The sequence below is a fragment of the Bradyrhizobium algeriense genome, assembly GCF_003062295.1.
Lineage (GTDB): Bacteria > Pseudomonadota > Alphaproteobacteria > Rhizobiales > Xanthobacteraceae > Bradyrhizobium > Bradyrhizobium algeriense.
This window is the reverse complement of sequence record NZ_PYCN01000006.1, coordinates 1-113504: the sequence shown is the minus strand read 5'-3', so window position 1 is coordinate 113504 and position 113504 is coordinate 1. Positions and strand designations below refer to the sequence as shown.

Genomic DNA, 113504 nt, shown 5'->3' with positions numbered 1-113504 from the left:
CGGCCGGCGACGATTTCAGGGTGGCAGTGACGTTCTTGCGGGCCTCGGCGGCGCCGACTTTTATCGGTGGGGGTGCGGGTGCCGATACGGCAGGTTCATTCCGGGCTGGACGGCCAAGACGAAATCATCACGATCAATGGAGCCACCGCCAGCAGCATCCATGCCAGTGATGATCAGTTCCTGGCATCGTGCTCATTCGAACGGAAATGCCGGGCCCGGGGGCGGCGTGCTCAACTCGCCCGGATGATCGGTTCCTTCTCGATCTTGTTGTGAAGCTGCCAGAAGCGGACGGTGCGCTGCGCCGTCTCCATCGACAGCTTGCGGAAATCACGTTGCGCGACCTCCAGCGTCTGTTCGCTGATCGGAGGCTTTACGGGCCGGTTACGCAGAATCGACTCGACCGTCGGCCAGTTCAGGCGTGCTGAGCGACAGGGGATGAGGATCAGGTCGGCGCGGGGCCCTTCCATCAGCCTGGCTGTCATTTCGACCGGCATGTCGTTGAGGACGGCAAGTGCCACGGTGACCTCGTCGAACTTGTTCGATTCGGCGAACTTGTAGACCGCCGCGTCGTCCAGTTCGTTCAGCCCCTTCATCAGCTTCACGTATTCCTCGGCAACGCCGAAGCTGCGGCTCGAAGGCGGTGCCTCGCGGGCAATCTCGTTCAGGACCCGTTTGATCTCTTCCTGGACTGTGGGCGGCGCGATGGCCAAAAGCCGGGCGCGGACCGCGTCCTTGGCGCGGCGCAACAGGTCAGCAATGAACTTTGCCGGGAAATCGGCGCGCAGGCCGAGGATTTCCACCAGTTCGTCGTCCGCGCCGGCGCGGGCGACGATCGTGGAAAAGCCCTGGTCGGAGAACTTGGCGCCGGCGTTGTTGGCGAGTTTTCGGATCACTTGGTCTTCGCCGCGGCCGACGATGACGTCGGTCACGGCCGCAGGCAGTTCGGCACGGCCGGAAATGGCGAGCAGGTGGTCCTGCCCCTTGCTGCTGGCGATCTCGACCAGCACCTCGGTCCCGAGCCGGCTGGAATTGGCAAGCACATTGCCGGCGACCTCGATCTCGTCGTCCCAGGCCAAATGCTGGATCACCTCGAACGGCGCGTAGTCGAGCGGCGCCAGCCGCCTGGAAAGTTCGGCCTTCGCCCGCGTTTCGACGCGTGCGATCAGGAGGCAGAGCACGTCGTCGAAGACCTTGACCTGGTCGTCGCTGAGGCGTTCCCCGTCATTGAGGAACAGATCGGTGACCTGCCGCAGGGTTTCCACCCGTCGGGCAGACGAGCCGCCTCTGACGGCATCTTCAAGTTCGGCAATGATTGAGTGCGCCGGCTGTTGCACCATTGTGGGCAGCCTGTCTGGTTGTTGAAGGGTTGGCGCGCACAATGACAAGCCGAGCCTTACGCCCGCGTTAAAGGCGCGGCCCGGTAGAAATAAAGATTGACTGCGCCTGAAATGGGCAATCGGTTGGCGGCGGCGTAACAAGCGCGTCGGCGTCGAAGCAGGCCGCGCATTGCCAACGCCGCGTTTCGAATTGCTTTACCAACGCGATTGGGACGTATGCGGCGATTTCACGCGATAAATCGCCGATGTCGAACCGGATCTGGCATGTGCCGCCGCTTCCGGTATCTTGATCCGGCTGCTATCCTCTCCAAACCGTTCCCGGGAAAGATCGAATAGCAACGTGCCGAACAAGACGCCGTCAAGGCTGGCCGCACCCGCGGAGGAAGTTCACCAAGCCGGTGCTTAAGCATTCCTTCACGACGAACTCCATTAAACCTCTCACAAGGGCTTAAGGTCATGAGATCTGTTGTCATCACCGGGGCATCCACCGGCATTGGCTGGGCCAGCGCCAAGATGTTGCTCGACCGCGGTTTCCGCGTGTTCGGCAGTGTGCGCAAGCAGGCCGACGCCGACCGCCTCAGGAGCGAGTTCAGCGCGAACTTCACGCCGCTGATCTTCGACGTCACCGATGAGGCCGCCGTGCTGGCCGCCGCGCGCGAGGTGCGCAGCGTCCTCAATGGCGAAACGCTCGCCGGTCTGGTCAACAATGCCGGCATTGCGGTCTCCGGGCCGGTGCTCGAACTCGCCGCCGACGAATTCCGCCGCCAGATGGAGGTCAATTTCATCGGGCCAATCATCGCAACCCAGGCTTTCGGACCGCTGCTCGGCTCCGATCCGGCCCTGAAGGGACCGAAGGGACGGATCGTGATGATCTCCTCGGTCTCCGGCAAGAGCGGCAGCCCGATGACGTCAGCCTATGCCGCCTCGAAGCATGCGATCGAGGGACTGTCGGAGAGCCTGCGCCGCGAACTGATGCTGTTCGGGATTGACGTCATCATCATTGCGCCGGGCGCGGTGAAGACACCGATCTGGAGCAAGGCCGAGGAGGTCGATATCTCTCCTTACAAGAACTCGCCGTATTTTCCGGCGCTGGAGAAAATCCGCGCCTTCATGCTGAACCTCGGCGCCACCGGATTGCCGGCCGAGAAGATCGCCGAAAAGGTTTTTGACGCGCTGACGCTGCAAAATCCCAAGGTGCGCTACATGATCGCGCCGGATCCGATGCGGCAGTTCATGGCGGCGGTGCTGCCCAAGCGCACCCTCGACCGGATCATCGCCAAGCGCCTCGGGCTGATGCCGCAGGGATGAGCACGATGGATGCGCGCGCGAAAGAACTCGAAAGTTTCGGCCGCCAGTGACGACGGGAAAGAGCAGAGCGGAACTGAAGCAAATCGCCGACGCGGCGCTTCGCAGCCAGCCGGGATGCGAAACGGCGTCCGTGCCGACGGTGCGGAGCTTGCCCAACATTCGCGAGGGTCGGAACTGGGAAATCCCCAACGTGGTGCTTGGCGACAGCCTGATCAGCGACGTCGACCGGGCGGTCATCACCGTGCATCGCCGGCTGGGGCGGAAATATCATCTGGTCGGGGATGACTAATTCACCCCGTCCGCACGGTCGTTTGCGCACGCGGCGCCATCGCGATCATCCGCAATGCGAATACCGCGGCCAGCGGGATCAGGAACAGCGCGTAGAGCGGCATGTCGGGAATCCGCTTGCCGAACGACACCATGAACTGGAACAGCAGGTAGTAGCCGCCGATGAGATGCAGCCGGCGCCAGGCGCGCGCGCCGATCGCAGCCGCGGTACGGTCGAACGAGGTGGCCGTCATCGCGATGATGAAGGCGTAGCCGATGCCGCCGAAGATGTAGGACGCGATCGAGGTCGCCGCCGCGTATCCTGCGGGATCCATCAGAGCGAAGGCTAAGATGGCGACCGCGTGGATGGCGTGCGAGGCCGCAAAGCTGACGCCGAGATAGCGGCGGTTGCGGCGCTGCCATCGCGTCCATGCGTTGGGCCACAGCCGGGCCAGTGCGGCGGCCGAGAAGGCAAGGCAGAACAGCACCAGCGAGGTCCGTGCGGTGAAGCGGATCACCATCCGCACGCCGTCGACCTCAAAATCCCGCATGCCGGCGATCCAGATGCTGAGTGCGAGCAGTGTCAGCGACAGCAGGGCGAACAGCCGCCAGCCATCGAACCAGTTTTGACGCGTCGGCATGTTTCGCCCCCATTGTTTGCGCCGCCATTGCTAGCGAAGCGAAGCAATCCATTCTTTCTTGACGTGGCGAGATGGATTGCTTCGCTGTGCTCGCAATGACGCGGATGGTGATGTAATCACCAGTTACATGTCCATGGCCCGTTCGGTCAATCCGTGTAATCGGTGCTTACATTCACAAGGCGGTGATGGTAGGAGAGGGCATGCGTCCTGCCGCCAAATCTCCTGCAGCGAAAGCGCCCACGGCCAAACCGAGCCGCCGCGTTTCGCGAGCGCCAGCGCCAAAGCCATATCACCACGGCGATCTCCGGCGGGTCCTGATCGACGCCGCGCTGCAATTGGTCGGCGAAGGCGGGGCGGACGCGGTCAGCGTCCGCGAGGCCGCCCGCCGCGCCGGCGTCTCGCCGGGAGCGCCGTTTCGACATTTTCCGAGCCGCGACGCCCTGATGCAGGCGGTGGCGGAGGAGGCGCAGCGGCGGTTCCGCGCCGAGATCGAGGCGGCGCTGGCCGAAGCGCCGGCTGGCGATCCCCTGGCGCGGTTTCGCTGCCTGGGACTGGCCTATCTGCGCTGGGCGATGCGAAACCCGACGCATTTCGAGGTCATCTCCAGCCGCCGGCTGTTCGATCACGACAAGGCGGCTGGCGTCTCCCGTAACAATGCCGAGTTGATCGAACTCACCGAGCGCACGCTCGAGGAGGCCTTTGCGGCGGGCCAGCTCCGTTCGGGTGACCTCAAGGCGGTTCAGATCGCCGGACGGGCGTTAGTCTATGGCTTTGCCCGGATGAATATCGACGGTCACTTTCCGCGGTGGGGCGTCGCAGGCCCCGAGGCCGAGCAGACCGCCGAGGCGATCCTCGACCTCTTTATCGAGGGCATTGCGGACCGGCCCTAACTCCTGCCGTCATTCCGGGGCGCGAAGCGAACTATGGTGCGCAATTGCGCACCTGAGAATCTCGAGATTCCGGGTTCGATGCTTTCGCATTGCCCCGGAATGACAAGCGCCAAATTTACCCTGCGGTGTTGGCCCGGCGGCAAATTCATTGCGCGTTCATGACGAAACCACTACGTTTTTATGACACGACACAGGTTCCGGATGGGTCGTGCGTCTCCTGGTCGTCACCAGCCAAGGCTTTGCATTGCGCCGGGTTATGTTGCGTATTCACCCATGGCGCCCGCGCCAAATCCAGGGCCCTCCGCCACCACCCTCGTTGCCGGCCTTGCCGCCATCGGGTTCTGGCGGCTTTCGGCTGTCGCTGCACCGCACATGGCCGCGCTGGTGGTCATGCTGGAGACCGAAGCCGATTTCGGCGGCCGCATGGGTTTTGCGCTGGCCTGGGGCATCCTGAACTTCTGCTTTATCGCGCTGCTGCGACGCCCGGCGCTGTCGGGCGCGCTGTCGCTGACGATGGTCGTGCTGCTGGTGCTGCTGTCACGGCTCAAGCACGACGTCGTGCAGATGACCGCGAATTTCGTCGACCTGATGGTGATCGACCGCGACACCGCGGCCTACCTGTTCACGATCTTTCCGAACTTGCGCTGGAGCGTGGTCGGCGCTGCGCTGGTCATCCTGCCGCTGATGTACGCGCTGTGGTGGCTCGATCCGTTCCGCATCCGCCGCCTGCCGGCAGCCGCCGGCCTGCTGGCCTGTCTTGCCGCGCTGACCGGGCAGGCCATGACCTGGCCGGACGAAGCCTGGCGCGGCTACTACGACGACGGCTATCTCTCCAAATTCGCCCGCTCGGGCGTGACAGCGGTTTCCGACTTCGCCAATTACGGCTTCATGGAATCGGAGGCCGTGACGGCCGAGCGGTTGAAGATGCCGCTGGTCGATTCCTGTCATGTCGCCGGCCGCCGCCCGCACATCATCATGATCCATGACGAGTCGAGCTTCGACATCCGTCAGGCCAACGGCGTCAAGGTGCCGCCGGGCTATGGCAGCCACTTCAAATCCTTTGACGGCCGCGAGCGCAAGTTCATGGCCGAAAGCAGCGGCGGCGCAAGCTGGATGGCCGAGTACAACGTACTGGCGGGCCTGTCGTCGCGCTCATTCGGCCGCTTCTCCTATTTCGTCACCCGCATCGCGTCGGGGCGGGTCGAGCGCGGGTTGCCGCTGGCGCTGCGCCGCTGCGGCTACAGCACCCTCTCGCTTTATCCGGCCTACGGCGCTTTCATGGGCGCGCGCGGCTTCCAGAGTTCCACGGGTATCCAGCACTTCTACGATGCGCGCGATCTCGGCGCGAAGGGCATCGAGCCGGACAGCTTCTTCTACGACAAGGCCGTGAAGCTGATCGCCGAGCAGCCGGCCAATACGCCGCTGTTCACTTTCGTCTATCTCGCCGCCAATCATTTCCCCTGGGAAACCAAATTCCGCCCCGACCTGCTGCCGGCGTGGAGCAAGCCCGGCAACGCGCCGGTGGTCGACGAATATCTGCGCCGCCAGACCATGAGCGCCGGCGACTATGCGGGCTTCGTCGCCAGCCTGAAGAAGAAATTCCCGGCGCAGCCGTTCCTGATCGTTCGCTACGGCGACCATCAGCCGGAGTTCTCGTCGAACCTGCTGGATCCCGGCCTGGACGAAGCCAGGGTCGCCCGCAAGTTCGACACCTACGACCCGCGCTACTTCACTACCTATTACGCGATCGACTCCATCAACTTCGAGCCGGTGAAGAGTTCCGCCGTGATGGACACGATCGACGCGCCCTATCTGCCGTTGGTAATCCAGGAAGCCGCCGGCATTCCGCTCGACCCGTCCTTCGAGGAGCAAAAGAACATCATGCTCCGTTGCAAGGGTGTATTCTACGCCTGCAAGGACGGCGCCGAGGCGCGCAGGTTCAACCGGCTATTGATCGAGGCAGGTTTCATCAAGGGGCTTTAGGACGCCGATATGTCTGCGATTGCTGAACCTGGAATGAGCGAAAGTACCGTCGCGGAATCGCGCGGTATCAGGTTCTTTGCTCTCGCTGGCCTGATCGTTGCTGTCCATCTCGCGGGGCTCGCGGTTCTGCTCTCCACTGAATACGGACCGTTTGCGATCACGCTGTCCGTGCTGGCGTGGGTGTTCCTGAACTGCTTCCTGCTGGTCGTGCTGCAGCGGCCCGGAATCTGCGCCGCGCTGGCGCTGGCTCTCATCGTGATCCTGATCGCGCTGTCGTACTTCAAGTTCGGAATTCTGCAGTTAACGCTGACATTCCTCGACTTCCTGATCATCGACCGCGATACGTTTTCGTTCCTTCTCTCGGTATTCCCGCGCTTGCAGTTGCAGTTGGCCTTGGCTGGCCTCGTTGCGGTTCCGCTGTTGTGGCTGGTCTGGCGTTTCGATCCGTTCCGCGTGCGCCGCCGCTTTGCACTGACGGGCGTGGCGGCGAGCGCCGCGCTGATCGCGGCGATGTCGGTCGCCTCGCCCGAGCAGGCATGGGAGCCGTTCCAGGGCGTCAATCACATTTCCAGTCTGGCGCGCTCCGGCGTGGTCGCGGTGTCGCGGCTGGCTTCGACCGGGTGGATCGAGGTCGATCCGCCGGCGAACGGGCCGCTCAGCCTCGCGCGGGACGCCCGCGCCGCCGGCCTGCCTGCGCTGCCATCGGGCGAGGCTTGCGACGACACGGCCAAGCGGCCGCACATCATCATGCTGCTCGACGAGTCGAGCTTCGACATCTCGGCCGCGCCTGGCATCAAGGTGCCGCAAGGGTACTCCGATTACTTCAAGTCCATCGACGGCAAGCAACGGACCATGATCGCGGAGGCAACCGGCGGCCCGACGTGGTACACCGAATTCAACGTCCTGACCGGCATGTCGGCGCGGTCGTTCGGCGATCTGAAGTTTTATGTCACAAGGATCACCGCGAACCGTGTTGCGCGCGGGTTACCGCAAGCGCTCAAGCGTTGCGGATACAAGACCTTCTCGCTCTATCCGACCTATGGCAACTTCCTCGGCGCGCGCGCATTCCAGAAGGGCGCTGGCGTCGGCCACTTCATCGACATGGCGGATATGGGCGTCGCCCAGGATATGCAGCCCGACAAGTTCTACTTCGATCAGGCCTTGAAGGTATTTGCGCGGGAGCAGCCGCAGCACGCGCCGGTCTTCATGTTCGTCTACCTCACGGCCAACCATTTTCCCTGGACCGACGTCTATCGGCCCGACCTGACACCGCCGGACTGGACGCCACCGGGAAACACGGCGGAGACCGACGAATATATTCGTCGCCAGGTCATGACGCAGAACGACTACCGCGAATTCATCGCTGCCCTTAAGCGCGACTATCCGGATCAGTCGTTTCTGGTGCTGCGTTTCGGCGATCACCAGCCGGCCATCTCGCAAAAGCTGCTTGAGCCCGGCATCGATCAGAAATTGCTGGCGAAACGCTTGATGGCAGCCGATCCGCGCTACTTCTCTACCTACTACGCGATTGATGGCATCAACTATCGGCCGGGCGACCTCTCGTCGGCGCTTGATACGCTCGATGCGGCCTACATTCCAATCGTGATCCAGGAAGCCGCCGGCATCCCGCTCGATCCGTCGTTCGAGGAGCAGAAGAAGATCATGCTTCGCTGCAACGGCGTGTTCTATGCCTGCCGAAAGGGCGCCGAAGCGAGACGATTTAATCGCCTCCTGATCGATGCCGGGCTGATCAAGGGGCTTTGAATTCCACTCTATCCACGTCATTGCGAGCGCAGCGAAGCAATCCATCGCGCGGCAAGCGGAGGCATGGATTGCTTCGTCGCTTCGCTCCTCGCAATGACGAGGAGAGGCCGCGGCACACAACAACCTCCTATCTCTTCCCCACCTTCTCCCACAGCCACTGCGCTACCGCGTCCGGCGAGCTCGTCGCGTCATTGCCGGCGGCGCGCAGATTGGCCTCGCGCATCGTGGCGATGTCGATCTTGCCGAGCAGCGGGGTCAGCGCCTTGCGTAAGCTATCGTCATTGGCGCGCTTCGGCGCCAGCAGCACCATTGCATCATAGGGCGGGATCGCGCGTTTGACGTCACCCAGAACAACCAGATCATATTTCGCGATCAGCCCGTCGCTGGTGTAGCCGGCGATGACGTCGACCTCGCCGGAGGCGACGGCTGCATACATGAAGTCCGGCTGCATCTGCCGCTGGCCGCGGAACGACAGGCCGTAGGCCTTGCGCAGCGCGGTCCATTCGGGGCGCGAGAAGAATTCATAGTCGCCGGCGATCGACATGTTGGCCGCGCGCGAGGCGAGGTCGGCGATGGTGCGGATGCCCAATTGCTCGGCGCGCTTGCGCGGCATCACCAGCGCATAGGCGTTCTCGAAGCCGAGCTCGCCGAGCAGCGTGATGTTCTGCTTCGCCAGCATCATCTTCAGTTCGGCCAGCAGCACCTCTCGCGGCCTGATGTCGTTGCGCTGGAACTGGTTGGCCCACAGCGTGCCGGAATAATCGACATAGACGTCGATATCGTTTGCCGCCAGCGCCTCGAAGATCACGTTGGAGCCGAGGCCTTCGCGCGTCGTCGCAGGGAGCGAGGCGGCTTTCAGCCGCTGCGCCATCAAGGCCGACAGCACATATTGTTCGGTGAAGGTTTTTGCGCCGATGACGTAGTTGGTCTGCGCGCGCATCATCGTCGGCACCAGCGTGGCCGCGACCAGCGCTGCGATGCCGGCGCCGCCCAGGCCTGCGCGCAGGCGGCTGCGGATACGCAACCCGCTTTCGATCAGCGCCAGCAATTGATCGACCGCCAGCGCCAGCACGGCAGCGGCAAGGCAGCCGAACAGCACGAACACCCAGTTCTGGGTCTGTAGCCCCGCAAAGATGTAATTGCCGAGGCTGGTCTGGCCGATCGGCGTCGACAGCGTCGCGGTGCCGATCACCCAGACCGCCGCGGTGCGGATGCCCGCCATCATCACCGGCAGCGCCAGCGGCAATTCCACGGTGAACAGAGATTGCCGCGGCGTCATGCCGACGCCCTGGGCTGCTTCCAGGATCGCAGGCTCCACGCCCTGCAGGCCGGTGATGGTGTTGCGCAGCACCGGCAGCATCGAATAGAGCGCCAGCGCCAGCACCGCGGGCAAAAATCCAAACGCGGAAAAGCCAAAGCCGAACCACGACAGCGACAGTGCCGCGAGCGCCAGCAGCAGCGGATAGAACAGCGCCAGCAGCGCCAGTCCCGGTACCGTCTGCACGATGCTGGCGAGCCCGAGCAGCGCGCCGCGCGCTACTCGACGATTGCGTACCGCAATCGCGAGGGGCAGGCTGACCAGAAGTCCCAGCGCCAGCGCGGCGACGCTGACGCGGACATGGCTGCCGAGATAGTCGGGTAGATGACTGAATGCCTCGCTCCAGCGCGGATCGGCGAAGATGCTCATGCCGCACCGCCCCGCGGCAGCAGGGCGCCGAGCCGCTCGGCCTGCCGCCGCGGCGTGCGCAGCAGTTCGCCGACATAAGCATCGTCACTTTCGGAAAGCTCTGGCGGCGTGCCCTGCGCCAGCAGCCGGCCGCCGCCCATCACCGCGATCCGGTCGGCGAGCAGGATGGCTTCGGTCATGTCATGGGTGATCATGACCGTGGTCAGGCCGAGCGTGCGATGCAGCTCGCGAAAATCGTCGCCGAGCGCATCGCGGGTGAGCGGGTCGAGCGCGCCGAACGGCTCGTCCATCAGCACAATGCGCGGTTTTGCGGCGAGCGCGCGCGCCACGCCGACGCGCTGGCGCTGGCCGCCGGAGAGTTCGTGCGGCAGCCGGTCGCGGTATTCCGCCCGGTCGAGCCTGACAAGGTCGAGCAGTTCATCCACCCGCGCGGAAATCTCCGCAGGCGGAGTGCCCGTCAGCTTCGGCGTAATGCCGATATTGTCGGTGACGGTCAGATGCGGAAACAGTCCGCCACTTTGAAAGACATAGCCGATCCGCCGCCGCAGCAGGATCGGATCGACGCTGCGCACGTCTTCGCCCTCGACCGTGATCGAGCCGGAATCCGTCTCGATCAGCCGGTTGGCGAGCCGCAACAGCGTGGTCTTGCCCGAGCCGGAGCCGCCGACGATGGCCAAAAATTCGCCCTCGGCGACCTCGAGCGAGACGTCGTCGACAGCCACCACGCGGCCGCCGTCAAAGGTCTTGCCGACTTGGGTATAGGCGATCAGTGGCGTGGCAGGCATCCGGTGCGGTTCCAACCCTTGGCTCTTCCTTACGGGTACAGTGATAGCCGATAAATGGATCGTCGTAAGCCGAGCGCTGGATCTTTTATGCCCATGGGGGGATCCAGGAGGAGGCCAGGGCTGTTGGCGCAAGGCGGATACTGCCGACCCGCGCCGACAAACGCCCCGGGGGGGTGGACGCGGGGCGCGCGGATGCCGTTTCAGGGATCACGCGTTTCGGCCGCGCACATCCGAAGATTGTTGCAGTTTTATCGAAAGATGGCTCGCGTTTTTTAGCGGCTTTTAAAGTACGCGCGCAGGCTACTTGCCTGGCAGTGCATCGCCTCAAGGAGCTACGAGTTGGTTTGATCACCGACGACATCAGGGGGCCGGCTGTCATGGATCATCATGCGCAAACAAAGCAATTCACCCCCGGACACGCTCCCACGTTTGCTGCAGACGGAGATATCCAATCCATCGACCCCGGTCATGACGCCAAGGGTCTGCAGCGCGATCTGGACGATCAGCTGAGGCCGGATGTCGACGAGCCGGTAAGTGGTGGTTCCTCTGACCAGGAGTTGCCCGCGCGGTCATGGTCCCTGATCCTTCGACGGGTGCTGAAGGTCGCCGTCGGCCTCGCCATCGTTGCCGTGTTCGGATGGCTGCCGCTCCGGGCCATCTGGCAAACTTCCAGCGTCGAGGCGGTGGTCAACGCCAGGCTCGTAACGCTGAGGTCGCCGATCGACGGGGGAGTGAGCGCGAAGTCCGGCCCTTCCACCGCATTGAGCGTGGTGAACGAAGGTGAGGTCATCCTTCGGGTTGTCAACACGCGAGGAGATCGGGCCCGTTTGGACGATCTAAGGCGACAAATGTCCCGACTGGAGAACGAGCGGCCAGGCCTCGCAGCCAAACTGGCCTCGGCTCAAGCCGCGCAGCAGGATCTCGCCCGGCAGTCCTCCCAGTTCAGGGAAGGCCGCATGCTTCAGCTGGAGGCGCGGATCGCTGAAATACAGTCGGCGATCGAAGCCGCCGTGTCGCGACGGGAAGAGGCGACGGCGTCTGTGGAGCGGGCATCGTCGCTGATCAGGTCGGGCAGCGTCTCGACCGTAGAGCTCGCAAGGTTGACCCGGGAACAATCAATCGCTCAGCAGACCGAGATCGGCGCCCGCCGAAGGCTTGATGCGGCCAAGGTCGAGCTGACGGCCGCGAAGAACGGCACATATCTGGGCGACAGCTATAATGACCGGCCGAGTTCAGTCCAGCGCGAAGAAGAGATGCGGCAGCGCGCAGGAGATCTCAAGGCCGACCTGGCGCATGCGGATGCCGAGATCGCGTGGCTGTCCCAGGAGATCGCGTCCGAACAGCAGCACTATATCAGCCGATCGGAAGCAGACATCAGAGCGCCGGTGACCGGCCGGATCTGGGAGAAAATGACGTCGCCGGGCGAGGATGTCCGGGCCGGACAGGCGCTGCTGAAGCTGCTTGATTGCAGCAGCGCTGTGGTGACCGCAAACGTCACAGAAGGCGTCTACAACCGGCTCCAGCTGGGTGACCAGGCGAGTTTTGAGCCGAACGACGGCAGTCCGGCGATCCAGGGGACGATCGTGAATCTCACCGGCTCATCCGGTGCGCCCGCGAATCTGGCCATCAATCCCGACGTGCTCGGCAAAGAACCATATCGTGTGACGGTTTCGATGCCCGGCATTGATACCACAGGCAAGGATTGCGCAGTCGGGCGCACAGGAAGGGTCGTGTTCAACTACGGTGCGCCAAAGCCATGATCTCAGCGTTCGCGCCAGGCCTGATCGCGCTCGGTGCCTGCATCGCCCTCCTGCCGTTGCTCAGACGCGACAGCACCCTCGCCCGATCATTGATGACGGGGATGTCGCTTGTCCTGTTGATCCGGTACTTCGCGTGGCGCGTTACTTGGACGTTGCCGCCACCGGGGCTTACTGCCGATGCTCTCGTCGGATACCCGTTCATGCTGGCGGAGGGTGCCTCGCTGGTTGCCGTCAGCCTGTCGCTGCTATTCCTCAGTCGAACGATCGATCGCTCTGCCGACGTGAAGGCTGGATCAAGGCGAGCCGCAGCGGCTGCGCCGGCGCCGCTCGTCGACGTCTTCATCTGCACCTACAATGAGGAGAAGGCGATCCTGGAGCGTACGATCATCGGCACCACGGGGCTGGAATACGGCAACTATCGCGTTTGGGTCCTGGATGACGGACGACGCCTGTGGCTCAAGCGCCTGACGGAAGAACTCGGCTGCCACTACCTGACCCGCCCGGACAATGCGCACGCCAAAGCCGGTAACATCAATCACGCGCTGCGCCACGTGACGGGACTGCACGACAAGCCGCAGTTCATCTCCATCCTGGATGCCGACTTCGTTCCGATGCCGGATTTCCTCGCGCGTGCGACTAGCTTGATGGAGGACAAATCCGTCGGCGTGGTGCAGACCCCGCAGCATTTCATCAATCCTGATCCGATCCAGTCGAATCTCGCCGCCGCCGAAGTGTGGCCCGACGAGCAGCGGTTTTTCTTCGACATTCTGATGCCCGCCAAGGACGCCTGGGATGTTGCCTTCTGCTGCGGCACTTCGTCGGTGATCCGCGTTTCAGCCCTCATGCAGATCGGCGGTTTCCCGACGGACTCGGTGACCGAGGATTATCTCGTCACGCTGCGCCTGAAGGAACGTGGCCATCGCACCGTCTATCTGAACGAGAGGCTCACGCTCGGGTTGGCGCCCGAAGGACTTAAGGAATACATCACGCAGCGCGGCCGATGGTGTCTCGGCATGATGCAGATCGTGCGCGGCCGCAGTGGGCCGTTTTCCTTGCGATCAAACCTCGGATTCATTGATCGGCTTTCACTCGTAGACGCCTTCATGAGCTGGGCCGCGGTTTATGGGGCGAAGGTGTTTGGCCTCGTCGTGCCCTGGCCGTTTCTCCTGTTCGGGATCAAGGCGGTTTATGCCGATCTTTTCGAGCTGTTGAGATACTTCCTGCCTTTCTACGTCTGGCACGCATTCACGATGGCCTGGATTTCGCGTGGCCGTTCGATGGTGATCATGACCGATGTGTCGCAGTACATCGCGGCGCCCGCGGTCCTGAGGGCGGTCGTCGCGGGCCTTGTCAAGCCGCGGGGGCACAAGTTCAGTGTGACTGCCAAAGGCGGCAACCGCAGTCAGAAGTTCGTGGAGTGGTCGCTGCTGCGGCTTTACGGGTCCGCGCTGTTCGTAACCTTGCTGGGCATCGCCTATGCCTTCATCCTCAATTTGAAGGGAGAGAACATCGCTTACGGCGGACTGGCGCTCGCCTGGAGTTTGTACAATAGCCTGGTGCTGGCGATCGTGTGTTTCATCTGCATCGAGCAGCCCCGTCGTCGCAAGGCCGAACGCTTCGAGCGGGATGAACCCGTTCTCATTCACCTGGGAAGGACCCCGCGGCTGGTTCGCATGGCGGACATCTCGATATCAGGTGCCAGGTTCATCGATCCTGCGCCGCCGCCGGTGGGGACCGTCATCAACTGCAATGTGTACGGCCAGGACGTATCCGCAGCGGTCGTGCGGCGAACCGTCGACGGTTTTGGCGTTCGATTTGAAGAAACCGTCGCAACGCGCGTGCGGGTCGTGCGCGGTTTTTACGCAGGAGAGTATGTTCGGGCTGTTCGCGATGTCAGAGCGGCCCCTGTCGGCAAGGCTCTTCTGATGCGCCTGTTTAATTGAATGGAGTTGCTTCTGGTTCGGCAGAATGTAACGTCCGCCGGTCGTTGAACTTATCCTTCATAACCGCTAAGGCATCTCTCCAACCTTGGGGAGAAACATGGCGGATACGGCTCAGCCAACGGCGGTCGCGCTCGATGATGCTACAGTGGCGTTTCGCGTGGCCGGGGATCGCGTCTACACGGCCGTGGAGCGGGCCAGCCTGTCCGTCGCCCATGGCGAGTTCGTCGCCATTGTGGGCCCGACCGGGTGCGGGAAATCGACGCTGCTCAACGTGGCGGCCGGGCTTTTGAAGCCCGCCGCGGGGTCGGTGAAGATTTTCGGCAAGCCGCTGACGGGGTTGAACCGCGATGCCGGCTATCTGTTCCAGGCCGATGCGCTGTTTCCCTGGAAGACTGCGATCGACAATGTCGCCATTGGCCTCGACATCAAGGGCGCGCCGCGCGAGCAGGCGCTGCAGCGGGCGCAGGGCTGGCTCACCTCCGTCGGCCTCGGCGCGTTCGCCAACCGTTATCCGCACATGCTGTCGGGCGGGCAGCGCAAGCGCGTCGGCCTTGCGCAGGTTTTGATCCGCGATCCAAAAATCCTGTTGATGGACGAGCCGTTCGGCCCGCTCGATGCCCAGACCCGGCAGATCATGGGCAATCTGCTGCTGGAGCTGTGGAACGCCGACCGCAAGGCAGTGCTGTTCGTCACCCACGATCTCGAAGAGGCGATCGCGCTCGCCGACCGCGTCGTGATCATGTCGGCAGGTCCCTCGGCGCGCATCATCGGCGACTGGCGCGTGCCGTTGCCGCGCCCGCGCGACATCTCCGAAGTGCGGATGGAAAAGCAATTCCACGAACTGCACCGCGAAATCTGGAGCGTGCTGAAGGACGAAGTGATGAAGGGTTATGCGCAGTCGACGCTAAGTGCGGAGGCCGGCTGATGTCGCGCCTGACACTGCTGTTCTGGCAATTGATGGTGGCCGTGGTCGCACTCTCGCTGTGGCAGTTCCTCGCCACCGTGCCGGTGTTCGGCCGCGTCCTGCTGCCGCCGTTCTTCTTCTCCAACCCGGTCGATGTCGGCAGCCAGATCGTCAAATGGTTCACGTCCGGCGTGATCTGGAAGCATCTGATGATTACGCTGTGGGAGTCGGTGCTGGCTTTCGTGATCGGCTCGGTCGGCGGCGTGCTGGTCGGCTTCTGGTTCGCGCGCCAGCCGCGTGTTGCCGCGGTGTTCGATCCCTACGTCAAGATGGTCAACGCGCTGCCGCGCGTGGTGCTGGCGCCGATCTTCACGCTGTGGCTCGGCTTAGGCATCTGGTCCAAGGTCGCGCTCGGCGTGACGCTGGTGTTCTTCATCGTGTTCTTCAACGTCTATCAGGGCGTCAAGGAGGTCAGCCAAACCGTGCTGGACAACGGCCGCATGCTCGGCATGAGCGAGCGGCAATTGACGCGGCATGTGTACTGGCCCTCGGCGTTGTCGTGGATGTTTTCGTCGCTGCACACTGCGGTCGGCTTTGCCGTGGTCGGTGCTGTCGTCGGCGAATATCTGGGATCGGCGGCCGGTCTCGGCTACCTGATCCAGCAGGCCGAAGGCGTGTTCGACGTCGCCGCCGTGTTCGCCGGCATGTTCGTGCTATCGGCTTTCGTCATCCTGATCGACATGGTGGTGACGCTGGTCGAGCGCCGGCTTTTGATCTGGCGGCCGGTCGCGGCGGAGGGTAGAGGGTAGCCGCCTCCGGCGTTGCAAGGCGCAGGCCTAATCGCTGAGTTCGTACGCATGATTTGATGCCCGGTAACCAAGTCAGGCGGTTCGATCCGCCGTTTCCTTATTGCGGAACCAGCCGATGCCCAGAGTGCACCACAAGCTGTTTGACATAAGCGTGTGATGTTATAACATTACGTAAATCTTCGCTCCTTCAGGCTGTGTCGACAATGACTGTTGTTTTCTTCCCAAGGTCGCCGCGCCACCAATGGAACGTGGTGCGTGAATTGAAAGAGCATGCCCGGACAGCGATCAACGCCGATGATGAAACAATAATCACCGTAAGCGAACGCGGTGATCCCAGTTGCGGCGGCGCCCGAACCATCGTGCTCATCATGCACCCGAGACGGCCAATCGAGGTCGTCACGATCGACAAGCCGCTTGATCAGATCACGCAGACAGACCTCGCGGATGCGCTGGCGCCGCTGGCCGCACCAACCGGCCTGCCCGAACCTCCATCGAAACGGAATGACCGTCGCTTATCCGCGGATCGACGCTAGCCGGCGCAGACCAATTGCAAGCATCAGCAAAGGACAATCCCATGCAGATGGCTTTGAACCGGACTCCGGTCACGGTGATTACCGGCTATCTCGGGGCCGGAAAGACCACGCCGCTTACCGTATCCTCACGGAGACGCACGGCAGGCGCTACGCCGTCGTCGTCAATGAATTCGGCGAGGTCGGAATCGACAATGACCTCATCGTCAACGCCGAAGAAGAGAACTTCGAAATGAACAACGGATTTGAGTCCTGCCACGTTTGATCGTCGATGCATTGGTGAGCTGCACGCGGCATTTTTCGAGCATCCGCCAATCATCTCACGCTCGTGCGGAAGGCGGCAGATTCATCTGCTACCGTCTCAATTTGATTGTGGCGTCACGACCGGTTCATCGTGGTCGGTATGGCAGCAGATGATTTTCTCCGGCCATATCAGTTCATCGTGCGATTCAAGAACCTCCCGGCCAGTCGTGAAAATGATCCACAATGCAACGGCTCCTGCGGTGATTGGATCGAAGATTGGATAACCCGTCACTAGAAGCAGTAAGCCCGCGGCCACCGGGGCGAGGGATACCCATACGTCGCCAAGATTGTGGATATACGCGAGCCGGATTGCAGCGTTGTTTTGGCTTGGCTCCAGGAGCAAGCGGGCCACGCTCCAATTGGCGGCAGCGGCAGCCAGACCGACGATCATCGGAACGACGCCCTGAACCGGCACCGGATTGAACAGACGCTCGGCGGCCTGCCACAAAAGCAGTCCGCTGACCGCAATCAGCCCGACTGAGTTAAAGAGATTTCCAGCTCGCAACAGCCGCTGCGAAGGACCTCTGGTGACCAGGAATGCTGCATACAGGCAGACCAGAGCCAACTCGTCCGACAGGTTATGCGCGCTGTCCATCAGGAGGCTCAGACTCGATGCCTGATAGCCAGCAATACCCTCCACCAGAAAGATTGCAGTGTTTATCGCCACTGCAGCGGCGACGGCTCTTTGATGATGAGCCACTTTGCATCCCCCATTTCCGCGACTTGGCAAATATGTGCACTAGAATGCGCTTCGAGGTGCTGAACACGACCTACTTCGTTCGCGCGGTTGCGATATCGTCGCAGGCGTCATCGGCCGGCGCCTCCAGCGCCGCCAGGGTTCGATCACCATCGCCCTCAGGCTAATTGCACGGGCCCGTGATCATCGCAATGATCACCGTGCGGATGGTGCAGCCGGCCGTCTACAAGATAGTCGACATGGTCACCATGCGGCACCGCTTCATGTCCGCAGTTTGGACCGTGCGTGTGCTCGCAATGGACCTGAGGCGTGCATTGCACGGGATTTGTGGCATTTACCGTGATGGCATGTTCGTCCACGTGATCCTCGTGCATATGGTGGAGATGGCCGTCGTGAAGATAATCCACATGTCCGTCATGACGAACCGCGGTGTGCCCGCAATCCGGGCCATGCTTGTGAGTGTGGTTGGCGTGGTGTTTCTCGGTACATGTGGCCATTAGCAATACTCCTTGCGCTTGTTTGCCATCGGTACCCGATCATCGCGGACAATAGTGGAACAGTTGCGGATGCCAACGATGCCTGAGGTGCCGGCACCCTGATTTAGTTACCGATAGCCAACGTTATAACGTTCAGGTGGGAACGAAGGTTGCGAGCCGAGCACTAATCTACCGGTTTATCCACGTCTTATGTTGGAAGCCGTGACTGTTACATGGATTCAGAGTCGCAGGGTAGGTGAGGCGTGCCCACCGTTCACGACTACGGTAAGAACATGGTGGGTACGGCGCGAAGAGCGCCTTTGCCCACCCCACGGCCTCTGCCGAAGGCCACACTAGCTGACGACATCGGACGCCATTCGAAATTGCGGATCCAATTTCACGTCGGCGGTAAGCGAGTTGGAGATGAAGCAGTTTTCCTTCACCTCGGCCATAATCGTTCGGGCGGCTGCGATATCAGCCTGACTTCTCAGGACCAGGGTTGGCTGTACGCTGACTTCAATGATCCGATATTTGCCGTCGACGTTTGCCAGCAAACCTTCTGCGGCGCTTTCATAAGCCACAAACTCCAGCCTCTTGCTTTGCGCGAACGATACAAACGTCAGCATCATGCAAGCATTCAGCGCGGCGACCAGCATTTCTTCGGGAGCCCAGACGCCCGCCTCTCCCTTGAATTCGGGAGGACTGCCGATCTCGATGTCGGGTTTGCCGGGCGCCGACGTTCGGCCGCGACGAGCGGTGTCCCAGACCAGGTTGTTGCTGTACCGAAAGGACTTGTATGTTTTCCCGGTTGCCATGTGATCCTCCAGGAATCGTAGGGTGGGCAACGCGACCTGTCCGCGGTAGCTCAACGAGCGAAGGCGGAAGCGTTCCCACCATCACGACCACAGCAAGAACTTGGTGGGCACGGCGCAAAAGACCGCCTTTGCGCACCCTACGATTCTAACATTTGAGTACGTCATTCCGGGGCGCCTCGAAGAGGCGAACCCGGAATCTCGAGATCCCGGGTTCGCTTTCGCGCCCCGGGATGACGGCGCGAGGGCGCGCCGTCAATTCAACATCTTCGTATCGTCAGGCGCTTGCGGCGGCGTCTTGATCGCGATCGCCTTGAGGGTGCGGCCGTCCGGCTTGGTGCCGCCATGCGCGGTACCCTTGGGGATCACGACCAGATCGCCCGGCTTCACCCGCACCTCCTTGTCGCCCAGCCAGATCGTGCCGGTGCCGTCGAGGATGTACTGAATCTCGTTGGTGTTGGGATGCATGTGCTTGCCGACATTGCCGTCCTGGATCGAGATGGTCATGCCGTCGGCGGCGACGAACAGTTTGGAGCGCATTCCGGTGCCCGAGGGCATGCCGAGCGCATCGCCTTCGAGTTCGCCGGTGTGGATGACCTGCGCGGCGATGTTCTCGGCGGCGATCGCCGGCCGTAGCAGATGGGTGACGCTGCAACCGGCGGCAAAGGCGGCGGCGAGCGATAGCGTGATGGCCAGGCGATTCATGGCAGTCTCCCCCTGTGTTGATTATTGTGGGGCGATGCTATTCCGCCCGGTAGCGCCTGACCAGCGGGCGGAAAGTCGCCTTCTCAACGTCCACGCGCTGCTCTATCTTGCCGGCCAACAAATGGAGGAACCCATGAAGAAACTGTTCGGCCGGCTGGCCGGGGTGCTGCTGGCGCTGGTGCTGACGACAGGTCTTGCCGCAGCGCAAAGCAAGGTCACGGTCGCGATCGGCGGCGGCTCCTGCCTGTGCTATCTGCCCACCGTGCTGGCCAAGCAGCTCGGCGAATACGAAAAGGCCGGCCTTGCCGTCGAGCTGGTCGACCTCAAGGGCGGTTCGGACGCGCTCAAGGCCGTGCTCGGCGGCAGCGCCGACGTGGTGTCAGGCTATTTCGACCACTGCGTCAATCTGGCCGCCAAGAAGCAGGAATTGCAGTCCTTCGTGATTTATGACCGCTACCCCGGCCTGGTGCTTGTCGTGTCGCCCGCCCATACCAATGAGATCAAGTCGATCAAGGATCTGGCCGGCAAGAAGGTCGGCGTCAGCGCGCCGGGCTCCTCGACCGACTTCTTCCTGAAATATCTCCTCAAGAAGAACGGCCTCGACCCGACCAGCGCCGCGGTGATCGGCGTCGGTCTCGGCGCGACCGCCGTGGCGGCGATGCAGCAGGGGCAGATCGACGCAGCGGTGATGCTCGATCCCTCCGTCACCGTTTTGCAGGGCAGCTATCCCGATTTGAAGATACTGGCCGACACCCGCAGCGAGAAGGACACGCTCGCCGTGTTCGGCGGGGAATATCCCGGCGGCGCGCTCTATACGACCACGGCGTGGATCAAGTCGCACGAGAAGGAAGTGCAGGCGCTGACCACGGCGATCGTCAACACGCTCGACTGGATTCACTCGCATTCGCCGGAAGAGATCATGGCGAAGATGCCCGACGAAATCGTCGGCAAGAACAAGGAGCTTTATCTGGCGGCGCTGAAGAACACGATCCCGATGTATTCGCTGACCGGCAAGATGGATCCCAAGGGCGCGGATGCGGTGCTCGCGGTGTTCAGCGAGGGGTCGCCGGAGGTCGCCAAGGCCAATATCGACGTGACCAAGACTTACACCAACAAATATGTCGAGCAGGTCAAGAAGACCACCGGCACGAGCGCGAAATAAGGGCTGGGCGGGATCGGCGTGAAATCAAGCGAAGTCAGGCGATGAGTGACACGAAACCTCTGGTCATTCATCGCGTCAGCGCGCTCGACCTCGTTGTCGAGGCGTGGACGTGGCCGTTTGCCGAAACGCGCCGCGCGGAGATCGCGACGCATTTCGCCGACAAGCAGCGTGAAAAGCCCGCGATGTGGAACGGTCGCGTCCTGCTTGGACGCAATCCGGTGTTTGCCGGCGATCGCCTCAGCGCCAGCTATTTCGAGACCGACTTCGCAAGCTTCCTGGCTTGGCGTGACTGGGGTTTTCCCGATTCGTCTGTGTTCAACGGCTTCGGCATGGGCGCGCTCCGCTGCGCCGACGGCGCCTTCGTGCTCGGCGAGATGGGCCAGCACACGTCGAACGCCGGGCGCATATACTTCCCATCAGGCACGCCCGATCTCGACGACATCAGGGACGGCACGGTCGATATTTCAGGCAGCGTGACGCGCGAACTCGAGGAAGAGACGGGCCTTGCGCCCGGCGAATACGAGAGCGAGCCGATTTGGCACTGCATCTATACCGGACGTGCGATCGCGATGATCCGCATGTTGCGGGTCGACATGCCGGGCGAGGCCGTGCGCGACCGGATCGTGGCCAATCTCGCCGCGCAGCGTCAGCCGGAGTTATCCGCCATCCACCTCGTGCGCGGAGCGCACGATCTCACCTCTGCAATGCCGCGTTTTGTCACGGCGTTCATCGAGGCGCAGTTCGCGTCCCCGCCCTGACGCCAGCAATACGCTTGACATCTGGTCGCGCTACCAATGTGATAGGCGGCAACAAGAACAAGAAAAACGCAGTGCACAAAAAATAATCCAGGGAGGATTCCATGCCGGGGCGCAAAGCTGCACGCCTTCTCGTTGGGCTGTCTGCCGCAATCGCGGTGCTGGGGATGGCGGTTACTGCCGAAGCCCAGGAAAAGAAAATCAAGATCGGCGTGATCTACGACCTGACCGGTCCGCTCGCGGGCGGCGGTTCGGAACTGCAATATATCGGCGCCAAGATCATGCTCGACCAGTACGCCAAGACCGGCGTCGAGGGTTACAAGGTCGAGGCGGTTTACGCCGACGCCCAGAGCAAGCCTGATGTTGCGATCAACGAGGCGGTGCGGCTGATCGAACAGGAAAAGGTCAACATGCTGCTCGGCTTCTTCTCGTCGGCGCAATGCGTGCCGGTGGCCGCGCGCGTCGAGCAGCTCAAGAACTTCATGTGGATCACCACCTGCATTTCTTCGGCGGTGCTCGCCGACAAGAACTTCAAATACGTGTTCCGTCCGCAAGCCTCGGGCGACCAGTTCGGCATGATGACGATGGATTTTATCGCGCAGAACGCCAAGGAAAAGTTCGGCAAGGAGCCGAAGGATCTGCGCGTCGCGATCATCCACGAGGACGGCGCCTATGGCGTCGACGTCTCCAAGGGCAACGAGGCCGGCGCCAAGAAGGCCGGCTTCAACGTCGTGATGAAGGAGGGATATTCGGCGACCGCGCCCGATCTCTCGGCGCTGGTGACGAAACTGAAGCGCGCGCGGCCCGATGTGATCTTCCATACCGGCTACAACCCGGACATCACCTTGTTCGGGCGGCAGGCGCGCGAGCAGGGCCTGAAATTCGCAGCACTCGTCGGTCACGGCGCCGGCTATGGCGTGTACGAGAAGCTGAAGGAGGGTCTCGGCGGCGACGTCAATTACGTCTTCAACACCGATCCGATCTCGATCTGGCTCGCCAACCAGAAATCGATGGATCCGAAGCTGCCGCCGGTCATCAAGATGGTCGGCGAGGAATTCGACAAGGCGAAGCCGGGCGTCGCGATCCGTTCCGCCCATGTCGGCATGGCGGCGTCGAACACCTACCTCTTCCTCACCGACGTGCTGCCGCGCGCCATCAAGAAATATGGCGGCGTCGATCCCGATGCGCTGCGCAAGGCGGCGCTCGAAGTCGACATTCCCGAAGGCGGCACCATGCTCGGCTTCGGCGTCAAGTTCCACGGCGAGGGCACGCAGATGGCCGGCCAGAACGAGCGCTCGTTCCCGGTGGTCATCCAGTACATTGACGACAAGTCCTATGTGGTGTGGCCGAAGAGCCAGGCGCAGCGCGAGGCCGTGCTGCCGCTACCGAAGGGAACCACGTTCAGCAACCAGTAAAGCCAGCAAACGAGTAAGCGGAGGTTCTGGCGTGCTGACGGTAGAAGGGTTGGTGAAGCGTTTCGGCGGCTTCACCGCTGTCAACAACGTGTCGTTTCGGGTCGAGCAGGGCGAGATTCTCGGCCTGATCGGTCCGAACGGCTCCGGCAAGAGCACGATCTTCAACATGCTGTCGGGCACGCTGGTGCCGACGGCGGGATCGATCCTGTTCGACGGCGCGGAGATCGCGGGCGTGGCCCCGCATCGTATCATCAACAGCGGCATCGGCCGCACCTTCCAGATCCCGCGGCCGTTTCACCGGCTCAGCATTTTTGAGAACGTGGCGCTCGCCGGCTATTACGGCCAGGGCCGTCACAGCCGCGTCAAGGCGGATGAGGCGGCCGAGCGGGCGCTCGGGATGGTCGGCCTGCCGACGGACCGGCACGCCAGCGTCGATGGACTCGGCGCCGCCGGATTGAAGAAGCTCGAACTCGCCAAGGCGCTCGCGACGGGGCCGAAACTACTGCTCGCCGACGAAAGCCTCGGCGGGCTCGATGAGCACGAGATGGATCAGGCGGCCGACATGCTGCGCAAGATCCGCGACGAGCTCGGCATCACCATCATCTGGGTCGAGCACATCATGGGCGTCCTGATGCGCGTGGTCGACCGCGTGATGGTGCTCGATCACGGCGAGAAGATCTCGGAAGGCCTGCCGAGCGCGGTGGCCGGCGATCCCCGGGTGATCGAGGTCTATCTCGGCACCGACGCGGATTCGAGCCAGATTGCGGCAGCCGAAGCGCGCCGCAAGGCGGGGGTCTGACATATGCTCGAATTGAAATCGCTCGATGCGGGCTATGGCACCTTCCAGGCATTGTTCGGCATCAATCTCGACGTCAGGGCGGGCGAGGCGGTCGGCGTCATCGGCCCCAACGGCGCGGGCAAGACCACGCTCATGCGCGTGATCTCGGGGCTGATCCGCCCCACCAAGGGCGCGATCTCGATGGAAGGCCACGACGTGCTGGCGACGCCGGCGCATCGCATCGTCGACCTCGGCATCGCGCATGTGCCGGAGAACCGCCGGCTGTTTCCACGGCTCACCGTCGACGACAACCTGAAGATGGGCGCCTACATGCCGGGCGCGCGCGCCAAATATGCCGAGCGGCTGGAATTCGTGTTCGACCTGTTCCCGCGCATGAAGGAGCGGCGCAGCCAGATGGCTGGCACCATGTCCGGCGGTGAGCAGCAGATGTGCGCGATTGGCCGCGCGCTGATGTCGGACCCGAAATTGCTTTTGCTCGACGAGCCGTCCGCGGGGCTGGCGCCGGTCGTGGTGCAGCAAGTGTTCGAACTGGTCAAACGCATCCGCGCCAGCGGGCTGACGGTCCTGATCGTCGAGCAGAACGTGCAGCAGGTGCTGAAGGTGGTCGACCGCGCCTACCTGCTGGAGGCCGGCTCCATCCGCGCCTCCGGCACGTCGGAAGAGATGTTGTCGACCGATACGATCAAGCAGGCATATCTTGGGGTCTAGAGCATGATCCGAAAAAGTGGGAACCGGTTTTTCGAAAAGATCATGCTCAAAAAATAGGGCAGGCGATGCAGGCGTTTCTGGAGATCTTCGACATCTATCTGCTGGAAGCCGTGGTCAACGGCATCCTGCTCGGCGGCGTGCTGGCGCTCTTGGCGCTCGGGCTGAACTTGATCTTCGGCGTCATCGACGTCACCTGGATCTGCTACGCCGAACTGGTCATGATCGGCATGTACGGCATGTACTACATGGTCCAGGTATTCGGCATGCCGTATTGGGTTGCCGCGCCGTTTGCGATCCTGCTGGTCGCGGCCCTCGGCGCTGCGCTGCATTACATCGTGATCGCGCCGCTGCTCACCGCGCCGCCGATCAACCAGCTGCTGGCGACCGGCGGCGTGCTGTTCATCCTGCAAAGCTTTGCCACCGTCGCCTTCGGCATCGACTTCCGCAATCTCGGCATCCGCCTGCCGGTGCTGGCGATCGGCGAGATGCATTTCAGCTATTCGCGGCTCCTGGCCTTCGCCGCCGCCTTGATCGGCATGCTGGCGATCTACTTCTTCATGAAGCGCACCTATACGGGGACTGCGATCCGCGCCGTCGCGCAGGACCGCCAGATCATGTCGCTGATGGGGGTCGACACCAAGCGCATCTATCTCATCACCTCGGCGCTGGGCGGCGCGCTCGCCGGCCTCGCCGCCTGTCTGCTGGTGCTGCAGTACGACGTGCACCCCTTCGTCGGGCTGTCGTTCGGGCCGATCACCTTCCTGATCTGCGTGCTCGGCGGGCTCGGCAATTTCGTAGGCGGCTTCATCGCGGCGTTCGTGTTCGCCCAGATCATTTCGTTGGGCGGCCTGTTCTCAGATCTCGAATGGGGTTACGTGCTGGCCTTCGCCTTCTTCATCGTCATGATGTTCATCCGGCCCGCGGGCCTGTTTGCGAGGCGCTCGTGAATCTCCGTCATGCCGCCTGGGGCGTTGGCCTCGCCGCGCTGATCGCGCTGCCCTTTGTCTATCGCGAGCCCTATCACCTGCATATTCTGGTGCTGATCCTGATCTGGTCGTTCGCCTATACCGCGTGGTCCATCATGGGCCGCTTCGGCCTGGTATCGCTCGGCCATGGCGGCTTCATGGGCGTCGGCGCCTATGTCACCGCGTTGTTGTGGAACCATCTCGACGTCTCGCCGTGGATCGGCATTCCCATCAGCATGGTGGCGGCGGGAATCCTGGCGCTGATCGTCGCCTATCCCTGTTTCCGCTTCCGTATCACCGGGCATTATTTCGTGCTGGTGACGCTGGCGCTGTCAGGCATCGTGCTGCAGGTCATCACCGCGACCCGCGACTACACCGGCGGCTCGCTCGGCTACACGCCGAACCGCGCCCGCAGCGGCTCTGGATGGATGGCGCTGCAGTTCGACGACAAGATCACCTGGTATCTGATCGCGCTGTTCGTCTGGGTCGTGGGGCTGTTGATCTGGCGCTGGGTCGATCGCAGCATGAGCCGCTACGCCATGGAGGCGATCTCGGAGGACGAGGACGCGGCAGCGGCGGCCGGCGTCAACGTGACCGCCGAAAAGCTCAAGATCACCTTGATCTCGGCGCTGATGACGGCGCTCGCCGGCGCGCTGTACTGCCAGTACCAGATGTTCATCTCGCCCGACACGGTGAGCGGCATCGCGGTGTCGCTGCAGATGGTGTTCGCGGTCATCGTCGGCGGCCTCTACGTCTCGCTCGGGCCGACGGTTGGCGCCATCATCACCATCATGCTCGCCGAAGTGCTGCGCATCGGCTTCGGCACCAAGGCGGTAGGGTGGGACAATCTGGTCTACGGCGTGCTGCTGGTCATCTTCATCATATTCCTTCCCAAGGGCATTCTTGGTAGCGTCCTCGACAGACTGAAGACGCAACCCAAGCCCTCCGGGACGAAATGAGCAAAAAACCTTCGCAACCACTGGCGAACGAGCTGAAACCCTATGTCGTCCCGTTCCGTTACGACGGCACGGGCGAATTTCACCTGAAGTCGCACAAGACCAATGAGAAGGGTGGCCTCGACAAGGAAAAAGCGACTGGGATCATCGAGGCCAATCGCGAGCGGCTCAGCGATTTCCAGGAAAAGCTCTACGCGCAGGACCGCTGGTCGCTGCTGCTGATCTTTCAGGGCATGGACGCCGCCGGCAAGGATTCTGCGATCAAGAGCGTGTTCGAGGGCGTCAACCCGCAGGGCTGCGAGGTCACCGCGTTCAAGCAGCCGTCGACGAACGAGCTCGACCACGATTTCCTGTGGCGCAGCATGATCGCGCTGCCGGAGCGCGGCCGGATCGGTATCTTCAACCGTTCCCATTACGAGGAATGCCTGGTGGTGCGGGTACACCCGGAGATTCTCGCCAAGCAGAAGTTACCCGAGCGGCTGGTAACCAAGGACATCTGGAAGGAGCGCTTCGAGGACATCACGGCCATGGAGCGCCACCTCGCGCGCAACGGCACGGTCATTCTGAAATTCTTCCTCAACGTTTCGAAGGAAGAGCAACGCGAGCGCTTCCTGGCGCGGCTAGAGGAGCCGGCCAAGAACTGGAAGTTCTCGCTCGCTGATATCGGCGAGCGCAAGCTGTGGGCGAAATACCAGGCCGCCTATCAGGACATGATCCGTCACACTGCGGCGGAGGCGGCGCCCTGGTATGTCGTGCCGGCCGACCACAAATGGTTCGCCCGCGTGGTGATCGGCTCGGCCATCGTCAGCGCGCTCGACAGACTTGACCTGCATTTCCCCGATGTCGAAAAGGCCGACCGCAGCGAATTCAAGCAGGTCCGCGAGGCGTTGCTGGCGGAGGGGAAGGGGACGAAGAAGTAGGATGGGTAGAGCGAAGCGAAACCCATCATTCCATTCCCGGTCGGAGAGCGATGGGTTTCGCTACGCTCTACCCATCCTACGGGCCGTCGGCCCGAATGCGGGCAACGATGGCCTCAGCCAAGTGCGGAAAGATGGCGAAGCGCACGCAGCTCCCTTGCCGCGGCCTTCATGAGAGGCCTTGCCTGCTCGTCCTCGCGGCCAACGATAATGCCTGAAACAAAGGCACGGGCACGCCTGTTTTGCGGCGGGGCCTGGAGCGCGGCGTCTGCCGCCAGCTTTCGATCCGCAATGAAGTCGTTGAGCGAGCCCAGCGCATCCTGAATCTTCTTCGCATGTTTCGATAGACGCGCGAGCGCCTTTCGCTCGCGTTTGCTGCGGAAAAGGCTTTCGAAAAACTCGGCCGCGTATCTGAGCTTCTTCATCCTGATCCGGAATTTGTGCCGCTCGGGTGCCGTCATCTCCTGCAGCTTCCCTGCGTCCCTTTGCGCCTTCCTGATGCGTCGATCCAGGAGCTTCCCGGCGAACTCGCCAAGTTCGGTATTTGCGGTGTCCGTCCGGCCGGGCTGCGCCTCGATCCACTCGAGCACATCGACGAGCAGCGCGCGGCATCGCGGCGAATCGACAGCCTTCCTGGCCCGCTCGAGCGCCTCGGCGCGTTTATCGGCAAATTGCTTCGCAATGGCTTTGCCGCCCCGCCGCGGTGTTATTTCGCGAGCGACAGGGCCAATCTTCTCCTCCAGGAAGACGTGCAGTTCGCGCGCGTGGGCAAGCTCGCTTGTCAGCCACCTCAGTTCTGCCTTGATCTCTGCGGTTTTCGCAGCCGCCAATGCCTGCGAGAACAGCGAGATGGCCGCACGCAAGCGGCGCAAGCCTACGCGCATCTGATGCACGCCTTCCGGGTCAAGCTTGCGGACGGCATCGGCGTTTCCGGAGAAATGGCGAAGGGCGGAGCGGGCGATCACCTGGAAACCCTCAATGGCGCTCATTCGCTTGTTAAGTTCGATCGGTTCGGCAAACACAGCCTGAGCGCGCTTTCCATTGACAAGATCGTAGCCAACGTCTGCCTTCGCTCTCAAACAAAGCTCGGCCGCGAGCTTTCGCTCCAGCGCCTTCGCGACGCGAAACAGATCCCTTGCTGGACCTTTTTTCAATTCGAGTTCAACCTCCTCGATGCGGCTTGTCCGCCCCGCCGCAGTGATCTTGCCGTGATCAATGGCAAGCTCCAGCTCGCTCCGTCTGGTGCGGACCGGCAGGGTGATGCGATGCACCGAGGTCTCGAAGATCGGCTTCAACTTGCGCCGCAGCTTGTTCGAGGCCAGTCGCTCCAGCGGCGTGCCGTTTGCCTCCCCGAGATCGGGCGTGCGACCTCCTATTTCGGTTTCCCACTCGCCGCGGCCGAACTGCGCGCCGGACGTCTTCTTGATCGTTTGTACGTGCTTGCCGTCCGCTTGCCTGACCCGGAGCAGAAGTCCACGCCGCTTCAGCTTGTGTTTCCGCGTGTCGAAATAGGTCGACAGCAGATCGCTCTCCGAGCGCTTGCCGATTTTGCAGCCGGGCACCGTCAACCTGGAAGAGGACCCGAGATTGCGCTTGGGCATGCGGAACTTGATTTCGGTCTCAACGCCCATCGGATGCTCGTCTGAAAGACTAGGCTGATAACGCCGGAAGGCGCTTCCAAGTGCCGGCCAGTAAACAGAACCGTCATTCCGGGGCGATGCGGAGCATCGATCCCCAATGTGCAATTGCACATTGGGGAATCTCGAGATTCCCCGATGCGCAATTGCACATCATCTGAGGTCTGGTGCTGCGCACCATCCCGGAATGACCCTCCTTCGAAAGGTCACCCGTCCTGACCATCTTTTGGCATTGCGGCCGGCCATAATTCTCGTCTAGAACGACCTCTGGACGTATTCCCGGCAACGAACCGTCAATGGTTTTGGCTGAGGATTTGGCCGTCCAAAGGGTCTGGCAATGCTGATTCGCAGCAAAAAGTACGGAGTTCGGGGTGGAGCGGCCAAGGTTGCCCCCGCGCGTCCGGCTGCGTCCGCGCCCACCCTCCTTCTTGGCGGGCTTCTGCTTCTTATCGGCCCCTGAGGGCCGTCTGGGCGGTTTGCGCCTGGGCACTCAGGGGTTCGCGCGAGATCACCAGACCCTTCAGCGCCTGGAAAAAACGGCGCTACCACCCAAAAGGAACTTCAGAAATGACCACCGCCAACAAGTCCGAAAAGGACCGCGTCATCGTATTCGACACCACCCTGCGTGACGGCGAGCAGTGCCCGGGCGCGACCATGACGTTCGAGGAAAAGCTCGAGATCGCCGAAATGCTCGACGACATGGGCGTCGACGTCATCGAGGCCGGCTTCCCGATCACCTCGGAAGGCGACTTCCAGGCCGTCAGCGAGATCGCCCGCCGCTCCAAGAATTCGGTCATCGCCGGCCTGTCGCGCGCCAACCCCAAGGACATCGACCGTTGCGCCGAAGCGGTGAAGTTCGCAAAACGCGGCCGCGTCCACACCGTGATCGCAACGTCGCCGCTGCACATGCGCGTCAAGCTGAACATGACGCCGGAGCAGGTGATGGAGCTCTCGATCGCCAATGTCACCCGCGCGCGCAACCAGATCGACGACGTCGAATGGTCGGCCGAAGACGGCACCCGCAGCGAGATGGATTATCTCTGCCGGATCGTCGAGGCCGTGATCAAGGCCGGCGCCACCACGGTCAACATTCCCGACACGGTCGGCTACACCGTGCCGGAGGAATACACCAACTTCATGCGCACGCTGATCGAGCGGGTGCCGAATTCCGACAAGGCGGTCTTCTCGGTGCACTGCCATAACGACCTCGGCATGGCGGTGGCGAATTCGCTGGCCGGTATCGCCGGCGGCGCGCGACAGATCGAATGCACCATCAACGGCATCGGCGAGCGGGCAGGCAATGCCGCGCTGGAAGAAGTCGTGATGGCGATCAATGTAAGGAACGACGTGTTTCCGTGGTGGAACAAGATCGACACCACCATGCTGACGCGGGCCTCGAAACTGGTATCGGCGGCGACCTCGTTCCCGGTGCAGTACAACAAGGCGATCGTCGGCCGTAACGCGTTCGCCCATGAAAGCGGCATCCATCAGGACGGCGTGCTGAAGGACGCATCGACCTACGAGATCATGCGGCCCGAAATGATCGGCCTGAAGAAGTCGTCGCTGGTACTCGGCAAGCATTCCGGCCGCCACGCTTTCGTGCACAAGCTGGAGGAGATGGGCTACAAGCTCGGCGCCAACCAGCTGGAAGACGCCTTCGTGCGGATGAAGGCGCTGGCCGATCGCAAGAAGGACATCTATGACGAGGACATCGAGGCGCTGGTCGATCAGGAGATCGCGGCCTCGCATGACCGGATCAAGCTGGTCTCGCTGACGGTCATCGCCGGCACCCATGGTCCGCAGCGCGCGACCATGAAGCTCGACATCGAAGGCCAGATGAAGATCGAGGAAGCCGAAGGCAACGGCCCGGTCGATGCGGTCTTCAACTGCATCAAGGCGCTGGTGCCGCACGAGGCCAAGCTGGAGCTCTATCAGGTCCACGCCGTCACCGAAGGCACCGACGCGCAAGCCGAAGTGTCGGTGCGGCTCGCCCATGAAGGCCGCTCGATGACCTCAAAGGGGTCCGATCCGGATACGCTGGTGGCGTCCGCGAAAGCCTATCTCGGTGCGCTGAACAAGATCGTCATGAAGCACCAGCGCGACATGCCGGCGCAGGCGGCGAGCTGACGGCTTTCGCAGCCGCAATTCGTAGCAACCATTAGATCGATTGATTGCGGGCAAGCGACTTGTCCGCCGAAGCTCAACGAGCGAAGGCGGAAGCGTGCCCACCATCGTGAGCGAAATCTGAGACGGTGGGCACGGCGCAAACGCGCCTTTGCCCACCCTGCGATGCTAGTGCAGACGGTACGCTGAACGAATCTGGCTGTTCGAGCCAGCTAGTCCCCGACCTCGCTCCGCGCCCGGTGTTGCCGATCCCTGTGCGATTTCCTGCAATGCGCGACGGCCAACGGCCTCCAGGCCGTCAAGCGTGGTGTTGCCTTTCCTCGCAGCTTGAGCCAGTTTCTGCGCAACGTATTTCCGCGTTGCGTGATCTCCACCGCTGTTCGGCAGCCCGCGACAGACATTCTCGAGTACGACATCCATCTTGGCGATGATGCGCTCATCCAGCTTTGTCATGGCAATGGCTCCAAAATACCGGTTACTTAATAAATCCGGCCGACCGTTCCGTTCGCGTGAAAGGATAGCCGGGCAATACGCGTGCTATGATTTGGGCAAGTGCCGCAATTGACTGTCCACTGCCCGACATTATTTTCATTTTTTTGCAAGGTCGCGAACTGAGCCGGGACCGGCGAGGGAAAGCGCGTCCAATGCGATCGGAGGCTTGGCGGTTAGCAGAACAATCTGTCCGCTAGGCATTCTTTGATCGCAACCGAGGGCCGCCAAAGCGGACGCTTCGCTTTGCCCGCCTGCGACATACCGGCACGACGGGCAAATCACTTCTGATTTTCCGAAATCGCGTCAACCCCGGGAATCAAAAATATTCTGCTTTCGTTCTCCCCCAAATCACCCGCATAACTCCGCTTGTCTCACCCAATTGAGGGGCGTTGGCCATCGTCACGAACGTGCGGTGAGATGCGATGGACGCAAGAGCTGCGACTGACGTGTGTGGCTTGAGCGTACGGCGAAGTCGTGTGGTTCTGACGCCGCGGTGCTGGCGCTAAGTTGGCGGTTGCGCATCGATCCTATTGGATCGAGCGCGGTGTCCCGCCGGCGATGGTGGCAAGAAAGCCGTTCACCAGGAAGAGCACGAAGTAAGCCGTAAAGCCATTGCGCAGGGAAGGCCGGAATGCTCCCGCTGCCCTGTATGCTCGTGTGCAGTTTTGTTTGCGCAAATCGCACGCGAGACCGCGGGTGCAGCAAGCACCCGGTCTTCCCTGCGCCCTCTGAACAAGAGGGCGGGAAGTTCTCCAGCAAACCTCGGACGCAATGCGTCGCGAGATCGCGAAACCGTTTTTTCGTAGGATGGGTAGAGCGAAGCGAAACCCATCGCCTTCTGCGCCAGCATTTTGATGGGTATCGCTTCGCTCCACCCATCCTACGGGCTGGCAGTCGGATTGCCGCGCTTTTGCGGTGCAGCAAAGCTTTCGCGAGGCACCCTGCTAACGGGCAATGGCAATTCGGCTGGCTTGTCTGTATTGGTGCAACTGGCATGCAAGCCTCGGAACCCGCGTTCACGTGCTCCGGGGAAATAACGGGAGGATACATGCGCAAGCTGATTTTGGCCGCGGCATCGATCGCGGCATTGACTCTGGCCGGACCGGCTGCGGCGCAATCGCCGATCGTGATCAAGTTCAGCCATGTGGTGGCGACCAATACGCCAAAGGGGCTGGCGGCCGAGAAATTCAAGGAACTGGCCGAGAAATACACCGCCGGAAAGGTCAAGGTCGAAGTCTATCCGAACTCGCAGCTCTACAAGGACAAGGAAGAGCTGGAAGCGCTCCAGCTCGGCGCGGTGCAGATGCTGGCGCCGTCGAACGCCAAGTTCGGGCCGATCGGCGTCAAGGAGTTCGAGGTGTTCGATCTGCCCTACATCCTCCCCGACCTGAAGACGCTGCGCAAAGTCACCGACGGACCGCTTGGCACGAGGCTGCTGAAACTGCTTGATGCCAAAGGAATGACCGGTCTCGCGTACTGGGACAACGGCTTCAAGATGATGAGCGCCAACAAGAAGCTGGTGGCGCCGGCGGACTACAAAGGCCTGAAGTTCCGCATTCAGTCCTCCAAGGTGTTGGAAGCGCAGTTCCGGACACTGGGTGCGATCCCGCAGGTAATGGCGTTCTCCGAAGTCTATCAGGCGCTGCAGACCGGCGTGGTGGACGGCCAGGAGAACACCTGGTCCAACATCTACACCCAGAAAATGCATGAGGTGCAGAAGTACATCACCGTCACGAACCACGGCTATATCGGCTACATCGTGGTGGTGAACAAGAAATTCTGGGACGGCATTCCGGCGGATATTCGTACCGAGCTGGACAAGGCCATGAAGGAGGCCACCGCCTACGGCAACGGCCAGTCGGCGAAGGAAAACGACGACGCGCTGGCCGAGATCAAGAAGACCGGCAAGAGCGAAATCGTATCGCTGACGCCGGAGCAGGACTCAGCGATGCGCAAGGCGCTCGAATCGGTTTACCAGGACGTGGCCAAGCGCGTCGGTCAGCCCCTGATCGACGAATTCCTCAAGGAGACGAGGGGCGCGACGAACTAGAATAATAGCGTTGAAGGGCTTCCGTGTTTCGGCACGGAAGCCCTTGTCTTTTCCGAAATATGCTATGGGTGAGTGGGGACTGCGGCCCACAATGGATGCCGCGGAAATAGCGCAGGATCAGGCTGGGACAAAAGCGGCCGATCTTTCAGGGGGAAGTTGATGCTGCTTCGCATCCTCGATCGGCTTGAGGAGATATTGATCGCGACGCTGATGGGGCTCGCGACCTTCATCATCTTTCTGGCGGTGATGCACCGCTATCTCATCGGCATTCCGTTCCTGTATCCGATCCTGTTCCCGATCCATATGTCCTGGGCGCAGGAACTTTGCATCTACATGTTCGTGTGGGTGGCCAAGTTCGGCGCGGCCTATGGCGTGCGCACCGGCATCCATGTCGGCGTCGACGTGGTGGTCAACCAGCTCAGATCGCCGTGGCGTAATGCGGTGGTGCTGTTCGGGCTGTTCTGCGGCGCGTTTTTCACCGCCGTGATCGGCACCATGGGCGCGAAGTTCGTCTATGGCCTGATGCACACCGACCAGGTCTCGCCTGACCTGGAGATCCCGAGCTGGTTCGTCTACCTCTGCATTCCCTTGGGCTCGTACCTGATGTGCTTCCGCTTCCTGCAGGTCGCCTACGGCTATTGGCGTACTGGCGAGCTGCCGCACCATGACCACGCCCATGTCGAGGGGGTTGACGTCGAGGCGCCCGGCGCCGGTGTCGCGGAGGTGACGCGATGACCAGCGTATTCATCTTCGGACTGCTGGTCGCGTTGATGCTGACCGGTATGCCGATCTCGATCGCGCTCGGCATGACGGTTTTGACCTTCATCTTCACCATGACCAACGTGCCGACCGAATCGGTGGCGCTGAAGCTGTTCACCGGCATCGACAATTTCGAGATCATGGCGATCCCGTTCTTCATTCTCGCCGGAAATTTCCTGACCCATGGCGGCGTCGCGCGCCGCATGATCAATTTCGCGACCTCCATGGTCGGGCACTGGTACGGCGGCCTCGGGCTGGCCGGCGTGATGGCCTGCGCGCTGTTTGCCGCGGTGTCCGGTTCGTCGCCGGCGACCGTGATCGCGATCGGCGCCATCATGCTGCCGGCGATGGTGAAGCAGGGATTTCCCAAGCGCTTCGGGGCCGGTGTCATCACCACCTCTGGCGCGCTCGGCATCCTGATCCCGCCTTCGATCGTGATGGTGATCTATTGCGTGGCGACCGGCGGCAGCATCGCGCTGGATCCCGCCGGGCAACGCGTTTCGTCGGCGTCCGTCGGTCAGATGTTCATGGCGGGCGTCATCCCGGGCCTGATGCTGGCGACGCTGCTGGGGGTCACGACCTTCTATCGGGCGTACAAGTTTGATTATCCGCGGCTGCCGAAGGCGAGCTGGACGGAACGTTTCGTGGCGTTCCGCAAGTGCATGTGGGGATTGCTGCTGATCCTGATCGTGCTCGGCGGCATCTATGCAGGTCTGTTCACGCCGACGGAAGCCGCTGCCATCAGCGCGGTCTACGCTTTCGTCATCGCGGTATTCGTCTATCGCGACATGTCGCTGAGGGATGTGCCGAAGGTACTGCTCGGCTCCGCCAATATGAGCGCGATGATCCTCTACATCATCACCAACGCGGTGCTGTTCTCGTTCCTGATGGCGAATGAAAACATTCCGCAGCAGATCGCGGCCTGGATCACCTCGATCGGCGTCGACTGGATCATCTTCCTCCTGATCGTGAACTTGTTGCTGCTGATCGCAGGCAATGTGATGGAGCCGTCCTCGATCGTGCTGATCATGGCGCCGATCCTGTTTCCGGTGGCGGTCAAGCTCGGCATCCATCCGGTGCATTTGGGCATCCTGATGGTCGTCAACATGGAAGTCGGCATGTGCCATCCGCCGGTCGGGCTGAACCTCTATGTAGCCTCCGGCATCGCCAAGATGGGCATCACGGAGCTGACGATCGCGGTGTGGCCGTGGCTTTTGACCATGCTGATCTTCCTCGGCATCGTCACCTACGTGCCGGAGCTTTCGCTGTGGCTGCCGCGCGTACTCGGCATGCTGTAGCCATTCGTGCATGGCGAAAGGTCGGCCCGGTCGAGATTACATCTTGGTAAGGGAGGCTCCACTTTCCGATCGTTAAGTTGATTACCGATTGGCGCGAGCCCATCTTCAGGCAACCTTTCACAGGAGGTTCGCATGAGGAAGTTTGCTATCGCAGCGGTTGCGGTACTCGCCATCGCCGGTTCGACCGCCGTCTATGCCCAGCACCGCCATTGGAGCCACGGCTTCTCGCGGATGAGCCCGGAGGACCGGTCGGCCTATGCGGATGCCCGGATCGCGGCCGTTCATGCCGGCCTCAAGCTGACGGCGGACCAGGAAAAGCTGTGGCCGCCGGTCGAGGCCGCGGTCAGGGAGTTCGCCAAGCTCAGAATCGATCGCGCCAACGCGCGGATGAACCCGCCGCGGGACGATTCCAGCCAGCAGAAGCCGGATGATCCGGTGGCGCGGCTGCGTGACCGGGCCGAGAATATGGCGGCCACGGCGGCGGCCATGAAGAAGATCGCGGAAACCGCCGACCCGCTCTACAAGACGCTCGATGACGGCCAGAAGCGCCGGCTCGCCGTTCTGACCCGGTTTGGGGGCAGGGAAGGCTGGCGCCATCACCGGTTCGAGCGCGAAATGGGCAGGGACCGTGACTTTGACCGCGACCGCGGCTACGGCCGAAATCGCGATGACCGGGACGATGGACCGGCCCGGGGCGGCCCCGAACGGCTCTGACGCGCCCCCTCAATCGGGGCCCGATCCGAACATCGGCGGAAGCCGCTGAAATCCAGCGGTTTTTTGCCGTTCTGCCGGTCAGCCAAAGCCCGGGAAAACTCGCTTCGGCTTGCTGGACATCCCCGGGTCGCTTTGCTAAACGACGCCCTCTCGCGAGAGCTTTTCCGGAAGCCAAGCATCCGGGCGCATAGCTCAGTTGGTAGAGCAGCTGACTCTTAATCAGCGGGTCCCAGGTTCGAGCCCTGGTGCGCCCACCAAGCCTTTCAAGGGGCTTGGGATCTCTCGTGAGAAGCCTTCCGACAAGCGGCTATTCCGACAAGCCGGCTGCTCTTGGTCGCTCCTCGGCAATTGCCTTGCCGATCTATGCCGGTCTGCGGCGCGCAACTCCGCATCTGTGAGATCGCTGTCGGCACCTTCGGTAAACCCGCCGTGACGGAATGAGGTGAGCGAAAGCTCGTTACGAATTTCCAGCTTTGGCAAACTGAGAAATCTGCTTTGAGCCGGCGCGCGTACCATCCTTCAGTTCGTGGCTCGCAAACAGTGCCAGGCCCGTTCATACAGCCGCTGCGTCTTGCGCCTACCAGTTCTACGTACAGCTTGAAAAGCTCTTCAGACAGATCTTTGTTAGCTCCAAATTTCAACAGCACTGATTTGGAATCTTTCAAAGCGTGTTTGGAAACTTTCCAAACACGGTGTCAGCTGACTCGAGTCGTCGATGATCGAGACATTCTAAGTCGCAGCGCATGCATTTGCGTTGGGGTCACCATAGCGCCTCTCTAAAGACGCGGTGCAGCTCGCTCGCGATCGGACTTTGCCGATAAGGCACAGGCAACCAACCCGAAGTGCGAGTCTGCGGGGCATCTGATTCACAGAGCCATAAGTGTCGGGCCGAGCTCGGACGCGGAGAGCGGATCTTCGATCTATGGTCGTTGCGGGTCGAGCGTAGAACCATTTCACGTTGTGCGACGTGCTATTGAGGGGGACTTTCTGGAAATGCGACGTGCAGGTGGGATCGGAACGGTAACTCGCTTTGGTGCGACACTGCTGGGTGGAGTGGCGTTGTTGGCGTGGTTCGAATCGCCCGCTCGATCCCAAACATCGCATGGCGGCAACTCCCTTCCACCCGTTACTGTCGATGCTCCGTCGCAACAGTCGGTCCGCCGCGCGCCAACCAAACGAAGTGACGCCCGGGTCCGATCGACTTCACGGCGCACCACGGTGCCTGCCGCCTCGCAAGCGGAAACCGTCGCGGTGCAATCGCAGCCGTCGCAGCCGGGTGTCGTGCCCGCCTTTGCCGGCGGCCAGGTCGCTCAAGGCGCGCGGCTGGGAATGCTCGGCAACACCAACACAATGAAGTCACCGTTCAACGTGACGAGCTACACGGACAAGTTCATCCGGGATCAGCAGGCGGCAACCGGTGCGGATGCCTTGATCCTGGATCCTTCCGTGCGCAGTTCCCACCCAACGGGCGGCGTGGTCGATTCCTTCAACATTCGCGGCTTCCCAATCAACGAAGGCAACAATGGTGAGTTTGCCTTTGAGGGCCTCTACGGGATCGCGCCGAGCTACCGCATCTTCACGGATTACGTCGAGCGCATCGAGGTGCTCAAGGGTCCCTCAGCCGCGCTCTCGGGCATCGCACCCAATGGCGGCGTCGGCGGCGTCATCAATGTCGTGCCCAAGCGTGCGGGAGAGGATTTGACCCGCCTCACCGCGAGTTATGGTTCGGCCGCGCGATTCGGCGGTCACTGGGACGTCGCGAGGCGCTACGGCGACAGCAAGGAATGGGGCGTGCGCGCCAGCGGCAGCCTGCGCGGCGGCGACACGCCGATCGACCGCCAGTCTGAAACGACGGGCGTCGGATCGCTGGCCCTCGACTATCAGGGCGAACGGTACAGGTCTTGGCTCTACCTCATCGCGCAGACCGATCGGTTCGACGCTCCGTCACGTCCGTTCCTCATGGCTACCGGCCTGCAGGTACCAAAGGCGCCGGACGGCCGGTTGAACGTGACGCAACCCTGGGAGTGGTCGCGCATCAACGATCAATCTGTCCTGTGGCGCAACGAATACGATGTAAACGATCAGGTTACGTTGTTCGCCGACGTCGGCGGATCGCGGACCAATGTCGAGCGCTTCTTCGGTCTTCCGACGATCACCAATACGAGCGGCGACACCAGGTCGACGCCGCAATTCTTCGGGCTCAGCATTGACCGGCATACGTATGATGGTGGCGTCCGCGCCCGCTTCGATACCGGATTCGTTCGCCATGCCGTCACCTTCCAGGCCTCGGTTTATCACGACGCGCTGCACCGGCGGACCACCAATGGCAGTCCGGTCACGTCGAACATCTATAGTCCGACCGTAGCGCCAACTCAGTTCGCAAACGAGATCCCCGGGCGCCCTCGACTCTCGGACAGTCAACTCACGGGGCTCTCGATTGCTGACACCTTGTCCGTGCTCGATGAGCGTGTCCTGTTGACGCTGGGTGTCCGGCGCCAGGGCGTCGAGGCGAACAACTATCTCTCCAATGTCGGAACGCTGCTGAACTCCTATGACAAGAGCGCGACCACTCCCGTGGTCGGCCTCGTCGTCCGGCCTCGGGACAACGTCTCCCTGTATGCGAACTACATTGAAGGCCTAAGCCGGGGCGATGTAGCGCCGTCGCAGCCGGGTGTTTCCAATGGCAGCGAACTGCTCCCGCCCCACATCGCCAAACAGTACGAGGCCGGCATCAAGGTGGACTTCGGCCGGGTCGCAACCACATTCAGCGCCTTCGAGATATCGAAGGCGAGCGGCGAACCGTTGAATGGGCGCGTCGCGGCGACCGCCGAAACGCAGGTGCGTGGGCTCGAGTTCAACGTCTTCGGCGAGCTCATGCCCGATGTTCGCGTCCTCGGAGGCGTTTCGCTGCTGGATGGCACCCTGACGAAGTCCGCCATTGCGTCACGTGTGGGCAATACGCCCATCGGCGTTCCGAACGTACAGGCCAATATTGGCGCCGAGTGGGATCTGCCGTGGGTGAGAGGGCTCACCTTGAATGGGGCCGTCATCTACACCGGCAGTCAGTTCGTCGATGCGGACAACAAGCAGCCGATCCCGGATTGGACGCGGCTCGATCTCGGCGCCCGCTACACGACGGCGATCAACGGCAGGAAGACGATTTTCCGCGCGAACGTTCAGAATGTGACCGGTGAGAATTACTGGTCCAGCGTGGCCTCATTCGGAACGTTCTTCCTGGGAGCACCGCGCACGTATCTCCTGTCGATGACCGTGGACATGTGATTGCTGTTCTTACAGTTCGGTGAGACGCCTCAGCGGTGGGCTGGCCAGCGACCTGAGAATCAAGGTCGGCGCCACCGCGCTCGAGGTGCAAAGCACTTGCAAGCTCGCGACCGGAAAGATCAAGCAGGTCGCGATAGATGCGCATCCCGTATCTTGATCGACGCAATATGGCTTGTGGTATTTGCGGGCGCCAAGCTTGGCGTAGTTGTGACAATTCAGTGTCATGTCGGGGCAGGCACGACGAACAGACTCAGCAAAGTCGAGCGCGCTCAGGATGAGCAATGCGTTCATCTTACAATTTTTGCGTTAGCATTGTTGCAATTCATAATCTCGCCAGATTGGGATACCAGTTGTTTATCGACAAGAACCAGTTATTCGGCGACGAAAGAGGCCAACTTGCGAAGGCCGTAGTCTCTGGCTGTTCAACTGTCATGCGGTGGGTCGGCTGTTTGTCAGGGGAGAAGCCATGTGGTCGCGCAGCCTGTTGGTCCAGAATCTGTTGGTCCTGAAAAAGGCCAAGCCGCAAGACAACGATGCCGACAGTGCCAATGCGGTCGCCGAACGACCGGTCTCCTCTGAGATGCAGATTGTGCCGGCGCTGAGCGGCAACTTTGAGCACGCGCTCGTCAATGGTGCCCTCTCCGGTGACGCTGGGGCAGCGAGCAGGTTTCTCGAACACGTCTCGACGACATTATGGTCGATCGTCGTGAAACTGGTAGGCGAAGGAGCGGACGCGGAGGCTGCGTTCCTTCACATCGTCGCATCACTGAAGGCTGACGATTATGCGCGGCTGCGGAGGTTCGACGCGCGCTCGCGGCTTATGACGTATTTGTCGCTTGTCGCCCGTGATGTTCTCGCCGACGAACTGGCGGGACAATTCAGTAAAACGCCGCACGAAGCGTGGGAGAGATTCTCGCGTTACTTCGAGACCGACATTCGCAGCCGGATCGCCAGACAATTGCCGCGTAACCTTGGTAGAGCCGGACGCGAGGATACATATCAAGAAGTATGCCTCAAGCTGATCGAGAATGATTTCCGTCGTATCCGCTTGTACGGAGGCCGCGGCAGCTTCACGGGCTATATCCTGACCGTGGTCGATCGCATTTTGATCGATCTCGTGCGGCGTGAGGCGCCCCGACGGCGTTTGCCGGTCGCGATTTCTCGTTCGACGCCGCTTGACCAGGCGGTTTACGCAGCCGTGGTGTGGGAGGGTTGTCCGCTGGACACCGATCGCCTCGCTGCTGCATTGCGCGGCAGGCTGGCGCAAGATCCGACAGCCGCTGACGTCGCCGAGTCGATCGCGCGCGTTGCCGGCTTGGCGAGGCTGGAACGCACGCCGCCCGCGACCGAGGCCATCTCGCTCGACGCGCTGCTTGGCGAGGGTGGAGGTGTTTCGATCGCGGATTCGTCGCCGACGCCAGAGGACCGTTTGCTGCTCTTTGAGGAGGAAGAGCGCCGCGCTACTCTCGTCGCTGCCGTCAATACGGCTGCGGAGAAGCTTCCCGCCGATGAACGGTTGTACCTTCAGATTGTATTTTCGGCCAATGAGCCGCTGCCAGCACGTGACATCGCGAGGCTGATGGGTTGCCCGGTCGAGGATGTCTATCGTTTCAAGCAGCGAACCCAGAAGTGGTTGAAAGAAATTGCGGTGCAATTGGAAAAGAATTCCGATATGTCCGTCTGAACATGGGTATTGGAATTCTGCCCGATGATCGAACGCCCTAGTCAGGAACCGGCGTCTGTGCCCGCCGAGGACGATGACCGCTCCGACCGGCTGCAAACCTATGAGCTGCTTCGCGCGCAACTGTCGCGGACCATTTCCGAGGGTTTGGAGCAGGGTTCCCTTGCAGCAGGTCAATGGGACGAGATCGACAACGCTCAGATCGCTGCGTTTCTCGACTGTTCCCTGCCGCGGGCAGAGTGGGATGCTGTCGCCGCGAGACTTGCGAACGACCCGGTGGCCCGCGCGGAGTTAACTTCCGCGGCGGCATTGCTGGACGAAATCCACGCGCGGCCTGCGACAGCTCCAGCGGGTCTGGTGGTGCGGGCGGCTGGCGTTCTTGCTGCGTCGGAACAGGGCCGAGCGCAGGTTTCGGCAATGGCGGTCAGTCCAGTTGCTCGGTACCGGCGTTCGATTGCGTGGTCCGGCTTCGCTCTCGCCGCCCTGGCCGTGATCGCGATCCCGACCGTTGTGAAGATGGTTGGGGACGGTGCAGCCATCGCGGTCAAGCAGGACGACGCAGGTGATGCGATCGGCCGCGGAATCGTGGCGACCCCGTCCGGTCCAACGAAGAAGAAAGATGCTCACTCGTGCAGTGACGCGAACGAACAAGCCAGGAAATCGACACCCGGCAGCATGGGAAGCGATCGCGGTACTGGACCGGGGGCGACCGCGGAGGTGGCCGAGCATCCAGGCAAGGCAGTGCCCACCGATGATAACGATCCATGCGGGCCAAGGCCGGCAGGGGGGCCGTAGGCATGAGCGCCCCGCTTCCGCAGGACCGAACTGACCTGAACTCGACGCTTAAGTCGTCCGGGCCACATCTCGGTGGCGGGAGGTGCGTTGTGCTCCATCACGAGGATGGGCCTAACGAGACATCGCGATGGCTGGCGACAGACCAAAAATGAGAGCCTGTCCGTCTGCTCCAATGTTGTCATCCAACAAAGGAGCAAGAGATAATGCGTTATACAACGACGAAGGCTGCGATCGGATCACGCTTGAGCATGCACAGAGCGTTGCTGCTCTTGCATTTGGCAGGTGCCGCTTTGCTCGCGATTGCCGTAGCCGGGCCTGCACGTGCGCAGAGCACCGGCATCGCCGCTTGCGACGACTTTCTGCAAAAATATGATAGTTGCGTTACGTCGAAACTTCCGGAGGCGCAACGCGCGACCTACAAGGCACAGCTCGACCAGACGCGCAAGATGTGGGTTGATATGGCCAAGAGTCCATCAGCGAAGTCAACCATGGAAGGGACGTGTAAGCAGACGATGGACGCGATCAAGACCTCGCTGCAAAGCTTCGGCTGCTCGTTCTGATGTAGCCGCGCTGGCAGGAAGGCTGGGGTGCTCATCTGATCGCCCCAGCCTTCTGAGTACGGCGCGTCCAGGCGAAGAACCTGGAGTTCACCCTGCCAGAGCGTGATCCGGAGAAACATGCCCTCGGGCCGATGGTGGAACAGCGGTTTTCCCTTGAGCCTAACAAAGGCGACGCGTTTGCGCGGAGATCATGCTTAAGCAAAGAGCCAGAGCATGATCTGGCTTTCCGAAAAGATCAAACAAGCGCCGATGGCGATGTTTCCTGAACTCATCGCGCTCCAGGTTCAAGATGAGACCGCTGCTTGTCGTGAAGGTCTCGAAAGCGATGCGATTACCTCGCCTATCGCGATTTGATCTCCCGGCAGCGGGCCGCGCGCAGTCCCGTTAAAGCGTCGCGCTGCAGCAGTGTCGGGCAGGCATTGCCAAGGTAGTAGCTGTCGCCAGTCTCGCGGGCGACCTGCGCCACGACCGCAGGGCCGAGTGTGCTCCAGCAGGCTTCCGTGAGCGCCTTCGACGCCTTGGCTTCATCCCAGTCGGGAGGCCGGCTGAGCGCGGCAATGACGGCGTCCGTGAGATCTGGATCCGTACAGACTGCCGCATTTGTTTCGGCCGGCGCCTCGATCGCGATGGCGAAAAACGGCGCGGCGGCCGAGCGGTTGAGCTTGCGTCCGACGAGACGGGCGGCGTCACGCGCGAGGTCGGCGCGCGCCGTACCGACGCTCTTGGGCGTTGTGCGCACGAAGCTCTCCAGTCCCCGGCGGCAATCGGCCGCCCCGTAAGTCTGCTCAAGGCAGTCGCCGAACGCGGACAGGCCGATCGACGCGCGCAGAGCCAGAAATTTCGGGTTGTCGTTCAGGATCGGAAAGGTCGTGGCATAGCGCTCGAGCGCCGCAAGCCGATCGCCAAACGAATGCGGCGACGTTGCAAGTGGAGTTAATTCGCCGATCGCGGCTTGTTCGGCCAACGTAGCCCAGTGTGCGTCGCGCGCCGTCGGCCTCACCGTTGTCAGGTGGCCGCGGAGCTCGCTCCAGCTCTTCGCGGCCGCCAGCGCGTCGAGCTCGGCGATCACAGGATCGGCCGAAGGAGCCGGCACGGCCTCGGCGGCGCGCTTGTCGACCTCGGATAGCAGGGCCGCGGTTTGTGGTGGCGGTGGGTCGGCGGGCGTGGTGCGTCCGCTTGAGTTAAGTACGATCTCGCCGACGACCTGGTCGTAGTAGGCCGGCGTTTGCTCGAGGCCGACGCTCGCTGCCAACTGCCGAACCTCGATTTGCAAGCGCTTGGCAATCTGCACCAGCGTCAGGTCTGGCTCCGCCAGCCGGCGGACGAGGTTTCGCGTGAACACGGAGTTCGAGGCGCGCTCGGTGCTGGACAGCCGGTCGAGCGCGGTCTGCTTGGCGCCGGCGGAGAACATGATGAATACGCCCTCGGCAGGCGTCATCGCGGCGAGCCCGCCGCTGCCCCTGAGCCCGCGCCCGCCCGGCCGTTCGAACGGATTGTTACGGCAGGCGTCGAGCATGAGCACCGTCGTGCGGGCGCCGCGCGCCTGCAGCCGGTCGATGATCCGGTCGGCCGGAAACGCGGAATCGCGGATCAGCTCTTCCTGTCCTTCGCGGACCTCCGGGATGTCTGTCGGCAACAGGTAGTTCTGGCCGCGGATCTCGAAGCCGTGTCCAGCGAAGAAGAACAGCGCGATGTCGCCCGGCTGGATCATCTTGTCGAAAGCGAGCATGGCCTCGCTCATGGCACGGCGCGGCTGGTTCTCGACGACCATCACCGAGAAGCCGAGCCGGCGCAGGGCGGTGCCGACCGCGCGCGCGTCGTTGGCGGCGGTCTGAAGCCGTGGAATGTTCTCATAGGCGTTATTGCCGACCAGCAGGGCGACGCGCTTCTCCGCGCGTGCGGTCGTGGCGAAGCCTATCGCGAGGCTCAGCGCGAGAATCGCCAGGCACCAGTTTGTTTTCAACATGGATGCTCTCGTCGTTGCTCTAGCGGGCTCATGGAGCGGCTGTCTCACCCGGTTGGCCAAACTGTTCGGCGGGTGAGCGCCATTACCCGTCAACTCATTGTTTGTCAGCTCTGTGGCCGGGTGATGTGCATGCTGTGGGTCGGCAGGTTGGCTGCGAACTTCATCATGGGCGGGTAGCCGACGACGATGATCGGGGCCGGCAAATAATGAAAATAGTCCAGATTGCCGATGACGATCGAGACGCGCCGGCGGCAGGCAAGACAATCCTGGAGCATACTCCGGTTCGTTCGCCACGGGATTTCGTCACGCCCAAGATGACTTTTCAGCAACCTGCTGGGGGGCGCGATGCGTTCAAGATGAAGCGTCATCGCGCTTTAGCTTTTTGTTGAGTATGAACTTTTCGGGAAAATCGGTGCTCCCATCGGGTCGTGGCCCGATGGGCGTGATTTTCCGGACCATGCCCTAGATACGATAGAGAAACGTAGCGACGATCGTCCATAGGCCGAGGACGATCGCGGCATAACCGAGCACGGTCTGATAGGGGACAATGGCAGCGCGAATCTGCTCGCCACGCTGAGCCGCTTGAGCGTTGTGGCTGAAAATGAACTTCGTCAGCAACGCATAGCCGAGCAGCAGGCCGAGCGATGCAATTAGCACGCCGGTCGCGAGGTAGGTCAGCCACCAGACCGGCACGTAGCCGAACCAGTTCAGGTTGATGATCGCATTGATGATGGTCCAGGCGCCCCACAGGCAGGTTATGAATCCGAACCATCCCTGGTAAGGTACCATCAGTTCGATATACGCCTTCGCGTCCGGACGCCTCGCAACGATGCTCGAAGCGGCCGCCAGGGCGCCGAGCGCGAGCAAAACCAGCCCAGTTATAAGACCCGACATTGGATTCCTCTCTTTCTTGACAACAATGCAACATATTGCGGTGACATTTCGAGACGGCCCGCGGCCGTCGCCACCACATCAAGATAGAGAGACGGACCGGTGGGCATTTTTCTCCGCGCCGGCTGCTGTAAATTCGTGTCCCGGGGTATCGATCCAGCTACAGAAGGTCACCGATCGCAGACTTGAGGCGCGCCGAGGACGGCCGGCCTGTGATCGCCTCCCTGGCTTCGACCTCCACGATCAGGGTGTCGCCCGCCAGCCTGACGTCGACCTGGTCGGCGTCGCGGATGACGACGCGCTGCAGTTTCGCAGCGATGATCTCGCGTGCGATCGGTGAGGTGAGCATCTCGGCCAGGGCCGTTCCTGTGACGGCGATGGCGTCTGCCATGCCGGACCACGCGGCGGAGTCAGCGGAAAGGCGCGGTGCATCGAGCGAGATTTTGAGCGCCGGGGCGCCGGCGCGCCCAAGCCTGCGCCCGAGCGACTCGGCCTCGGTCTCGGCCTGCTCTTTCGTTGCGTTCTTGACGACGAGTGGCTCGGCTTCCTGGTCGTGATACGCGTCAGCCGAACCGCCCGACAATTTGTCGCTGAATACAAGGACGCGGCCCGTTTCGTAGATCCGAAGGACCGAGACGCCGTCGTCGCGCTTGAGCGTCATCGATTCGTAAGGAGCCGGCTCGGCAGTCAAGGCCAGGATTTCGGCGGTGCCGTCGAAGCGCAGCTTGATCGGCGTTCCCATGCGGTCGATCACAAAGCCGATCAATCCGCTGCCGGTGCTGTAATGCCCGATGCGAAGCCGCGGGCCCCTCTCCGCGGCGAGGGCGCCATGGCCGACGATATGGCCGGCGATCAATGCGAGGGCGGCGCCGACGACGGCCGCTCGGAAACGTCCGGACATGGCAGACCTCACAGCATCACGACAATCCGCGGGATGCGGTACCGCTGATGAGCGCAGCGAGAGATGAGAAACAAATACGGAGTTTTTGCGGCCGATGCCTACGTTGAACGCGGCGCATTCATGATTCAAAATGCTTCAATCAAGATGCACCGCTCCGGGTGCTGCGATGACACGGTGCTGCGATGACGCGGGAAAATCACCGCCGCTGTCCGTCTATCCCTGGGTCCGTCGCAGTGGCCGGACGCCGTGCCCGCACGGGATGCGCGCATGAACATCTAAATTGGAGTTATCCGCTATGAATATCCGTGTCGGTGTCGCCGTCGTCGCGCTCTCGATCTGCTCCTCGGTCGCGCTTGCGCAATCGCTCAAGGACAAGGAGTATTTCGCGGACCAGGAAAAGTATCTCGCGGGAGAGGTCACCTCCACCAACGAGCGGTGCGGCAACAGTCTCACGGCGAAGTTTGACTGGTTGAAGCCGCCGACGCCGGAAGATCGGAAGACCTACAGCGTATACAGTTACTGCGGCGCAGCTCTCGAGGCCATGCGGCGCGTCTGTGACTCCCAGGCCGGCAAGGAAGCCGTCAAACAGAAGATCAAAAGCCTGACTTGTCGTTTTGGACCGCAGCGCACGGTTGTGCTCAAGGATGGCACGATCGACTACGAGGTCAATTTCAATTCGAGCAACGACGCCGACTACGTGTTCGAATATCTGCAGAACAATTTGTGAGGTGCATCTGCGCCGAATCCTGCGATTCCCATGCGGACTGCTATGACGGCGTCAGAACGCATTGGTCTTTGAGCAAGGATGCACCAGTCTCCCGCTCGGTACAGCGCACCGGCATCATTCGTTCACGCGCCATCCTTGGTGGACTTCACCACCACTACGCCTGTGCTTGAGTTTTCGGTACACACAACAGGACCCATAATCGCTCGTCGACCGGGATCCCGGCTGGCGGACTGAGCCGTGCTCCGGGTAGTGCACGGGAATCTCAGACCGGCCAGGCGGGATGCCCCATTCGCGGAGAGGGGCGGGTTATTGCCCATTTTATGAGTTTATGCTCATATTGGGCATGAGAAATTTACGATGATCCGGCCCGATCTCATCATTTTCGACTGCGACGGCGTATTGGTCGACAGCGAGGTGCTGAGCTGTCGCTGCCTCTCTGACACGTTGGCGGGATACGGCATCAGCCTTGACATCGATCAGGCACTTGATCTGTTCCTTGGGCGAAGCGTGACGGCGGTCTTCCAGCATTATGAAGCGTTGGGACGCTTGAACCCCGAGAAATTTTCGGCCGAGCTGAGGGCAGGGGTTCGAGCGGCGTTTCTCTCGTCACTTTGCCCAGTCGAAGGGGTGAACTCGGTGCTGGAGGACTTGCAAATCCCCCGTTGCGTCGCCTCGTCCAGCGACGTCGATAGGGTGTCCTTCTCCCTTTCTCTGACCGGCCTCGCGCCGCATTTCGGCACGCGTCTCTATACCTCCCAGATGGTGGAGCACGGCAAACCGGCGCCCGACCTCTTTCTCTACGCGGCCGAAAAGATGCGGGTAGATCCACGTCGCACCCTTGTGATCGAGGACAGTGTCAGCGGCGTCAAGGCGGGCAAGGCCGCCGGCATGACCGTTTGGGGCTTTGTCGGAGGCAGCCACTATCAATCGCGTGACGGGAAGGCCATTCTCCGCGAAGCGGGAGCCGATCGCGTATTCGCACGGATGGCGGATTTCTGGCAGACGGATCGGTAAGGTGTCTGATGGCAGCATCCGATAACGAGAAGTCGCGTCTGGACGAAGCCGCACGGGCCGGTTGGCTCTACTTCATTGCCGGTCACACCCAGGACGAAATCGCCAAGATGCTGCAGGTTTCGCGCGCGTCGGCACAGCGCCTCGTCTCGCTGTGCCTCGCCGAGCGCCTGATCACTTTCCGCCTGGAGCATCCGATCGCTGCATGCATGGAATTAGCAGCGCGGCTGAAGGATTTGTTCCATCTCGCTTATTGCGAAGTCGTGCCGACCGATCCCGCCGCGCCGCTGTCGGCCGCTGGAATTGCCGAGCGCGCCGCCAACGTCCTTGAATCGACGTTGCGGACCGAGAAGCCGACCATCGTGGCGCTTGGCACCGGCAGAGCGGTGCGGGCTGCCGTCGAGCGCGTGTCGCCGATCGACTGTCCGAACCACCAGATCGTATCGCTGGTCGGAAACATTTCGGCCGACGGCTCGGCCAGCTTCTTCGACACTGTCGGCCGTCTCGCCGACCGGACCAAGGCGCGCCACTATCCGATGCCGCTGCCGTTTCTGATGTCGTCCGAGCGCGAGCGCGACCAGATGCTGAAAATAGATCCGATCGCCAGGGTGAGAGCGGTCGCCGCCAAGGCCGACCTGCGGCTTGTCGGGGTCGGGCAGATGGATCGGCAGGCGCAAATTCACGTTGACGGTTTCGTCTCGCGCGAAGAACTGCTCGAGATGATGCGGCTGGGCGCCGTTGGCGAACTGACCGGCTGGGCGTTCAACGAGGAGGGGCACCTCATCAAAGGCGGGACAAACCTTCGTCTCACCAGCATTCCGCCGCGGGTACCTGCCGAGGCCCTGACCATCGGAGCGGCGGTCGGTCGTGCCAAGGTTCCGGCCATCAGGGCGGCGCTGAAGGGGCGGCTTCTCAACGGGTTGATCACCGACGAGGCGACGGCAGGCGCAATCCTCAAGCCGTAGCGAACTGGCCGGTCTTTCGGCCTCGGCGTGCGCGGGTTTCCCGCCAGCCGATCCTGGCATGCGATCCCGTTGAACCATGTCCTGCCGCCCAGCGAGTCCGGTGCGGAAGCGCGATCCGATCCTTGACAACGCTTCGGCTCGGTGTGAACATAAATGCAAGGCGTGGGCATATGCTCAACGCCGTAAGGGAGGTTATCGTGAAACACGTCCTCAGCGCCCTGCTGGGCGCGGCTACCTTGTTGGGCGCAGCTCCTTCCGTCGCACAGACATCCCTGACCATCGCCACCGTGAACAACGGCGACATGATTCGGATGCAGGCGCTGACCAACGAATTCACCGCCAAAAATCCTGACATCACCGTCAAATGGGTGACACTCGAAGAGAACGTCCTGCGCCAGCGCGTCACCACCGACATCGCGACCAAGGGAGGACAGTTCGACGTCCTGACCATCGGCACCTATGAGGTTCCGATCTGGGCCAAGAAGAACTGGCTCATTCCGCTTGACAATCTCGGACCCGACTACGACGCCGCGGACCTGCTTCCGAAGATCCGGGATGCCGTGTCGGTTTCGGGCAAGCTGTACGCCGCGCCGTTCTATGGCGAGAGTTCGATGGTGATGTATCGCACCGACCTGTTCCAGAAGGCCGGCCTGACCATGCCGGAAAACCCGACCTGGGATTTCGTGATCGATGCGGCGAAAAAGCTTACCGATAAATCCGGCGGCGTCTTCGGCATCTGCCTGAGGGGCAAGGCGGGCTGGGGCGAGAACATGGCGTTCCTGACCGCGATGTCCAACTCGTTCGGCGCCCGCTGGTTTGATGAGAAATGGCAGCCGCAATTCGACAAGCCGGAATGGAAGAAGACACTTTCGACCTATGTCGATCTGATGAAGGCCGCGGGCCCTCCCGGCGCCAGCTCGAACGGCTTCAATGAAAACCTCGCGCTGTTCAACTCCGGCAAATGCGGGATGTGGATCGATGCCACGGTGGCTGCGTCCTTTGTCACCAACCCCAAGGATTCCAAGGTTGCCGACAAGGTCGGCTTCGCGCTTGCGCCGAATGCGGGGCTCGGCAAGAACGCCAACTGGCTGTGGGCGTGGAATCTCGCCATCCCTGCGGGCTCGAAGAAGACCGCAGCCGCCGAGAAGTTCATCGCCTGGGCGACCAGCAAGGACTACACCAAGCTCGTCGCCTCGAAGGAAGGATGGGCCAATGTCCCGCCCGGCACCCGCACCTCGCTCTACCAGAATCCGGAATATCTGAAGGTTGCGCCATTCGCCAGGCTGACGCTGGCATCGATCGATGCCGCCGATCCGAATAAGCCGACCGTGCAGTCGGTGCCTTACGTCGGCGTGCAGTACGCGGCGATTCCGGAATTCCAGGGCATCGGAACTAGCGTCGGCCAGCAATTCTCGGCGGCGTTGGCCGGGTCATCGACGGTGGATGCTGCGCTCGCAGCCGCGCAAACAGCCACCGAACGCGAAATGAAGCGCGCCGGCTACATCAAGTAGCGCGACACGCAATTCTGGCTGCCGTCAGGCTCCCGGGGCAGTGACGGCAGCCCCATCTCCATTCCCAGATAACAGGAGGCGGCGATGGCAACGCAGCAAACCCAGGTGCTCGGAAGGGCCCTGCTGACGCCGGCCGTCGCATTGCTGTTCATCTGGATGATCGTCCCGCTGGCAATGACGATCTACTTCTCGACGTTGCACTACAGCCTCCTCGATGCGGAAACCTGGAGCTTCGTCGGGCTGGAGAATTTTCGATATTTTCTCACCGATCCCGCTTTTCTGACCGCACTACGGAACACGCTGGTGCTGGTCGGATCGGTGCTCGCAATCACCATCCTGCTCGGCACGCCGCTGGCGCTGCTGCTCGATCAGCAGGTGGTCGGGCGCAGCATCGTCCGCCTGATGGTGATCGCGCCGTTCTTCGTGATGCCGACCGTCAGCGCGCTGGTCTGGAAGAACCTCCTGATGCATCCGGTGTCCGGACTGTTCGCCTGGGTCGCGACATCAGTGGGCGCAACGCCGATCGACTGGTTCAACGATGTGCCTTTGTTCGCGGTGATCCTGATCGTGGCCTGGCAATGGCTGCCGTTCGCCACCCTCATTCTGCTCACGGCGCTGCAATCCCAGGACGAGGAGCAGAAGGAAGCGGCCGAGATGGATGGGGCGAGCGCACTTTCGACCTTCATCTATCTCACTTTGCCGCATCTGGCGCGGCCGATCACCGTAGTCATCCTGATCGAAACGATCTTCCTGCTGACCGTGTTCGCCGAGATCTTTGTCACGACCGGCGGCGGCCCGGGCCTCGCGACCACCAATATCGCGTTCCTGATCTATACGCAGGCGCTGGTCCAGTACGATGTCGGCAACGCCTCAGCCGGTGGACTGGTCGCGGTCGTGATCGCCAATATCGTCGCATTCTTCCTGGTGCGGATCGTCGGACGGAATCTGGAGGCGTAAGCGATGGCACGCAAGGTCACAGCACGACGCGTCTGGGTGTCCACCGCTGCGGCGTGGCTGTTCGGATTTCTGATTTTCCTGCCCATCCTGTGGATGGTGCTGACGAGCTTCAAGACCGAGCTCGAGGCGTTCTCGATGCCGCCAAAATTCCTGTTGTTTCACTGGACCACTGAGAACTACGCGACAGTGCAGGAGCGCAGTGACTATTTTCATCATGCGCTCAATTCGATCATCATTGCCGGCGGATCGACGTTGATTGCGATGATCATTGCCATTCCGGCGGCCTGGTCGATGGCGTTCGCGCCGACGAAACGCACCAAGGATGTTCTGCTCTGGATGCTCTCGACCAAGATGATGCCATCGGTCGGCGTGCTGGTTCCGATTTACCTGATCTACCGGGATTTCGGGCTGCTCGACAGGCGCGCCGGTCTCGTCATGATCCTTTGTCTCGGCAATCTGCCGATCGTGATCTGGATGCTCTTCACCTATTTCAAGGAAATCCCGAAGGATATTCTGGAGGCGGCGCGGATGGATGGTGCGACCATCGGACGTGAACTCGTTTATGTTCTGACGCCGATGGCCATCCCGGGCCTTGCCTCGACGCTTCTTCTCAATTTCATTCTGGCGTGGAACGAGGCGTTCTGGACACTGAATCTTTCGACCCTGGACGCAGCACCGCTCACAACATTCATCGCGTCCTATTCAAGTCCCGAGGGCCTGTTCTGGGCAAAACTGTCGGCCGCCTCAACGCTCGCCATTGCCCCGATCATCATTCTCGGATGGTTCACGCAGCGGCAGCTTGTCCGTGGACTGACCTTCGGCGCCGTCAAATAGCAAGGGGACCAGAGATCATGGGCCAGATAACGCTGCAGGGAGTCAGAAAATCGTTCGGGCCGGTCAACATCATCAAGGATGCCAATTTGGATATCGAAGACGGCTCCTTCGTGGTGTTCGTCGGGCCGTCCGGCTGCGGGAAGACGACGCTGTTGCGCCTGATCGCCGGACTTGAGGATGTCACCGGCGGGAAAATCCTGATTGACGGCAAGAATGTGGTGGATGTGCCGCCGGCCAAGCGGGGCCTGTCGATGGTGTTCCAATCCTATGCGCTCTATCCGCATATGAGCGTCCGCGGCAACATCGCGTTCGGCCTGAAGATGGCCGGCCTGCCGCGGCCGGATATCGACCGCAAGGTGGAGGCCGCGGCCGCCACGCTGAATCTTACGCCCTATCTGGACCGTAAGCCGCGCGAGCTATCCGGTGGGCAGCGCCAGCGCGTGGCGATCGGACGCGCGATCGTGCGCGAGCCCAAGGCGTTTCTGTTTGACGAGCCCTTGTCGAATCTCGATGCGGCGCTGCGGGTCCAGATGCGTCTGGAAGTCACCAAATTGCAGAAGCAACTTGCGACCACCGCCATCTATGTCACGCATGACCAGGTCGAGGCCATGACGATGGCCGACAAGATCGTCGTGCTCAACGCCGGCCATATCGAACAATATGGCTCGCCGTTGGAACTCTATGAGCATCCGGCGAATCTCTTCGTCGCCGGCTTCATCGGATCGCCAAAGATGAATTTTGTATCCGGCGAGGCGGCAGGCCAACCCGGCGTTGCCACGCTCGGCGTCAGGCCCGAACACCTGAGGATCGGCAAGGAGGGAGAGGGTTGGCCCGGTACCGTGTCGGTCGCGGAGCATCTGGGCAGCGACACCTTCCTCTATGTCGACGCCGGCAAGCTCGGTCTGCTGACGGCGCGCTGCATCGGAGAATTCAATCTCAAGGCCGGCGACCGCATCTGGCTTTCGCCCGATCCAACCCGGCTGCACCGCTTCGACAAGGACGGCGCGGTGATAGCGGCATGAGCGGACAGCACGCTGCGCCGCAATAGGAAAAGCCGCGATAGGAAAACAGGAATAACAAGAAGATGTATCTGGAAAAATTCAAACTGGACCGAAAAACGGCGGTTGTTACAGGCGCTGGCCAGGGAATCGGCCTTGCCTGCGCCGAGGCCTTGGCGGAGGCCGGAGCGAAGGTCGTGATCGCCGATCGCGACCCCCAACTTGCCGATGCCGGGTGCGCGAGCCTGAAGGCCAAAGGCCTGGACGCCGAGATCGTCATCATGGACGTAACGGACTCGAAGCGCGTTACCGAGGTCGCCGACCAATTGGCAGCCCGCTACGGCGGCATCGATATCCTTGTCAACAATGCCGGCATCGCGCGAAGCGAGACGCCGGCCGAAGAGGTTGCCGACGAACATTGGCACAACGTCATCGACGTCAATCTCAACGGCACGTTCTGGTGCTGTCGCGCCTTCGGCAAGCACATGCTGGACGCAAAGTCCGGTTCCATCGTGAACATCGGGTCGATGTCAGGCTTCATTGTCAACAAACCGCAGGAGCAGTGCTACTACAACGCTTCCAAGGCCGCGGTGCACCATCTCACCAAATCGCTCGCGGCCGAGTGGGGGGCACGCGGCGTCCGTGTCAACGCCGTGGCGCCGACTTACGTCACCACGCCTCTCAATGCATTCGTCAAAAGCAACCCGAAGATGTACGATGCCTGGATCGGTGGTACGCCGATGGCCCGAATGGGGGAGGTCGACGAGATCGCATCGGTCGTCCTGTTTCTGGCGTCTGACGCCGCCAGCCTGATGACCGGGAGTGTTGTCCTCGTTGACGGAGGCTATACGTGCTGGTGAGCTGGCGCTGAACTGAAGCGGGGTTGCAATGCAGCAGGCCTTCATCGGCATCGACGTCGGAACGTCGAGTGCCCGCGCCGGAGTGTTTGACGAGAAAGGAACCTTGCTGGCGACCGCCCGGCATCCGATCACGCTATGGCACGAAGCGGGCGGTGTCGTCGAACAGTCGTCGTCCGAGATCTGGTCAGCGTGCGCCGCGTCGGTTCGCGCCGCGATGGGAGAGGCAGCCATTCCGCCTTCCACGGTCAAGGGCGTGGGTTTTGATGCGACCTGCTCGCTCGTGGTGCTCGATGCCGGCGGCCATCCGCTGACCGTAAGTGGTTCCGGCGACGACCGAAGGAACGTCATCGTTTGGATGGATCATCGCGCTATGGCCGAAGCGCGCGAGGTGAACGAGACGCAGGACGAGGTCCTGCGCTATGTCGGCGGCTCGATCTCGCCGGAAATGGAAATTCCAAAATTGCTTTGGCTTAAACGGCACCTGCCGTCGACCTATCGGTCGGCGGGCCATCTCTTCGACCTCGCCGACTATCTTTCGTTTCACGCCACCGGATCAACGGCTCGGTCGATATGCACGGTCGTCTGCAAATGGAATTATCTTGCCCAGGATCAGCGCTGGAGCCGCAGCTATTTCGAGCGCGTTGGCCTTGGCGACCTTGCCTCGGACGAATATGCGCGAATCGGAAGGGAGATCGTTGCACCCGGCACGTCGCTGGGTGCCGGCCTGACGAAGTCCGCGGCACGGGATTTGGGACTTCTCGAAGGCACGCCGGTCGCCGCGTCGCTGATCGATGCGCACGCCGGCGGCGTGGGCACGATCGGTGGGCGCGGGAAGTCGGGTGAGCCGGTCGATGTGTGTCGTCGCCTTGCCTACATTATGGGAACCTCGGCTTGCATCATGGCAACGACGCGTGAGCCGTGCTTTGTCCCCGGCGTCTGGGGTCCTTACTATTCGGGAATGGTGCCCGGCTTCTGGCTCAACGAGGGCGGACAGTCCGCAGCCGGTGCCGCCATCGATCATCTCGTCAGGTCTCATCCCGCTTACAGCGAGGCCGTCGCGACCGCGCGCTCCGCCGGCATGGAAGTTCTGGAATTTCTCGAACGGCGCATCGTCTCGGGCGTCGCGAGCCTGGGCGGGGCGGCGTTGCTGGCCCGTGACATCCACGTTCTGCCTGAGTTTCTCGGTAACCGGTCGCCCTTTGCCGATCCCTATTCCCGCGCGGTCGTTGCAGGCATGGATCTCGACGTCGACATCGGCTCGATGGAGCGGCTGTTCGTGGCCGGGCTGTGCGGGCTTGCGTATGGACTTGCCGATGTCGTCGAAGCTTTTCGAGCGCACGGCGTGGACAGCGATATGATGGTGATCAGCGGTGGCGCAGGACGAAGTCCGCTGGTTCGCCAGATCATGGCGGATACGACCGGCCTGACCGTTGCGGTCCCCGAAACGCAGGAGCCCGTGCTGCTCGGCGCCGCCATGCTGGGCGCGGTTGCGGCGAAGTCTTGTGGGTCAATCGGTGAGGCGATGGCCTCAATGTCCGCGATCGGCCGGCTGAGCGAACAGACACCGCCGGGACTGGCCGATTTCCACCGGACAAAGCGGCGGGTTCACGGGCTGATGCGAAAGCTGGAGCAAGATAGCCGTCATGCGATGCAGGGGATCGCATCGATCGCCAGACGTGAGACGAAGAACTAGAGCCATGCTGCTGAGTTGCGGAGATGCCCTGGTCGATTTCCTGCCGGTCAAGTCCGTGGATGGACGCGACGCGACTGTGCCAGTTGTCGGAGGATCCTGTCTCAACATCGCCGTCGGCATGGCGCGTCTCGGCGCGCCGGCGGGGTTTGTGGGCGGCATCTCCACCGATCTCTTCGGACGTATGATTGCCGACCATGCGTCGGCCTCGCAGGTCGACCTTCGCTACGTGACGCGCAGCGATTGCCAGACGACCCTTGCCTTCGTCCGCACTATCGCGGGCGAGCCGCAATATGCTTTCTATGACGAGGCGACGGCGTCCCGAAACTGGGCCTATCGGCAGGGCTCCATCCCCTTCGACGAGATCGAAGCGATTCATGTCGGATCGACCACGCTTGCCAACGACAAGGGGGCAGCCCAGGCGCTGGCGATGATCGAAGACGCAGCCGGCTCGACCACCATCTCCTTCGATCCGAACTGCCGGCCCAATCTCGTCAGGCACAAGGCGCACTACGTCGATCAGATGAATGCTTTTGCGGCCGCTGCAGACATCGTGCGAATGTCGGATGTCGATTTTGAATTTCTATACGGCGGCAACGACTATGCGGGAAAGGCCAGGTCGCTCATCGAGGCGGGCGCCGGCCTGGTTGTTGTCACTCGTGGAATCAAGGGAGCGCAGGCGTGGCATGGAAGTGTAGGCGCAGTTGAGGTTCAGGCCCCCGCCGTAGATGTGGTGGATAGCATTGGGGCTGGCGACAGTTTTCAAGCGGCGCTCCTATTCGCTTTGCGTGCGATCGGAAGAATCAAGACCCACCCCCTGTCGCAGATGAATTCCGATGAGCTTTGTCGAGTGCTGTCGTTTGCCTCGATTTGCGCGGCCTTCACATGCGGGCGGGCCGGGGCCGATCCGCCGCGCCATTCGGATGTCAGCGGGGCCTTATCTCGTCTTTTGTCGGATGGGCTCGGATGAGAAATTGCGCCCGTCAGGTGCGTGTCATGGCAATGTATTGGCGCAAAGTGCTCATCGCCGAGAAACTTTATTGTAGTTCGACGGCCTCCGGCCGACGATCACATCGGCGGTCAGTCATTCCCGCCCACCCCGTTTGACTTGTCGTTCTGCTTGCGGGGCGAGCGCTTTCGTGGCCGGCCAGCCCGCAGGAGTTGCCCCAGGCGGCTTTTGAACTGCGCAATAAGATCGTCGTTATAAAGTTCCGAGCTTGTGTCGCTATCTTGTTTCTCTGGCTCGAAATCCGGGACCTCAGGTAGCTTTTGCATCGAGGCTGGCTCCTGCGGGAGGCCTAAGCGTGTGAGTTCACGGTCGAGATTTGCGGTTCTCCAGCCGTTGGGAACTCCGACGGAACCAGCGTGGAGCGCTCGTGCGCAGGCAGAGTAGTCTCGACTTTATCTTCAGAGGTTCGTATTCCGCACTCGACGGCAGACTGGTTGATCTGCGCGATCATAAGGGCGGCGGTCTTGAAGGAGACATCGATAGCCCGGCTGAGCTGAAATGGCTTGATAGGTTCCGTGCCGCACCCGGTCAGGAAGAGAGCCTTCAGCCATTTGTGAAATGGGACGTGGCTGCACTCGAACATTGTGCCTGTTCGCACCGAGAACAGCTTTCGGCAGCCATAACACTTGCGCGTGCCGGTCTTAGTACTGGATCCTCTTAGGAGACTAGTTCGACTATTTTCGCCGCAATGTGGACACACAACCCCGTTCGGCCAGATGCAGGCCTCGACAAGTTCGAGCGCAGCACACTCATCTTTGAAGCAGCGAGAGAGGTCGGTACGCATACGGGGCCTCGTTTACGTCCAAAACGTCGTCGAGACGTTCCACTCCCCCCGATTTCATTCTCAGAAATTTTTACGCGCGCTTACGGCATGCGAGAACCGTACCAGTTCACGAATGAAGCTAGGTGCGGATCGCAAATGCGGATTGCAGACCAGGCTTCAGTTCAGTTTCGAGCTGATTTGGATCGGTTTCTCTCGGAATAAAAATTTTTGATACAGCGTGTACGTGATCACTCTACCGCGAATGCGCCAGCTCCCGAGCGTGAGATCGATGGCGGTGCGTGCACACTGAGCGATCAATATGCACAAGCATCGCGCATTAGTGGGTTAGAATAATCAAGTTGCGATGCACCAATAGTTACGCATTAATTAACAACAATAGTTGCGCACTTATTAGCGATGCGGGCTGGCCGAGAGATTTGTTCCCGGTACTGCCGATTAAGCGAGACCAACTAGCGAGACCCACTCGTGACCGCGGCGCGAGCCGCGGAATGAGGACGGCTTGCATGAAGGTCCCTCATTGGAGCTTAAGCTAATGCAGTTGTATCAGTTGCCGAAGAGTGCGACCACAGAAGTCGGCCTACTCATCGACAGGCGCATCAAGCAGAGATCGGCAAGGTATCCGATCGGGGGCGTACCGAAACGGTTACTTGATATTCTCGTTTCTTCGTCAGCGCTTCTGGCCTTCGCACCGCTCCTTCTCCTCATTGCATTGCTTCTGAAGGTCATGGATCGCGGTAACATTCTTTACCGGCAACCACGCGTCGGCTTTCGTTCTTCCACTTTCGGCTGTCTGAAGTTCAGGACAATGGCAATGGATGGCGACGCGGTGCTGGCGCGGCACCTTCGTGATTATCCCGAGGCTGCGAGGGAGTGGGCCGAAACGCGCAAGCTAAAGTGCGATCCGCGCGTGACTGCGGTTGGCCTGGTGTTGCGTCAAACCAGCCTGGATGAATTGCCGCAGCTCTGGAATGTTCTTCGGGGCGACATGAGCATCGTGGGTCCGCGGCCGGTGGTCGTCGAAGAGATCACAATGTACGGACCGAGCGCGGGGCACTATCTGCTGACGCGTCCTGGTCTAACCGGCGCGTGGCAGGTCAGCGGACGCAACGATCTTTCCTACGAGCGCCGCGTTTCCATCGATCTGGACTATGTCGAGAACTGGTCGTTCTGGAATGACATAAAGATCATCGCGAAGACTGTGCCGGTGCTGATTACGGCCAAGGGCACATACTGATGCGGGTCGCAATAGTCCACTATTGGCTTGTCGGGATGCGCGGGGGCGAGAAGGTCCTCGAAGCCATCTGCGAACTCTATCCATCGGCCGACATCTTCACGCATGTAGTGGTGCCGGAGTCTATTTCCCCGGCGATTGCCAACCATCGAATCGTCACGTCGTTTATCGCCAGGCTGCCGCGGGCAAAGTTCTGGTACAAGAAGTATCTGCCGCTAATGCCGCTTGCGCTCGAGCAGATCGACCTTCGCGGCTACGACTTGATCATCAGCAGCGAGTCCGGTCCCGCGAAGGGCATCATTCCTCCCGCGCATGCGGTGCATGTCTGCTATTGCCACTCCCCGATGCGGTACATCTGGAACATGTACCACGACTACAGGTCCGCGTCCGGCCTGCTGACGCGCGCCGCGATGACGCTGTTCTCTCACTACCTGCGCAACTGGGATCAGGGGTCATCCGCTCGGGTCGACTTGTTCGTTGCCAACTCCCACAATGTGTCATCGCGTATCCGGAAATACTTTCGCCGCGAATCCGATGTTGTCTTTCCACCAGTCGATGTCGACGCCTTCGAACAGGTTACGGCTTCTGATGTCGGCGACTACTATCTGATGGTGGGGGAACTGGTTGCCTATAAGCGGGCCGACCTGGTCGTTGACGCCTTCAACGCGTCTGGCAAGAGGCTCATCGTTATAGGCGGCGGTGAGATGCTGGATACTCTCAAGCGGCACGCGCGGCCCAACGTCACGATTATGGGACCGCAGCCATTTGCAGTCCTTCGGCATCACTATGCGCGTTGCCTTGCTTTGATTTTCCCCGGTGAAGAGGACTTTGGCATCGTTCCGGTCGAAGCGATGGCGAGCGGCCGGCCCGTCATCGCATTCGGCCGCGGCGGCGCCACCGAAACAGTTATCGACGGCGTTACTGGCGTGCTGTTCTCGGAGCAGACCACGGAGGCGCTTGGGAAGGCGATCACGCGCGCCGAGACGATCAGCTTCTCCGCCACCGACATCGTTCGGCATGCAGCCGGCTTCAGTAAGGAGCGCTTCAAGCGCCAAATGAGGCGTTCGGTTGAACGGGCATTGCGCGAAAACGCGACAGTTGCTGGCGGCCACCAGAATCAGAATCCGTCCGGCGCCGGAGCGCGAGTTGTCCATGCGAGCAGGTTCTGGGGCGGATGAATCGCATTCTGTTACGATGTTGAGTGGTAGTATCATGAAGGTTGTCACCTTCAACGTTAAGTACAGCCCGAACCTCGGTGATGGGGTGATTGCCGAATGCCTCGAAGCCGAGCTTGGGCGGCGGCTACCCGATGTCGGCATTGAAGCTCTGGATCTTGCCGGACGCACCGATCGCGACAGTTCGGCAAGGTCAGGCCGTCGTGTCCTTGCCTTGAAGGCACTGCAGATGATGCCCGCCTTGCTGCGCGATGTTTTGGTAGAGGCAATCCTTCGCCTTCAGATGAGGAGGAAATGCCGACCGGTCTGGCGCGAAGCGCTACGCGATGCCGATCTCGCGATTGTCGGTGGCGGCCAGCTAATCCAGGACGGCGACCTCAACTTCCCGGTCAAGCTGTCGATTGTGGCGGCGGAGTGCAAGCGCAACAATGTTCCGATCGCCTTGTTTGGGCTAGGTGTCGCCGAAAGCCGCTCTGGACGAGGTGCAGCACTGATCTCGTCATTGTTGCATGCTGACCAGCTGGTGTTCGCAGGCGTGCGCGACAGCGATTCTGCGAGACGGCTACGCCAGCGTCGCGTGAAGGGCGTCGTCGTGACGCCGGATCCCGGCCTGATGGCGTCTCAGGTGTGGCCATCAAGTGTGCGGCGACAGCGCAAGCGCCCTGTTATTGGCGTCGGGATGACCCATCCGGTCGTTCTGCAACATCACGGGGAGGGAAAGTCTGATGATACGACCGTTATGGATCTCTATCGAAGCTTGATCAGGCGGCTGCTGGCATCGGGATACGACGTAACCTGCTTCTCGAACGGAGCTCGGGAAGACCGGACTTGCCTGGACCGTGTCGTTGGTTCGTTCCGTGGTGACGATGGCCTGACGCGCGCGCCAGACTGCAGGACACCCCGGGAACTCGCGGAGCTGGTGGGAAGCTTCGATGCGGTCATCGCGCACCGGCTGCACGCATGCATCCTTGCATACTCCTACCGCGTAGCGCACGTCGGATTGAGTTGGGACCCAAAGCTCGCGGCGTTCTTTGCGAATGTCGGACGGAGCCGGTACCTGGTGGAGTTCAGCGATGACGCTGTGCAGATAATGCCGGAGCTCCTGGCCGCTGCGCGGGCCGAGACGATCTGCGAGGTCCAGCATAAGCGTGTACTCACATTAACGGGGGCATCGATCGATGGTCTGGTGCGGCTGCTCAAGGGGGAGACGCGGCCAAAGCTGATCGGGCATTCCGAACGGGCCTTGAGCGCAATGCGTCTCAGCAAGGTTCGCGCATGACCATCGAGATTCTCGGCATTGGCACAATTTTGGCGGGCCTCTGGGTGCTGTGGCAGGGCCCAATCGCGGCGTTCTGGGTGATGGCCCTGGCTACCCTGCTGGGGGCAGCGGCTGCGTTCAAGGTTCCGGCGCTGGGCGACGCAAGCGTCCCACCGGTCCTGGTAGTCGCCATCTTTCTTGCGATGACGGTCGCACTGCGACCGCGTCTGCGCACGGCAGCGCTCGAGAGTCTTGCGCCGGCGGGGCCCGGTTTCTGGGTCCTGCTGTTCACGACCTACGCCGTTGCAACCGCATTTTTCATGCCGCGGCTGTTTCAAGGCCTGACCTACGCCTACTCGCTCGCGCGAAACGACGCCGACATTGGTATCGTCAGTCTTCCGTTGAGGCCTCGGGCCGCCAATGTGACGCAGGCCTTCTATCTCATCGCGGATCTCGGCTGCTTCATGAGCACCTGGGCGCTTATGGTCCGGGACCAGGCGAGAGGAATCACAAATGCGTTGATCGTGTGTGCGGTGGTCTTGCTCGCCTCGGCCGTGGCCGACGTCGCCACACATTATACCGACACGGGATTCTTGCTCTCCTGGCTCCGCAATGCCAACTACCGGATGCTCGAGTCCGGTGAAATCGGCGGATTCAAACGCATCGTCGGCACTTTCACCGAAGCCGGCGCCTTCGGCTATGTGGCGCTGGGCTTCCACGCATTTACCCTGAGCCTTTGGCTGTACGGGTTCCGCACTCGCATCACCGGATCGCTCGCGCTGCTTCTCGCAGTATCGCTGTTGTTATCGACGTCGACGACGGCCTATGGATCCTTGGCGATGTTCTCGTCGCTCATGCTGGTCGGTGCACTTGTGAAGCTCGCCAACGGACAGGCCACCGGCAGGGACTGCAGTTATCTTTTTATCGTCTCGATGATCCCGTTCCTGCTTTTAGTGGTCATCTTGTTCGTGCCTTCGATCTGGTCGGCTATGACGGGCCTGTACGATGCAGCCGTCTTCAACAAGCTGGCAAGCCAGTCCGGGATTGAGCGCATGCGCTGGAATTACTTCGCGCTGCAGAACTTTTGGGACACTTCGGGCTTCGGCGCCGGGCTCGGGAGTGTCCGGGCGTCCAGCTTGGTGGTCGCCTTGCTCGCCAATACTGGCGTTCTCGGCTTGCTCCTGTTCGTCGTGACGCTGGCATCGGTGTTCACTATGGTAAGGCCGATTTCTTTTGAGGATGTTGTCGCGCGTGCAGGCCTGCATGCATGCCTCGCTCTCTTTGGCTCAGCCTGCATATCGGCTGGTAGCGTCGATCTTGGATTTCTCTTTTTCATCTTCTTTGCGCTTGCCGCTAGCGGGCGACAACTGCGTGAGCGTGCGGCTCAGGCGTTGGTGAAAAGCAATCCATTGATCGCCGTGGGGACGTAGTTCATGAGACAGCCGCACTATCCGGAATCGAATGACAAGGTGTTCGGCGTCTGGGACATTGCCGCCTTTCTCCTGGAGAACCGCAAGACGATTGCTGTTTTCATCGCAGCGACCGTTTCTGCCGCTGTGGTCTATCTTCTGCTGGCGACGCCGATATTCGTGGCTACGACCAGCGTCATCATCGACCCCAACCGGGGAGCGGAACTGTTCAATGCAGCGCCAATGCCTCCGACGATGACGTCGGATCAGTCGCGCGTTGAGAGCCAGATGGAGGTAATCAAGTCGGACCGGGTCGCCAATTCGGTTATCTCACGGCTGAAACTTGAGCAGCGGCCGGAGTTCGCGACTGGACCCTCGCTTTTCCAAATTGTCCTGGCCCGGCTTACTCCAACTTCGACGGCTTCCGCAGCAGGAGAGGCCGGTCCTCCAGACACGACGGAATTTCGTGAGGTTGCGTCACGCTTTGCTGGCAAACTGTCAACGAAACGAATCGGACAGTCTTTAGTCATAGAGATTGCCTTCTCGTCCGCCGATCCGAACTCGTCCGCAGAGATCGCCAATGAAATCGCCGAATCTTTTATCAGAACGATAGTCGAGGCCAAGTCCAAGCTTGCAGAGGAGCAGGGCAAGTGGCTCTCGGAGCGATTGGAGACCCTGCAGCAGCAGGCGTTCGAGGCGGCGCGCAGGGTTAACCGCTTCCGCTCCGTCGGGGACTCCCTTTCCAGCCAGGACGCTCGAGCAAAGCTCGAAGAACTCGAGAGCATCGCGACCAGTTATCGCAAGATGTACGATGATTTCCAGCGCCAGTATAACGAGACGCTGCAGCGCATCAGCTATCCGGACGCTGATGTAAGAATCATTTCCCGGGCGTCGGCCCCGCTGGGAAAGAGCAGCCCACGCACCTCGCTCGTTCTTGTATTCGCGGTTGTTCTGGGAGGACTGAGTGGAACGGCGTTTGCGGCGGTACGCCTCACTGGCGATCGCGCCGTTCGCTCCCTGGCGCAGCTGAGCGCGAATGTCGGAGTAGCCTCCCTTGGTGCGATCAATGATCTTTCAGAGGCGAGCACCTGGCGGGAAGGGAAGCCGCGGTGGTTCAGCAGGAGCGCGACGGCCCGAGACGCTACGGGTACCTTGAGCAGGATTGCGGCTGGCTGCCTCAGTGCTTCGGTGAAGACCGATCTTCGAAGGATCAGAACAACTATCGCGTCGCTAACGGCAAATCCGGATGTCTTATGCATCGGCGTGATCGCGTGTTGCGAAGGAGAGGGGTCGACGACGGTTGCGGCATGCCTGGCCAATGAATACGCGCGGAGCGGCGCACGAACCATTCTGGTCGATAGCTGCGCTGACAGCCGGACACTAAGCCAGGAGCTGGCCGCCGGAACGACGACAAAGTCGCAGCCGGATGGGCGACGGGAGTCCGAGCGAGCGATCGGACCTGGTGCTCTTGCATTGGCATTGTTGCCGTCTGCCGAAAGTTACCTCCAGCCAGGTGAAACCAATCGGCTCCTGATGGAACGGACGACGGCAGTACTTGCGGAATCCCGGCTGGAGTTCGAACGGATCATCGTCGATCTGCCAGCGCTGCTGTCGTCGGATCATTGGAAGCTGCTCATTCCCTACGTCGACCAGGTGATCATCGTAGTCGACTTCGGGAAAACGACAGTCGACCAGGCAAGAGACGGCGTGATCGAACTCAATCTTGCAGGCAGCAAGGTACTCGGTGCCGTTCTCAATCGCGTGCCCGCAATTGCTCGGAAGACCTGGTCATGACGATTGTCGGGCAGAGAGAGGTAGTGATGACCACTAGCGCGTTTGTCGAACCTTCAGCAACTCCTGTGTTGTCAGCCATTCGTAGTCGTCCCCGACTCAAGGCAGTGATGAAAAGGTACCTCGAAGCGATTGGCTATGACACGACTGACTGGGTGCGTGTGGCGATGTATCGACATGCGTTCGAGTTTATCGCGCGGTTGGGACCGGAGCGACTTCGTGTTCTGGAGGTGTCGGCCGGCTCGCAATGGAAAAGCAGGTTTGCCTTCGAGTCATTCATGGGAACGAGCTATCCGACTTTCGATATCTGCAAGGATGTCTTGCCGGATCAGTTTGATCTGGTCATCGCCGACCAGGTCTTTGAGCATTTGAAGTGGCCGACACGTGCCGCCCGCAATGTATATGAGATGGTGCGGCCAGGCGGCCACTTCCTCATCGCTACGCCGTTTCTGGTTCGCTATCACCCATCGCCGATAGATTGTAACCGGTGGACGTCCGAGGGGCTTTCCTGCCTCTTGCAGGAGGCAGGGTTTCCCGAAGCCGGGATCCAGACCTTCGCCTGGGGTAATCGTTCGTGCCTTAAGGCGAACCTGTCAGCATGGCGCAAGCGTGGTTTCTTCGGCTCGCTGCGCAACGAGCCGGATGTTCCGATCATGGTGTGGGCGTACGCCAGGAAGCCGCTCTTGCCTGCGGAGGCAGCGGCATGAATGGCACCGATTCCAATTGGTCCGAAGAACGTGTGCACTATCCACCGCTCAGGATTGTAGTGGGTATTGCAACGTCGGGTCGCCCCCTCATTCTTGCGCGCCTGCTGGAACGCTTGCGCGTGCAGGCGCGTATTGCCGACGCGGTCATTGTTTGCGGCCCGTCTCCGGCCGACGTGTCAGGGATCGATTCAGGACATCCGGGACTTCGCTGCATCACAAGTGATCGGGGCCTGACGATACAGCGTAATGCGATCCTGAGGGCGGGCGCGGCCTTCGATCTCGTCGTCTTCCTCGATGACGATTTCGTGCCTTGTCCTAGTTATCTTCAGGCTGTCGAACGGACCTTTATGACGAGGCCCGATGTCGTCGTTGGCACCGGACATGTCGTCGCCGACGGCATTCTTGGTCCCGGGCTCGCCTACGAGGATGCGCTCGAGACACTGCAGCAAGACGGTCAGGCGGAGCCGGCGCAAGACATTGAGGACGTCTATAACGCCTACGGCTGCAACATGGCGGTACGCATCGACGTGGTGCGTGCGAGGGGGCTGGAGTTTGACGAGACCCTGCCACTCTACGGCTGGCTGGAGGACGTCGACTTCAGCCGTCGCATGGCGGCATATGGCCGGATTGTGAAGATCGGTGCTGCGCGCGGCGTCCACCTCGGCGTGAAGTCCAGCCGTCAATCGGGGCGCCGGCTCGGCTACTCGCAGGTTTCCAACCCGCTCTATCTGGTTCGCAAGGGCACCTGCTCGAGCAGCAAGGCGCTGAAGCTGATGAGCCGCAACGTCATGGCCAACGTCGCCAAGACGTTTCGCCCGGAGCCTTACGTCGATCGTGCCGGTCGACTGAAAGGAAACATTCGTGCGTTGCTCGACTTGCTGGCCGGCCGCCTGTCACCGAAACGCGTTTTGAGTTTGTGAGATTCATGTATGTTGCAGGTGATTGACCAAATTCGTCCGGCATCCGGGGCGCAACAAGCGCGGCTGGCGCCGGATCGTGTCGTCATCATCAACGATGTGTCTCAAGTGCATGGAGGCGCCACGAATGTGGCGTTGCATTCCGCGGCATTGCTGGGTGACAGCGGCATTCCGGTTACTTATTTCACCGGCGACCATGGCTTGCACTCCGAACCCCGGCTGCGCAATGCAGATGTCGTGGCTGTCGGCGGTGAACATATCCTCCGAACGGCATTGCCGCGCGCGGCACTGGACGGGCTCTACAACGTGTCGGCCGAACGGAGGTTGGCCGCCTGGATTGCCGCCAACGATACGCCGGGCACGATCTATCATCTGCATGGCTGGTCGAAGATACTATCACCCTCGGTATTCCATGCGCTGCGTCCAGTCGCAAAGCGCCTGATCGTCAATGCTCATGACTTCTTCCTGGTTTGTCCGAACGGCGGCTATTTCAACTTCCGCAGCGAAAGTCCCTGCGAGCTGCGGCCGATGAGCGCGTCGTGCCTGCTCAGTTCCTGCGACCGGCGCAACTATGCCCACAAGCTCTGGCGGTCGGTTCGTCAGGAAATTCGTCGCGCAGCCTTCGATTTAGCGTCGGGCGCCAGGGTTCTGGCGGTTCACGAAGGCATGCTGCCGCATCTCGAACGCGGCGGAATTCCGCGGGCGAGGCTTGCGACCCTGCGCAACCCGGTTACGCCGTGGTGCCCACGACGCATCGAAGCCGAACGAAACAAGGTGTTCCTGTTCGTTGGCAGACTCGAGGAGGACAAGGGTGTCGACCTTCTTCTTGCGGCAGCCCGCGACGCGAACGTGCGCGTTCGTGTGATAGGTAGCGGTCCGCTCGAGGGCAAGCTTGCCGGGATCTATCCCGGGGTGGAGTTCACCGGATGGAAGAGCGCAAATGACATGCCCGCACTCGTCCGCGATGCCAGGGCCCTGGTCATGCCGAGCCGCTACCGTGAGCCGTTCGGCCTGGTGGCGTTCGAGGCGCTCGCCAGCGGCCTGCCGGTCGTCGTCTCCAGCTTTGCGATGATCGCCGACGAGCTATCGGAGGTCGGAGCAGGCATATCCTGCGATCCTTACGATCGGGATGCATTCAGCAAAGCCCTGTCGATTCTGGCATCCAACGACGAACTGACCGCTTCGATGAGCGATCTGGCGTACGCCAATGCCGGTCGCTTCTCGCTGACCCCGAGCGAGTGGGCGCACCGGCTTGTTTCGCACTATAGCGACGCCTTGCAGGAGGCCGTAGCGTGATGAACAGGCTTGCTGCGATCCAGATCCTGCGTGCCGTTGCGGCGCTCCTGGTCGTTGCTTCTCATGCAATCTTGCGGCAAGCCGAATGGGCTCCGACCGATCCGTTGACCAGTCAGATCGCGATACACATCGGTCTCCTTGGCGTCTGGATCTTCTTCATCATCAGCGGCTTCATCATGTCGTACACTTACTACGACAACTTTGCTCTTCCCGGCGCCGCGGGGCAGTTCATCGCCAGTCGCATCATCCGGATCGTTCCGATCTATTGGTTGGCCACCGCGCTTGAAGTTGTGCTGCGCCTTCATCACGGCGCTGGGCTGGACGTCCACAAGCTGATCTGCTCGCTGTTCTTCATTCCGGTTGCGGTCGAGCCAGGCCCGATGGTGGCGATGCGTCCGACGCTCGGCGTAGGCTGGACGTTGAACTACGAGATGATGTTCTACGCGGCTTTTGCGGCGGTGCTGTTGCTGTCGCGCAGGAAAGGCCTGACGGTGCTGATTGCTCTGATGGCAGGAGTTGTCTTGACCGGAACGTTGTTCAAGCCGATTGCCGATACGCGCGCTCCCACGAGCCTGATCACGTTCTATTCCGATCCCATCATCCTGCTGTTCGGTGTCGGCGTCTTGCTCGGAGCCGCCGCCCGCTGGCTCAAGAGCGCGCATGCCGTTCGCAGCAACGCTTTCCTTTTGATCGCGCTGGCCATGTTTCTCGTTGTCGATGTCATGTTGTTTGCAGCCTTCGTTGGCACTCATCCAGTTGACGTCGCGTGGATCGTTGCCTTCTGGGTTATCAGTGCGATTTGTGTCGCCCTTTGTGTCGCTGTGCGGATAGACGACACACGATGGCTCACCCAAAGACTCGTGCAGTTGGGGGACGCATCCTACAGCCTCTATCTGTTCCATTTCTTTGCGATCATTGCCGCGGAGAAGCTTTGGTGGTGGGTCTTTGGGAAAAGCGAATCATGGATGTTCGCCCCCGTGTCTGCCGTCGCAGCCGTCCTGGCCGCCATCGCGATCCATAATTTCGTCGAGCAGCCGATCGGCAGGCGATTGCGACGCTTCCGTGCGTTGTTCGGTACGCGTCGATTTGTTCGACCCGAAACCGTCCGAATTCCGATGAGGGGGATGCCTGATGAGGTAGCCTGGAACGGCGTTGCATTGCCTTTGGAGCCATCGCGTCCAGAGGTGTCATCCGGCACGCCCTTCGCCGACATCGTCCACAGAAGGAGGCGCTAGTCATGCAGCACGCAACGTGGAACGCCGTCGAATCTTCCTCTGTCGCGATGAGCGTTTACCGCTCCTATCGGAGGCTGCTTCCGTCATCAGCCCGAGCCCTGCTGCGCTGGCTTGCGATGCCCCGCTGGAATGCGGCTGCGGCCCTGGTCCGTCATCGCGCTGCTGACACGGTGCTGTCCGGCCCGTTTAGGGGAATGCATCTGAGCTTGACCCCGGTCTCCAGCCGGAATCTGCTCGGTTATCTTCTCGGCACGCAGGAGATCGAGCTGCATGACGTTGTGCGTCAGGTGATTGCGCGTGACTATCCGCGCATCATCAACGTCGGTGCGGCTGATGGGTACTACGCCATCGGGTTCTTGCGGCAGATGCCACGGACGAAGGTTACGGCCTTCGAAGGTGCCCTGGAGCATCACGCCGGCCTGCTGCGGGCGGCTGTTCTGAACGGCGTTTGCGCCCGGTTTACGCTGAAGGGCTTCTGCCATCCGAATGACCTCGGGGCCGAACTTGCCGAACTCCCCGGTCCGACGCTGGTGCTCGCCGATATCGAAGGCGGAGAGCTTGATATGCTCGACCTCATCAAGGTTCCACGCTTGTCGTCCGCCGACATCCTCGTGGAAACGCATGACGCCTTCGTGCCCAACTGTACCGAAAAGTTGAAGGCGCGATTTTCCGGAACGCATAATGTTGAGCAGATTGTCGCGCGGCCACGTTCCCTTGCAGACTTCCCCGCGGCGATTATCCCCGAACTTTCGAAGTTCATGCCGCGCACCGCAGTCGAACTCATGAACGAACGGCGCACTGGAACGCAGATGTGGCTCTATCTCACCGCAAAACGGCAGCCGGAAGTCGATGCTGTTGGAGTTGAGGAGAAATCAAATTCGGACAGAGGTAATTTGTGAGTATTCTACTCGCCAGTGGCACGTCATACCTTCCCCACGTCGTCGGTGGTTTGGAAGTCAATACGCACGAGCTCGCGCTCGAACTGAATCGCCGCGGAGTCAAGACCTCCGTGTTGTCGCGGTTGCCGCTACGGCGCGTGGATGGAGCATTGCGAGCTGCCGCCAATTTTCTTCGCGGGACCGACGTATGCGTGGACCGGCAGCTTGGCTACGATGTCTACCGATCGCGCAAGCCGTGGGACAGTCTTGACGGGCTGCCTCTGCCTCGTCTGGTCGTGGTTCAGAACGGGCAGATGGTGGAGATCGCCAAGGCGTTCGCCCGCCGCGGCGTGCCGGCGATCGCCTACCTGCACGGGCTGGAGTTTGAAATCGGCCGCAGGCGTTGGACCGGCTCCAGCGGAGGTCTTCCTTTTCACGCCTATATAGCCAACTCGGAGTTTACTGCGGGAAGGTTCCGCGAACGGTTCGGGATTCATGCCTGCGTCATTCCGCCTGTGTTCCGGGCCGAGCGCTATCGCCTGGCTGGTGATCGTCGTTATGTCACTTTCATCAATCCGGTGGCCGAAAAGGGCGTCGATGTCGCCCTCGCGATTGCCGAGCAGTGTCCGGACATTCCGTTCCGCTTTGTGAAGGGGTGGCCCCTGAGAATGCGCCAGGCCGCACTGTTGAAGGGGCGCATCCACAGGCTCGCCAATGTCGAACTTGTCGAGCGCAGCGACGACATGTCGCCGATCTATGCCTCGACACGTGTATTGCTGGTGCCGAGCCAATGGGAGGCGGAGACCTGGGGCCGCGTCGTCTCAGAGGCACAGTTCAGCGGAATTCCCGTGCTGGCGAGCGATCGCGGCGCATTGCCGGAGACGGTCGGTGCAGGCGGGGCCATCATCAAGTATGACGCGCCTGCCTGCACCTGGGCCACCGAGTTGAGGCGGATGTGGTCCGACGATCTGTATTACCGGCATCTGCAGCAGGCAGCGCTGGCGCATTCGCGCCGCCCGGAACTCGACTTCAAGCAGCAGATCGACGCCTTTCTGGCAGTCGCCACGAGGATTGCGGCATGACTGCCTCAGCGCTTCTGCCACGCCCGGACATAGTCGACATACATGTAGGACGGGCTCGGCGCCTCGTTGATAGGCCATCCGGCGCCAAGCCCGAGATCGATCAGCATGTACATCGGCTGATGATGTTCGGCTGCCGTCGGCACGCTCCCGACCTCACGACGATCGAAATAGAATCGCGTCCACTCGCCGTCGATCTTTACACCATAGGTGTGGAAGTCTGCGTAGAGGGAGTTGGGCGGCACCGCGACGAACTTGTGCGTCGTGCGCGACTTTTTCGGCTCCTTGCGATCCCACACGTGAACCGAAGCGGTGTAACGCGCGGGCATATGGCCGTAGTGCTCGACCACGTCGACCTCGGACGTATGAGTAGATCGATCGAGACCGATCAGCCAGAAGGCGGGCCAAAGGCCCTTGCCCGCTGGAAACCTGGCTCGCATTTCAAAGTACCCGAACTGCTGCGCAAAGCCTTTGCCATCCCGATCGACGGACGCCAGAAGCCCGCCGCGCCACTTCCCATCCGCGCCTTTGGCGGCTTCGATGCGGAGCTGGCCGTTCTGCGTAGTGAATGGAAAGCCCGGCTTCGGATCGGCGAAGGCCGCGCTCCCAAAGTCGCCGTTCCACGGCGTGTGGGCGATCCAGCGCGTTCCCGGTCCCCACGCGGACACGTCCAACGCGTCAAAATCCTCGCTGAAGGTTTGTATGAGATCCGAAAGATTGAGTTCGTCGCCGGTGTCGGCGCGCCCGAGCGTCGGAAATCCAGCCAGTACAAGAAGGAGCAAAAGAACTCGGGTAACCATGTCAACGCCTCATACCCTAAAGGGGAAGGCCTCCGACCCGAACGAACCATAGCGATGCTTGATGGCGATGTCATGCATCGCAAATATCGGGGGCTCCACAGGTCTGGACCTATTATGCAGTGGCCGTTTATGCAGTGGCCGTCGGCATGCAAGCTGGAAGTCCAAAAGGGCGCACTGCATGTCTAGGTTCGTGAAGAACTCGATGCTAGGCGCGCTGGCGGGAGGTGCAATTGCGCTTGCGAGCTTCCTCAGCAGCATTGCCGTGGCTCGTACACTTGGCGTGAACGAGACGGGATCGGTCGCCTATGTCATCTGGCTTGTTTGGATGGCCGCGCCTTTCGTCGATCTGGGTCTATCGTCCGCTGTTGGACGGTTCCTGCCGTTCCTGCACGGGAGCGGACAGTCCAGCGTGGCGGCAGATCTGGACAGAAACCTTTCGCGACGGCTCGTGATTTCGGTGCTTATCGCGACGATCTGCGCCGGCATGATGGTGTGGCTGTATGGTCACCGATCCGTTGCAGAGTTCCTGAGCGGTGGTGCGGCGAAGGGCGCATCGATGCCGCTGGTCGTCCTCATGATCCTGCTTGTCGTCGGCCAGGCGTTGACCACTTACACCTATGCTCGCTTGAGGGGACGGCAAGAATTTCTAATGGCGGCGCGCATCGCTGGCGTTTCGCTATTGCTTCAGGTCTTCGCCGTGATCGGCGGTTCACTGTTGTTCGGGATCACGGGCGCATTGGCTGGTTACGCTGCGGGGATGCTGGTTCCTTCGGTGGTGTGCCTGTCAGCGATGTTCGGGCCGGCGTCAATCGATCGCACGCTGAGCCGGCGCGTGACCTCGTTTGCCCTCTACTGCTGGGGCGCCAATGTCACCAGCGCCATTGTCTGGTCGCGGATCGAGCTATTCTTCCTCGAACGCTACTGGGGAATGGATGCTGTGGCGATGTTCGCGGTTGCCCTGGCGCTGACCCAACTCGCGGTTCAGGGCCCCATGTTGCTGACAAGCGCAGTGCTCGCGTCGCTTGCCGAGAAACGCGGGCGCGACGATCTGGATGGCATGAGAGAGCAGTTCGCTGCCGCGGTCCGGCTTCTGGCGGCACTCGTATTTCCGATATGTTTTGGCACCGCTGCCATTGTTCCGGAGCTGCTGCCGGCTCTCTTTGGTGACAAGTTCGTCGCCGCTGTGCCGGCGGCAATGGTCCTTGTTTCCGTTGCAGCGCTGAGCGTGTTGTCGACAATCGCCACCAGCCTGGTGCAGGCGCTCGAGCGAAGCGACTTCGTATTTGTAAGCTCCCTCTGTGGTGCCGCATGTGCGCTGGCCGCTGGTTTTCTGCTGATCCCCGAATTCGGCGTGATGGGTGCCGCTTCCGCGCGGGTAGCAATACAGATGTTGATGATCGGCCTGGGTTGCTGGTTCGTAGTGCAGCGGCTCGGATTCACCATCCCGGTGGTTGCAGTGCTGAAGCTCTGTGCAGTTGCACTCGCCAGCGCTGCGGCGGCGTCCGTCTGCATCAGGATTGTCGGCCATCCTTCAAGCATACCGTTGGCGATTGCCGCGGGGGCGGCGGTCTACGTAATTGGGCTGCGCGTAGTGAACGCGGTCGAGCCTGGTGATGCAGCTTTCCTGACTAATCTTACGCGATCGCTGCCGCCGGCGCTCGCGGAAATCGCTGCTCGTCTTGCAGCTTTCATTAGCGCAACGAAGCGGAATGAAAGAATGCTGCCGCCATGAGATCAGAAGAGGACCACCACATGCCGCGTAACTTGATGGAGACATGGATTACGGCTTCGACCTGGAGCCATCGCGTCGCGCCGCAGAGGATCGGTGCATCGCTTGCGGCCCTTTGCGTGCTTCAACTTCTCGCCGCACCGGCTTTCAGCGCTGAATATCTTCTTGGCCCTCAGGACAAACTGCGCCTGAAGGTCGTCGAATGGCGCGCCGGCAAGGCCGAATACTATGAGTGGACGCCGCTCGGCGCGGAATACACCGTAAATCCTGCTGGTCGCGTCTCTTTGCCGATGATCGGCGAAATCGCCGCGGAAGGGCGGAGCAGCGACCAACTCGCTCGTGCGATCACGGCAGAACTGCACAAGCGCACCGGCTTTATGGGTGCGCAGGAAGCGGCGGTCGAGATAGTCCAGTATCGCCCGTTCTACGTGCTGGGCGATGTGGAGCGCCCCGGTGAATTCAGCTTTCGTCCCGGCTTGAGCGTCTTGCAGGCAGTTGGCGTAGCCGGCGGCTTGCATCGGCCAAGCGAAGCCGGGATGCGGGAGCAGATCAACGCGGCGGGAAACGTCGAAGCTGCACGTCTGGAACTGTGGCGGACCTACATCCGCCGCGCTCGGCTCGAAGCTGAGCTTGCCGAGCAGAACAAAATCACTCTCCCGCCCGAGCTCGCTAACAAGAAGGATATCGGAAGTCTCCTGGCAGAGGAGGCAACGATCCTGATAACCCGGCGCGACGCGCTGCAATCACAGCTCGCGGCCTTGTCGGAACTGCGATCGCTGTATGAGAAGGAGATTGTCTCGCTGCAGAGCAAGCTGGCGACACAGGAGAAGCAGGTCGCCCTGGCCCAGCGCGAGCTGAATACCGTCGGCGCGCTTGTCGATAAGGGGCTTGCAGTCACGTCGCGGCAGTTCGCGCTGGAGCGCACGACCGCAGATATTCAAAGCGGAATGCTTGATGTGCAAACCGCGTTGGTGCGGGCTCAGCAGGAAGTGCGGAAGACGGAGCGCGATGCAACCGATCTGGTCAAGGACGGCAAGGCGAAAGCCTCGTCCGAACTGCGGGAGGCCAAGGCCAGCATCGAGCAGCTGATCAATCGGATGAATACGTCTGAAACGCTTGTCGCCGAGACAGCGACGTCGCCGCGGACGGCTCAGGGCGGCGGGAAGTCGCTTTCTTACTGGATACAGCGGCGCAAGGACGGCGCGATGGCAACATTCCCGGCTGACGACGGAGCGCTTGTGGAACCTGGCGACGTTGTTCGCGTCGAGGTCAATCGCGCGCCGGGTGCTGCAGCGTCAGCCTCACGCAAGGGTGTCGCGACAACGGCATTCAACGCGGGGAACTACGCCACCATCGTTTCGCAATCGGGTGAGCAGTAGAGCGGAGCATGCAATCAAACGGGCTTCAGCTTGTGGAATGGTCGGTCTTGCTCGCGCGCGCGACATGCAGAATCGCATGCAGCCGGGCAAATCCGGGCGAACGAGCCTTCAGCTTTATGAGACATATTCGTGCGACGACGGCTCCCACGTATCCGACCTGCAGAAAAAGCAGCGCCAACAGCAACTCGATGGCCAGCACGTTCAAGGAGGTGTTGGCCAAGCCAAGCAGCAGTGCGTATCCGGCAATGAGTGCCGCGACGCCGATTGCAAAAGCGCCGAGTCGAAAAACGACGCCGCAGGCAAAGCCTGCGGCCATGAACAACATGCCCGCGAGCATTCTGAGCTACCTTTGCGGTCGGTCGCGTCGGCGATCCAATCGGAACGCGCCCCGATCTCTATCGATAAGCTGCGTTCTATCCGACAAATAATAGTGTCCAAGATGCATGAACAAATCAATAAGTCGCGCCTAAAAAATGGGCAGGAAGCCACCTTCGAGAGCTCGAGGAACAGAATGGGATCCGGCGCAGGAGCAGAGCGGTTGCCGGTTCCACCGGGAAACGAAGAGGTCGTAATGAAGATCGCAAGAGACTTTGCATGCGACACGTGCGGCTCTGCCTCTATCGCGCCTCCGCCAAGGCTGGGCGATAGCGACGAGGTCAGGTGCCAGCACTGCAAGAAAGTTCTGATGACCTGGAAAGTCTATCGGCTCCTTGACGCCGATGATGCAGGCGAAATCGCCATCGACCCTGCTGGTTGGGAAGATTGAAGACCAGTTTTGCTCAGGAAGGGCGAAGCGGGGCGTGTGACCGCCTGTTTTTCGGCCGCGGCCAGGACCAGACGGATGGAAGGTGAATGACGATGCAGGACTTCCGGACGACGCGATTGATGAATGGCAACAGCGTGCTGGTCACCGGCGGAGCCGGCTACATCGGAAGCCACGCGGTCCTGGCCCTGCTGGATGCGGGCGAGCGGGCCGTCGTAATCGACGATCTATCCACGGGTCTGCAGGCCGCCGTCCCGGAAGGCGTGCCCTTTTATCGTGCAAGCTGCGGCGACACTGCGATGGTCGCCAAGATCCTGCAGGACCACGCTGTCGATACGATCATGCATTTTGCCGGCAGCATATCGGTCGCTGAGTCTGTTCGTGATCCCGGAAAATACTATTTGAACAATACCGTGAATACGCATGCGCTGATCTCCCAGGCTGAGCGCGCTGGCGTTTTACACTTCATATTTTCGTCGACGGCCGCTGTTTACGGAGAGCCGCGAACGATCCCGATTGAGGAGGAAAATGCGACGCTCCCAATCAACCCATACGGCCGTTCGAAGCTTGCCATCGAATGGATGCTACGGGATGCAGCAGCAGCAACCTCGCTCAGGTATTGTGCGCTGCGCTACTTCAATGTCGCAGGGGCCGATCCGGCGGGGCGTTCGGGGCAGTCCACGCGAGAGGCATTTCATCTCATACACGTCGCGGTGCAGGCGGCGCTGGGTCGGCGGCAGGGCATGGACGTGTTTGGCAACGACTATCCAACCGCGGATGGATCCTGCATTCGGGACTATGTGCACGTCACCGATCTCGCGCAGGCGCACGTCGATGCGCTGACGTATCTGCGAAGCGGGGGAGAGTCCCTGACCTGCAATGTGGGGTATGGCCGCGGCTACTCGGTCCTGGATGTGATCGATGTCGTCAAGCGCGTGTGCCGCGTCGATTTTGACGTGAGGACGCGCGAACGCAGGCCCGGCGATCCGGCTATCCTCGTGGCATCCAACGCAAAGGCGAAGTCTATCCTGCGGTGGAGATCGTGTCACGACCATCTCGAGCAGATCGTGCAGCACGCACTGAGCTGGGAGCGGCAGCTGAAACTCGGCGTTCCGGCCTGATCAGGCTTACTCACGGTGTTGGTTTTAAGACACATTACGAAGGACCGCCGAGGTCGGAACGGAAAAAGGGGGTTATTTGATGCGCGTCCTATCTGTTCACCAGCGAGTCGGTTTCCGATCTACGCGCGTACCGCGGCCTACGGCCATTTCGGCCGTACGTCGGACAATGAAGGCGGCTTCTCCTGGGAGAAGACCGATCTGGTCGAGTCACTGAAGCGTGCCGTCTGACCGGGAGACCAAAGAAAGTTTGGCGACAACCAACGAGAACTGCGGGTCACGTTAGTCCCGGGCGGAGGCGAGCAGCGAAGCGTCGCGCGCCAGATGTTGGCCGGCTCCTTTGCGGCCGACCAGGGTGCCATCCGCGACGACGACCTCACCGCGTACCAGTGTGGTCATCGGCCAGCCGGTGACACGAAAACCCTCATAGGGTGTGTAATCGGGGCCGTGATGCAGGATGTCCTGGCTAATCGTAACCTCACGCGCCGGATCCCAGATCGCAATGTCTGCGTCCGAACCGATTGCTATCGTGCCCTTGCGCGGATAGAGGCCGTAGGTCTTGGCATGGTTGGTCGCCGATAGGGCAACGAACCGGTTCAGATCGATACGACCCTTGACCACACCTTCCGAAAACAGGATCGGCAGGCGCGTCTCGACGCCGGGAATGCCGTTCGGCACCCAACGAAAACTGGTACGGCCTTTCGGGGCGAGCTTTCCGGTCGTGTCGTAACGGAACGCGCAATGATCGGAGGAGAAAACGCTGAAGGTGCCTTGCTGCAATCCTTCCCAGCAGGCGACCTGGCTTGGGACATCGCGTGGCGGTGGGCTACAGACGTATTTGGCGCCCTCCATGTTGAGCCCTTCCATGTCCTTCTCGGTCAAGACGAGATATTGCGGGCAGGTTTCGCCGAACACCTTGAGGCCGCGCTGCTGCGCGCGGCGGATTTCCTCCATCGCCTGTCGGTTGGAGACGTGGACGATCATCACCGGGACGTCGATCAACTCGGCGAGGGCGATGGCGCGGTGGGTGGCTTCACGTTCGACGGCAATCGGCCGGGATGCCCCGTGGAAATGCGGTGCGGTATGGCCAGCTTGCTCGAGGCGATCCGTGAGGAACCGGATGGCATCGAAATTCTCGGCATGGACCATGACCAGCGCACCGGTTTCACGGGCGACTGCCATCACCTCAAGGATCTGGCGGTCGCTCAGCGCCAGGTCTTCATAGGTCATGAACACCTTGAACGAGGTGTAGCCATCCTTGATCAGTGCCGGGAGATCCTGGCCGAGAACCTGATCGGTTGGATCGGAGATGATCAAATGGAAACTGACGTCGATGTAGCAGTTGCCGTCAGCCTTGGCGTGATAGTCCCGCACCGCCTGACGCAGGCTCTGTCCGCGTTCCTGCAGGCAAAACGGCAGCACCGTGGTGTTGCCGCCGAAGGCGGCGGCGCGTGTGCCGCTTTCGAAATCATCGGCCATGACGATGCCCGGTCCGCTCGGCTGGGAAAAGTGGACATGGCTATCGATGCCGCCGGGCAGCACCAGCCGGCCGGTAGCATCGATGGTCTGTCCCGCATCGCCGAGGTCGTGGCCGAGTGCTGCAATCCGTCCGCCTGATATTCCGACGTCGCAGGCGAAGGTGTCGGACGCCGTCGCGACTGTGCCGCCGCGGATGATGGTGTCGAATGTCATGTCGCGCTCCGTCGGGTCGGTTTGCGAATGGCCGCCGCGCTTGCCGTCAGTTGGTGGGACCGTCGCCGCGGATGACGAAAGTGGTGGCTTTCAGCTTGGTCATGCCGAACTTGTCGAACAGTTTGTCATAGGTACCGTCGGTGCGGATGGCCGTCAGAGCATCCGCTGTCGCCTGCGCCAGCAGCTTGTCGCGGAAGGCGAAGGTAATGTCGGTGCCGGCAATGTCCCTGACCCAGATCTTGGCGATACCCCGCTGTTCGAGCGAGTTGGCGGTCTCGTTGATGTTGAGCGCCGCTTCGAGCTGTCCGGCGCGCAAGGCCGCCGAGGTCGCGGTGACGGTCGTGAACGTGCGCAACTCGACTTCCTTGAGTCCTTTCGCCACCATCGCGGCGCTGAACTCACGCGCCTTGCGCTCGGTATAGGTTGCCGACTCAACGCCGACGACACGGCCGGCGAGATCTTCGAACTTCTCCAGCTTCAGGGAGGAAGCGGGATCGGTATAGATGCTGATCGCCTGCTGCGCGTAGGGCACGAGGTACAGCATCTTCGAGCGCTCCTCGGTCCAGAACAGACCGGTATTGATGGTGTCGAAGCGGCCGGAGCGCAGACCCGGGATCATCGGCGGGAAGTCCATCCGCAGGAACACCGGCTCGATGCAGATCCGTTTGGCGATTTCGCGGGCCAATTCGACATTGAGCCCCTGCAGTTCGCCCTTGTCGTCGATGAATTGCTGTGGCGGCAGGGTCGGGTTGATCGACATCTGCCATTTACCGGCTTCGATCAGGCTCGATGCCGGCACTTTCGGCGTGCAGTTCTGGGCGTGAGCCGTTGGAACGAGGCCGATCAGGACGGCAAGGGCGGAGAAGATATTGAGAAGTCGCATGACGTAAACCCCTGTGTAAAAGTGAATGGGTAAGGCGGCGTTCCCGGGTCTGGTCGTCTTTTCGTTGTCTCGTTATGTCGCGTCCGGCATACCGGATGCGCGATCCGGCTGGCGGGTCAGGATCAGCGAAGTATGGCGGGCTTCCGTCACTACCTCGTCGCGCTGGTTGATCAGGTCGAGTGCTTCGATGACGACGCCGCGTGCGGGGTTGCGGGTCGGCCGCTTCTCGACGAAGCGAAAGCGCACGCGGAGCCGGTCGCCAGCGACCACCGGCGCCTTGAAGCGCACTCCGTCCCAGCCGAGCGAGGCGACCGAAGTTTCTTCATAGAGCTTCAATTCCGACTTCAGCCCTTCCATCAGTGACAGGCCATACAGCCCGTGCGCGATCACTGCCGGGAAGCCGCGGGATTTTGCATAAGCGCCATCGACATGCAGCGGATGATGATCGCGCGTGACGTCGGCGAACGCCGCGATATCGGCCGGTGTTACGGTATGCGTCGCGCTTTCGAACTGCGTGCCGGGTTCGATGTCTTCGTAACGGAGATTGATCGACGCGGGGGCCGTGGTTTCCATGGCGTGTCCTCAGGCGACCTTGCGCGGGCGAGCCGGCAGCTCGACGAAGCCCTGTCCGATTCCCATCGGCCCGGGCCGGAAGATGCGCGGGTCCATATCCCGGAGGTCGGCGCTGATGCGCGGCCGGAAACCCATATGCGCCAGCACGTCCTGCTCCAGGCGCACGCCCGGGGCGATCTCGGTCAGCGTGATGCCGCCATTCTCCAGTTGGAACACGGCGCGTTCGGTGACGTAGGACACTTCTTGGCCGCGTTGCGCGGCCAGCGCCGCGCTGAAGCTGATCTGGCCGACCTGCGGCACGAATTTACGGAAGGCGCCGTCGCGGCGGATCGCCAGCCGGCCGTTCTCAACGGCGATGTCGAACTTGCCGCCGGTCATGGTGCCGCTGAAGATCAGCCGTTTGGCGTTCTGGGTGATGTCGATGAAGCCGCCCGAGCCGTCGCGGCGGTCGCCGAAACGGGTGACATTGACATTGCCCGTCTCGTCGACCTCCGCAAAGGAGAGGAAGGCGCAAGAGAGGCCGCCGCCGTCGTAGAAATCGAACTGGTAGGCTTGATCGAGGATGGCGCGGGGATTGATGGCGGTGCCGAACTCGCGCGCATGGCCCGGCACGCCGCCGACCACGCCGGATTCAACCGTCAGCGTGATCAGATCCGCGATGCCTTCCTCGGCCGCGACGTTGGGGATCATCGCGGAGATGCCGACGCCGAGATTGACCACGTCGCGCGGGCGCAGCTCGAAAGTAGCGCGGCGCGCGATCACTCGCCGTTCGGTGAGCGGGTCGGGCGTGATCATTGCGACCGGTACGCGGGTCTCGCCGCAGCGGGCGGGATCGTGGACCGTGCCGTAGGTCTGCATCTGGTCGGGTTCGAGCACCACATGGTCGATCAGGAAGCCGGGGATCTTGACCATCTGCGGATGGATCGAGCCGCGCTTGACGATCCGTTTCACCTGGCAGATCACCGTGCCGCCAGCATTGTGCACGGCCTGCGCGATCGAGAGATCCTCGCGTGTCGTGCCTTCGTGCTCCATGCTGATATAGCCGTCTTCGTCGGCCGAGGTGCCGCGGATGATGGCGACGTTCGGAGGCGCAGGCGCGCGGTAGAGCAGCCATGGCTGGGCCTGCAGCTCGACGAGGTCGACCAGCGGAAGGGTGGTGCGCGCGTTCATGCGCCCGCCATCCTGGCGCGGATCCATATAGGTGTTGAGGCCGACATGGGTCAGCACGCCGGGATGCTTCGCGGCCATGGCGCGGCAGAGCTGGCTCATCACGCCTTGAGGGAAATTATAGGCGTCGATCAGTTCGTCGCGTACCAGGCGCATGAACGGCACCTGCAGCCCGAAATTGCCGCCGACCACCCGCGCAATCAGGCCCTCATGGGCAAGATGGCAGAGGCCCTTCTCGGTCACGGCGCCGACGCCTGTGATGTTGATCAGCGTTAACCCGTGCGGTCCACCGCCGCCGAGGAAGCGCTGCTCCAGCGCATCGAGAATGGCTTCCGCCGCGCCGGTGCCGCCATTGCCGCCGACGATCAGCGTATCGGCATCGCGAACCAGGTTCGCGGCCTGCGCCGCGGTGATGATGCTCAGCACAGTTGCACGCTCCAATTCATGCGGCTTCCTTTTCGACCTGGCGGGCGATGATGAGGCGCTGGATCTGGTTGGTGCCCTCGTAGATCTGGGCGAGGCGCACGTCGCGGAACAGCCGCTCGATGCGGTAGTCGCGTGAATAGCCGTTGCCGCCGTGGATCTGCAGCGCGTTGGAGACGTGCTTCATCGCCATGTCGGTGGTGAACAGCTTTGCCTGTGCGGCTTCCTTGGCGATCGGCTCGCGGGCGTCGTGCAGGCGCGCGGCGTGGTGGATCAGAAGGCGGGCGGCGGCGATGTCGGTGGCCATGTCGGCCAGCATGAACTGAATCGCCTGAAAACCGATGATCGGCTGGCCGAACTGCTTGCGGTCCTTTGCGTAGGCGGTGGCATCCTCGAAAGCGGCCTGTGCCATGCCGAGCGCCATCGATGCCATCATCAACCGGCTGAAATTGAAGTTGCTCATGGCCATCTTGAAGGCCTGGTTCTCGGGTCCCATCACGCTGTCGGCCGGCAGACGCACGCCGGAGAAGGTGATCTGGCAATCCTCAAGGCCGTGCATGCCCAGAAGCTCCTCGTTCTTGCCGCGCGCGATGCCCGGCAACGTGCCATCGACGAGCAGGCAGGAGATGGCGCGGTGTCCACCCTCTGTGCCGGTGCGGGCGAACACCATGATGCGGTCGGCGACGCCGCCGAGCGTCACCCAGGCCTTGGTGCCATCGAGCAGCCAGCCGTTGCCGTCGCGCACCGCGGTCGTCCTGATGCCCGCGACATCAGAGCCGTGGTCGGGTTCGGAGACGGCGGTAGCGGGGATAATCTCGCCACTCAGGATCTGCGGGATCAGCGTCTTGTGCGTCTCGGTGCCGTGCTGGTCGAAAAACAGCACCGCCTCGACGGGGATGGCGAAAGCGTTGGCCACCGCGCCCGAACAACGGGCCAGCTCTTCCATGGCGATGCAGGCCGCGGCCGCGTCGAGCCCTGCGCCGCCCGCGCCTTCGCGCAAGCAGATGCCGAACAGGCCGAGGTCGGCCATGCCCTTGTAAAGCGAACGGTCGAAGCGGTCGTCGCGATCGATCGCGGCCGCGCGCGGCAGGATCTCGGCTTGTGCGAAGCGCCGCGCGGTGTCTCGCAGCGCCTTCTGGTCCTCGGTGTAGAAACGGTCCATGGCGTGACGCTTCCCTCAGTCGCTGGCGAGCTTGGAATCGTGGGCGACCTCGTCCTTCTCCCGGTCGAGGAAGTACGTGGCGACATCAGTGCCCGGCACGCCATAGGCGCTGCAGACGCTGCGCGTCAGCGCGGCCGCGGCGGCGCGGCGCTCGGCCGCGCTGCGGCGGAACGCGTGTACCTTGAGCAGGATACGCTGGCCGGTGCCTTGCGGTCCCATCTCGCCGGCATGGGCGTAGTCGCCGGGAGCGATTGGCAGGAAGTAGAGTGTGATCGTCTGCGCGCCGACGCCGAAGGCCGACATCAGGCCGTCGGTGATGGACTTTGCCAACGAGGCCTTGCTTTGCGGTGGGGCAGGCGGCGCAAGAATTTCGACATAGGGCATCGGTCAGGCCTTCGATCTGGACGATTTGGTTGCAGAAGATCCGCGCGCGGACGGATCGAATGGGCGGCAGGAATCGCGGATCACCAGCCGGGCGCCGACGCGATATTCGCGTACGCTATCGGCGCCATTCCCCTTGGCGTCCATACGGTGCAGCAGCCGGTCGACCGCGAGATTGGCAAGGTCGCGCGCGCCGTTATCGACGATGCTGATGGCCGGGCGATGCCATTCGAACCAGGGCGAATGCTCGTAACAGAGTAACGACAGATCATCGGGAATCGACAGGCCACGCTCCGCCGTCACGCGCAGGACGCCGAGCGTCGCTTCGTGGTTGGCGACGAAGATCGCACTGGGGGGCTCGGTGAGATCCAGCAGCTTGCGACAGGAGGCGGCGCCGGTTTCCGGCTCGAAATGGCCGGCATGGATCAACGTATCGTCCACGGGTATCGACGCCTCGCGCAATGCGCGGACATATCCCGACAGTCGTTCGCGTCCCGAAGTCGTATCTGGACGGCCGACAATAAGGCCGATCCGCCGGTGCCCGAGTCCGGTCAGGTACCGCGTGCCGACAAAGGCGCCTTCCGAATCGTCGGCAAGTACGGTCTCGAGGTCTGTCCCGTCGTCGCGGCGCACCAGGCAGACGATCGGGATTTCATTTGCCAGAGCGGTGAGGCGGGCGCCGTTCTTGCCCGTGGGCACGACGATCAGTCCGTCGACACGATGGTCGGCAAGTGTCGTCAGCGTGTCGCTTTCGAGCTGCGGATCATCGCCGGCGATGCACAGCAGCATCTGGTAGCCGAGCGCCTTCAGCCGCGCCTGCACCACCTCGGCCATCACCTGGAACGATGCGTTGGCGAGATTGTGGACCAACAGCCCCACCAGCCGCGACTGTCCGGTCTTGAGTCCGCGCGCGATCGGATTGGGACGGTAGCCGAGCTCGCGCGCAATGCGCGTCAAGCGCTGCTGGGTGCGCTCGCTCGTCAATCCGCTGCCGCCCAGCGCGCGCGAGGCTGTGCTGATCGAAACGCGGGCCGCCAGTGCCACATCTTTGAGCGTGACGCTCATCAATCTCGCCGCTAGAATGGAAACGATTGCAAAACAGTATTGGCAGAAATTTGCGTGTGCAAGCCTAAATTAGAGATGGGTTCTGCCCAAATCAGCGTCAATCCTGCAATCGATTGCAGCGCTATGGAGGTGTGCGGTAGAGGCCGCTGCCCGAGTTCACCTGAGCAACTGGAAGTTCTTCGATGAAGACATTTCGCGGTACCTACACGGTCATGATCACGCCGTTCACGCCGGCCGGTGAGGTTGATGCCGAGGCGTTGCGGGGGTTTGTCGATTGGCAGATCGGGCAGGGCATCCACGGGCTGATTCCGCTCGGCTCGACCGGCGAGTTCCTCTCGCTCGACGATGACGAGAAGGTTCTGGTGGCCGAGACGGTCATCACTCAGGCGGCGGGGCGCGTGCCTGTGCTGATCGGGACCGGCGCGGAGGATACGCGGGAAGTGGTGCGCCTCAGTCGCCGTGCCGAAAAATTGGGCGCTGACGGGGTGATGATCATTCCGCCGTTCTATTCGACGCCGACCGACGACGAACTCGTCCATCACTACAAGACAGTGGCCGATGCGATCTCACTGCCCATCATGGTCTACAACAATCCCGCGACCGCAAATGTCGATCTCAAGCCAGCACTGGTGGCGCGACTCGCCGAGATCGACAACTGTCTTTACATCAAGGAGTCGACGCTCGAGGTGACGCGCGTGCGCGACATCATCCGGCTGTGCGGTGACCGGATGACCGTGTTCGGCGGCATCCTCGGTTTCGAATCTTTCGTGGAGGGTGCGCAGGGCTGGGTGGCCGTTGCCTCCAACGTCGTACCCCAGCCCATGGCGCGCATCTTCAGCCTCGTCGCGGATGAAGGTGCGATCGATGCGGCGCGCAAGCTCTATCTCGACTATTTGCCGGTGATCGAATTCGTCGGTGGCCAGGCTTACGTTGCCGGCACCAAGGCGTTGCTCGGTCACATGGGCTTTTCCGCGGGCGTGCCGCGTCCGCCCCGTCTGCCCTTGCCGGGCCCGCAGGATGCAGCCGCGCGTGCACTGGTGGCGAAGTTCGGTCTGGTGTGGCCGGGCGCGACCGCGGCATCACGGCAGATCGCCGGCTGAGGAAAGGGCGCAGCATGATCGCATCCGTTCTTTGTGGTCGTACATTTCGGCGGCGCAAACCGTCATGAGCGGTCTGAGGAAAAAACTCGATCTGCGCGGCGTCACCGTCGCCACCGTGCTGCCGTTCAAGGACGACCTGTCGATTGACTGGGACGGCTATGCCCGGCTGCTCGATTACTGTGCCTGCCCCGACGGCATCGCGGCTGTCTTCGTCAACGGGCATGCGGGCGAGGGCGCCTCGCTGTCGGACGAAGAGCGTCAGGCGGTCATCGCGCGGACCCGGGCCCATATCGGCGGCAAGCCGCTGCTTGCCGGCATCATCGCGCACTCGACCGCAGAGGCCATCCGGCAGGCCCGGCTCGCGGAGGCCGCCGGTGCGGCTTGCGCGGTCCTGTTTCCGCCTGTTGCCCTTGGTGGCGGTGCATCGGCCACACCGCGCGCGCCGGTCGCCTTCGTGCGGGCGATTAGCGAGGCAATCGCAATCCCGGTGTCTATCTTCCAGTATCCGGTGGCGTCCGGCTTCGGCTATTCGACGCAGACGCTCGCAGAAATGGCGGCCATCGACCGCGTCATCGCCGTCAAGGAAGGTAGCGACACGATGCTCGCCTATGACGAGAACCGACGGGCCGTGAAACAAGCCGATCCGGAGGTCGCGGTCTTACCGTCGAATTACAACTGGTTTTTGCCGCAGCTCGCTGTCGGTGGCGACGGTATCCTGTCCGGGCTCGTCAGCCTGGCTCCGCATCTGTTTATCGAACTCTGGCAGGCGTCGGTCGCTGACGACCTCAAGGCGATGCGCGTCGTGAACGAGCGGCTCTACCCGATCGTCCGGGCGATTTACGGCCCGGCGCCGATCGTCGACATGCATACGCGCATGAAGGTGGGCCTCAAGGCATTGGGGCTGATCCGCAACGCGGATCCGCGGCCGCCGTTGTTGCCGGTTCTGCCCGATCTTTGCGACGCCATCGCAACGACGCTCGGCGCGGCGCGCCGCGCCGGCGGCATGCACCTGACTTGAGGGCGCCGTCATGTCCGACGAAGTCTTCATTCCTATCGGCAGGTCGGACCGACGGAACTGATAGCATGCTTGGGTTCGAGGAGCGCTCGAAGCTGATGTACATGGTGGCTCATGCTGTGCAGGCGATCTCGGTTTTCGTCGCTCCCGATGGCGGCATGAAAATTGCTGCCGAATACCACACGGAGATGAGCCGATGACCCATTTCAATCTGGCGGCCAGCGTCGACTACTTTTTCAATTTCTTCCTGATGAAGGGGGTACTCGTCACCATCGGCTTGACGGTTGCCGGAGTCGTTGGCGGGCTTATTCTGGGGATGGGCATTGCGCTGATGCGGATGTCATCCAATCCTGTGCTCAGCGGCTTCGCCCGGTTCTACATCTGGTTCTTTCGCGGCACGCCGCTCCTGATTCAGCTCGTGGTGATCTACAGCGGCTTGCCGCAGCTGGGCATCAAGTTCGACGTGATCACCTGTGCCCTGATCGGGTTGATCCTCAATGAAGCCGCATATCTTGCTGAAATCGTTCGCAGCGGTTTCATGGCGGTGTCTGCCGGGCAACGAGAGGCCGCCTGGGCTCTAAGTCTGTCGAGATGGGTGACGTTCCGGCGCATCACGCTTCCGCAAGCCTTCCGCCTGATGATCCCGCCGCTCGGCAACTCCATCAATTCGCTCCTGAAGGCGACGTCGCTCGCCTCCGTCATCTCGGTCGAGGAAATCATGCGCCGGAGCGACATGCTGATGCAGGAGCATTTTCAGATCCTCGAAGTCTATGCGGCCGCCACCGCCTATTACCTGATCCTCACCTCGGTCTGGGATGTGGTCCAGCGCCGCCTGGAAAAACACTTTGGCCGGTCGAGCGCGACAGGATCGCGAAGAGCCACCGCGACGGCGTCGTCGCCGCAAGCCGGCCTCGAGGCCAGGGCATGAAAGTGCCGAGGGAAGATTTTGTTGCGAGGAACGAAGCTGCGACCGCGAGGCGCAGCTCCGGTGCGCGCGCCACTAAGGAACGGATCGATGGCAGCCGATATTGAAGGTGGACAGGGCCAGCCGCGCATGCGCGAGGTCGCCGCGGTTCAAATGGAGGCGGTCTACAAATATTATGGCGATTTTACCGCCTTGAACGAGATCGATCTCAAGGTGGCCAGGGGTGAGAAGATCGTCATCTGCGGTCCGTCCGGTTCGGGGAAGTCGACGCTGATCCGCTGCATCAATCATATCGAAAAGCACGACCAGGGGCTGATCTACGTCAACGGTACCGAGCTGGATGATCAGCGGAAGAACATCGATGCCATCCGGCGGGACACCGGTATGGTTTTCCAGAGCTTCAACCTGTTCCCGCACATGACGACCCTGGAGAACTGTATCCTGGCGCCGATGACGGTGAACGGAATGGCGAAGGAGGAGGCGAAGGACCTCGCCATGCACTTCCTGACCAAGGTCCGGATCCCGGAGCAGGCCGAAAAGTTTCCGGGGCAGTTGTCAGGCGGACAGCAGCAGCGCGTCGCCATTGCGCGCGCGCTCTGCATGCAGCCGAAGATCATGCTGTTCGACGAACCGACGTCGGCGCTCGATCCGGAAATGGTCAAGGAAGTGCTTGAGACGATGAAGAAGCTGGCGGAAGAGGGCATGACCATGCTCTGCGTCACCCACGAGATGGGCTTCGCCCGCGAGGTCGCGGACCGGATCGTATTCATGAATGAGGGGAAAATCGTCGAGCAAGCAGCTCCGGAGGACTTCTTCAATCATCCGGCGTCCGAGCGGGCAAGGACATTCCTCGACCAGATCCTTCATTAGTCTAGAGTGTGCGGGATGCCCGTGGCGGCGTTCCGTCGTGTCCTGGATAGGGCGCGGCAGGGCGAGCGCGGAGCATTTGGCTGCGCTCTTCGATTGCCAAGGCGATGCTTGGACGCTAATGCCATCCCGCATGCATGGAGAAGGTCCCGCCGTGGCATTTGAACTGTTCGACCTGGCCGGCAAACGAGCGCTCGTCACAGGATCTTCCCAGGGAATCGGGTTCGCGATTGCGCGAGGGCTCGCCGAGCATGGAGCCTCCGTCGTGCTCAATGGACGCGAGCGCAACAAGCTTGAGGCCGCCGCCGCGAGCCTGACCGCTGCCGGACACAAGGTTGCGGTGGCGGGATTCGACGTGACGGCCGCGGAGGACGTTCGTGAAGGCATTGCCACGATCGAACGGACGGCGGGGGCGATCGATATTCTCGTCAACAACGCCGGGATGCAGTTCCGCGCGCCGCTGGAGGATTTTCCGGTCGAGAAGTGGGAGCAATTGCTCAGGACCAATGTTTCAAGCGCCTTCTACGTCGGCCAGGCCGTCGCGCGCCACATGATCCCGCGCGGCAGGGGCAAGATCATCAACATCGCGTCGGTTCAGAGCGAGTTGGCTCGTCCCGGTATTGCGCCCTACACCGCGACCAAGGGAGCGATCAAGAATTTGACCCGCGGCATGTGCGCCGATTGGGCGAAGCACGGCCTGCAGGTCAATGCGATCGCACCGGGCTACTTCAAGACTCCCCTGAATCAGGCGCTGGTGGACGATCCGACCTTTTCGGCATGGCTCGAAAAGCGGACGCCGGCGTCCCGCTGGGGCAATGTGGACGAACTGATCGGCGCCGCCGTCTTCCTGTCAGGCGATGCCTCATCCTTCGTCAACGGGCATACGCTTTACGTCGACGGCGGCATCACGACCTGCCTGTAATCCCGGCTTTCCAACGCCTGAGATTGTCGCCCGCGCAGCCGCCGGACCGCCGGCGCCGAGCGGAGACGTGAAGCGGTTCGACCATCACGAGATTTGCACTGATTGCCTGGATTCCGTAGTCGCCGAACCTGCGGTGAGGCCGGCAAAGAAGAAAGCGGTTCCGCAACCGGTCCAGGCGGGAATACGCTTCCATTCCATGGTTTGAAAAGGCAAATCGCTTCCATTGCCCCATCGACTGGAAACGACGACATTTGCCTTGCAAATCAAGAGATTGGTCGCGCAATGGAACGCTTGAGATACGAGCCGTTTGGCGAGCGCCTGGTGCCCGAAGGGGAAGCTGGGCCGCGTTCGCGCGGGTCCAAATATCTGTTGTGGGCCGGCACCGGTCTGTTCTGGTCGCTGGTGGGGGCCATCGTGATCGCCCGCGCCGTCTTCTTCGAGCCGGGCGTCTTTGACGATTTCAGCCGCGTTGCCGCGCTCGTCAAGGCCGCGATTTTCTAAGCCATCTCCGCAACGCGCTTGTCCTGCCAGATCATCCGCTCGAACGCGGTCGCCGCAGGAATTTCTATTCGCCCGGGTACCTTCAATTGCCACAGCGTGCGCTCGATCTGCAGGTCGCGCATTGGCACGACCTTGAGCCGGCCAAGCGTGACCTGATCGGAAATCGTGGCGCTGGAGACGATGGCGACGCCGAGGCCGGCGGCCACCGCCTGCTTGATCGCTTCGGTGCTGCCGATCTCCAGCGTGCGCCTGGGTTCAATGCCCTCGGCAGCCAGCGCCTGCGACACCACCTCGCGCGATCCGGAACCGGGCTCTCGCACAATCAGGACTTCATCGCAAAGCGCCGCGCCGTCGATGGCGCGCTCGGCCGCCGCGAAGCGGTGCCGCGCGTCGACGATCAGGCTCATCACGTCGGTGCGCCAGGCATGACTCTCAAGCCCGTCATCTTCCACCGGACCTTCGACCAGCGCGATCTCGATATCATGCGCCAGCATCAGATCGGCGATGTCCCTGGTATTCGCGATAATGAGATGCAGGTCGATCCCGGGAAATTTTCGGTGAAACGTTCCGAGATAGTCCGATATCATGTAGGTCGCGATCGTGGTGGATGCGCCGATGCGCAGCGATCCGCTGTCGAGATTGCGCAGCGACAATAATTCGTCCTCGGCCGCACGCTCTGCCGCAAACAGCGCCTCCGCATGCCGCACCAGCGCCTTTCCCTCCCGCGTCGGCCGCACGCCCTTTGGGGTCCGGTCGAGCAGGCGACAGCCGACCTGAAGCTCGAAATCCCGCACCCCCTTCGAGATCGCCGGCTGGCTGATATGGAGGGCATCGGCTGCACGCGAGAAACTCCCGGTTCTCACCACCGTCGTGAACAGGCGCAGCAAATGCAGGTTTAAGGACATAACTTCCCTTTATTGGGCCAGATCGAAAATATATTACCCGACTATCCCGTTCTGGCGCATAGATTTTTCTCCCCGGGAGAAATTAGTGCCGCAGGACGAGGAATTTTCCACCCCAGGAAATGGGCCGGCCCACAGCGTCAGCCGTCTTGCAGCGCTCATTCCCGGCGTTCTCCTTTGCATCGTCGTCGCCGGCGTCTCGGCCGCCCTGGAAATTGCAGAACGACGCCTGTTTGCGCACCCCTATGTGGAGGCGCTGGTACTGGCGATCCTGCTCGGCATGGCCGTGCGCAGTTTCTGGAATCCGCCCGAGCGCTGGCAGGCCGGCATCGCCTTCAGCGCCAAGCAGCTGCTCGAGGTGGCCGTGATGCTGCTCGGCGCCTCCATCAGCTTTGCCGCGATCGCGGCGTCCGGCGCTGCCTTGCTTGGCGCGATTGCCGCGACTGTCGTCGTGACCCTGGGCCTCAGCTTCGGCGTCGGCCGCATGCTCGGCCTGTCGACGCGGCTCTCGATCCTGATCGCCTGCGGCAACTCCATCTGCGGCAATTCGGCGATTGCAGCGGTCGCGCCGGTCATCGGAGCCGATGGCGACGAAATCGCATCCTCGATCTCGTTCACCGCGATACTCGGCGTGATGATGGTGTTGGGGCTGCCGCTGCTCATTCCGCTTTTGCAATTGTCCGCGACGCAATACGGAATTCTCGCCGGCCTCACGGTCTACGCCGTCCCGCAAGTGCTTGCCGCAACCGTGCCGGCGGGGCTCGTGAGCACGCAGATCGGCACGCTGGTAAAATTGATGCGCGTATTGATGCTGGGGCCGATCGTGGTGGGACTTTCGCTGCTCGCCCCGCGCCTGCATGGCGGCGTGCGCGGCAAGGCTGTGGTCGGCTTCTTCCGGCTGGTGCCCTGGTTCATCCTCGGCTTTCTCGCGCTATCCGTTCTGCGCTCGCTCGATATCGTACCCGCAACAGTGATCGGCCCGCTGACGGCGATTACCGGCTTTCTCACGGTCGTGTCGATGGCGGCACTCGGCCTCGGCGTCGACGTTCGCGTCCTCGCCATCGTCGGCGGCAGGGTGACGGCGGCCGTGACGCTGTCGCTGATGCTTCTGCTTGCGATCAGCCTCGGCTTGATTCATCTGTTCAACTAATGCCGCGCTGGGGTGGCCGCGTTCGAACCGATCAGTCCAGCCTGAAGCCGATGCGCCTCACATAGGCGCCGAAGTCCGCGCGCTCGGGGTGCGCGTATTGCCGCGCTTTATCCTCCGACCAGCCATAGGTTTCGGCTACGCCGAACTCTCTGACATAGCGTTGAGCCGCGTAAGGTTGCGCTGCCTCGCGGCGCCGATCATATGCCTCGATGGCGTCATCGAGCCCGTCTTCCAGAAATGTGTTGTGATGCACGGTCACGGACAGCGGAAGCCGCATGCTGAGCTGCGGCGCTTCGGCAGGATATCCCACGGCGAGGCCCGCTACCGGGAAAACATGGTCGGGAAGTTTCAGGAGCTGTGACAGCGCGTCCGAGTGTATGCGGATCGCGCTGATCGGACAAACACCCAGGCCTTCGGCCTCGGCCGCGATCACGAACGCGGACAGCGCTATTGCCGCATCGACCGCGGCATTGAAGAAGGCATCGAGGTGGTCGTTGGCGAAATGCCTGTCGCGCAACGTGTGGATTCGACGCTGCCTTCGATTGTTGCCGCAGAAGATGAGAAGGTTCGGGACGTTTGCGAGCCATTTCTGGCCTAGCGGTCCGTCTGCCAGCAGCGCACCGATCCGGGATTTCAAGGACGGCGCGTCGATGATGATGATGTCGCGCTGCTGGAGATCGCTTTTGGTTGGCGCGCATAGCGCCAGGGCACATAGCCGCCGCAAGGTCAGGTACGGAACAGTGTCGGGCCGGAATTTTCGTACCGAGCCGCGAGCGGCCAACTGATGGTGCAGGGACGGGGCGTCGCCGCCGAATTCCACATCCGCAGCGTCAGGACCGAAGCGATCGACAAACGGGGTTCTCGAATTGGACATCTTTGAGGTCTCCAGGGGCGCTGCGCATTTACGTCAGGTCCGAGCGAGATAGGCAAGGCTGCGAGGAGTGGCCCGCCGGATCGGCGTCAAGACGAGAATTATTCGTTTGCCTTTTTTGGCGCTTCGGAGCCGAATGATCGAAAAGGTTGTACCGTTTCCGGGCAGAAGATGCCGGCGGCTATGCGTTGTTGCGGAATGTGCAAGTCGGCGATGATCCAAACCCATCAGATAAGCTGCCTCACGATCCAGACGATGAGAAATAGCCAGCCGGCCATGGCGATCGCGACAGCGATCAAGTAGTTTATTTTCATCCACGTGTTGCGCACTGGCGATCCAAAGAACGAAGCCGCCAAGCGGCGTATATTCGCCTGGCGGCTTCGCCGGTGGGGGCCCGGACGCTTGGGGGAAATTGTCCGGTACTCAATCAATAGCCGAGCTTGAGGACGCTGCAACTGAACTCGCGACTTAACCTAACCAGTCAACCTTACTGATCGGCAAGTCTTGCTGATCGACAAGTCTTGGATCGCAGGTGGCAGCAACTATTGGATCCTGAACTCATCGAGCTTCCTTCCAGCCGCAATCAGTTTGGCTAGCCAGCGCGGGGTTTTGCCTCGTCCCGACCACGTCTCTGACGGGTTGTCCGGGTTTCGATACTTCGCCTCTACCTTCGGGTACGGTCGGCGCTCGGGACCTGGCGGCGATAATTCCGCAACCCTGCGGGCCAGTTGATCGAGCTGCTGTTCAAGTTTCTTCTTCTCACTCTCAATCTTTTCACTCAGGATCGCGCCGATTCTTTCGTGCAGATCCCAGAGGTCGTCGAGCGACATTTGCTTTAGTTTGTTGTCTTTCATGCCGACCCCCCAGCAAGGAGCGTGAAGAATCAATTCGTGACCAAACCAGCGTTTCAAAAGAAAAGCCGCCCTAAGGCGGCCCTTCAACAAGAAGCCAGGCAGCCAGGGTTCAGGCTGCCGCGGCGGCACGCCTGGATCGGCGGCGACGATATGCGAAACCAATACCGGCGAAGCCCAGCAGCATCATGGCCCAGGTCGACGGCTCCGGCACGGGTCCAACATTGCCGTAGGAGATGTTGTCGAATTCGAATGAATTGCTCGACGATGCGAGAACGATCTTGTCGAAGCTCAGGTCGGTGAACGTGACATAAGCGTTCGTCAGGGCGCCCGACTGGTCGCCGTTAAATCCAAGCGCAGGCACCGCATTGAGGTTGTTTCCAAAAAGCGTCAGGAACGGCGTGGCGCTGCTTCCCAGATAGAATGCGACGCTGTTGTAGGAATCGATCGATCCCCAAAACAGACCGAACGTGTTCTGGGTTCCCGAGAACGTCAGCGTCTCGGATTTGCCACCCAGAATGGACATGTAGTTTGTGATGTCTCCCGCCGGCGTCGCCGAGATACCCGCCGCCGTTCCCGCAGCATTCCTGGCGATGATCGCCGTACCCGAGAAGGCGATGCCGCCAAGCGAAGCCGGCGCAGCGCCCCACTGGATGCTGGTGCCGGCAAACGTGTTCGGCGTAGCGAGGCTGTCGAACGTAATGTCGTTGTTGGTGTTGCTATTGCCGGCGCTGAACGGCCCGTTGGAAGCCGTGACAACCACGGCACTGGCGTGATCGCTCAAGGCGACAAGGGCAGCGAGCGCGCAGAGCGGGGCAAGCAATTTTCGCATTATCGGTTTTCCAAAATTAATAGTTAATATTATTGTCGGCAATTTAAATTCGCGAATTAAATAAAGCAAGGCCAATTAAAAGGAAAGGATATCAATACTAATAGCAATTCCGTCGCCCGACCCGGATGCAAGCCGATGCTCGCCGCATCGTGGGCCCTCTTGCCGCGGCCTTATCAGCTTCGGTCAGGTTTCTCCCTTTCATGGACGAATATTCAAATCCTAACGAATCCGTTGGGCAGGAATTATTCATGTTCCGGGACGCGCAACGCCCTTCGCGCGCAAAAGAACCATATGGATAAAACTGTAACGGTCGGTTTGAGCGGCGGGCAATAGTCCTCCCGCCAAATGCCCCAGAGCCCGCGAGAGGCTCCTGGGGGTGTTTGATGTTTTCACGTGACCTGGCCGGCCCGACAAGCAGGGATGCGATTGACGGCTTCGATGCGATCGCGAATGCGCTCGATCAGGGCTTCGATCCCACCCACGGCAGGAGCTCAAGGCTGGGCGACTTCCTGGCCATCGCGGCAGGCTGGCTCGTTCTCGGAGCGATTATTTTTTACCCCGGTCTCCAACTCGCTGCGATCGTGGTCTGCACGGCTTTCCTCGCAACGCGTTCGTTCGCGCGTCTCATCCTCGGCCCAAGCCCATCCGCTGGGCAGCAGCGCGAAGGCCAGCCTCTGCTGGCCGCCTAGTCTAGCTGTTCCCCGCGGCTCCCGCGCCATCGGCGGCCACGGCCGTTCGCGGCAGGGTGAGGTCGCCCATGTGAACCGGGTAGGAGTGGGACGTCTTGTCCCAAACGAGTGCGGTGCCGGATATCCGGTGGCTGAGATAGATCCGCACGGCGCGCCACGTTGCGAAGAAGTTGACGAAATTGCCGACGACAAGTCTCGGCGCGGCCATCAGGGCGTGACGCACATTGTAGATCATGCCCGTGAACGTCATTCGGTTGAACAGGCGCCAGACCAGAAACAGGAAGTTTGCGAAAAACATCCAGACCGCCCAGTTCTGGTTCAGCAGGGTATAAACAAACTGCTTTTCGGGATCGAAAACCGCCCGATAGAATTCGAACACGGTCAGATTGGCGAGCGCAAAATAGGCGAGCATGACCGCAGGGCTGGTGATCACGCCCTTTCTATCTCGCGCCAGAAAGTACTTGGTCCCGAGAGAGCCTTTCCAGCCTTGCTCCTGGGAACCCTGGAACACGATGCCGAGCAGCCAGCGCGCGCGCTGGCGATAGGCGGCCTCGAGGCCTGACGGAAAGAACTCGCGGGTCGCCACCGGAAGGGTCCGGTGGAGAATGCCTGGGTTACCGCTGTCGATATTGATGTCGATCGCGTAGTTGGCCGGATAGGCGATAAACGCGGACTTGAACCCGAGCTCAGAGACACGAAACGCGATGTCATAGTCTTCCGTGAACGATGACGTGCGGAAAGCCTCGCCGTGGTTCTGGTCGTTGAGATGCTGGATCGCCTCCCGGCTGAAGCATGCGGAGACGCCGGCGCAGGGAATGACGCCGCTGATCCGCTGCCGGACCTCGAGGTCCTTGGTGTGCATCTCGGCGAACTCATCCATGTAGAGGCCCGCGATCATCGAAGTGATCGGCCGGGAGAACGAGTAAACCGGCAACTGAATGAAGTCGTAGATGTCGACCAGCTTGTTGAAGAGCTTGAGCTCCAGCGGATGAATGAGGTCCTCGGAATCGTGCATCACGATTCCCGCAAACTGGATGTTCTGCTCGGCCTCGAACATGAAGATGTCGGAAATGGTCTGGTTCAGACAGTCGGCCTTGCTGGTCGGGCCGTCATGCGGGACCAGCACCATATGGATGTTCTTGTACAGCCCCTGCGCCTTGCGCACCTCGGCCTGGGTGAGGGGATCGTTCAGATAGACGCCGACGAAGTAATGCGCTTGCTCGTAACGCACGAGCCGGGAGTTCGATGAGAGCATCGAAAAAATGACGTCGTGCTCCTTCCAGCACGGCACCATGATGGCGATGGGGCGCTCAGGCAGTTGCTCGAGGATCTCCACGCTCGGCAATTCCCTGGACTTGCTGTCCGCCGTGCCCATCAGCCTGCTGCTCCAGTACAGCAGGTCGACCACGAGGTCGTCGATGCTGGAGATCGCGATGATCACACCGGCGATCAACATCAGAATCTCGACGACATAGAGATATTGAAAGAGGAAGGAGGGGGCTTGTGTCATGAGTTACGACGCGTGGTGAAGCTGAATGATTTCGGCGGGGCGCATTTGCGGCGGCAGGACGTATCGCCGATAGAGAGCTTCGACGATCCGCTTGCTGGCGTGACCATCGCCATAGGGAAAAACCGGCCGGGCCATGCGGGCATATTTGGCGCGGTTCTTGTGCAACTCGAACAACGCGCCGAATACCGCCTCGCGGGATGTCCCAACCAATTCAACAACCCCAGACGCCACCGCCTCTGGCCGCTCGGTCACGTCGCGCAACACCAGAACCGGCTTGCCGAGCGCAGGCGCCTCTTCCTGAAGGCCGCCGCTGTCGGTCACCACGCACCAGGCATTCTGTATCGCGGCGACGACGTCGCGGTAGCTCAGCGGATCGACCAGCTTGATCCGGGGATGTCCCGAAAGAATTTCGATGGCCGTTTCGCGCGCATTTGGATTGGGATGAACCGGAAAATACACCGCGACGTCGGGGGTGAGATCGACGAAGGCCCTGATCGCGGTAAACGCGTCCCGCAGCGGCGCGCCGAAATTCTCGCGCCGATGCGCTGTGAGCAGGATGGTCCGCAGCCTGGGAAACCCGGCGGGCCGCGCCGGTTTCGAGGCCGCGACTTCGAGCAGCGAGTCGATCACCGTGTTTCCCGAAACGATAATCTTCTCCCGCGAAATGTTCTCGCGCGCCAGATTCTGCGCAGCGGCCGATGTCGGGGCGCAGTGAAGGGACGTGGATACGGCGATCGAACGGCGGTGGAATTCCTCGGGGAAGGGCGCGTCAAGGCTTGGCGTGCGCAGCCCGGCCTCGACATGCACGAAGGCGATCTTGCGGTAGAATGCCGCGATCGACGATGCATAGGCGGTCGTCGTGTCCCCCTGGGCCAGAACGCAATCCGGCCGAACCTCCCCGAAATATTTGTCGAGACGGCGAACGAGCAGGCTGGCGAGAACCGCAGGCGTCCGACAATTGCTTCGATGCGGGATGGAGAAGTCCGGGCGGAGGTCGAATTCGGCAAGGGTGCTGTCGAGGAGATCGCTCTGCTGGCCGGACGTTACGATCCGAACGGTCGCCCATTCGGCTTCGCGCAGGCGGCGGATGATGGGGGCCACCTTGATGACTTCAGGCCGGGTCCCAATCACAAAGACAAAAGTGCGGACAGGCGTTGAGTGGCTGAAATGCTCTCTGCGGGGGTGATGCATGCCTTGCTTTCAAAAAGATCGCATCGTCCCCACGACACGACTACCGACCGAAATGCCGTTACATCACCACTAAACCCGACGGCACCATTAGAAATCCACGGTGTTTTAGCCAGCAACCAAGAATTAGACAATTGATTTAAATGGATTTTCGGAGATTGCCGTAGTAGTCCGGAGAAGACTTGGATGCATGGTAAATGCGGTGCCCGTATTTATGCGGGCATCATAAATCTTGACCGTTAACGCGGTCGCCGGAAATCGATTTGCGATGTGGATTGGTCGCCTGCGAGCTACGGGCTTTCATGACCCCGGTGTAGCGAGGACGGTTCGGCGGACGCGCGAAAGAAATCCTGAGAGCGAGCTCCGCCCTTCGAATCTCTTCGCGAAGCAGCTGAATCTCGAAATAGGCTTTCGCAATATCGACCGGCATAAATGAGATCTCGACCAAGGGATTCCAAAGTGAACCACAACCCCATCGCCTGGTTGGGTCACGACGTAACAATGGAGCCGGCAACGGCATCCAAGAGCAATGCCATACAAATGGGCTTGCTTCGTGCCGGGGTTTTCGCCCCGCGCGCTATGGAAGGCCCAATGCTTGCGGGCTGTTGCTCGTCTACCGCAGGACGCCGCGCTTTACCGCAAAAACAAAGTGATTGACGAATGTCTCCAGGCGGTCGCCCCGATTAGCCTCGAGATTTGCCGCGGCCGAACGAAGCAAAGGATGCGGCCGTTGTTCAATGGCATCCAGATCCGCCGAAACCGCCTCAAGGGCGTATCGCAACCGTCTCAAATCGGAGCTGAGTTTGGTATCCACGGCCGCCACCGCAAAACCCCTCAAATTAACTAATTAAAGGTAAAACATATGTGATAATATTGCGGCGGTCAACGCGGGTGATTAAAAAATATTCCAATGATTTTATTTACTTAGTCCGGCGGCCTTGGCGCGGTCTTCAGATGGCAGTTTTCTGCTTTTCCTTAATTGTGGGCTGATGATTGCAATCAAGAGATACGATCGCCCTTGTTCGCGGCTGCGTGAGTCGATGGCGTGATGCGCTGAGGTTGATGCCCGCTTTTGTCTCTCAAGCGACGTACTTGCCGCGCAGCAGGGTCCAGCACGGTACAAAAAAGAAGCCGCCCTGCGGCGGCTTCTCAGTCCAATTGGAAGCGCTGATCAGGCTGCGAGCGCTGCGCCGTTGCGACGGCGATAAGCTATAAAACCTACACCAACGAAGCCAAGGATCAGCATCGCCCAGGTTGAGGGTTCCGGAACGGGCGTCAGCACGTCGAGCGATACGTTGTCGAAGTATTGCGAGGTAACGCCACCACCGGGTGCGAAGATACGCGTGGCCTGTAGCTGGATGGTATGCTGCCCAGCCGTAAGGTTGGTGGTGAAGTCCAGCGTGTTGTGCAGTGTCGTCGACGTGCCAGGGCCGATGAAGTCAAAGCTGTCCAACACCACGCCATCCAGCAGTACGCTCATCAATCCGAACGCCGTGAGACCATTCACGCGGGTAAATGCCGCAATATCGGCCGAGAATGTCGCCATGCCACCCGACGTCGTGAACGTCTGCGAGACGCCACCACCTTCCCCGGGAGCGGAACCATAGGGAGGAATGATCTTGCCTGCGTTCAGGAACAACGCGTTCGAAGCGCCGGAACCCGTCACGTCGAAAGAGACGACCGAGGCGTTCTGCGGCTGCGGAGCACCTGGCAAGCTCGGAGTGGCAGCGATCGTTCCGTTCGCAGTGGTGTACGAGGTCCATCCCGTCAGACCCGATTGAAAGTCGCCGTTCGTGATCACTTCGACAGCTTTGGCCGGCACAGCGGACACAACAAGAAGAACAGCGCAAGACAGCTTAGCGATGGTACCAACCATTTAATGATGCTCCGTTGAGAACCTGCGCCGAAACACTGAATGTTCCTCGTCAGGCTCGATCGATGACTGCGTCCCAAGGCTGGCCCAAGTGTTTATTTAAAGTTCGCCAGCTCCAATGTTATCTAATGTCGTATTATGACGCGTGGATGATACTTTTACCGTGTTTATCGCCTACGCCTCAGGCAAGCAGATCCTCTGCTCGCGCAGCACGCCCGTCGAGCAAGGGTCTTGTCACTTTCGAACTGTCCGCATTTTTTAAGAGGCGACCTTCCACTGTAAATTGTGGCTGTGGAGTCGCTACGGCGCCAGCGCAGCCGTCTGATCACCGTGATCGACGGAAACGCTCAAGGCCGCATTCGGGGGCTTTTTTCGCTGCTCGCAAACGCGCCGCACGATGGGCGCTAATATGTGGGTGTGGTGGACGCAGCCGAGCGTGGCTTAAGAGACGGTATCCCGCCACACGCTGGCTTCGTAGCCATCGATGACTTGGGTGGTGTGGGTAAATTCCTCAAGCTGACGCAACGGCTCGATGATCTTGCGTGCCACCAGCACGGTATTCGGTTCGGCGTTCTTCTGCATGTGCCCGGCGACGTCGATGACGCGATCCGAGATCGTCTCGAGCGGGGTAGAGTCGTCGAAATAGACCAGGCCCGCGTTGACGCCGCAGCGAACGGCGAAATCGGCCTTGGACAGTTTCACATCGCGGTTGAACACCTTGAGACTCTTGATGACGTCCTTGCCCGACTGGCAAGCGTCCTCCACATGGGCGAAGCATGCCATCACGCCGTCGGGCGTCCATGCCGTCTTCAACACGCCCCTGGCGCGAAAGATGCGCTCGACGAGCTTTCGATACTCCTCGAAGTCATATTGAATTGAAGCGTGATCCTCGCCGTGCTTCATCCCCGCCGAACCGACCACGTCGACGGCAAGGAAGGCCACTTCACGGCCGAACGTGTCCAGCTTCTTCTTGGTTTCGGCAAATACCCGCAACAACTCCTGACGGTTCACGGTCTTGCCGCTTTCCGCCATTCGCAGCGTGGTCTCCAGTTCGGCGTCGAGCTTGGAGCCCGGCTTCACGCCTTCCTTCCGGCGCCATGCCTGGGCCGACTTTCGCAGGAGCCGCCGGTTCTGGGCGGTCTGCGAGCGCTGGGCGATCGAGCCGGAGAAAATAGTGACGACAATGGCGAGGCCAATGAGGATCCAGTCGGAACGATCGCTGCCGGCAATATTGGTCGGCACATATCGATGCAGCACCGGCGCGGATTTACCGAGAATGTATTCGCGCGCCTCGAACAGCTTGGCCGGGATCGTTGCGTTCTTTGGATTGTCGAACAGGACAAACAGCTTCGGGCCTACCAGAACAATTATCAGAGCGAACGTTGCGACGCCCAGCAGTTTCCTCAGTCCAAAAAGCGCGTGAACCAGGATCGATTTAGGAGCTTCACGATGAACCACTTTGATTGTCCCCAGGCAGAGCGGGCGAGACGATCAGGCGACCGCCCGACCGGCTTATAGCTTGCCATCCGCTTGAGTGGCAAATCACCCCGTCCGATCAGGCGCATATAGGAGGCAATAACATCGGCGGCGCTTGCGCTCAGGCCGAGGGTGGCTGTCCGTCCGCATTGCCTATGACCGGCCCCAGGGCAGACATCGCCGCGGCCTTCAGGCGGATCGGATCGCGCTCGCCGTCGCCGGCTACCTTCAATATCTTGGCTGCGATCAATCGAAGCTGCTGGTCCGACGCCGGCTCGGGCAGGGAAGCCTCGGCACCTTCCAGCGCCGTTGACATCAACTCGATCGTTTGCGGACCGAAGGAGGGACCGCCAAATTGAGCATGGTCCAACTCCTCGATAATCCGGCGGGCCTTGCGGTGCTGTACGGTCTCCTCGGCTTCGAGACTTGTCGCGACATTCTGCGACGCCTCAGCCTTCGGATCGGACGCAGTACTCCCGCCTGGATGCATGAGCTTTTCAGGCACAAACAGCTCAAGAGCAAATTTCAAGGTGTCTCGAAATCTCATCTTGCTTCTGTCCGGTAGTCACCTCGGCATATGCTTGGCAAACCTATACGCTTGCACGGTCGTTACTATCGCAGAAAATCCGAATCATCTGGGAATCCAGCCTTTCGTTTTTTCAAAAAAATGCAACGTTGTTGATCGGGCAGTGGTTCGATAGGCTGTACAAAACTTTCCTTTCCCAACGGTGGTCAGCGATCTGCCGGTCCGGCGAAGCAGTGCAGCGAAGACCGGTCTGCCCAAGGAGACTCGATATGGCACGAGCTTTCAAGGTTCGTTCCGCGGAGCGCGATGCTCAGACTGACAGCGAACGGCTCGGCTCAATTTCGGCCGCCGTTGAGGCCGCAGTCGCCTCGATCCAGAGAGAGAGGGACGCCCTGCGTGCGCGGGTCGATGCGGCGCGCGATCAGGCCGCCTTTGCCACCGGCACTGACTATGACGAATACCTGACGCGCGACGCCAAGGACGCGGCCAGGATCAAGGAATATGAGCAGGAAATGGCAAGCGGCGAAAAACGCACACAGGAGCTCGATCGTCAGCTTGGTGGTCTGGGTGCCATTCAGGAAGTCTTCAGCCGGTATTTCGCCGACAAGGTGCGGTAGGACCGCTAGCCGCGGAAATTTTCGAATAATCCGCGTTTAAATCGTATTCCCGGGATTATACCCGCTCTGAGTGCCGAATATTGAGCCGGGATCGCAAGTGCAAATAAGCCGGCCGGGTCGTTAGCCCCACGAAATAGCCTGCCTGAACGGCGATGATTGGAAGTGCCAGGACGGCCAGGCTGTCCAGCAAGCCCTGGCCGTTGGACCAGGCCGAGACAACGTATGCCCCGGCGCCCAGTACAGAGAGCGGGAGCAGCGCCAAAATATTGAAGTGAAGGCCCACATAGATGCCGGCACCGCAGGCGAGGATGGGCAGCATGCGTCTACTCACTCCTTAATACGATTAAAAGCGCATTCAAACTGATTAAATGTTGCGTTGCACCTCCGCCTGAGTGTATGGTCACGGGTATTAACGAAGAGTTACTTAGGCCTTTGATGGTCTGTCGGATTTATGGTCTCTGGCCAATAATCAGACCGTTGTATCAGTGATATTGCGCAGGCATTTTTTCATGTCGATCGGAGCGGATATTGGCAACAAGGTAGGCCAGCTCGACAATTCCGCTGGCGGTCCTCCCGCTCGTTTCTCCAGCAACGCGGTCCCCTATTTATTATCGACCGCAGATGCCTTCGTGATCCTGCTGTCCAGCGTGGCGGGGGGCATCGGCTATCAGCTGTCCGCCGGCAACGACGTACCGAACATTCTCCCGCATTGCGCAGTCGGCTTGTTGGCCAGCTTCATTCACATCCTGCGCATGAGTGGCAGCGGTTATTACGATTTTCCTGACAGCGCCAAACCGCGCGTCGAGATCAGCGAAATACTGATCTGCTGGTTTACGACAGGGTTGCTGCTCGCCTTCTTTGCGTTTCTGCTGAAGATCGGCGTCGATTATTCGCGCGGCGCCTTTGTGGCGTTTTATTTTGTTGCACCGGTGGGATTGCTCGCCGTCAGGAAGGCTACCAAGGTGGCCCTGGCGGCTGCCGTTTCGCGCGGCGTGATCGGCCGACGGGACATCGTGCTGATCGGCGATTTCCACGAGATCGCCGCGCTGGAGCCCCGGGATCTCCTGGTTTTCTTCGGTACTTCCGAAGTCAGCCGCTTCACGCTCAGTTCGGAAGACGATCCCGCGAAGCGCGACGCGATCGACGTCAGCGTCATCAACTCAGCCGCAAACTTTGTCAGGCGCAATAATTGCAGGGAAGTCTTGCTTGCGATGCCCTGGGAGGATGCACCCCGGCTGGAGTTCATCCGCGAGCACGTCAAATCGCTTCCGGTAGCGGTGCGGCTCTTGCCCGACATGCGGGTTCGGACGTTGACGAATTATGCGTCATCGGCGCGTCAGCGCGTCCTCGCCATCGAAATTCAACGCGCGCCGCTCAGTGCCGCGGAGCGCTTCGTCAAGCGCGTGATGGACATTGTTATCGCGGGCCTGGCGCTGGTGTTCTTTCTGCCCATCATGGCGCTCACTTCTATCGCCATCAAGCTTGACAGTCCCGGGCCGGTTATTTTCCGGCAGTTCCGGAAGGGATTTAATGGCAAGCAGTTCATGATGTTCAAATTCCGCACCATGACCGTGCAGGAAAACGGGCCCGCCGTGGTGCAGGCCACGCGCGACGATCCGCGGGTAACGTCCATTGGCCGTCTGTTGCGATCGGCAAGCATCGATGAATTGCCTCAGCTGTTGAACGTCCTCAGGGGTGACATGTCCCTGATCGGTCCGCGTCCGCATGCGCTGGCCCATGACAATTATTTTGAGACGGTGTTGAGCGCGTATGCCTTCCGGCATCACGTCAAGCCCGGCATGACCGGTTGGGCGCAATGCAACGGAGCGCGCGGGGGCACACCCACGATTGAGCACATCTCCGAACGCGTAAAACTCGACCTCTGGTACATCAACAACTGGAGTCTGTGGCTGGACATCCAGATACTGATCAAGACCTTTTTCGAGGTGCTGCGTAAGCGCAACGCTTACTGACCCAGCCGAAGACATCGCGACGCTCGTGATCTGCTAAGTGCCGGTTTCTTTCAACCCGTGGGTGCGGGGAACCTTGCTATTTGCCTGCGCAATTTGGAACAAAGCCGCCCGGAAGGTTTCGGATGGATCATGATTTGAGAGATATTTGAACCACTTAGGTTTGATGCTCGGCAAACCCGCGTTTTTGCGGAGATTTGTTGCCAAATCTACAATTTTGCTGGAAAGGCCCACCGCTGGACTTATAGTTTGTTACGAATCGTGATGGTCACAGGCGGGATGAACAAGAAGCTAAATTTCGATGGAATGTCTGTAGACGAGTTATGGCAGCTCCATGAGGAGCTCAGTCAGATCTTGTCGGTTCGATTGACGTCGGAAAAGCGTGAGCTCGAGAAGCGGTTGGCGCAACTTCGGCGCGAGAAGGAGATGCGCCAATCGGAATCCGCGGATGTCCGAAGTGCGCCGCGCGAGCGCCGGAAGTACCCGCGCGTATTTCCAAAATATCGAAATCCCGATGAGCCTTCCGAAACCTGGTCGGGTCGCGGGAAGCAGCCTCGCTGGCTCACAGCCGCGCTAAAGACCGGTCACAAGATCGAAGAGTTCGTGATTGGCAAGCCGGATGCCAGCGGCGAAGGTTCTCGCCGCCGCCGTGCATAGGCGTCTTTTGGCAGCCGCAAAGGCTGTGTAATCGGAGGTCTCCATGAAGCTCGCGCTCTGTGCAGCGTTGTCCCTGCTGCTGATTGGAACCGCCGCGGCAGGTCAAAGCAACGTCTCGATCGGCAAGTTGCGGTTGGCGGATGCCGCCAGCGACGCCTGCTTTGCCAACTGCGCCAGCCAGAACGATACCTGCAAGCGCATATGCCCGACCACGCTCGGCGCACCCTGCCAGATCGCATGTGACAACCAGGCCCAAACGTGCAGGGAAAGTTGCCGGAGATAGTACAGACCAGTCGCGATGCCACGTATCGGGCTGACGCGACGGTCCGCAATTATTTTGCGGCGTGCTGATAGAATTCGGCTTCGGCATCCCAGGCCGATGGCTCGCTCCAGCCGAATTCCGCCCCGTCAATCCGGTCGGTGTTGATCCGGACCATCGGTTCGGTGAAGTCCTCCTGCTGCAGCAACGTGACGGGGCAGGCAACGCCAAGGCGGGATGACATTTCCGCGGCGAAGCGTTGTGCAAACGCACCCTGGCTCTCGACGTAGAAGCTCGGATTGAACTTCGTCATGCCCTTCTGCAAGGGCACTCTCTCGGCAAAGGTCGCATAGGTTGCGGCCAGGAGATCGACATGAATGTTGTCCCGCACGTAGAGAGGTGTCCGTACCGCCGGAACCTCGCCCTTGAACCAGGTACGTATCAAATAGTTGCAAAACCGCGGCTCTTCGAAAGGCCCGATCGGATTCGCGATCACGAACTTCCCAAGATTGAAGTTCATGGTTTCGCTCAGGAAGCGGTAATATTGCCAGGTGAGGCCTTTCGATAGTCCGTAGGGGGAAAAAGCTCTGAGCGGCGCTTCACCGGCACCTTCGTCCTGTTCGAATGCGGACCCGGTCAGCACGACGCCTGCCAGGCCGCGCGCCATCATCGCCTTCAGGACTGCGACGGCATTCTTCGTATTGTCGGCGACGGCGCCAATGACGTCGAAGTCCGGATTGCGGTAATCGCCGGTTTGGGCCCCATGCTGACACAACAGATCCAATGAGCCCGTCCCGGCGAGATCGAGAAAGCGGGCCGAGCCAAACGGGCAATCCTCGACGACTTCAGCCACACGACGGAGCTCGGCAACCCGACTGCCGCGCAAGCCCGAATAATCGCTGCCCCTGAGGGGGGCGACGACGGTATGGCCTCTCGCGGCAAGGCTGCGCGCAAACCAAAGACCGGTAAACGAACTGCCGCCGGTCAGAAGGATTCTCACGTCAGGCCTCGCAGGGATTCGATGCCATGGAAGACAGGGTCGAAATCCGGCCAACTGCTGTCCTTGGGCGAAACTTCAACGGGAGCCCGCGGCCACTCGATCCCAAATCGTGGATCGTCGAAGCGCAAGCCGCGCTCCTGCTCGGGGGCGTAGAACGCATTCACCAGATAGAACGCTTCGGTGTCGTCGGTGAGCGTCATGATGCCGTGCGCAAAACCCTGCGGAACGAAAATCATCCGTCGGTTTTCTGCGGTGAGTTCGACGCCGAACCACTTGCCGAAGGTCGGAGAGTCCGGCCGCAGATCGACGATGGCGTCATAGAGGGCTCCGCGAATGCAGCGCACCACCTTGATTTCGGCGGCCGGGGCCAGTTGATAATGCATCCCGCGCAGGGTGCCGGCTTTCGCACTCAGGGAGTTGTTGATCTGAACGATCGACGTCGGCACGCCGGCCGCTTCGAATTCCTTCTGGCAAAAGAAACGCGCGAAAAAGCCCCGGTCGTCACCGCGCTTTTCGAGTTCGATCGTGTAGGCGCCATGAAGCGGCGTTGGGTGAAACTTCACGATTGTCGGCCTTTCAAGATTATTGCCAGCGGAGGTCGGCAGACAGCCGACCCACCGCAATGTGGTCCTTGAGCGTCTTGAGCCGCATCAGGGAGGATGTGCGAAATTCCTTGTCGGAGAATCTCATTCCGTTCAGTCCGGCTGAGAGGTTTCGGACGGACTGGGCGAGCGGCACCGCCGGGAGATGCGCGGGCGCCAGTTCGGCGAAAAGCGAAAAATCAACCTGATAGGAGCGCAGGTCCGGCGGCGCCGCCGTATTGATGCTCACCTGGGTTCCGGGCAGTTCAGCGGCCACAACCTGGGCCAGATCGCGGACTTGATAATTTCCTGCGTTGCTGCCGGCATTCACCACAAGAACCCGTCCGCCTCGGTCGGTATCGCGTCCGATGGCCCACTCAATGGCCCGTGCCATATCCGACACGTCGATCAGCGGCCGCCACGGCGTCCCGTCGCTGAGCACGGTAATCTCGCCTGTGGCCAGCGCACTCGCGACAAAGTCGTTCAGGACCAGATCGAGCCGCAGGCGATCCGACATGCCGCAAGCGGTCGCAAACCTCAGGCACGTGACCGTCATTTCACCGGCGTTGCTCGCGCGAAGCGCGTTTTCCATCGCGACCTTGGAGCGAGCATAGGCGGTGAGGGGATTGAGCTGGTCGCTCTCGCGCTTGGGGTGACCTTCGGCGGCGCCGTAAATGCTGCAACTCGAAGCGAATACGAAGCGGCCGACGCCACGCTGCTCCGCCATCTGTGCGAGCGCAACGCTGGCCTTTTCGTTGATCGCTTCGGTGACGCCTTCGAATTCCTTCCCCATCGGGTCGTTGGAGATCGCCGCCAGATGGACGACGACGTCGACGCCATCGAGCAGCTCCGGCGGAAAGTTTCTGATATCGCCGAAATGCATGCGATCCAGCAGCGACTCGGGCAACCTGGCCGCTCCCGTAAGATTGTGAGCAAAAAATGCGGTATCGAAGCCGATCAATTCGGCGTCTGGAAATTTCTGCCGGAGGTGACGCGTAAGAATGGGGCCGACATAGCCCATCGAACCGGTAATAAGAATACGCATGGAATCTTTCTTCTTTACCATTTTTTCCAGGGAGCCTTATTGCTTGACCAAAGATCTTCCAAATATCGCTTGTCCCGCAACGTATCCATCGGGTGCCAGAAGCCGTCATGGAGGAACACGCTGAGCTGGCCATCGGTTGCCAGATTCGTCATCGGTTCTTTTTCCCACACGGTGGCGTCGCCTTCGATGTAATCGCCGACCTTGGGTGAAAGCACGAAGAAGCCGCCATTGATCCAGTTGCCGTCGCCGCGCGGCTTTTCCTGAAAGCCGGTGACGCGGGGGCCCTGATGGTTGATGGCGCCGAAGCGGCCGGGCGGCTGTGTGCCGGTCACGGTCGCCAGGCGGCCCTCGCGGCGATGGAAGGCGATGCTTTCGGTGATGTCGATATCGGCCACGCCGTCGCCATAGGTCAGGCAGAAGGCGTCGTCATCGCCGATATAGGGAAGAATTCGCTTGATGCGCCCGCCGATCATGGTTTCTTCGCCGGTGTCGATCAACGTCACCCGCCACGGCTCGGCGTGCTTCTGCAGAACCTCCATCCTGTTTTCGCGAAGGTCGAAGGTGACGTTCGATTGATGCAGGAAGTAGTTGGAAAAATATTCCTTGATCACGTAGCCCTTGTAGCCAAGGCAGATGATGAAGTCGTTGATGCCGTGGCTAGAGTAGATCTTCATGATGTGCCAAAGGATCGGCTTGCCGCCGATCTCGATCATCGGCTTGGGACGAACATCGGTTTCCTCGGCGAACCGAGTTCCCAGGCCACCCGCCAGCAATACTGCGTGCATTTAATTTGCCACTCAATACGTTGAGATTAATAGGTTTACCGCTATTCACTACATGAAATGGCGCTGCCGCGCGAGGCCGTGCCGTCATTTCGTGACAGAATGGTTTATTTGATTTCGCCCGTCAATTTGCGGGTTCCGTTGCCGGGAACGATGCGCGAAATCAAGCAGGGTTCATTGCATGCCGCACGTTGAGATTGAATGCGGCCAGGTAAGGTTGACGGGTTAGCTTAATCAACGGCTTTGATTGAGCCCTTCATCGGCGAAGCTATGATGAAGCATGAAGCGAAATCGCCCGCATCGGAAAGTCGTCACCAAGCGTAAATTGCGGGCTCGGCCCGGAGACCTCGCGCAAAGATATCGGGAAGTGTGCGAACTTCGGCGCAAACTCGAATGCGTTACGGCCAAGATGGCTTCCCTTCATCCCAGACAGCATTGAGGTGTGAACGCGCCGTCATTTATTTCGGCGTGATTTGCCTTCTATGCCGGAGTTCAGTCCGATGAGCCGATACAACCTGTTTCAAATCCCGTCGTTCAATCCCGAGCGGACGTGGGCGGACACCTGGCATCTCTGGACGGTCATGGTGCCGAGGCGCTCGATTACGGGGCGGCTGTTGTGGGGCAAGGTATGGCGCCGGCACGATGGCAGGCGCTGGATCTACAAGAAGTTCGTCGAATACGAGCCCGACGACCTCGTTTGATGGCGACCTCGTTTGATGAATCGGCTGCCTCGCTCAGGCGTTGCGGGACACGCCATTGCGGCGTTCTGAGCGAAACGCCAGAACAACGCCGACGGCGATGACGGCCATCGTTGCCAGCAGACTGGCCGGAGTGGTGCAGTTGATGCACGTCCCAACGACCGAGAAGGTCTCGCTCACGGGGGCTGCGACAAGGTTCATCATACCGTCATCCCTGATATTCAGGCCCGAGAGGGCGGGGCCGAAATTAAATGTAGCAGCTTCGTCCCGATTCAGCCAGCCGCAGCACTCGTTGCAGTGAGACCGATAACGCGGCCCATCGGCTGGATTTTCAGGTCTATATTTATCGGTCCGAAACGGACCTATCGTCTCCCGATTTTCTTCATTTCATACTCTTCCCGAGGGATGCATGGCTCCCGCGCGCCCCACAGCCCGGCCGATTTACTGTCGATTAACTATGATGTTTTACCAAATATTTACGCGCCAAAAATTGCCCACGGTGCGAAGCTGTTTGGGGATTTTATTTGTTACTTTCTCGTAGCCTTGCGACGAGGTTAGCCGCCTGCTGGGCGGCAATACTTGTTGTATCGGGCTGCACCACTACCCCCATCGCGACGCCCCTGACCACGGTGTCACAACCCAGATTGGCTTCGGGACAGCCGGTTTCCCTGGAGCAATCCTATGCGCATGACGGCGGCCCTACGGGCGCCGTGCCGCTTCCGTCCCCCTCATCGCCGGCCGTTGCCGTCATGGATGGCGGCAGCGGCAGCATGATCGGCGGGACGTATTCGAAGCGGAAGACCGCCGGCGCGGACGGGAACGTGGTTCTCAATCTGGCGAGTGTTCCCCTGCAGCAGGCCGCCAAGACCGTTCTCGGCGACATGATCGGCGTGAACTACGTCGTCGACCCTCGCGTCGACGGCGTCATTTCGGTGCAAACCACGCGTCCGGTCAGCAAGGCCGAGGCGATGGAGATGTTCCAGACCGCGCTGGTGCCGATCGGCGCGGTGCTGGTGCAAAGCCGCGGCACTTACCGGATTGCGCCGGCTGATCAGGCCGCCACGGGCGTGATTGCGACCGGCGATGGTCCGGCCGAGAGCGCGATCGCCGGCAACGGCATTCGCGTGGTTTCCCTGAAATATGTTTCCGCCACCGAAGTCGCCCGCGTGCTGGAGCCGATGGTGCCGAAGGGCGCCATCGTGCAGGCCGACGATGCGCGCAACATTCTCGCGCTCAAGGGCTCGCCGGCGGAAATCGAAAGCATGCTCGACTCGATTTCGGTGTTCGATGTCGATGTCATGAAGGGCATGTCGTTTGCCGTCGTTCCGGTGAAAACGCCCCAGCCGGAGAAAATGGTCGACGAACTGAAGGCGATATTCGCGGCCGAGAAAGAGGGGCCGCTCAAGGGCCGTGTGAGGTTCATCGCAAACACGCGGCTTGGCGCCATTCTGGTCGTGACCTCGCAGCCGAGTTATTTGCCGAGGGCGCAGACCTGGATCAGGCGGCTCGACGCCAAGGCGGCCGGCTCCGAGCGGCAGCTTCACGTCTATCAGGTGCAGAACCGGCCGGTGGCGGAACTCGCCAGCGTGCTGCAGTCGATGTTCGCGAATGAAATGAAAGTGGTGAAGCCGCCGACGCGCAGCGTTTCACCGCGGTCGAAGCAGGCGAGCTTCTCCGGTAGCTCGGCCAAGTCGCCCGGACCAGGCGGCGCGACGCCGGATATCGATCAGGGCGCGGGGATCGGGCTTCGCGGTGTAAGTCCCGGCAACGATCTGCAAAGCCTGCAGCGCGCGCTGAACAACGAGCCGGAAGCATTGACGCCGGATTCGATGGAGCCGTCTTCGTCGTCTTCGTCGTCCAACGGGGTGGGCGGTGAACCGCCGCTCAAGATCGTGGCCGATGAAACGAAGAACTCGCTCCTCATCATGGCCAATGACCGGGACTACCAGCGCGTGCTTCGCGTCATCCAGGGGCTCGATGTCGTCGCAAGCCAGGTCCTGATCGAAGCGGTCATTGCCGAGGTGACGCTGAACGACAAGCTGCAATATGGCGTGCAATGGCAGCTATCCAAGAAGGGCACGCCGACCGCCTCGTTCTCGAACGCGCTTACCGGCGGCGTGGCTTCGGTGTTTCCCGGCTTCAATTATGCCGTCAACGCAGCCAGCATAGCGTCGACGCTCAGCGCATTGAACGCGATCACACGCGTCAACGTCATTTCGACGCCTTCGCTGATGGTGCTCGACAACAAGACGGCCCGGCTGCAGATCGGCGATCAGGTGCCGATCACCACGCAGACCGCGACCAGTACGGTGACGGCGCAAACGGCGATCGTCAATTCGATCACCATGCAGGATACCGGTGTGATCCTTTCGGTGACGCCGCGCATCAACGAAAGCGGCAGGGTGCAGCTGGAGATCGAGCAGGAAGTCAGCGCCGTGGTGAAAACCACCTCATCCGGGATCGACTCGCCCACCATCCAGCAGCGCCGTGTGAAGACCACCGTCGTCGTCAATGACGGCGAAGTGCTGGCGCTCGGCGGCATGATCCAGGAGCAGGCCCACAAGACCAGCAACCAGATTCCGCTGCTCGGCGATATCCCCGGCCTTGGCGCCGCGTTCTCCAACCGGGGCGACCAGGTTCAGAAGACGGAGCTCGTCATCCTGATCACGCCCAAGGTTGTCCGCGACGGCACGGAAAGCCGTCTCGTGACCGAAGAATACCGGCGCAAGATGCATGTCTACATGCCGCACACCACCTCACGCGAGCGTACGCCGGCCAACACCATGCAGCGGATAATTTCACAGTGAAGCGCCGAGCGGCCATAAGAAATTTCTGGCTGTTGTCGAGCATGGCCTGCTCGCTGGCGGGCTGCGTGACCTATGCCTATCCGATCGAACCGCCGCCGCCCTATGCCGTCCTGCCGGTTGATGAATCGATGAGCTGCAACGGCATCGCGGCGTCCTTCCGCTACGCGGCGCGGCGCGCGGCCCGACTGGAGTATTGGTTGGCGGTGGGGCCGCTGGCGGGCTACGGCTACGAACGATATCCGCTGGATGCGCCCAAGCAGCTCATCGATGAGCGCAGGCGGCTCGACGCGCTGGCCGATCTGCAGCGCTACAAGGGTTGCACCGTGATGGAGCCGGGCCCAGCCGTCGTCGAGGAGCGTCTGAAGCTCGAAGGCTCGGTCCGTCCGCCGCCACCGCCCCCTCTGCCGCCGCCGGTCGTGCTCAACTCAAAAGGCTAGGACGCGGACTCATTAGCGCGCAGCTGGGCTCAACATGCCCGGCCAAGGAGCGCTTTGGTCGCGATGCGCCCGAAAGCGGACGCGTTATACTCACTTTGAGTTTTGTCGTTCGTGACCCAAAGGAGACACTGACGGCTCGCTTCGACAGGCTACTCCGGCTCGGGCGCGCGACCAAAACAATTCAATCTTCCGAGCGCAGAGCCGCTTCGATGCGCTGGATCAGCCGCTCCCGCATCGAAGGCACTGCGTTGCCGAGAATGACGAAGGTGCGAACGATGGGCAAATACGGCTCCATTGCCGCCGTTAGCTCCGCGAGAGACATGCCGGCCAGCCGAGCATATTCGGATTGCGCCGCCGCATTGGTCGCGCGCGGCCGCTCCGGATTGTCGGCGACTTCCGGCCCGAGCTCGGACAGGATCACGCGCAAGAACCCAAGCTCGAGGACTGCGGGCCCGCACATCGCGCTGACCCAGTCGACCAGCTTTGGGCCTTCCGCGGTCATGATCACGTTACCGGGGCTCAGGTCGGTATGGCAAAGCCCGTCGCCCGGCGGTAAGCGATCGATCAGCGCGAGGATTTCAGTGGCGATGTGCTTCGGGAGCTTGCCGTCGTCGTGCCCCAACTGAGCCTCCATATACTCGCGCATGGAGAGGACCTCCGGCGGCAGGGGCGTCTTGTGAATGGACATGGCAAGAGCCGCGACGATCGCGCCGGCCTGTTCGAACGTCACCGCGCCGGTTCGGGTTAGCTGCAGTAGGGTCGGTCCGTCGAGGCGCTGCAGCACGATGCCGAAGCGCCCGTCCAGGGTCACCTCGCCGAACACCTCCGGCACCGGCGCGCCGGCGGCGTGGACGGCGCGGATCATGTGCACCTCGAACCGGGGCATCCGCCGCGGCAAGCCGGGCTTGAACAGTTTGACGACTTGCCCCGGCGCCCAGGCGTAGGCTTCGGAGTAGGCGCCTTCACCGATCTTTTCCCCCAGCGATCCCTGCATGCCGTTCTCCGCCGTGCAAAGTAAACACCGGCTGCGAGCAAAAAGGAACCCATCCCGTCGCGGGGCCGCCGGACACTATGATAGCCTTTCAACCTGCAGAGAGCTTCGTCCACTCCGCAATGGTGCCAAGTCCGGTTGTGGCACTTTTCGGAAGTGGTGGGCCTGACCTGTGATGTCCGCAGTTGGAAGAAGATCGGAAGCGGTCAGCGGTGGGATGAACCGACGCGTTTGACCCAAATGTATGGTCCGGCCGCGCGTTGCAAGAGGTTTCGTCAACCTGGCAGATGCGGTCTTGCATCAATGTATCCGGCCTCTGATTGGAGCGTGTGGTGCTCCGGGCCATCATGGATATCAGCGCGCACGCGAGCTGGTTAGCGGACAGGCCTCGAATGGGCCATTTGGGTCACCAGTGTTCGCATACGCCGGGAAGACCGATCCTCCATCGTCGTCTCATCCTCTCGCAGACCTCGGCGGGTAAGGGATGTTGGTTACGTCATCGATAGCTCCTCACTTCGCGCTGTTCCTTTGTTCGTGCCTGGCGGTCGTTCCTTCGTCCCGGCCTGCGCGCGCAGAC

General features: G+C 61.2%; 112 protein-coding genes, 1 tRNA gene and 1 pseudogene. 71 read left to right on the top strand and 43 right to left on the bottom strand.

The window, feature by feature from the left end; genetic code table 11:
• Positions 1–230 precede the first annotated feature (230 nt).
• Positions 231–1337, bottom strand: coding sequence for a DUF2336 domain-containing protein (locus C7G61_RS14980; RefSeq protein ID WP_108515344.1), 1107 nt, complete (start codon positions 1335–1337; stop codon positions 231–233).
• 456 nt (positions 1338–1793) lie between these two features.
• Here C7G61_RS14980 and C7G61_RS14975 point away from each other — a divergent pair, with 456 nt between their 5' ends.
• Entirely contained in the window at positions 1794–2645 is an 852-nt protein-coding gene (locus C7G61_RS14975; RefSeq protein ID WP_108515342.1) for an SDR family oxidoreductase, read from the top strand.
• Positions 2646–2793: 148 nt separating this feature from the next.
• Positions 2794–2934, top strand: coding sequence for a hypothetical protein (locus C7G61_RS47210; RefSeq protein ID WP_338026082.1), 141 nt, complete (start codon positions 2794–2796; stop codon positions 2932–2934).
• 1 nt (position 2935) lies between these two features.
• Here C7G61_RS47210 and C7G61_RS14965 read toward each other — a convergent pair whose 3' ends face one another.
• Positions 2936–3553 (bottom strand): hypothetical protein, encoded by a 618-nt coding sequence (locus C7G61_RS14965; RefSeq protein WP_108515337.1) that lies wholly within the window; start codon positions 3551–3553, stop codon positions 2936–2938.
• Between the two features lie 200 nt (positions 3554–3753).
• On the opposite strand from C7G61_RS14965, the gene C7G61_RS14960 reads away from it, so the two are divergent.
• The 3 genes from C7G61_RS14960 to C7G61_RS14950 all read left to right on the top strand — a co-directional run bounded on the left by C7G61_RS14960 (position 3754) and on the right by C7G61_RS14950 (position 8190).
• Positions 3754–4443, top strand: coding sequence for a TetR/AcrR family transcriptional regulator (locus C7G61_RS14960; RefSeq protein WP_108515334.1), 690 nt, complete (start codon positions 3754–3756; stop codon positions 4441–4443).
• Positions 4444–4716: 273 nt separating this feature from the next.
• A complete protein-coding gene (locus tag C7G61_RS14955) occupies positions 4717–6426 on the top strand; it encodes a sulfatase-like hydrolase/transferase (protein WP_108515332.1) in 1710 nt (569 codons plus the stop codon).
• Positions 6427–6459: 33 nt separating this feature from the next.
• A complete protein-coding gene (locus tag C7G61_RS14950; RefSeq protein ID WP_244608306.1) occupies positions 6460–8190 on the top strand; it encodes a sulfatase-like hydrolase/transferase in 1731 nt (576 codons plus the stop codon).
• A gap of 127 nt (positions 8191–8317) precedes the next feature.
• On the opposite strand, the gene C7G61_RS14945 is transcribed toward C7G61_RS14950, so the two are convergent.
• Together C7G61_RS14945 and C7G61_RS14940 are read right to left on the bottom strand one after the other, a co-directional pair.
• On the bottom strand, positions 8318–9877 hold the full coding sequence (locus C7G61_RS14945) for an ABC transporter permease/substrate-binding protein (protein WP_108515327.1): 1560 nt from the start codon (positions 9875–9877) through the stop codon (positions 8318–8320).
• Positions 9874–10662 (bottom strand): ATP-binding cassette domain-containing protein, encoded by a 789-nt coding sequence (locus C7G61_RS14940; RefSeq protein ID WP_190241830.1) that lies wholly within the window; start codon positions 10660–10662, stop codon positions 9874–9876. Before C7G61_RS14940 ends, C7G61_RS14945 begins: the two co-directional genes overlap by 4 nt.
• 377 nt (positions 10663–11039) lie before the next feature.
• Here C7G61_RS14940 and C7G61_RS14935 point away from each other — a divergent pair, with 377 nt between their 5' ends.
• The 6 genes and pseudogenes from C7G61_RS14935 to C7G61_RS14910 all read left to right on the top strand — a co-directional run.
• Positions 11040–12422, top strand: coding sequence for an HlyD family secretion protein (locus C7G61_RS14935; RefSeq protein ID WP_108515707.1), 1383 nt, complete (start codon positions 11040–11042; stop codon positions 12420–12422).
• The gene (locus tag C7G61_RS14930; RefSeq protein ID WP_108515323.1) at positions 12419–14365 is read left to right on the top strand and encodes a glycosyltransferase; all 1947 of its coding nucleotides are present in this window, start codon (positions 12419–12421) and stop codon (positions 14363–14365) included. The genes C7G61_RS14935 and C7G61_RS14930 overlap by 4 nt, the downstream gene beginning before the upstream one ends.
• 97 nt (positions 14366–14462) lie before the next feature.
• Positions 14463–15290 carry an ABC transporter ATP-binding protein gene (locus C7G61_RS14925; RefSeq protein ID WP_108515321.1) on the top strand — a complete coding sequence of 276 codons (828 nt, stop codon included), beginning with the start codon at positions 14463–14465 and terminating at the stop codon, positions 15288–15290.
• On the top strand, positions 15290–16078 hold the full coding sequence (locus C7G61_RS14920) for an ABC transporter permease (RefSeq protein ID WP_108515319.1): 789 nt from the start codon (positions 15290–15292) through the stop codon (positions 16076–16078). Before C7G61_RS14925 ends, C7G61_RS14920 begins: the two co-directional genes overlap by 1 nt.
• A 203-nt stretch (positions 16079–16281) precedes the next feature.
• Positions 16282–16611 carry a hypothetical protein gene (locus C7G61_RS14915; RefSeq protein WP_108515316.1) on the top strand — a complete coding sequence of 110 codons (330 nt, stop codon included), beginning with the start codon at positions 16282–16284 and terminating at the stop codon, positions 16609–16611.
• 41 nt (positions 16612–16652) lie between these two features.
• Positions 16653–16870 (top strand): annotated as a pseudogene (locus C7G61_RS14910) (GTP-binding protein); the annotation flags it as partial.
• Between the two features lie 99 nt (positions 16871–16969).
• Here the strand turns inward: C7G61_RS14910 and C7G61_RS14905 are convergent.
• On the bottom strand, positions 16970–17611 hold the full coding sequence (locus C7G61_RS14905) for a cation diffusion facilitator family transporter (RefSeq protein ID WP_190241829.1): 642 nt from the start codon (positions 17609–17611) through the stop codon (positions 16970–16972).
• Between the two features lie 176 nt (positions 17612–17787).
• Between C7G61_RS14905 and C7G61_RS44655 the strand changes: the two genes are divergently transcribed.
• Entirely contained in the window at positions 17788–18108 is a 321-nt protein-coding gene (locus C7G61_RS44655; protein WP_190241828.1) for a hypothetical protein, read from the top strand.
• A gap of 329 nt (positions 18109–18437) precedes the next feature.
• On the opposite strand, the gene C7G61_RS14895 is transcribed toward C7G61_RS44655, so the two are convergent.
• Positions 18438–18899 carry an OsmC family protein gene (locus C7G61_RS14895; RefSeq protein WP_108515309.1) on the bottom strand — a complete coding sequence of 154 codons (462 nt, stop codon included), beginning with the start codon at positions 18897–18899 and terminating at the stop codon, positions 18438–18440.
• A gap of 252 nt (positions 18900–19151) precedes the next feature.
• Positions 19152–19601: a cupin domain-containing protein gene (locus C7G61_RS14890; RefSeq protein ID WP_108515307.1), complete on the bottom strand. Its 450-nt coding sequence runs from the start codon at positions 19599–19601 to the stop codon at positions 19152–19154.
• A 133-nt stretch (positions 19602–19734) separates the two neighbouring features.
• Between C7G61_RS14890 and C7G61_RS14885 the strand changes: the two genes are divergently transcribed.
• The 8 genes from C7G61_RS14885 (at position 19735) to C7G61_RS14850 (ending at position 27281) form a co-directional block, all read left to right on the top strand.
• Complete coding sequence (locus tag C7G61_RS14885) at positions 19735–20763, top strand: ABC transporter substrate-binding protein (RefSeq protein WP_108515705.1); 1029 nt, start codon at positions 19735–19737, stop codon at positions 20761–20763.
• Between the two features lie 41 nt (positions 20764–20804).
• Entirely contained in the window at positions 20805–21521 is a 717-nt protein-coding gene (locus C7G61_RS14880) for a hypothetical protein (protein WP_108515304.1), read from the top strand.
• A gap of 101 nt (positions 21522–21622) precedes the next feature.
• Positions 21623–22933, top strand: coding sequence for an ABC transporter substrate-binding protein (locus C7G61_RS14875; RefSeq protein WP_108515302.1), 1311 nt, complete (start codon positions 21623–21625; stop codon positions 22931–22933).
• 31 nt (positions 22934–22964) lie between these two features.
• A complete protein-coding gene (locus C7G61_RS14870; RefSeq protein WP_108515300.1) occupies positions 22965–23732 on the top strand; it encodes an ABC transporter ATP-binding protein in 768 nt (255 codons plus the stop codon).
• 3 nt (positions 23733–23735) lie between these two features.
• Positions 23736–24440: an ABC transporter ATP-binding protein gene (locus tag C7G61_RS14865; RefSeq protein ID WP_108515297.1), complete on the top strand. Its 705-nt coding sequence runs from the start codon at positions 23736–23738 to the stop codon at positions 24438–24440.
• Between the two features lie 65 nt (positions 24441–24505).
• Positions 24506–25387, top strand: a complete 882-nt coding sequence (locus C7G61_RS14860; RefSeq protein ID WP_108515294.1) for a branched-chain amino acid ABC transporter permease — start codon at positions 24506–24508, stop codon at positions 25385–25387.
• A complete protein-coding gene (locus C7G61_RS14855) occupies positions 25384–26364 on the top strand; it encodes a branched-chain amino acid ABC transporter permease (protein ID WP_244608304.1) in 981 nt (326 codons plus the stop codon). The genes C7G61_RS14860 and C7G61_RS14855 overlap by 4 nt, the downstream gene beginning before the upstream one ends.
• Complete coding sequence (locus C7G61_RS14850) at positions 26361–27281, top strand: polyphosphate kinase 2 family protein (protein WP_108515289.1); 921 nt, start codon at positions 26361–26363, stop codon at positions 27279–27281. Before C7G61_RS14855 ends, C7G61_RS14850 begins: the two co-directional genes overlap by 4 nt.
• A 113-nt stretch (positions 27282–27394) precedes the next feature.
• Here C7G61_RS14850 and C7G61_RS14845 read toward each other — a convergent pair whose 3' ends face one another.
• Positions 27395–28879, bottom strand: coding sequence for a CYTH and CHAD domain-containing protein (locus C7G61_RS14845; RefSeq protein ID WP_244608313.1), 1485 nt, complete (start codon positions 28877–28879; stop codon positions 27395–27397).
• Between the two features lie 603 nt (positions 28880–29482).
• Here C7G61_RS14845 and C7G61_RS14835 point away from each other — a divergent pair.
• Positions 29483–31042, top strand: a complete 1560-nt coding sequence (locus C7G61_RS14835; protein ID WP_108515285.1) for a 2-isopropylmalate synthase — start codon at positions 29483–29485, stop codon at positions 31040–31042.
• A 165-nt stretch (positions 31043–31207) separates the two neighbouring features.
• On the opposite strand, the gene C7G61_RS14830 is transcribed toward C7G61_RS14835, so the two are convergent.
• Positions 31208–31492: a hypothetical protein gene (locus C7G61_RS14830; protein WP_244608303.1), complete on the bottom strand. Its 285-nt coding sequence runs from the start codon at positions 31490–31492 to the stop codon at positions 31208–31210.
• A gap of 1087 nt (positions 31493–32579) precedes the next feature.
• Between C7G61_RS14830 and C7G61_RS14825 the strand changes: the two genes are divergently transcribed.
• The 6 genes from C7G61_RS14825 (at position 32580) to C7G61_RS14800 (ending at position 39634) form a co-directional block, all read left to right on the top strand.
• Positions 32580–33581 (top strand): TRAP transporter substrate-binding protein, encoded by a 1002-nt coding sequence (locus C7G61_RS14825; RefSeq protein WP_108515283.1) that lies wholly within the window; start codon positions 32580–32582, stop codon positions 33579–33581.
• 159 nt (positions 33582–33740) lie between these two features.
• The gene (locus C7G61_RS14820; protein WP_108515280.1) at positions 33741–34316 is read left to right on the top strand and encodes a TRAP transporter small permease; all 576 of its coding nucleotides are present in this window, start codon (positions 33741–33743) and stop codon (positions 34314–34316) included.
• Positions 34313–35638, top strand: coding sequence for a TRAP transporter large permease (locus C7G61_RS14815; protein WP_108515278.1), 1326 nt, complete (start codon positions 34313–34315; stop codon positions 35636–35638). The genes C7G61_RS14820 and C7G61_RS14815 overlap by 4 nt, the downstream gene beginning before the upstream one ends.
• A 132-nt stretch (positions 35639–35770) precedes the next feature.
• Positions 35771–36352: a Spy/CpxP family protein refolding chaperone gene (locus C7G61_RS14810; RefSeq protein ID WP_108515276.1), complete on the top strand. Its 582-nt coding sequence runs from the start codon at positions 35771–35773 to the stop codon at positions 36350–36352.
• Positions 36353–36533: 181 nt separating this feature from the next.
• Positions 36534–36609: transfer RNA gene (locus C7G61_RS14805), tRNA-Lys, on the top strand.
• A gap of 1072 nt (positions 36610–37681) precedes the next feature.
• A complete protein-coding gene (locus tag C7G61_RS14800; RefSeq protein ID WP_244608302.1) occupies positions 37682–39634 on the top strand; it encodes a TonB-dependent receptor in 1953 nt (650 codons plus the stop codon).
• Between the two features lie 9 nt (positions 39635–39643).
• Here C7G61_RS14800 and C7G61_RS43910 read toward each other — a convergent pair whose 3' ends face one another.
• On the bottom strand, positions 39644–39925 hold the full coding sequence (locus C7G61_RS43910; protein WP_145963622.1) for a hypothetical protein: 282 nt from the start codon (positions 39923–39925) through the stop codon (positions 39644–39646).
• A gap of 175 nt (positions 39926–40100) precedes the next feature.
• Here C7G61_RS43910 and C7G61_RS14795 point away from each other — a divergent pair, with 175 nt between their 5' ends.
• The 4 genes from C7G61_RS14795 (at position 40101) to C7G61_RS44650 (ending at position 43024) form a co-directional block, all read left to right on the top strand.
• The gene (locus C7G61_RS14795; protein WP_108515273.1) at positions 40101–41318 is read left to right on the top strand and encodes a sigma-70 family RNA polymerase sigma factor; all 1218 of its coding nucleotides are present in this window, start codon (positions 40101–40103) and stop codon (positions 41316–41318) included.
• 24 nt (positions 41319–41342) lie between these two features.
• Positions 41343–42110 (top strand): anti-sigma factor family protein, encoded by a 768-nt coding sequence (locus tag C7G61_RS14790; RefSeq protein ID WP_108515270.1) that lies wholly within the window; start codon positions 41343–41345, stop codon positions 42108–42110.
• Between the two features lie 290 nt (positions 42111–42400).
• A complete protein-coding gene (locus C7G61_RS14785; RefSeq protein WP_145963621.1) occupies positions 42401–42670 on the top strand; it encodes a hypothetical protein in 270 nt (89 codons plus the stop codon).
• Between the two features lie 213 nt (positions 42671–42883).
• Positions 42884–43024: a hypothetical protein gene (locus C7G61_RS44650; protein ID WP_190241826.1), complete on the top strand. Its 141-nt coding sequence runs from the start codon at positions 42884–42886 to the stop codon at positions 43022–43024.
• On the opposite strand, the gene C7G61_RS14780 is transcribed toward C7G61_RS44650, so the two are convergent.
• From C7G61_RS14780 to C7G61_RS14770, 4 genes are all read right to left on the bottom strand, one after another.
• A complete protein-coding gene (locus C7G61_RS14780; protein ID WP_108515265.1) occupies positions 43011–44636 on the bottom strand; it encodes a caspase family protein in 1626 nt (541 codons plus the stop codon). The two genes, C7G61_RS44650 and C7G61_RS14780, sit on opposite strands and share 14 nt — an antisense overlap.
• 104 nt (positions 44637–44740) lie before the next feature.
• Positions 44741–44911 carry a hypothetical protein gene (locus tag C7G61_RS44645; protein WP_190241825.1) on the bottom strand — a complete coding sequence of 57 codons (171 nt, stop codon included), beginning with the start codon at positions 44909–44911 and terminating at the stop codon, positions 44741–44743.
• Between the two features lie 187 nt (positions 44912–45098).
• Complete coding sequence (locus tag C7G61_RS14775; RefSeq protein WP_145963620.1) at positions 45099–45530, bottom strand: hypothetical protein; 432 nt, start codon at positions 45528–45530, stop codon at positions 45099–45101.
• Between the two features lie 157 nt (positions 45531–45687).
• Positions 45688–46428 carry a DUF4908 domain-containing protein gene (locus C7G61_RS14770; RefSeq protein WP_108515259.1) on the bottom strand — a complete coding sequence of 247 codons (741 nt, stop codon included), beginning with the start codon at positions 46426–46428 and terminating at the stop codon, positions 45688–45690.
• Positions 46429–46723: 295 nt separating this feature from the next.
• Between C7G61_RS14770 and C7G61_RS14765 the strand changes: the two genes are divergently transcribed.
• The 10 genes from C7G61_RS14765 to C7G61_RS14720 all read left to right on the top strand — a co-directional run bounded on the left by C7G61_RS14765 (position 46724) and on the right by C7G61_RS14720 (position 56951).
• On the top strand, positions 46724–47155 hold the full coding sequence (locus C7G61_RS14765) for a hypothetical protein (protein ID WP_108515256.1): 432 nt from the start codon (positions 46724–46726) through the stop codon (positions 47153–47155).
• 357 nt (positions 47156–47512) lie between these two features.
• Positions 47513–48169 carry an HAD family hydrolase gene (locus C7G61_RS14760; RefSeq protein WP_108515254.1) on the top strand — a complete coding sequence of 219 codons (657 nt, stop codon included), beginning with the start codon at positions 47513–47515 and terminating at the stop codon, positions 48167–48169.
• Positions 48170–48177: 8 nt separating this feature from the next.
• The gene (locus C7G61_RS14755; RefSeq protein ID WP_108515251.1) at positions 48178–49131 is read left to right on the top strand and encodes a sugar-binding transcriptional regulator; all 954 of its coding nucleotides are present in this window, start codon (positions 48178–48180) and stop codon (positions 49129–49131) included.
• Between the two features lie 197 nt (positions 49132–49328).
• Positions 49329–50642 carry an ABC transporter substrate-binding protein gene (locus tag C7G61_RS14750; protein ID WP_244608301.1) on the top strand — a complete coding sequence of 438 codons (1314 nt, stop codon included), beginning with the start codon at positions 49329–49331 and terminating at the stop codon, positions 50640–50642.
• Between the two features lie 84 nt (positions 50643–50726).
• Entirely contained in the window at positions 50727–51599 is an 873-nt protein-coding gene (locus C7G61_RS14745) for a carbohydrate ABC transporter permease (RefSeq protein ID WP_108515247.1), read from the top strand.
• Between the two features lie 3 nt (positions 51600–51602).
• Positions 51603–52433 (top strand): carbohydrate ABC transporter permease, encoded by an 831-nt coding sequence (locus C7G61_RS14740; protein WP_108515245.1) that lies wholly within the window; start codon positions 51603–51605, stop codon positions 52431–52433.
• Between the two features lie 17 nt (positions 52434–52450).
• A complete protein-coding gene (locus C7G61_RS14735) occupies positions 52451–53455 on the top strand; it encodes an ABC transporter ATP-binding protein (RefSeq protein WP_108515243.1) in 1005 nt (334 codons plus the stop codon).
• A 62-nt stretch (positions 53456–53517) separates the two neighbouring features.
• Positions 53518–54291: an SDR family NAD(P)-dependent oxidoreductase gene (locus tag C7G61_RS14730; protein WP_108515241.1), complete on the top strand. Its 774-nt coding sequence runs from the start codon at positions 53518–53520 to the stop codon at positions 54289–54291.
• A 28-nt stretch (positions 54292–54319) separates the two neighbouring features.
• Positions 54320–55984 (top strand): FGGY-family carbohydrate kinase, encoded by a 1665-nt coding sequence (locus C7G61_RS14725; protein WP_108515239.1) that lies wholly within the window; start codon positions 54320–54322, stop codon positions 55982–55984.
• A gap of 4 nt (positions 55985–55988) precedes the next feature.
• Entirely contained in the window at positions 55989–56951 is a 963-nt protein-coding gene (locus tag C7G61_RS14720; RefSeq protein ID WP_108515237.1) for a carbohydrate kinase family protein, read from the top strand.
• A gap of 328 nt (positions 56952–57279) precedes the next feature.
• Here the strand turns inward: C7G61_RS14720 and C7G61_RS47390 are convergent, their stop codons facing one another.
• A complete protein-coding gene (locus C7G61_RS47390; RefSeq protein ID WP_108515233.1) occupies positions 57280–57774 on the bottom strand; it encodes a transposase in 495 nt (164 codons plus the stop codon).
• Between the two features lie 532 nt (positions 57775–58306).
• Here C7G61_RS47390 and C7G61_RS14705 point away from each other — a divergent pair.
• The 9 genes from C7G61_RS14705 to C7G61_RS14665 are packed head-to-tail and all read left to right on the top strand — an operon-like array spanning position 58307 to position 68793.
• On the top strand, positions 58307–59008 hold the full coding sequence (locus C7G61_RS14705) for a sugar transferase (protein ID WP_108515231.1): 702 nt from the start codon (positions 58307–58309) through the stop codon (positions 59006–59008).
• Positions 59008–60183 (top strand): glycosyltransferase, encoded by a 1176-nt coding sequence (locus C7G61_RS14700; RefSeq protein ID WP_108515228.1) that lies wholly within the window; start codon positions 59008–59010, stop codon positions 60181–60183. Before C7G61_RS14705 ends, C7G61_RS14700 begins: the two co-directional genes overlap by 1 nt.
• Before the next feature lie 34 nt (positions 60184–60217).
• On the top strand, positions 60218–61459 hold the full coding sequence (locus C7G61_RS14695) for a polysaccharide pyruvyl transferase family protein (protein ID WP_190241824.1): 1242 nt from the start codon (positions 60218–60220) through the stop codon (positions 61457–61459).
• A complete protein-coding gene (locus tag C7G61_RS14690; protein ID WP_108515224.1) occupies positions 61456–62868 on the top strand; it encodes a hypothetical protein in 1413 nt (470 codons plus the stop codon). Before C7G61_RS14695 ends, C7G61_RS14690 begins: the two co-directional genes overlap by 4 nt.
• A 3-nt stretch (positions 62869–62871) precedes the next feature.
• A complete protein-coding gene (locus C7G61_RS14685; protein ID WP_108515221.1) occupies positions 62872–64641 on the top strand; it encodes a GumC family protein in 1770 nt (589 codons plus the stop codon).
• Positions 64638–65345, top strand: coding sequence for a methyltransferase domain-containing protein (locus C7G61_RS14680; RefSeq protein ID WP_244608300.1), 708 nt, complete (start codon positions 64638–64640; stop codon positions 65343–65345). Before C7G61_RS14685 ends, C7G61_RS14680 begins: the two co-directional genes overlap by 4 nt.
• Positions 65342–66265, top strand: a complete 924-nt coding sequence (locus C7G61_RS14675; protein ID WP_108515219.1) for a glycosyltransferase family 2 protein — start codon at positions 65342–65344, stop codon at positions 66263–66265. Before C7G61_RS14680 ends, C7G61_RS14675 begins: the two co-directional genes overlap by 4 nt.
• 9 nt (positions 66266–66274) lie before the next feature.
• Positions 66275–67558 carry a glycosyltransferase family 4 protein gene (locus C7G61_RS14670; RefSeq protein WP_108515217.1) on the top strand — a complete coding sequence of 428 codons (1284 nt, stop codon included), beginning with the start codon at positions 66275–66277 and terminating at the stop codon, positions 67556–67558.
• Positions 67558–68793 (top strand): acyltransferase family protein, encoded by a 1236-nt coding sequence (locus tag C7G61_RS14665; protein ID WP_108515213.1) that lies wholly within the window; start codon positions 67558–67560, stop codon positions 68791–68793. The genes C7G61_RS14670 and C7G61_RS14665 overlap by 1 nt, the downstream gene beginning before the upstream one ends.
• 86 nt (positions 68794–68879) lie before the next feature.
• On the opposite strand, the gene C7G61_RS44640 is transcribed toward C7G61_RS14665, so the two are convergent.
• Complete coding sequence (locus C7G61_RS44640; protein WP_190241823.1) at positions 68880–69416, bottom strand: hypothetical protein; 537 nt, start codon at positions 69414–69416, stop codon at positions 68880–68882.
• On the opposite strand from C7G61_RS44640, the gene C7G61_RS44635 reads away from it, so the two are divergent.
• Entirely contained in the window at positions 69405–69692 is a 288-nt protein-coding gene (locus C7G61_RS44635; protein ID WP_190241822.1) for a hypothetical protein, read from the top strand. The two genes, C7G61_RS44640 and C7G61_RS44635, sit on opposite strands and share 12 nt — an antisense overlap.
• Positions 69689–70753: a glycosyltransferase gene (locus C7G61_RS14655; RefSeq protein WP_108515209.1), complete on the top strand. Its 1065-nt coding sequence runs from the start codon at positions 69689–69691 to the stop codon at positions 70751–70753. Before C7G61_RS44635 ends, C7G61_RS14655 begins: the two co-directional genes overlap by 4 nt.
• Before the next feature lie 5 nt (positions 70754–70758).
• Here C7G61_RS14655 and C7G61_RS14650 read toward each other — a convergent pair whose 3' ends face one another.
• Positions 70759–71550 carry a glycoside hydrolase family 16 protein gene (locus C7G61_RS14650; RefSeq protein ID WP_108515207.1) on the bottom strand — a complete coding sequence of 264 codons (792 nt, stop codon included), beginning with the start codon at positions 71548–71550 and terminating at the stop codon, positions 70759–70761.
• A gap of 178 nt (positions 71551–71728) precedes the next feature.
• On the opposite strand from C7G61_RS14650, the gene C7G61_RS14645 reads away from it, so the two are divergent.
• Together C7G61_RS14645 and C7G61_RS14640 are read left to right on the top strand one after the other, a co-directional pair.
• A complete protein-coding gene (locus tag C7G61_RS14645; RefSeq protein ID WP_190241821.1) occupies positions 71729–73282 on the top strand; it encodes a lipopolysaccharide biosynthesis protein in 1554 nt (517 codons plus the stop codon).
• Positions 73283–73302: 20 nt separating this feature from the next.
• On the top strand, positions 73303–74658 hold the full coding sequence (locus tag C7G61_RS14640) for a polysaccharide biosynthesis/export family protein (protein ID WP_190241820.1): 1356 nt from the start codon (positions 73303–73305) through the stop codon (positions 74656–74658).
• A gap of 25 nt (positions 74659–74683) precedes the next feature.
• On the opposite strand, the gene C7G61_RS14635 is transcribed toward C7G61_RS14640, so the two are convergent.
• Positions 74684–74995 (bottom strand): hypothetical protein, encoded by a 312-nt coding sequence (locus tag C7G61_RS14635; protein ID WP_108515200.1) that lies wholly within the window; start codon positions 74993–74995, stop codon positions 74684–74686.
• A 515-nt stretch (positions 74996–75510) separates the two neighbouring features.
• Between C7G61_RS14635 and galE the strand changes: the two genes are divergently transcribed.
• On the top strand, positions 75511–76542 hold the full coding sequence (gene galE, locus C7G61_RS14625; protein WP_244608299.1) for a UDP-glucose 4-epimerase GalE: 1032 nt from the start codon (positions 75511–75513) through the stop codon (positions 76540–76542).
• Between the two features lie 279 nt (positions 76543–76821).
• On the opposite strand, the gene hydA is transcribed toward galE, so the two are convergent.
• From hydA to C7G61_RS14585, 7 genes are all read right to left on the bottom strand, one after another.
• Positions 76822–78231 carry a dihydropyrimidinase gene (gene hydA / locus C7G61_RS14615; protein ID WP_108515193.1) on the bottom strand — a complete coding sequence of 470 codons (1410 nt, stop codon included), beginning with the start codon at positions 78229–78231 and terminating at the stop codon, positions 76822–76824.
• Positions 78232–78277: 46 nt separating this feature from the next.
• Entirely contained in the window at positions 78278–79114 is an 837-nt protein-coding gene (locus C7G61_RS14610; RefSeq protein WP_108515190.1) for an ABC transporter substrate-binding protein, read from the bottom strand.
• A gap of 72 nt (positions 79115–79186) precedes the next feature.
• Entirely contained in the window at positions 79187–79687 is a 501-nt protein-coding gene (locus C7G61_RS14605) for a MaoC family dehydratase (RefSeq protein WP_108515187.1), read from the bottom strand.
• A 9-nt stretch (positions 79688–79696) separates the two neighbouring features.
• Positions 79697–81295: an acyl CoA:acetate/3-ketoacid CoA transferase gene (locus C7G61_RS14600; protein WP_244608298.1), complete on the bottom strand. Its 1599-nt coding sequence runs from the start codon at positions 81293–81295 to the stop codon at positions 79697–79699.
• Between the two features lies 1 nt (position 81296).
• Entirely contained in the window at positions 81297–82439 is a 1143-nt protein-coding gene (locus C7G61_RS14595; protein WP_108515185.1) for an acyl-CoA dehydrogenase family protein, read from the bottom strand.
• Between the two features lie 15 nt (positions 82440–82454).
• Entirely contained in the window at positions 82455–82823 is a 369-nt protein-coding gene (locus tag C7G61_RS14590; protein ID WP_108515182.1) for a tautomerase family protein, read from the bottom strand.
• 3 nt (positions 82824–82826) lie between these two features.
• Positions 82827–83885, bottom strand: coding sequence for a LacI family DNA-binding transcriptional regulator (locus tag C7G61_RS14585; RefSeq protein ID WP_108515180.1), 1059 nt, complete (start codon positions 83883–83885; stop codon positions 82827–82829).
• A gap of 182 nt (positions 83886–84067) precedes the next feature.
• Between C7G61_RS14585 and C7G61_RS14580 the strand changes: the two genes are divergently transcribed.
• The 7 genes from C7G61_RS14580 to C7G61_RS14555 all read left to right on the top strand — a co-directional run bounded on the left by C7G61_RS14580 (position 84068) and on the right by C7G61_RS14555 (position 89215).
• The gene (locus tag C7G61_RS14580) at positions 84068–84985 is read left to right on the top strand and encodes a dihydrodipicolinate synthase family protein (protein ID WP_108515178.1); all 918 of its coding nucleotides are present in this window, start codon (positions 84068–84070) and stop codon (positions 84983–84985) included.
• 64 nt (positions 84986–85049) lie between these two features.
• Entirely contained in the window at positions 85050–86003 is a 954-nt protein-coding gene (locus tag C7G61_RS14575) for a dihydrodipicolinate synthase family protein (protein ID WP_108515697.1), read from the top strand.
• A gap of 65 nt (positions 86004–86068) precedes the next feature.
• A complete protein-coding gene (locus C7G61_RS47010) occupies positions 86069–86200 on the top strand; it encodes a hypothetical protein (protein ID WP_274542275.1) in 132 nt (43 codons plus the stop codon).
• Positions 86197–86928, top strand: a complete 732-nt coding sequence (locus C7G61_RS14570) for an amino acid ABC transporter permease (protein WP_108515176.1) — start codon at positions 86197–86199, stop codon at positions 86926–86928. The genes C7G61_RS47010 and C7G61_RS14570 overlap by 4 nt, the downstream gene beginning before the upstream one ends.
• Positions 86929–87015: 87 nt before the next feature.
• A complete protein-coding gene (locus tag C7G61_RS14565) occupies positions 87016–87795 on the top strand; it encodes an amino acid ABC transporter ATP-binding protein (RefSeq protein WP_108515174.1) in 780 nt (259 codons plus the stop codon).
• A 151-nt stretch (positions 87796–87946) separates the two neighbouring features.
• The gene (locus C7G61_RS14560) at positions 87947–88714 is read left to right on the top strand and encodes an SDR family oxidoreductase (protein WP_108515171.1); all 768 of its coding nucleotides are present in this window, start codon (positions 87947–87949) and stop codon (positions 88712–88714) included.
• A 282-nt stretch (positions 88715–88996) separates the two neighbouring features.
• A complete protein-coding gene (locus tag C7G61_RS14555) occupies positions 88997–89215 on the top strand; it encodes a hypothetical protein (RefSeq protein ID WP_108515168.1) in 219 nt (72 codons plus the stop codon).
• On the opposite strand, the gene C7G61_RS14550 is transcribed toward C7G61_RS14555, so the two are convergent.
• Complete coding sequence (locus tag C7G61_RS14550; RefSeq protein WP_108515165.1) at positions 89212–90120, bottom strand: LysR family transcriptional regulator; 909 nt, start codon at positions 90118–90120, stop codon at positions 89212–89214. The genes C7G61_RS14555 and C7G61_RS14550 overlap by 4 nt on opposite strands.
• An 85-nt stretch (positions 90121–90205) precedes the next feature.
• Between C7G61_RS14550 and C7G61_RS14545 the strand changes: the two genes are divergently transcribed.
• Positions 90206–91267 carry a YeiH family protein gene (locus tag C7G61_RS14545; RefSeq protein WP_108515162.1) on the top strand — a complete coding sequence of 354 codons (1062 nt, stop codon included), beginning with the start codon at positions 90206–90208 and terminating at the stop codon, positions 91265–91267.
• Positions 91268–91298: 31 nt separating this feature from the next.
• Here the strand turns inward: C7G61_RS14545 and C7G61_RS14540 are convergent, their stop codons facing one another.
• The 3 genes from C7G61_RS14540 to C7G61_RS14530 all read right to left on the bottom strand — a co-directional run bounded on the left by C7G61_RS14540 (position 91299) and on the right by C7G61_RS14530 (position 93821).
• Positions 91299–92141, bottom strand: coding sequence for a nitroreductase family protein (locus tag C7G61_RS14540; protein WP_108515160.1), 843 nt, complete (start codon positions 92139–92141; stop codon positions 91299–91301).
• A gap of 539 nt (positions 92142–92680) precedes the next feature.
• Entirely contained in the window at positions 92681–92992 is a 312-nt protein-coding gene (locus C7G61_RS14535; protein ID WP_108515157.1) for an H-NS histone family protein, read from the bottom strand.
• A 109-nt stretch (positions 92993–93101) separates the two neighbouring features.
• Positions 93102–93821 carry an Npun_F0296 family exosortase-dependent surface protein gene (locus C7G61_RS14530; RefSeq protein WP_108515154.1) on the bottom strand — a complete coding sequence of 240 codons (720 nt, stop codon included), beginning with the start codon at positions 93819–93821 and terminating at the stop codon, positions 93102–93104.
• A gap of 383 nt (positions 93822–94204) precedes the next feature.
• On the opposite strand from C7G61_RS14530, the gene C7G61_RS14525 reads away from it, so the two are divergent.
• A complete protein-coding gene (locus tag C7G61_RS14525) occupies positions 94205–94510 on the top strand; it encodes a hypothetical protein (protein WP_108515151.1) in 306 nt (101 codons plus the stop codon).
• 1 nt (position 94511) lies between these two features.
• Here the strand turns inward: C7G61_RS14525 and C7G61_RS14520 are convergent, their stop codons facing one another.
• From C7G61_RS14520 to C7G61_RS14490, 7 genes are all read right to left on the bottom strand, one after another.
• Positions 94512–96020: a glycosyl transferase family protein gene (locus tag C7G61_RS14520; protein WP_108515148.1), complete on the bottom strand. Its 1509-nt coding sequence runs from the start codon at positions 96018–96020 to the stop codon at positions 94512–94514.
• A 3-nt stretch (positions 96021–96023) separates the two neighbouring features.
• The gene (gene wecB, locus C7G61_RS14515; RefSeq protein WP_108515146.1) at positions 96024–97211 is read right to left on the bottom strand and encodes a non-hydrolyzing UDP-N-acetylglucosamine 2-epimerase; all 1188 of its coding nucleotides are present in this window, start codon (positions 97209–97211) and stop codon (positions 96024–96026) included.
• Positions 97212–97431: 220 nt separating this feature from the next.
• The gene (locus C7G61_RS14510; protein WP_145963618.1) at positions 97432–97638 is read right to left on the bottom strand and encodes a hypothetical protein; all 207 of its coding nucleotides are present in this window, start codon (positions 97636–97638) and stop codon (positions 97432–97434) included.
• A 183-nt stretch (positions 97639–97821) separates the two neighbouring features.
• On the bottom strand, positions 97822–98022 hold the full coding sequence (locus C7G61_RS14505; protein WP_145963617.1) for a hypothetical protein: 201 nt from the start codon (positions 98020–98022) through the stop codon (positions 97822–97824).
• A 357-nt stretch (positions 98023–98379) separates the two neighbouring features.
• Positions 98380–99084, bottom strand: a complete 705-nt coding sequence (locus C7G61_RS14500; RefSeq protein ID WP_108515140.1) for a PEPxxWA-CTERM sorting domain-containing protein — start codon at positions 99082–99084, stop codon at positions 98380–98382.
• Positions 99085–99522: 438 nt separating this feature from the next.
• Entirely contained in the window at positions 99523–100539 is a 1017-nt protein-coding gene (locus C7G61_RS14495; RefSeq protein ID WP_108515137.1) for an adenylate/guanylate cyclase domain-containing protein, read from the bottom strand.
• 139 nt (positions 100540–100678) lie between these two features.
• Complete coding sequence (locus tag C7G61_RS14490; protein WP_108515135.1) at positions 100679–101086, bottom strand: hypothetical protein; 408 nt, start codon at positions 101084–101086, stop codon at positions 100679–100681.
• Between the two features lie 266 nt (positions 101087–101352).
• On the opposite strand from C7G61_RS14490, the gene C7G61_RS14485 reads away from it, so the two are divergent.
• Entirely contained in the window at positions 101353–101700 is a 348-nt protein-coding gene (locus C7G61_RS14485) for a hypothetical protein (protein ID WP_108515132.1), read from the top strand.
• A gap of 55 nt (positions 101701–101755) precedes the next feature.
• On the opposite strand, the gene C7G61_RS14480 is transcribed toward C7G61_RS14485, so the two are convergent.
• Positions 101756–102019, bottom strand: coding sequence for a hypothetical protein (locus C7G61_RS14480; protein ID WP_108515129.1), 264 nt, complete (start codon positions 102017–102019; stop codon positions 101756–101758).
• Between the two features lie 190 nt (positions 102020–102209).
• On the opposite strand from C7G61_RS14480, the gene C7G61_RS14475 reads away from it, so the two are divergent.
• The 3 genes from C7G61_RS14475 (at position 102210) to C7G61_RS14465 (ending at position 104610) form a co-directional block, all read left to right on the top strand.
• Entirely contained in the window at positions 102210–103673 is a 1464-nt protein-coding gene (locus tag C7G61_RS14475) for an undecaprenyl-phosphate glucose phosphotransferase (RefSeq protein ID WP_108515127.1), read from the top strand.
• Between the two features lie 276 nt (positions 103674–103949).
• The gene (locus tag C7G61_RS14470; protein WP_108515694.1) at positions 103950–104327 is read left to right on the top strand and encodes an H-NS histone family protein; all 378 of its coding nucleotides are present in this window, start codon (positions 103950–103952) and stop codon (positions 104325–104327) included.
• 43 nt (positions 104328–104370) lie between these two features.
• Positions 104371–104610: a hypothetical protein gene (locus C7G61_RS14465; RefSeq protein WP_108515124.1), complete on the top strand. Its 240-nt coding sequence runs from the start codon at positions 104371–104373 to the stop codon at positions 104608–104610.
• 49 nt (positions 104611–104659) lie between these two features.
• On the opposite strand, the gene C7G61_RS14460 is transcribed toward C7G61_RS14465, so the two are convergent.
• Genes C7G61_RS14460 through rfbF form a run of 4 tightly spaced genes read right to left on the bottom strand, consistent with a single transcriptional unit; the run spans position 104660 to position 107997 of the window.
• Positions 104660–105586, bottom strand: coding sequence for an NAD-dependent epimerase/dehydratase family protein (locus C7G61_RS14460; protein ID WP_108515121.1), 927 nt, complete (start codon positions 105584–105586; stop codon positions 104660–104662).
• Positions 105583–106149: a dTDP-4-dehydrorhamnose 3,5-epimerase gene (gene rfbC, locus C7G61_RS14455; protein WP_108515119.1), complete on the bottom strand. Its 567-nt coding sequence runs from the start codon at positions 106147–106149 to the stop codon at positions 105583–105585. The genes C7G61_RS14460 and rfbC overlap by 4 nt, the downstream gene beginning before the upstream one ends.
• 19 nt (positions 106150–106168) lie before the next feature.
• A complete protein-coding gene (locus C7G61_RS14450; protein WP_108515692.1) occupies positions 106169–107212 on the bottom strand; it encodes an NAD-dependent epimerase/dehydratase family protein in 1044 nt (347 codons plus the stop codon).
• Between the two features lie 14 nt (positions 107213–107226).
• Positions 107227–107997 carry a glucose-1-phosphate cytidylyltransferase gene (rfbF, locus tag C7G61_RS14445; protein ID WP_108515117.1) on the bottom strand — a complete coding sequence of 257 codons (771 nt, stop codon included), beginning with the start codon at positions 107995–107997 and terminating at the stop codon, positions 107227–107229.
• 497 nt (positions 107998–108494) lie between these two features.
• Here rfbF and C7G61_RS14440 point away from each other — a divergent pair, with 497 nt between their 5' ends.
• Positions 108495–108695: a hypothetical protein gene (locus C7G61_RS14440; RefSeq protein WP_108515115.1), complete on the top strand. Its 201-nt coding sequence runs from the start codon at positions 108495–108497 to the stop codon at positions 108693–108695.
• A 33-nt stretch (positions 108696–108728) separates the two neighbouring features.
• On the opposite strand, the gene C7G61_RS44630 is transcribed toward C7G61_RS14440, so the two are convergent.
• Positions 108729–108896 carry a hypothetical protein gene (locus C7G61_RS44630; protein ID WP_190241818.1) on the bottom strand — a complete coding sequence of 56 codons (168 nt, stop codon included), beginning with the start codon at positions 108894–108896 and terminating at the stop codon, positions 108729–108731.
• 440 nt (positions 108897–109336) lie between these two features.
• Between C7G61_RS44630 and gspD the strand changes: the two genes are divergently transcribed.
• Together gspD and C7G61_RS14430 are read left to right on the top strand one after the other, a co-directional pair.
• Positions 109337–111499 carry a type II secretion system secretin GspD gene (gspD, locus tag C7G61_RS14435; RefSeq protein ID WP_145963616.1) on the top strand — a complete coding sequence of 721 codons (2163 nt, stop codon included), beginning with the start codon at positions 109337–109339 and terminating at the stop codon, positions 111497–111499.
• Positions 111496–111936 (top strand): hypothetical protein, encoded by a 441-nt coding sequence (locus C7G61_RS14430; protein WP_108515110.1) that lies wholly within the window; start codon positions 111496–111498, stop codon positions 111934–111936. The genes gspD and C7G61_RS14430 overlap by 4 nt, the downstream gene beginning before the upstream one ends.
• Positions 111937–112117: 181 nt before the next feature.
• Here C7G61_RS14430 and C7G61_RS14425 read toward each other — a convergent pair whose 3' ends face one another.
• The gene (locus C7G61_RS14425; RefSeq protein WP_108515107.1) at positions 112118–112930 is read right to left on the bottom strand and encodes an aminoglycoside phosphotransferase family protein; all 813 of its coding nucleotides are present in this window, start codon (positions 112928–112930) and stop codon (positions 112118–112120) included.
• Positions 112931–113504 lie beyond the last annotated feature (574 nt).

Coding starts and splice junctions, on each gene's coding strand:
- C7G61_RS44645 (WP_190241825.1), bottom strand. CDS start 44,911: ATGCTCCAGGATTGTCTTGCCTGCCGCCGGCGCGTCTCGATCGTCATC.
- C7G61_RS14720 (WP_108515237.1), top strand. CDS start 55,989: ATGCTGCTGAGTTGCGGAGATGCCCTGGTCGATTTCCTGCCGGTCAAG.
- C7G61_RS14610 (WP_108515190.1), bottom strand. CDS start 79,114: ATGCGACTTCTCAATATCTTCTCCGCCCTTGCCGTCCTGATCGGCCTC.
- C7G61_RS14830 (WP_244608303.1), bottom strand. CDS start 31,492: ATGACAAAGCTGGATGAGCGCATCATCGCCAAGATGGATGTCGTACTC.
- C7G61_RS14795 (WP_108515273.1), top strand. CDS start 40,101: ATGTGGTCGCGCAGCCTGTTGGTCCAGAATCTGTTGGTCCTGAAAAAG.
- C7G61_RS14500 (WP_108515140.1), bottom strand. CDS start 99,084: ATGGTTGGTACCATCGCTAAGCTGTCTTGCGCTGTTCTTCTTGTTGTG.
- C7G61_RS14835 (WP_108515285.1), top strand. CDS start 29,483: ATGACCACCGCCAACAAGTCCGAAAAGGACCGCGTCATCGTATTCGAC.
- C7G61_RS14605 (WP_108515187.1), bottom strand. CDS start 79,687: ATGGAAACCACGGCCCCCGCGTCGATCAATCTCCGTTACGAAGACATC.
- C7G61_RS14510 (WP_145963618.1), bottom strand. CDS start 97,638: ATGCCGGTCGATATTGCGAAAGCCTATTTCGAGATTCAGCTGCTTCGC.
- C7G61_RS14790 (WP_108515270.1), top strand. CDS start 41,343: ATGATCGAACGCCCTAGTCAGGAACCGGCGTCTGTGCCCGCCGAGGAC.
- galE (WP_244608299.1), top strand. CDS start 75,511: ATGACGATGCAGGACTTCCGGACGACGCGATTGATGAATGGCAACAGC.
- C7G61_RS14525 (WP_108515151.1), top strand. CDS start 94,205: ATGTTTTCACGTGACCTGGCCGGCCCGACAAGCAGGGATGCGATTGAC.
- rfbF (WP_108515117.1), bottom strand. CDS start 107,997: ATGCACGCAGTATTGCTGGCGGGTGGCCTGGGAACTCGGTTCGCCGAG.
- C7G61_RS14740 (WP_108515245.1), top strand. CDS start 51,603: ATGGCACGCAAGGTCACAGCACGACGCGTCTGGGTGTCCACCGCTGCG.
- C7G61_RS44640 (WP_190241823.1), bottom strand. CDS start 69,416: ATGCGTTTCCACGAGGATGTCGGCGGACGACAAGCGTGGAACCTTGAT.
- C7G61_RS14640 (WP_190241820.1), top strand. CDS start 73,303: ATGCCGCGTAACTTGATGGAGACATGGATTACGGCTTCGACCTGGAGC.
- C7G61_RS14780 (WP_108515265.1), bottom strand. CDS start 44,636: ATGTTGAAAACAAACTGGTGCCTGGCGATTCTCGCGCTGAGCCTCGCG.
- C7G61_RS14915 (WP_108515316.1), top strand. CDS start 16,282: ATGACTGTTGTTTTCTTCCCAAGGTCGCCGCGCCACCAATGGAACGTG.
- C7G61_RS14540 (WP_108515160.1), bottom strand. CDS start 92,141: ATGTCCAATTCGAGAACCCCGTTTGTCGATCGCTTCGGTCCTGACGCT.
- C7G61_RS14705 (WP_108515231.1), top strand. CDS start 58,307: ATGCAGTTGTATCAGTTGCCGAAGAGTGCGACCACAGAAGTCGGCCTA.
- C7G61_RS14555 (WP_108515168.1), top strand. CDS start 88,997: ATGGAACGCTTGAGATACGAGCCGTTTGGCGAGCGCCTGGTGCCCGAA.
- C7G61_RS44650 (WP_190241826.1), top strand. CDS start 42,884: ATGATCTGGCTTTCCGAAAAGATCAAACAAGCGCCGATGGCGATGTTT.
- wecB (WP_108515146.1), bottom strand. CDS start 97,211: ATGCATCACCCCCGCAGAGAGCATTTCAGCCACTCAACGCCTGTCCGC.
- C7G61_RS14450 (WP_108515692.1), bottom strand. CDS start 107,212: ATGCGTATTCTTATTACCGGTTCGATGGGCTATGTCGGCCCCATTCTT.
- C7G61_RS14725 (WP_108515239.1), top strand. CDS start 54,320: ATGCAGCAGGCCTTCATCGGCATCGACGTCGGAACGTCGAGTGCCCGC.
- C7G61_RS14580 (WP_108515178.1), top strand. CDS start 84,068: ATGAAGACATTTCGCGGTACCTACACGGTCATGATCACGCCGTTCACG.
- C7G61_RS14930 (WP_108515323.1), top strand. CDS start 12,419: ATGATCTCAGCGTTCGCGCCAGGCCTGATCGCGCTCGGTGCCTGCATC.
- C7G61_RS14680 (WP_244608300.1), top strand. CDS start 64,638: ATGACGATTGTCGGGCAGAGAGAGGTAGTGATGACCACTAGCGCGTTT.
- C7G61_RS14475 (WP_108515127.1), top strand. CDS start 102,210: ATGTCGATCGGAGCGGATATTGGCAACAAGGTAGGCCAGCTCGACAAT.
- C7G61_RS14535 (WP_108515157.1), bottom strand. CDS start 92,992: ATGAAAGACAACAAACTAAAGCAAATGTCGCTCGACGACCTCTGGGAT.
- C7G61_RS14595 (WP_108515185.1), bottom strand. CDS start 82,439: ATGGACCGTTTCTACACCGAGGACCAGAAGGCGCTGCGAGACACCGCG.
- C7G61_RS14470 (WP_108515694.1), top strand. CDS start 103,950: ATGAACAAGAAGCTAAATTTCGATGGAATGTCTGTAGACGAGTTATGG.
- C7G61_RS14650 (WP_108515207.1), bottom strand. CDS start 71,550: ATGGTTACCCGAGTTCTTTTGCTCCTTCTTGTACTGGCTGGATTTCCG.
- C7G61_RS14635 (WP_108515200.1), bottom strand. CDS start 74,995: ATGCTCGCGGGCATGTTGTTCATGGCCGCAGGCTTTGCCTGCGGCGTC.
- C7G61_RS14885 (WP_108515705.1), top strand. CDS start 19,735: ATGAAGAAACTGTTCGGCCGGCTGGCCGGGGTGCTGCTGGCGCTGGTG.
- C7G61_RS14825 (WP_108515283.1), top strand. CDS start 32,580: ATGCGCAAGCTGATTTTGGCCGCGGCATCGATCGCGGCATTGACTCTG.
- C7G61_RS14645 (WP_190241821.1), top strand. CDS start 71,729: ATGTCTAGGTTCGTGAAGAACTCGATGCTAGGCGCGCTGGCGGGAGGT.
- C7G61_RS14875 (WP_108515302.1), top strand. CDS start 21,623: ATGCCGGGGCGCAAAGCTGCACGCCTTCTCGTTGGGCTGTCTGCCGCA.
- C7G61_RS14685 (WP_108515221.1), top strand. CDS start 62,872: ATGAGACAGCCGCACTATCCGGAATCGAATGACAAGGTGTTCGGCGTC.
- C7G61_RS14770 (WP_108515259.1), bottom strand. CDS start 46,428: ATGTCCGGACGTTTCCGAGCGGCCGTCGTCGGCGCCGCCCTCGCATTG.
- C7G61_RS14695 (WP_190241824.1), top strand. CDS start 60,218: ATGAAGGTTGTCACCTTCAACGTTAAGTACAGCCCGAACCTCGGTGAT.
- C7G61_RS47390 (WP_108515233.1), bottom strand. CDS start 57,774: ATGCGTACCGACCTCTCTCGCTGCTTCAAAGATGAGTGTGCTGCGCTC.
- C7G61_RS14980 (WP_108515344.1), bottom strand. CDS start 1,337: ATGGTGCAACAGCCGGCGCACTCAATCATTGCCGAACTTGAAGATGCC.
- C7G61_RS14810 (WP_108515276.1), top strand. CDS start 35,771: ATGAGGAAGTTTGCTATCGCAGCGGTTGCGGTACTCGCCATCGCCGGT.
- C7G61_RS14480 (WP_108515129.1), bottom strand. CDS start 102,019: ATGCTGCCCATCCTCGCCTGCGGTGCCGGCATCTATGTGGGCCTTCAC.
- C7G61_RS14760 (WP_108515254.1), top strand. CDS start 47,513: ATGATCCGGCCCGATCTCATCATTTTCGACTGCGACGGCGTATTGGTC.
- C7G61_RS14575 (WP_108515697.1), top strand. CDS start 85,050: ATGAGCGGTCTGAGGAAAAAACTCGATCTGCGCGGCGTCACCGTCGCC.
- C7G61_RS14935 (WP_108515707.1), top strand. CDS start 11,040: ATGGATCATCATGCGCAAACAAAGCAATTCACCCCCGGACACGCTCCC.
- C7G61_RS14520 (WP_108515148.1), bottom strand. CDS start 96,020: ATGACACAAGCCCCCTCCTTCCTCTTTCAATATCTCTATGTCGTCGAG.
- C7G61_RS14730 (WP_108515241.1), top strand. CDS start 53,518: ATGTATCTGGAAAAATTCAAACTGGACCGAAAAACGGCGGTTGTTACA.
- C7G61_RS14665 (WP_108515213.1), top strand. CDS start 67,558: ATGAACAGGCTTGCTGCGATCCAGATCCTGCGTGCCGTTGCGGCGCTC.
- C7G61_RS14890 (WP_108515307.1), bottom strand. CDS start 19,601: ATGAATCGCCTGGCCATCACGCTATCGCTCGCCGCCGCCTTTGCCGCC.
- C7G61_RS47010 (WP_274542275.1), top strand. CDS start 86,069: ATGCTTGGGTTCGAGGAGCGCTCGAAGCTGATGTACATGGTGGCTCAT.
- C7G61_RS14675 (WP_108515219.1), top strand. CDS start 65,342: ATGAATGGCACCGATTCCAATTGGTCCGAAGAACGTGTGCACTATCCA.
- C7G61_RS14925 (WP_108515321.1), top strand. CDS start 14,463: ATGGCGGATACGGCTCAGCCAACGGCGGTCGCGCTCGATGATGCTACA.
- C7G61_RS14975 (WP_108515342.1), top strand. CDS start 1,794: ATGAGATCTGTTGTCATCACCGGGGCATCCACCGGCATTGGCTGGGCC.
- C7G61_RS14955 (WP_108515332.1), top strand. CDS start 4,717: ATGGCGCCCGCGCCAAATCCAGGGCCCTCCGCCACCACCCTCGTTGCC.
- C7G61_RS14815 (WP_108515278.1), top strand. CDS start 34,313: ATGACCAGCGTATTCATCTTCGGACTGCTGGTCGCGTTGATGCTGACC.
- C7G61_RS14690 (WP_108515224.1), top strand. CDS start 61,456: ATGACCATCGAGATTCTCGGCATTGGCACAATTTTGGCGGGCCTCTGG.
- C7G61_RS14895 (WP_108515309.1), bottom strand. CDS start 18,899: ATGGCAACCGGGAAAACATACAAGTCCTTTCGGTACAGCAACAACCTG.
- C7G61_RS14465 (WP_108515124.1), top strand. CDS start 104,371: ATGAAGCTCGCGCTCTGTGCAGCGTTGTCCCTGCTGCTGATTGGAACC.
- C7G61_RS14945 (WP_108515327.1), bottom strand. CDS start 9,877: ATGAGCATCTTCGCCGATCCGCGCTGGAGCGAGGCATTCAGTCATCTA.
- C7G61_RS14850 (WP_108515289.1), top strand. CDS start 26,361: ATGAGCAAAAAACCTTCGCAACCACTGGCGAACGAGCTGAAACCCTAT.
- C7G61_RS14920 (WP_108515319.1), top strand. CDS start 15,290: ATGTCGCGCCTGACACTGCTGTTCTGGCAATTGATGGTGGCCGTGGTC.
- hydA (WP_108515193.1), bottom strand. CDS start 78,231: ATGACATTCGACACCATCATCCGCGGCGGCACAGTCGCGACGGCGTCC.
- C7G61_RS14440 (WP_108515115.1), top strand. CDS start 108,495: ATGAGCCGATACAACCTGTTTCAAATCCCGTCGTTCAATCCCGAGCGG.
- C7G61_RS14585 (WP_108515180.1), bottom strand. CDS start 83,885: ATGAGCGTCACGCTCAAAGATGTGGCACTGGCGGCCCGCGTTTCGATC.
- C7G61_RS14865 (WP_108515297.1), top strand. CDS start 23,736: ATGCTCGAATTGAAATCGCTCGATGCGGGCTATGGCACCTTCCAGGCA.
- C7G61_RS44630 (WP_190241818.1), bottom strand. CDS start 108,896: ATGATGAACCTTGTCGCAGCCCCCGTGAGCGAGACCTTCTCGGTCGTT.
- C7G61_RS14700 (WP_108515228.1), top strand. CDS start 59,008: ATGCGGGTCGCAATAGTCCACTATTGGCTTGTCGGGATGCGCGGGGGC.
- C7G61_RS14845 (WP_244608313.1), bottom strand. CDS start 28,879: ATGCCCAAGCGCAATCTCGGGTCCTCTTCCAGGTTGACGGTGCCCGGC.
- C7G61_RS14755 (WP_108515251.1), top strand. CDS start 48,178: ATGGCAGCATCCGATAACGAGAAGTCGCGTCTGGACGAAGCCGCACGG.
- C7G61_RS14485 (WP_108515132.1), top strand. CDS start 101,353: ATGGCACGAGCTTTCAAGGTTCGTTCCGCGGAGCGCGATGCTCAGACT.
- C7G61_RS14765 (WP_108515256.1), top strand. CDS start 46,724: ATGAATATCCGTGTCGGTGTCGCCGTCGTCGCGCTCTCGATCTGCTCC.
- C7G61_RS14775 (WP_145963620.1), bottom strand. CDS start 45,530: ATGTCGGGTCTTATAACTGGGCTGGTTTTGCTCGCGCTCGGCGCCCTG.
- C7G61_RS14565 (WP_108515174.1), top strand. CDS start 87,016: ATGGCAGCCGATATTGAAGGTGGACAGGGCCAGCCGCGCATGCGCGAG.
- C7G61_RS14965 (WP_108515337.1), bottom strand. CDS start 3,553: ATGCCGACGCGTCAAAACTGGTTCGATGGCTGGCGGCTGTTCGCCCTG.
- C7G61_RS14550 (WP_108515165.1), bottom strand. CDS start 90,120: ATGTCCTTAAACCTGCATTTGCTGCGCCTGTTCACGACGGTGGTGAGA.
- C7G61_RS14800 (WP_244608302.1), top strand. CDS start 37,682: ATGCTCGGCAACACCAACACAATGAAGTCACCGTTCAACGTGACGAGC.
- C7G61_RS43910 (WP_145963622.1), bottom strand. CDS start 39,925: ATGAACGCATTGCTCATCCTGAGCGCGCTCGACTTTGCTGAGTCTGTT.
- C7G61_RS14570 (WP_108515176.1), top strand. CDS start 86,197: ATGACCCATTTCAATCTGGCGGCCAGCGTCGACTACTTTTTCAATTTC.
- C7G61_RS14670 (WP_108515217.1), top strand. CDS start 66,275: ATGTTGCAGGTGATTGACCAAATTCGTCCGGCATCCGGGGCGCAACAA.
- C7G61_RS14530 (WP_108515154.1), bottom strand. CDS start 93,821: ATGCGAAAATTGCTTGCCCCGCTCTGCGCGCTCGCTGCCCTTGTCGCC.
- C7G61_RS14590 (WP_108515182.1), bottom strand. CDS start 82,823: ATGCCCTATGTCGAAATTCTTGCGCCGCCTGCCCCACCGCAAAGCAAG.
- C7G61_RS14735 (WP_108515243.1), top strand. CDS start 52,451: ATGGGCCAGATAACGCTGCAGGGAGTCAGAAAATCGTTCGGGCCGGTC.
- C7G61_RS14860 (WP_108515294.1), top strand. CDS start 24,506: ATGCAGGCGTTTCTGGAGATCTTCGACATCTATCTGCTGGAAGCCGTG.
- C7G61_RS14425 (WP_108515107.1), bottom strand. CDS start 112,930: ATGCAGGGATCGCTGGGGGAAAAGATCGGTGAAGGCGCCTACTCCGAA.
- C7G61_RS14950 (WP_244608306.1), top strand. CDS start 6,460: ATGAGCGAAAGTACCGTCGCGGAATCGCGCGGTATCAGGTTCTTTGCT.
- C7G61_RS14820 (WP_108515280.1), top strand. CDS start 33,741: ATGCTGCTTCGCATCCTCGATCGGCTTGAGGAGATATTGATCGCGACG.
- C7G61_RS14940 (WP_190241830.1), bottom strand. CDS start 10,662: ATGCCTGCCACGCCACTGATCGCCTATACCCAAGTCGGCAAGACCTTT.
- C7G61_RS14960 (WP_108515334.1), top strand. CDS start 3,754: ATGCGTCCTGCCGCCAAATCTCCTGCAGCGAAAGCGCCCACGGCCAAA.
- C7G61_RS14745 (WP_108515247.1), top strand. CDS start 50,727: ATGGCAACGCAGCAAACCCAGGTGCTCGGAAGGGCCCTGCTGACGCCG.
- C7G61_RS14880 (WP_108515304.1), top strand. CDS start 20,805: ATGAGTGACACGAAACCTCTGGTCATTCATCGCGTCAGCGCGCTCGAC.